Here is a 115343-nt window from a genome sequence, read left to right on the forward strand (position 1 = left end):
TATCAGGATAAAGATGAAATAATCAATAGAGTCACCAGGCATGTGTCGGAAAACACCGGACATGGAAGGATTGAGACAAGAACATGCACTGTAGTCAGTTATGGATCTATTATGGAGAATCCGAAAAGACTAAAAGCCGGATGGGATGAAAAATATTTATCACAACTTTTACAGGAAAATAATTTTTAATGCGTCTGCCCTGCAGAGTGCTACGATCTGTTCACTCTGGTGCAACGACGCAGATAGTAGCAGGAAGGAATGGCTATGAGTAAGGGAAAAACAATAAGATATAAGGTGAATGATACACAGGAAAGCTGTAAACAATAGGAAGTTGATTGATAATAGAAATGGGGCAGAACTCACTTTTTACCAAAACCACCCTCACTACAACTATCTGTAGCGAGGGTGGTTTTTAGTTTATAAAAGTTTTGACGCACTCCCACCTATTTTCAGACTTATCAAATCCGTTCAATATTTAGATAGAATATAGACCCTAAAGTAACTATTATTTGATCTTCAGTGCAAAACCACCTCCGGGTGCCAAATGAATTTTCAACTTACTGTCATTTTTTATCCGGAAAGATTCGCATTTATAATCACGTCCAACCCGGTGGGCATTCATTCCATCCTTAAATAATGTAACATCGTATGTTTTGTCGCCCAAGAAGGAACAATCCACTTCGACGTCACGTGCCGTCCAATTGGTGATTCCACCTACATACCAGACATTTCCACTCCGGCGTGCTGTTACGATATACTCTCCCATCTTACCATCAAGCACGATACTTTCATCCCACACTGTCGGAACATCAGCAATAAATTCTGTTGATTCCGGTTCGCGCATATAGTTGCTCGGCGTATCACACAACATATTGAAAGGAGATTCAAATACAACATACAGAGCAAGTTGACGGCAACGAGTTCCCTGACTCATCGGTTCTGAATTGCAAGGATAATAGTTACCTTTCGAAGCATTGCGCATCGCCCCTTGAGTGTAGTCCATCGGACCGGATACTTGACGAGTGAAAGGAATCATCACGTCATACTTCACCTGGTCCACCGAAGCCGGGCTCCATTTCATCTGTTCCAGACCATTGACACCTTCAAAGTTCAATACATTCGGGTAAGTACGATTCAAACCGGCCGGTTTGTGCGTTCCGTGCAAGTCGAGGATCAGTTTGTATTTAGCACACATTTCGGCAGCCCGATAATTGAACGCAGTCATAAGCTGATCGTCACGATCCATAAAATCGACCTTAAAACCTTTTACTCCCATGTCGGCATAATGACGGCAAACGTTCTCCATATCACGCTCGAAAGCATAATAACCGGCCCAAAGAATGATGCCTACATTTTTGGAGGCTGCATAATCTACCAATTCTTTCAGATTAATCTCTTTCACCACTTGCATCAAATCCGCTTGCAGATTTACCGCCCAGCCTTCATCAAGTATCACATATTCAATACCGTTTGCAGAAGCAAAATCAATGTAGGCTTTATAAGTCGGATTATTTACTCCGGTCACAAAATCAACGCCATCCAAGTTCCAGTTATTCCACCAATCCCATGCCACTTTACCGGGTTTGATCCATGAAATATCCGTCAGACGGGAAGGAGCAGCCAACAAATAGCTCAAGTTGCTTGCTGCCAAATCCTTATCGGAAGTGGTAACAATGCTCATGCGCCACGGGAAATTCCGGGGTTTATCTACTTTGGCAATGTAAGCTTCATGTTCTTTCACCAACATTTGAAGTTGATTGTGTCCGCCCTGCACCATCTTCTTGGGGTATGGAGCGAAACGTCCCGTCAACCGATTTTCTCCTTCAATAGCAGACAAATAGAGGCCGGGATAATTCTCCAAATCGGATTCTGTGATACAAACCTTAACGCCTTCACCGGCATCCACGACTAATGGCAAAAACATCAAACGTTTTTTATTCAGCTTCGATAATGGATCGGTAGTATAAGTATTTTCGAATGAATTGAAATATTGAGAGTTATAATCACCGTCCTTTCCTGTTTTTACATAAGGTACAGAAGCTACCATATCGGATGGAAAATGATAATCTACTGTTTCATCTACCACGTTGAAAGGTTTCTTCGCACGGCTGACAAAGCGATAAGCAATACCATCATTGTACGCACGGAACTCTACATTCCAGTCTTTTTTAAACCGAAGAGTCAGTTCATTATAGTGGTCTCTTAATTCACTGGCACGATAGAAAGGAGAAGGAATCATCTGATCTACTTTTTTCCCGGAAGTGCCAGACAACTTTGCTTTCTCTCCCCAGACTTCTCCGTTATCCAATGTCATCGAAATCGGAGAAGGAGCAAGGATCTGCCGTCCGTAACAGCAGATGTCATAAGTCAGCTTGTCACTTACAGTAATCGTTGTTTGAATCTTTCCATCCGGAGAGTTCAAAGTAAATTGTTTTTGCGCCTGTACCGTAAGCGTACATGCGACAACACACAAGAATAATAAAATCTTCAGTTTTTTCATGGTTTTAATTATAGTAGTTATCAAATTATAAGAAGAATGATGCAAAAATAAAATAAACAAATTATTTAATTAAAACTTGAATAACTCGTTTTAAAAGAGATGTATTTTGCAAGCTTTGCATTATCTCTTTTGATTACTTCATCTTATAAACCAGCGTTCCTCCTTTTACAATATCTTCATGCGAAATCGTTTTCTTTGTATATGGTTCGCCATTCAATGTAATACTATCTACATATTTATGTTCTTTCGACAAATTCTCCGCAATAATCGTGAAAGTCTTTCCATCGGCCAGATGCAAGGTCATCTTCGACAACTGTGGGGCACCGAATACATATTCCGCACTTACCGGATCTACCGGATAGAATCCCATCGCACTAAGCATATACCAGGCAGACATCTGTCCGCAATCATCGTTTCCACAAAGTCCATCAGGTTTATTCTTGTATTGAGTATCGAATATTTCACGAACCAGTTCTTGTGTACGTTCCGGACGACCTGCCAGTGCATATAAATAAGTTACATGATGACTAGGCTCATTACCATGAGCATACTGACCGATCAGTCCGGTTACATCTGACAGACTTTCGCCCTCCAACTTAACGGTAAACAAAGAATCTAACTTATTCAGGAAAGGCACTTCACCACCAAACAAACTGATCAGTCCCGGTACATCATGTTGTACATGCCAAGTATATTGCCATGCATTTCCTTCTGTATAATCTCCACCGATACTTTCAGAATGTCCTAACGCACTTGGATTAAATGGAGCCTTCCAGGTTCCGTCAGCCTTACGCGGACGCATGAACTTCGTCTGCGGATCGAACAGATTTTTATAATAATCAGCACGCTTTGCAAAATATGCCGCATCTTCCTCTTTACCCAGACGATGTGCCATATCGGCAGCTGCATAATCATCATATACCGACTCTAAAGTAGAAGATACAGATTCAGCTTTTATCAGATCTGTCGGGAAATAGCCATATTTTGTATAAACTTCCCAATTGGATTTCAACGGATGAGACACCGTCTGCGTCTTCTTTATTATATTGAAAGCACGTTCAGCATCAAAGCCACGGAATCCTTTACGATAAGCTTCGGCAATGACTGATACACCGTGATTACCAATCATACAGAAATTCTCTTTACCCCATAATCCCCAAATAGGCAAGAAACCCTGCACTTCACCTTGTTCGATCAACGAATTGACAAAACCATCCACACGTTCGGGGATCACTAATGTATAGAATGGATGGGCAGCACGATAGGTATCCCACAAAGAGAAGGTAGAATAGAAAACACCCGTTCCCGCTTTTACTATTGAATCGGCAGCGTTGCGATACATACCGTCTACATCCGAAATCTGGTTAGGCTGAATCAATGCATGATAGAAACAGGTGTAGAAATTTGTCTTTTCATCATCCGTACCGTCTATGTCAATACGACTCAAATAATTATTCCATTCATCATGAGCGGCAGTTTTCACTCCCTCAAAATCCCAAGCGGGAATTTCCGCCTCCAAATTTTTTCTGGCACCTTCTATACCGGTAGTGGAAAGGGCTACTTTCATCATCAACTCATCTCCCGGTTGCATATCGAAAGTCGCAATGATGCGTTTTCCTTTTTCAGTCTTGCCCATCGGCAGGTAAAGCGAATCGACTACCGGACGATTAAATTTCATGATAAAGAAATAATCCTGATCCACCCATACTGTGTTATTGACGTGCCCGGTCAGTGTCTGCGCATCTTCCCAGTTTACTTCACAACTGTTGACCTGTGAATGATATTGTTCTTCTCTCCATGCAGGACCATGCTGCAAGTCTATCAGAACAGAAGCGGAATCGGCTTTATGATAAGTATAACGGTGAAGGGCTGCATGGATAGAAGCGGTCAGTTCCGCTTTCACTTGAGGATCGGAAAGTTCAACTGTATAATAACCCGGAGTAGCAGCTTCCTTATCTTTAGAGAAGCGGCTACGATAAGCATTCCATGCACGAGTACGTGTACCCGTTACCGGCATGACGAGAATGTCTCCCAAGTCCATACATCCGGTTCCATTCAGATGTGTCTGTGTAAATCCCCATGCCAGAGAATCTTCATAAACATATTCCGAACAGTACCGCCAACCGACTGCTCCCGTCACGGGGCTAGTCTGTATCATTCCGAAAGGGCAACAGGCTCCGGGAAAGGTATGCCCATTATCGGCAGCACCAATAAAAGTATTAACGTACTGAGTATAATCCTTGATTTCCTGCTTTTCCGTTGGAGTGCAAGAATACAAAAACAAGCTAATTAAAGCCATAGCCATAAAGGGGGATTTTCTTTTCATGGTAAATATGATATTAAAGTTGATACCGCATTAAAAGTTACGTTGCAAAAATAAAGAATTCTTTCTATTTAGGAAGGTCGACCACAGACAAATATACTTAAATCTCAAACGATAAAAACCCGATTTATACAGATTCATTGTGATAAAACAAAAATTCGCACGACTTATTGAATAAATATCAACTCAATTATTTATCTTTGTTAGCTTAATAACTAGCTGATAAAAAATTATTAGTATAATGAAAGATTTCTTGAAATTTACACTTGCCACAGTGACAGGTATCATTTTGTCAAGTATTGTATTATTTATAATCGGCATGGTAACGCTGTTTGGTATCATGGCTGCTTCGGATACGGAAACGATAGTCAAAAAGAACTCCGTTATGATACTCGACCTGAACGGAACGTTGGTGGAACGCACGCAAGAAGATCCACTAGGTATTTTATCACAGTTGTTCAACGACGATTCCAACACGTATGGACTGGACGACATTCTTTCGTCTATCAAGAAAGCTAAAGAAAATAAGGATATCAAAGGGATTTATCTGCAGGCAAATTCGTTGGGGACATCATACGCTTCTCTACAAGAGATTCGCAATGCGCTGCTCGACTTCAAGGAAAGTGGCAAATTTGTCATCGCTTATGCCGACTCTTACACTCAAGGGCTTTATTATCTTTCCAGTGCAGCCGACAAGGTTCTGCTAAATCCTAAAGGAATGATTGAATGGCGGGGGATTGCCTCCACCCCTTTGTTCTACAAAGACTTATTGCAGAAAATTGGAGTAGAAATGCAAGTATTCAAGGTAGGGACATACAAATCCGCCGTAGAGCCGTTCACCGCTACAGAGATGAGTCCGGCTAACCGTGAACAGGTCACGGCATTTATCAGTTCTATCTGGAGCCAGGTTACCAAAGGCGTTTCCGCTTCCCGAAATATTCCCGTAGATTCATTAAAAGCCTATGCCGACCGTATGTTAATGTTCTATCCGGCGGAAGAGAGCGTCAGATGTGGATTGGCCGATACGTTGGTTTATCGCAATGATGTACGCGATTACCTTAAAAGATTGGTAGATATAGACGAAGACGACAATCTTTCTTTGTTAGGATTGGGTGACATGATAAACGTAAGGAAAAATGTGCCGAAAGATAAAAGCGGGAATATTATAGCAGTTTATTATGCCAGTGGTGAAATTACAGATTATCCGGGCTCTACAACTTCAGAAGAGGGTATTGTCGGCTCCAAAGTCATTCGCGACCTTCGCAAGCTGAAAGATAATGATGATGTGAAAGCCGTTGTTCTCCGCGTCAATTCACCGGGTGGCAGTGCTTTTGCTTCCGAGCAAATCTGGTATGCGGTGAAAGAACTGAAAACAAAGAAACCGGTAATTGTTTCTATGAGTGACTATGCCGCATCAGGAGGCTATTACATTTCTTGTGGTGCCGACACAATCGTAGCAGAGCCAACAACGCTGACCGGTTCCATCGGAATCTTCGGTATGGTTCCCAATGTAAAAGAATTGACCGATAAAATCGGTTTAAGCTATGATGTAGTAAAAACGAATAAATATGCGGATTTCGGCAATATCATGCGTCCGTTCAGTGAAGGTGAAAAAGCATTGCTCCAAATGATGGTAGCCGAAGGATACGACACTTTCATAACCCGATGTGCCGAAGGACGCCATACAACCAAAGAGGCAATAGAAAAGATCGCCGAAGGTCGTGTATGGACAGGTGAGGCCGCCAAAGAACTGGGATTAGTAGATGAATTGGGGGGAATCGATAAAGCATTGGATATTGCTGTTGCCAAAGCCAGAGTCGGAGGATACACCATTGTGTCTTATCCGGAGAAAAAAGACGTATTGTCTTCTCTGCTTGATACGAAGCCGACTAATTACGTAGAATCACAATTACTGAAAAGTAAGTTAGGCGAATATTACCGGCAATTCGGTCTGCTAACGAACCTGAAAGAACAATCTATGATTCAGGCACGTGTTCCGTTTGAACTGAATATTAAATAAAACGCAAACATGGACGATCACTTTATCAAGATACACAAATGGCTTTATCCTGCCTCCTGGCTCTATGGAATGGCGGTAAGGGTGAGAAACAAGCTTTTTGACTGGAATTTTTTCCAATCAAAGAATTTCGATATACCTGTCATCAGTGTAGGTAATCTAGCCGTAGGAGGAACAGGAAAAACTCCCCACACCGAATATCTGATAAAGCTTCTTTGTAATCAATATAATGTAGCTGTATTGAGTCGGGGATATAAACGGCACACGAAAGGTTATGTGCTTGCCATTCCGGAAAGTACAGCAGAAAGTATCGGTGATGAGCCTTACCAGATACATCAGAAGTTTCCATCTGTCACAGTAGCGGTCGATGAAAAACGTTGTCATGGCATAGAGGAGTTGCTTGCATTGGAAAAGCCTTCAATAGATATCATTCTGCTGGATGACGCTTTCCAGCACCGTTATGTCAAGCCGGGACTGAGCATTCTATTAACAGATTATCATCGCTTATTTTGTGATGACACATTACTTCCCGCAGGTAGGTTACGTGAGCCTGTCGGCGGCAAAAACCGTGCACAAATCGTCATTGTGACCAAATGTCCGCAGGATATCAAGCCCATTGATTACAATATTATCGCAAAACGTCTGAACCTTTATCCCTACCAGCAGTTATTCTTTTCTTCGTTCCTATATGCTAATTTGCAACCGGTATTTCCAGCCCAGCCATCGGATGCAGAGATGGCTTCGGTGAACAAAGAGATTCCATTATCCGCATTAACGGATACGAATGTATTACTGATGACCGGTATCGCTTCACCTGTCTCTATCCTCGAAAAGCTGAAAGACAGTGCAAAGCAGATAGATTTATTGGAGTTCAATGATCATCACGATTTCAGTAGCCGGGATATGCAGCGTATCAAAGAACGGTTCAATGAGCTGAAAGGGGAACATCGGTTAATTATCACTACCGAGAAGGATGTAACACGCCTGATTAATCATCCGGCTTTGGACGAAGCTTTAAAACCATATATCTATGCCTTGCCTATTGAAATAGAGATTTTACAGAATCAACAAGATAAATTTAACCAACATATTATCGATTATGTTAGAGAAAATACAAGAAACCGCAGCTTATCTGAAAGGTAAGATGCATACCAGTCCCGAAACCGCCATCATACTTGGCACCGGGCTTGGCAGTCTGGCCAATGAAATTACCGAGAAGTATGAAATCAGTTATTCGGATATCCCGAACTTTCCGGTATCTACGGTCGAAGGGCACAGCGGCAAACTGATCTTCGGCAAACTTGGCAATAAAGATATTATAGCCATGCAAGGTCGTTTCCACTATTATGAAGGTTATTCTATGAAGGAAGTAACTTTCCCTGTACGTGTAATGCGTGAATTGGGTATCAAAACCTTGTTTGTATCTAATGCGAGTGGTGGTACCAATGCAGATTTCGAAATCGGTGACTTGATGATTATTACTGACCATATCAATTATTTCCCCGAACATCCGCTTCGCGGAAAGAATATCCCTTATGGTCCCCGTTTCCCGGATATGAGTGAAGCATACAGCAAAGAGCTGATTCATAAAGCGGACGAGATTGCCAAAGAAAAAGGAATCAAAGTTCAGCATGGAGTGTATATCGGTACACAAGGTCCCACTTTTGAGACTCCTGCCGAATATAAGCTATTCCACATTCTCGGTGCTGACGCTGTAGGCATGTCCACCGTTCCGGAAGTGATTGTAGCCAATCATTGTGGTATCAAAGTATTCGGTATTTCTGTCATTACCGATTTGGGAGTAGAAGGAAAAATCGTTGAAGTAACGCATGAAGAAGTTCAGAAAGCTGCCGATGCCGCTCAACCGAAAATGACTACAATCATGCGTGAACTTATTAACCGTGCCTAAACAACTATCCCGAATTATATGAGAACTGAAATAGCATCTCTCGGTGAGTTCGGCCTGATAGACCGTCTCACCGGAGGAATCGAACTGAAAAATGAATCCAGCAAATATGGAGTGGGCGACGACGCTGCCGTTCTCTCTTACTCTTCCGAAAAGCAGATGTTGATAACCACAGACCTGCTTCTGGAAGGCGTACATTTTGACTTGACATACGTCCCTTTGAAACATTTAGGATATAAGGCTGCCATAGTCAATTTTTCCGATATTTATGCCATGAATGGCACTCCCCGACAGATAACAGTATCACTCGGTCTCTCTAAGCGTTTCAGCGTAGAAGATATGGATGAGCTTTATTCGGGTATCCGACTTGCGTGTCAGCAATACAATGTCGACATTGTCGGAGGGGATACGACTTCTTCCCTCACCGGACTTACCATCAGCATAACCTGTATTGGTGATGCAGACAAAGATAAAGTTGTATACCGCAACGGGGCTAAAGAAACAGATTTGATTTGTGTCAGCGGAGATTTGGGAGCCGCCTACATGGGATTACAACTATTGGAACGGGAAAAAAATGTTTTGAAAGGTGAAAAGGACATACAACCTGATTTCTCCGGCAAAGAATATTTATTGGAGCGTCAGTTAAAACCGGAAGCCCGCAAAGACATCATTGAGAAACTTGCTTCTGCAAATATTGTCCCGACCTCCATGATGGACATCTCTGACGGTCTATCTTCGGAGCTTATGCATATATGCAAACAAAGTAATGTCGGCTGCCGTGTTTACGAAGAACACATCCCTATCGATTATCAAACAGCTGTGATGGCTGAAGAATTCAATATGAATCTGACTACATGTGCTATGAATGGAGGTGAAGATTATGAACTTCTCTTCACCGTACCTATCGCCGACCACGAGAAGGTTTCACAAATGGAAGGTGTCCGTCTCATAGGTCACATCACCAAACCGGAACTAGGTTGTGCATTGATTACCCGCGATGGACAAGAATTTGAATTAAAAGCACAAGGATGGAATCCATTAAAGGAGGAGAAATAAGAAACCTCTGTATATAACAAAATTATTTTCATTCCATATAACACTGATAATAAGGCCACTAACTTTTTATCAGTGTTTTTTATTTCCAGAAGATTTGTGTATTCCAAAAGTTTCACTACCTTTGCAACCGCAAAAGAGAAATAACTGAATCAAGTTAACTATCTTGGTGTCATAGCTCAGTTGGTAGAGCAAAGGACTGAAAATCCTTGTGTCCCCGGTTCGATTCCTGGTGACACCACCAAAGAAAGTACATAAATGCTTTTCACACATGAAAACCCTTGAATTAGAGATAGTTCAAGGGTTCTTTTTTTTACCCTCACTACGCATTCCGCTACATATTTGTGAAGTTGGACTTTGCCAATTCAGTGGCTTTTTTTAAGGCTTTTGAAAAAGCCATAAATATGCACCATACTTCATTGTTTTTCAGCTGTTTGACAATTTCAATCTCCGGTGTGAAAAAGTAATTTTGCACACATGACCGGATGAAGTCGAAAAAGTGAAAGAAATTTAAAAATTCGGTATTTCCCATCGGGATAAAAAAAAGGAATCGAACCCGGGATACAAAAGGCAATTCGAACCTGAGAAAAATGGGATTTTTATGGCTTTTCCACAAGTCCCTCAAAAAAGCCACCGAATTTAACATTTCGCTCCACGTCCTCATGCCATCCGGTTTTGACGAAACAATTGAATGTAACACCTCAAAAAACAAAAGTGATGAAACAAGGAACAATGAACATTCTGTTTTTCGTGCTTAAAACGAAATTGTTGAAAAACGGTGAGGCACCGGTATTGATGCGGATAACCATCAATGGAGACTATGACGATGTACGTATCCAAAGAAGCGTACCCCTGAACTTATGGAACGCCGCCAAAGGATGCAGTAAAGGCAGGGACAGGGCATCAGTGGCACTGAACGCCTATATTGCCGAACTGCACGCACGCGCCTTGGAAAAACACAAGGAACTGGTATTGGAACAGGCCTTGATTACCCCAAAACTGATTCTTAAACGTGTTTTCGGGAAAGACACCGAAATGCGTACACTGCTCGGCACCATGAGGGAAGGCATCAAGGAAATGGAAACATTGGCGGGTATAGACTACTCTCCCGTCACGATCAACCGGTATAAGAACGTGGTGAAGAAATTACAGCTGCTCATCCCCTCTTATTACGGAAAGGAGGATGTCACTTTCCATGAGCTGACACCGGAGTTCATCCGTGCGTTTGACATCTACCTGAAAACGGAGGCGGGGTTGTGCCGGAACACCATAGTCCGTTATATGAAATGCTTCAAGAAATTTACCAATATGGCATTGGCAAAGGAATGGATACGCAAGAATCCCTTTTACGGCTACAAGATGGAGCAGGACGAGACCGATCCGGTATTCCTGACCTATGACGAGTTGCAGACCGTAATGAAAAAGAAATTCACCATTCCACGGCTTGAACTGGTCAGGGATGTCTTTGTCTTCGCGTGTTTCACCGGTCTGGCATTCTCCGATGTTGCCAGTCTGAACAAAGAGAATCTGGTACAGGACAATCTCGGAGACTGGTGGATAAGAAAAGGAAGGGTCAAATTGGAACACCGTAGGAAGGCCTCTTCCATCAGCAATATTCCATTGCTGCCCGTACCCCTGGCCATATTGGAGAAATACAAGGAACATCCGACCTGCATTAAGAAAGGATGCTGTTTGCCCGTCATGTGTAATCAGAAGATGAACAGCTACCTCAAGGAAATAGCCGATTTCTGCGGCATTAAGAAGAATCTGACCACGCATGTAGCCCGTCACACTTTCGGGACTACGGTCACGCTTGCCAACAATGTGCCTCTTCAAGATGTTTCCGTCATGCTCGGCCATGCCTCCACACGTATGACACAGCATTATGCACGGGTCATGAACAGCAGCCTGAAAGAAGCAATGAACAACGTGAAGGAGCGTCTTGCACAATAAGTATACAAATTCAGTCATTAAGCCGTCCCCCTAGGGATGGCTTTTTTTGTAATCTATAATTCACAATATCCTGCCGTTCTTTCAATTTCTTACCTGCAAATATAGCCATTTGTCGGGTTGATTGCGCAAGGCGGCCCCTTTCAGGGGCTGGTTGGCTAAAAGAAAATCATCCTCGCTTCGCTGCGGTATTTTCTTTTGCCAAGCCTTGCTCAATCCCCGACAAAGGACAGCCCGGCAAGTAAGAAAACGAAAATCCGGCTCCATGGAGCCGATCATGTCAAACTTTAAAAAATAAAGGTATGAACAGAAAGACGACAAGCAAAGGACAGCAGGAAGCCAATCCGGAAATGACGATGTTGGTTTATCGGGAAATGAGCTATCCTGCCCGGGAAGTGCAAGGCAAAGATGGGAACTATCTGGTTTCCGTAGAAAGACTGGAACAGGAACTGCTGGATGGCATCAGAAGCCTTGATCCGGCAGCATTCGATTTGGACGAAGAAATCGCTTACTATTGTTCGGACGAAGAGATCCGCCTGTTGACGGACGATGAACTGGAAGAAATGATTTACGGCTGACATTTAAAAAAGTAATGATTATGAATGAAACAACAGCAAAGGTCTGCGAAGAGCAAGTAGCAGACCTTACCATAGAGAATGCACACAGGGTCACGATGATCCGGAAAAAAGGTACGGACTATCCCCCCGTACCGTTCCATTTCAGAAAGGAGCATCATGAAACGGGCAACTATGTACACCTGTACGGAAATCCGGAAGATCGCAATGAATTGCATTCCAGGGATTTCAAAGACTGGCAAGCCGTAGCATTCAAACATCCGGGCTATCTGGATGATATGTGGAAACAGGCTTGCGACGCATACGCCTGGAGTTCCTTCAATCCGGAGATTCGCGGCGAGACGGACATCATGATTTACGGAGAGGAGCTGCACAACGACCTGCAACTCATGCCGGAAGAGGAAGGGGATACATACATCGCCGCCTACCGGCAGAAGTTGTCCGCCCAGCTCTCGGTCCTCTCCCACTGTGCCAACCCGATGGTGACGGGACGGAGCGGATTTGATTACTACAGGCAGGAAAAAACGAACAGAAGCTATCAGAACTGTTACGAAGAATTCCGCAATTGGCGGAAAAAAGTTCTTGAAACCATCAGACGGAAAAAGGAAGCCGCACGACCGGAGGAAGAGAAACAGGAAAAGGCATGGCAGACGCTCAAACGCGACATCAAGAGCAGTGCCGACACCATCCATGGGATTGATACCGGACAATGCCGGGGCTATAGCCGTGCCCTGTTTGTCAGCAGCATCCTGAACAAGGTATCCACCCTGGCCAATCACGGGGAAGTGGAAATCGTCCGTAGGGCCGTGGACTTCATTTCCGAATATAACGCAAGGGTGAAGAAACCCGTCATCACACCGAGAAACAAATTCTTCCAATTGCCGGAACTGGCGGAACGGATGCGCGAAAAGCTGAAAGCGATGCAAAGCCGGGAAAACAAGGAAGTGCCGTTCGAGGGCGGAACACTTGTATGGAACTATGGGGAAGACCGCCTTCAGATCCTGTTTGACAGGATTCCCGAAGACAGCAGACGAAAGGAACTGAAATCCTCCGGATTCCGCTGGTCACCCAAAAACAAGGCATGGCAACGGCAGCTTACCTCCAATGCTCTCGGTGCCGCAAAAAGATTGTTGGACCTTCAAAACATCTGAGCCATGAAAAACGACAATTTGAGATTCATCATTGATTCACGTTGCTTTGACGGCAGTTGCCTGACCGTCATGTCTGATGGGATACATAGTGATTATGGTCACGAAACACTGGAAGAATTGAGGGAAAGGGAAAATAACCCCAGCCTCATTGCCGTGCCCGGGAATGCCATCTGCAAAAAAATGCAGATCCACCTGCAGTCTCTCTGCGCCCCGTTCTGTGAAATTACGGAAGAGGACTATTTTGACTATATGGACACCCAGCCACCCATCCGGCACACCCGGAATTTCTTTTTCATGAGCGAGCCGTATCATGCCGGCATTCACCGGTTCTGCTTCCGGATAGACGGACGGTATTTTACGGGGCTGCGTTCCGTAAACACACCAAGAAAGGATTTGGAACAGCAAATGGACAGACATTACCGGAAGGTCACATTCAAAGGCGGCATCCTCAAAGAAAAACCAATGGGAATATTTGACCATACACGGCATAGTTTCACAGTTATAGTCCCATATCTGTTCCTTGACAAAAATGGAGAGAAGAAATTCATCTGCAACCTGGTGAAAGGTACGGACGAATCCTCCGGCAAGGATGCAAGACAGGAAACAACCAGGGTTCTCCAAAGCTTGCGCCGCCATCATTTCCTCTACTTCTCCGGCTATGAGGGAAACGACGATATGGGCAGATTCCTGGAAAGAGTGGTGCAAAACAGACATACCCTGTCAGCAAACGGGGATTTTCTGCAATATCCCACCAACCGAGAGTCTGTGTCTTTCGCCGGAACGGTCAAAGAAACAGGGGAAAAGTTCTTTTACCGCATCTACGACCTGGAACTGTTCCATTACCTGCTGTACAAGCTGCGGAGCATCAGAATGGAAAAGAAGGAAGTGCAGGCTTGAATCAGTATGCAGGATGGGTTCCCGGCAGGGTTTCCATCCTGCACATGTATCAGAAATCCAACAAAAAACGCAATATGAACCATACAGACTTTTACGCCCGGATAAGGGCTATCAAAGAAATGGAATACAGGGAATTGTATGCAGCCATAGAACTGCATGGAGCTTCCTATGAATGGAACAGCAATGATGGGGAATGCCCCGTCATTGCTGTCAATACAGGCAGCGTACAACCGGCTCCGGCTGATGTGCTGATTTGCAGGGTTACCATCGAGAACGGCAACTTGCGCCTCTATGGTGTAGAGAATGAATACGGGAATGAGGTAAACTTCCAGCCGGATGAAGCCTTTGCCGGACATCTGTCATATATCATAGATTGTTTGCCGCCCGTCAACGGAGTGGATGATGTGACAACATTAAAGACAGAGGAGGAAGCGGTATGAAGAAGGAAAAACAATCCTGGACGGACTATGTTCCTCATTCGGTCAGCCTCTATTACGTGGACTACCGGGAGAATTTGGACAGCCATGATGATTTGCAGGAGCAGTGCATCCGTCGGAACAGTCTCGGTCCGTTGGAAGAACCAATCCTGGAGTGGTATGCCGATCAGGAACATGACAACCTGCAAGGGTATCTCTCGGAGATACGGAATGAGATGGAAGCGGACGGGAAATCCGCCGAATATATCCGACATGAGGAGAAGATAAAAGACCTGCTTTACGAACGGAACAATACCGATCCGGCAGAAGAACTGATAGACAATTCCGCTGTAACCAATATGTTCTACTCCCTTGGAGTCGAAATCGAGGGCTATGTGTACGGAGGCTGTGGGCGCGGAGAATCCGAAACGGTCTCTCTTCGTAAAATCAGACGAGCGCTTCAACTGAAGGAAGGGCTGTTTACCGATGAACTCCATGAACTTCTGGTCAATGCTCCGTACGGTGGCGAACTCCGCATCTATTTCAATGCCATATTCTCCAGACTGATTACGGGAGGTACTTCACATGATTTCAAGCGCATCCGATTCTATGGAGGTGTCATTGTTGCTATTGTAGACAGCCGGAATGGTGCGGGGTATCATGTAAGTCTTCAGACTGACATCACCCTTCCGTTCTACAGAGACAATCTTTTTGTGGATTCTCAGGTACATTATTCCTATGCGAATGAAATTTGCGGGTTGTTGAACAGCTGGTGTGATTCCACCCGTTGGGAAACCGGAATGATGCCTCTGGAAGTCACTTTGCAGAAGAGTCACATAAATGAATATCAGAAGCAGGAAGCTCTTTATGAAAAAAGGTTTCGGGAAGGCGGATGTACTTTTGGAGACATGAACCATAAACGTCACAGAGATACCTATTATATAAACAGCTTCCCATGCGGTACCAAATGTCCGCATTGCGGCACGTTTTGGATTGACTGAAAACAGACGAGTCTTTTACACATCTTGAAAATGAATAAAACTATGGATAATCAAAGAACAAAGATGCTGGGTGAGAACCTGACGCACTACAGAAATCTTCAGGAGAACGGCTCTGTAAACCTGATCGAATTTCACACAACCGACAACCGGAAATTCGGCATCGGAAATCCGGATGCCATCAAGCTGTTGCTCTCGGCAGCCGTTACCGAACTGGAACGCCAGCTCCATATAGCGCAGTCCGGAGGTTTACCGGAACGGTTGGAACAAAGCCGGGAGTATAAGGCGGCAAAGGCACTGGAACAGGCACTGAATGATACGGGATTCAGTCCCGAACGTTTTGCAGAGACACTCCCGTTTTTCCATAAGACCTTGGAACAGACATTTTTCAAAACAATAAAGGCATGTATCATCGCCATGGCAAAACGTGAGTCGTGCCGGATTGACAGCCGAAATCAAGCGTCTTACGAAATGTGCCGGATGCTCGCGCCCATGCTGGAAGATACCGACTTACCCTTTATTTGACGACATGGAATTCAAGTATGACCGAAAAGCGGACTCCAGTGCTGAAAAGCCGGAGTTCGCTTTTTCATTGTTTAACAGATAAAACACCAAAGTTATGAAAATCCTGAATGAAGAACATTTCGAGAACGTAAAGCGCTATGCCGAATCCATTGGTGACACCTCACTTCAAAAGTGCTTGGAACGGTTGAAGAGTTGGGAAGGGAATCCTGACTATCCCAGTGAGATTTCACTCTACTATGACCATGCCCCATACTCGTTCGGCTTTACCCAGCATTATGCTGATGGAAGAATAGGTATCGTAGGAGGTCTGCTCTATCATGGAATACCTGACAGGTCGTTTGCCGTAACATTGCAGCCGTTCCACGGATGGCAGATACATACCTGAAAAACATGAAACTTGACAATGACCGAAAAGCAGACTTCAGAACAGAGAATCCGAGGTCTGCTTTTTCATTTCTTGCTGTAAAGATAGCCGTTTTCCGGGCTGATTGTGCAAGGCGGCCCCTTTCAGGGGCTGGGTTGGCTGAAAGAAAATCATCCTCGCTTCGCTGCGGTATTTTCTTTCGCCAAGCCTTGCCGCAATCCCCGGAAAACAGACTGGAAAGACATCAAGAAATAAAAATGCCTACCCATGTAGGCCGATGTTTTACTTAAAAAAGAACAGATATGGAAACACTGGATTATAACCAGCTGCTGCTTGTCTCCCTGTGGCAATACAACCACCACGGGGATGAAGGGCTGACTCCTGCACTTTTCGAGGAAACGTTCGGAAAGGTCTATGGAAGTCACTATTACGAAAAATGGACCGGCTACTTCAATCGGAATCTCTGGGACATGATTGCCTATTTCAGAAGCGAGAAGGAGAACGGACAGAAGTTCTGCGACATGGTTACCCGTCAGGTCAAATTGTATCAACAAAAACGATCTCAATATGAAGTACGGTAATTTTTATGACTTGGAAAGTCTGACTCTGCTCAACAGGCATGAAGGGTGTGCCTGCTCCATAAAGGAATGTGATGTGGAGAAGGTGAACCGGCTGATTTCAAGGATGCGGGAGGACAGGGAAAGAGTCGGTTTACCGACTGCAGGAGACGTTGTCACTTATATCACCCGTGGCGGTGACTATTATCCGCAGGCACACATTGAAAGGGGCGATGACCGGGAAGTTCATATCTGCCTTCTCCCACAGACACCTTTTTGCCATGAAAATGAAAAGTGTACCGGTTACAATACCGAAGGAGGCCCTTGGGTTACAACCGGTCCGGAATTGCTGATTCCCGATGGCATACGCAGCAAACAGTTCCGGATGTGGGGGCATACCGGAAGGCACAGGAACGGTGCCGTCCTCTTCCACACATTCGTCAGGGCATGGAAATACACGGAACCCGATCCTCTGTACGAAAAGTACACCACAAAAGAATGGACGAGATACCTCATCGAGTGTCAGCCGGATATTGAACCGGCTGATGCCTTTGTCTATCGGAATGAGGCATTCACCCTTTACTCGCGGGAAGAACTGGAACGGCTGGTCGGGATTCTGCACGGAAAGCTTTTCAACGGATTCCGTCCCGGTCTGTTCATACTCTGGGCATACCGTATGGAATGGAAGGAACTTCCCGCATGGGAATGGAACATGCTGAAAGCGGACACCCATCTCTCTTTCCTTGGCATTTCTCCCGTCAGGATACAGACTGACCATAAAAGACATATAGTAACAATCTATAAAAAATCAGAGTAATATGGTACCATACAACACACCGCAGACGATACGTCCGCTTGAGAAAATGGTCTGTGATTTCGCCTATTCGAACGGCTACGATCCGATATCCGTTTTCAACGATTTCCTGCGTTATGTCATTCACGGGTTCTCTCCCGGCGCACCGCCCCTTATGGACTGGAAATACAAACGGCAGCAGAACAGGCATTTTATGGAAATGCTTACCGGATGGATACGGCTCATGCAGCGGGAATTGCAATCCGGCGGATGGTTTGATGCGTTCGGTGACCTCTTCATGGCAATATCCTCCAAAAGCGGTCGGCAGGTGAACGGACAGTTCTTCACTCCGCCGGATATCTGCGACCTGATGGTCTTATGTACCGATTCGGGGGAGACAGCGACAGGGAAACGTATCTGTGACCCGACATGCGGAAGCGGAAGGCTGCTGCTGGCATATCATGTACGCCACCTGGGTAATTATCTGGTTGCAGAGGATGTCAGCCGTACCTGTTGCCTGATGACCGTTTGCAACATGCTCGTACATGGCTGCATAGGTGAGGTCATCCACCATGACAGCCTCTGCCCCGAAAACTTCATGGACGGCTGGATGGTAAACCATACACTGACCCGGACGGGCATTCCCTCCATTCGCCGGATGAGTGAGGAGGAATATCGGACAAGCAGGAACATGTCCGTTGACCTGCTCAGAAAGCGGAAAGAGAAATTGCGCCAAATGCAGCCTGGCAAGAAACAATTGCCATATAAACAACAGAATTTATAAACAATAAACCGAATGATTATGAAACTGAATGTTAGCAACGAATTGAAATCCCGCCTGACCCATGCGGCGGAAAACGGAAGTGTGATAGCCAAAGATATCCTTTCGGAAGTAAAAAAGAACGTACCGGTGGAAGAAGTCATACGGGGGTCCTACAATTTTTTCTCCACCAAACGCAAACGGACGGAAGCCGGCACGTTCAAGAAAATCCGGATCGTGTTCACGGCATGCAACAAAGACTTGGGGCATCCCAATTTCCCGGACCGGAACAATCCGCAGGCGCCCTGGTTTCCGGAGAACCGGACAGATCTGGAACCGTCCACGTTTATCGAGCTGTTCAAAAATCTGGGACCGTACCAGCCCGATGAAATCAACTATTTCTGCAGCGCCATCTCACTGGACAGCAAGGTCACAATCAGACTGCATGACAGTATGAACGATTTTATGGAGGCTTATCTGGAAAGCAACTATAGTCCCATATCTGACGGTAGCGAATCCAGCCTGCACAACTCCTGTATGAGATATGAAGACAAGGCCCGTAATGCAGCGGATTTCTATGCCAATTTTGCAGGAGCCAAAATACTCGTGGCAAGGGATGACAGCAGCAATGTGGTCGGACGGGCCATTGTATGGAACGAGATAACATTGTGGAAATCAATAAACACACCGATTGCCGCCTCCCTGCTGGATCGTATCTATTCCTCACACGCATTCGTCATCGAACTGATCCGCAAGCAGGCGCAGGAGGCAGGTATCCTGTTGCGACGCAGATACAACGATTATACACATACAACGGATTTCACCGTACTGAATCCCATTGAGGGGCAGGAATGGGCGGCCGGAGATAATATACAGGTTTCTTTGACGGTGAAAGTGCCCGCCTGCAGGTGGCACAAGAAAGGGGTGCCTTACCTCGACACGTTCTACAGCCTCCATCTGACGGACGGTAACCTGGAACTGAGAAATACGGAGGGCGACACGAGCATAGCCACCTGCCGGAGCACGGAAGGGTGTGCAAACAGGAAAAAATATGTATGTCCCAAATGCGGGAAGATACATATCTTCCCGGATGCGGCATTCTGCAAGAACTGTCAGGATATGTACTATGTATCTACCGTATTCGGGAAAGTCCTGAAAGGATTATCAGTGGAATATAAAGGAAAGAAATATCCGTCTTTTCTCTTTCGTAAAGGGCGTCCCGTACCGGAATTCAGACGATACCTGCAAATCGAAAAATTGTTCATTTCCTAAAATATCATTATCATGGAAAAACTAATGGCTCTTTACGGCATTTCTTCCCCCTCTGGCAGAGAGGGGAAGATGGCTAAATTCATCATAGAGGAACTCAAAAGGATGGAGATTCCTTTCCGGCAAGACAGGTACGGAAACATCTATGCGGTCAAAGGCAACCGGGAAAGCTACCCCTGTGTCGTGGCGCACATGGATGAGGTACACTGGCGCAAGACAGGCTCTTATGCAGCCCATCTTGTGGCGGACTCGATGATTGTCGGCTATGATCACAAGCGTAAACGGATGACCGGAATCGGTGCGGATGACAAGAACGGCATCTGGATCTGCCTGAAATGCCTGGAGGATTGCAAGACGGTGAAATGTGCCTTCTTCGTACAGGAGGAGGTGGGATGCATAGGCAGCAGCCATGCCGATATGTCCTTCTTTTCCGATTGCCGTTTCGTGATTCAGTGTGACCGGAAAGGGAACGGGGATATGGTAACACAAATCAATGGGATGAAGCTCTGCTCCAACGAGTTCATTTCAGCTATAGATGTCCGGAAGTACGGCTACAAGCCGGCACAGGGACTGAATACAGATGTGGCGGCTTTGAAAAGAAACGGTCTGGAAGTATCCTGTATCAATCTTTCCTGTGGATATTACGAACCTCATACGGACAACGAATATACCGTCGTGGCTGATCTTTGCAAGTGTTACCGCTTTGTCCGGCATATCATCTGCTGCCACAAGGGAACCAGCATGCATATACCGGAAGCGGGAAAAAAAACTTTCCCCGGATATTATGAACTGTTCGGGCTGACCGGATATAGCGAAGAGGATTATATCCGTTTGTCAGAAGAAAAATACATGGGACATACTAAAACAACCAAGACAAGCTCTAAGAATAAATTCTGATTCATCAACATTAAAAACATAGTATTATGGAAACAACAGTAATGCCGGCAGCTGCATCGGTACAGAAACAGCAGGGCCTCAACCAGGTAGTCATTAACAAGGTACAGCGGATGATAGAAGGCAGGCAAGGTGGTGTCATGGACACCATCAACCGTCTGCTCAGTGAGGGACGGATCGCGCAGGATTTCATCGCTCCCATCGGGGTAAGCCAACGTAGCAAGGAACGCCCCGTTATCTCTTTCAAAGCGGAAGGAAGGGTACAGATGGCAATGCCCGAAGGGAACTTCAACCTGCACGGCAACGCCATAAGCCAGATTTCGGAGAAGATGGGCATTCCCGCCAAATACCTGCGCGAGCTTTCCGCCGGGGATGTTTGGCAGAAACAGTTGTGCGCCACCATCCTGAACGAGCATTCGGGATGGACCGAGCGTACACGGGTACTGATACGGGCGGTAGGAATGGAAGTCCGGGGCGTATTGTCGGACTCCTACCGTCGGCTGAACTCGGTGGATATCCTGACCGCTTTCATCCGTGAGGCGGGAGGACAGGGAGCGGTCGTGTCCGATGCCTATATGAACGACACGAAAGTATGGTGTGAGACAATCCTGCCCACTCCGATAGAGATACCCACCCGTAAGAACGGAACGGTCATCATCTTCGCAGGAGCACGCTTCTCCACATCCGACTATGGCAACGGATCGGTCGATATGCGGTCGTTCCTGCTCAACGGGGCGTGCCTGAACGGGATGGTCAGGGAGTCCGTCATGCGGCAGATACACCTTGGAGGCCGACTGCCGGAATCCCTGTCCCTCTCCCAAAAGACCTACGAACTGGACACGCAGACCACCGTATCGGCTGTTTCCGACCTGACCAAAGGACTGTACAGCAAAGACACCATCATGCAGAAGGCCATCGAAATTCAAGGAGCATCGGAGATAGACGTGGATTTCGACAAGGAACTGAAGAATCTGGTGCAGAAAGGAGCCTTGTTGAAAAACGAGGGACGTGAGGTCGAGAAACTGCTGATGAACAACAATCCTGACGACGGAGTTACAGGCGGGGCCACGCTATGGAAACTGACACAGGGAATCACCGCCTTTGCAAGGGAACAGCAGCCGGAACGCTGCCGGGAACTGCATGAAATTTCGGGACAGCTGATGAACCGGGTAAAGATAAATTAAGAGAATAACAACCGAATTGTATGACAAGGGCGGCCGTGAGTCGCCCGTAAAGCAGAAGAACAATGGAAAATAATATAGTGTGCAGCAGATGCGGATCGGCCAATGTAAGGTGTGAGGCAATGGTAAACCCCAACACAAAAGGGTTCGACCACTTCACGGACGAAGCTTTTTATTACGGATGGTGCGAAAACTGCGGATTGGGAGTTGCCTTGACCGACAAGGAGGAAATCCGGAACGAAATTTTGGAGAAATACCACAGGTTCAAGAAAGAGAATGCTTGTGAGCCACATTACGCGAATTGCCGGATTGTCCAAAGGGACAGCGGTCAGGTCAAGGATGTAAGAATTATGCTTTCACCGGACACCGGTATGGCCGATGACGGTATTTTCTTTTACTGCCACACATTGGAAAGGCTTATTGGGCTGTCCGTTCCCGGCAGGGAAAGTTTCACCCTTACGGAATGTTTCGGTTTTGCCTTGCTGACAGACAGGGAAAAGATGGAACGGCAGGTATTTAAACATGAAGCGGACGGAAAGCCCGTTATCGTAACAGGCAGGGAAGTGCTGCTTTTCTATGGGGAACACTATGGTATAAGACCGGAAGAATTGAAGCAATACGCAACGGAGTATTGCTGCCATATCAAACATTACAGGGAATATGGATATCCGTTGCTGGACAGGTCCCTCGTGAAAAAAATGCTGGAGGAAGAGGAACGGATTACAAAAGGGGAAACACGGTCATTCACTCTGCGGATACACTTTCCTTGGCATGTGAAAATCACAAAAGAGGATAATCCTGAATATGCCCCATACAGATATGCCTTGAATGCCTATTGCCTGGACAATCCGCAATGTTTTAACCGCAGATACACCACTTTGGAGAAAGCCTTGCTCCATTGTCTGAATGGATTCAATGAAAATGCCGCAATCAAAGACCGGTATCGTTCAATAGGGGAATACTTGCTTCAAAAGTAAGAACAGCAGACAAATACATCTTAAAAAAACAGAAACGTCACAAGGGGATGTATATCACATCATACCTGTGGCGTTTCCGTTTTAGCCACTTCCCGGTTCTTGATTCTGCCCGCTTTGGGAATATGCATCTAATATGGCAATTGGAGTCATTCTGCCCAAGGGACTTTTATGTTTCATGTGCCCTATGACATAAATACAGATCTTTAGTCATGCACATTCCGATGTTCCATCTGTTTCCTGTTACGGTATTCAAGGTTTATTGTGGAATGGAACTTTACAATCCCCTGTTAGGGATATGTTCATGCCGGACAAATAAAAAAGGTTCGGTCGTCTCGTAACAACCAAACCTTTATCAGCAAGCAATCTACGGAATATAGAACAGTTCAAACTCCTCTTTTCTTCTTCTCTCTATGCTTGGAATGACTTTCCCCCGATAACAGCGGAACGATACATATTCCTTGTAAATATCCCGGTTGCCGCTGTCCAGTTTCTGAATCAGTTTGCTTTTAGGTATCTTGCCGTTTCCGATCAGACGGTAACAGCCTACATTAAAGCCTAACAGACTTAAAAGGAGCGAATCTTTCCCATATTTTCGGAATACCTTCAAACACCGTTCAAGATCGCATCTCAAAAGTGAGTCCGCCTGTGCCTCACTCAGGTTCTCGGTCAGCGTCTCGTGGGGAAGCAGGCGGTGTCCGTAACCGATGTAAGGCATTTTCCCCCGGTGCCAGCCTTCCCACCGCTTGATGCAGGCTACCGCCTTATCTTTGTCAGACGGGGGATTTTCCGCCTTGCCGTACAAGACAAGTAACAGAAAGATCATAACAGCCGGTATTCTTTTCATGCAGCCTCCTTGTTATTTTCTTCATCCGTATCCTTTCCATTAAAATCATATGTCAATTGTTGCAGATTCCCCCAATTATCTTCAAGATAGAGGTCTATGGTCTGGGATTCCTTGCCGCTTTGCGAAGTATAGTAAAGACGGAATTTCCATTCGTTCAGCAGATAACGGTCATTGGGCTTCAGTACCGTGCCGTCCTCCATCTTCAGACTGCCCTTGCCGTCCGGCTGGAAATACCTTAGCGTATAGACGGTTCCGGCAAAGTTCCCTTCCGGCTTGATTTCCAGCCGGATTTCCACAGTCTCCCCATCGGTAATCTCATCCGCTACCGGCATGGTTTCTACCGTAAACGGGTATTCCTGTCTGATATCCAGCTCATTGTCACAAGCGACAAGACCAAGAAAGGAGAATGCCATACAGCAGGCTGTTAGCATAAAATCAAGGATTTTTCTTTTCATGGGTATGTATTCTTTTAAGGTTAGAAAATGTATTTTACTCCGATTCCATACTGGAAGTGGCAGATCCCCGAGGCACTGCCCCACACGAAACGCTCACGCAGACGCACCAGCAGGACAACCCTGTCGGACAGGTATCCTTCCGCTTCCAGCGTTACCGCGCCGCCATAGATGAAAGACTCGCATTGCTGCAAAACGGCTCCGTCATCCAGCAGCCGGTCTCCTTCGTTCACGGTCTCATAGCCCAACAGGGCGGAAGCGCCGAGGTTCAGGAAGAAGGACTTGCCGGGGGTGGAAAAGAACGTATGGTAATAACCGCCTTCCCCCGTATATTGCGACAAGGGTATATGCGTACTCCGGTAAGGGATGTTACGTTTCAGCATCTCACCGCCAAACATCCACTGGTTTCCGTTCCCGGTACAGGTGGATACAGCCAGCGAGAAGGCATAGCCTGCATCGTGACGGTTTGCCCGGCTGTAAAATCCGTCGGCCATTTCAGTGGTGAAGCGGACGGCTTTCATTCCCGGCAGGCGGCGCTGGGCTTCTGCCTGCCCCGTAAAGAGGGCAAGCAGGAGGATAATAAAGAGGGAGTTCCTTTTCATGGCGTTCATCTGACTTTCAGTTCATTGACGGTTTCTGCGCGTACCAGGTCCTCATTCTCCACATCAAAGGACTGATGCCGGCCGCCTTGCTTCTCATACATTTCCACTATCAGCTTCTTGTCGTCGGGAATGGTGAACTTGGGCAGGGCAAACACCGTCCGCTCGTTCTTCTTCCCGTCCACACGGGTCACATAGTTGAAGGCACGAAGCGGATAGATGACCTGTTCCTGCATGGCGGTACGTTTCATGATTTTCTTGTCCACGATCTTGAAGGTCACGAAGTCCACGTCGAAAGGCACGTTCGTGGCGTTCTTCACTTCGGTATGGAAATAGATCAGTTCGCCGTGCGCATAAAGTCCTTTAAGCAGATATTGCACTCCGAACCGTTTGCAGCCGATGTGCTTGACCTTGCGTTTGTTCTGTTCATACACGGATTTCATGATCAGCCGTACCAGACGGGGAGACTCCCCGGCGAGTTCCTGCAAGTAGATTTCCATCGCATTGTTCGGACGGTTCACGGCCTCTCCGTCATGGATGAAGTCGCACATTTCCACATTCAGCAGCAAAGGCTCGTCGGCATACTTGACGTTGAATGTATAGAAGTTGCCGTCTTCGGTAATTACGCTCATGTTTGTCTCGCTCCGGAAATGTTTCCGGGTTGCCTTCACACGGATCACATTTTCCGCACCGTCCGCCTTGCCCGCTATCAGATTGGGCGAACCCAGGTCCACATATCTCACGGGAGAGGGAAAAATAATATGTACGGTCTTGTCATATGTGATTTCCAGACCGTGTGGGGGAATCATCCGGCTGAATCCGATCTTGCGGCTCAGTCCTTCATAATAATCCCCGCTGCTCTGCTGCGCGTATGCAGCCACTGTGCCCGCAATCAGGGCAAGCATCATCAGAATCTTCTTCATGTGTGTTTCTTGGTTGATTGGTGAATAAATGGTTGATTTCCTTTCCTCCTTCATTTTTCAGGAGAATGCAGCAACAGCCGGTGTCCGGCCTTCAGGGTGATTTTCACCGTGCGCATCTTCTTGCCCACATATTGTGACATACCCTGTATCACCCCCTTGCCCACATCCGAGGCAATCTGCGCTCCGGCATCCGTTGAGATATTGATGCTGCTTCCTATAGAGGTGCCCATGCCGGCGGCAATCTCACGTGCGGCATCATACTCCATCGAGTTCGGTACAAGGATTCCCTGCTGCCCGTCAGCGTCATACACTTCGAGTTCCACCGGAAACAGCGTGCCCCTGTACTCCACTGTCTCGATCAGGATCCCCATCCGTTCCCCCTCGACACGTGTGCCGCCGACCAGTACCGTACCTTTGGGGATAAGGAGATCGTCCACTGCCATCGGCTCAAGCAGGCGGATACGCAGTGCCTGTCCGTCAGATACGGTCTGCGTGCCATGCACACAGGCTGCGATGGTGTTCCTGCCGGAAGATGGCATTTTGCCTACCGGGGTGTGGAAGCCGGTATTTCTCTCGCCTGCATATCCGGAAGCAATGTCTTCATTGCCTGCAGGCTGGGCCAGTGATGACACCATCCGGTTCTGTACCCGTTTTACAGGCCGGACAGCCGTCCGTTCTTTCCGGCTGTTTGGGGCATTTGTTGTAGAGGAAGCATCCGGCTCTTTCCCGTTGTAGCGGGCAGCCAGCTCGTAGGACTTTTCCAGCAGAGCCATCTTTTCTTCCAGGGTCTGGCCTTCCGCCGGTTCTTCCGCCGGCTTCCTTTCTTTTTCCAGATCCTCAATACGGCGGAGCAGATCGGCGTTTGGCTGATTTTCATTCCGGGTATATACAGTGCCCAGCGAACGGTTCATATTCCGGTAGGCTTCTGCAGAGGAACGGATGGAGCCGGGGGCTTTCCCCTTTTCCAGTTCCGGCGGAAGTTCCATGTTTGCTTTTCCTGCGGTAAGACCGGCAGTATCCTGACCGTCCTTGTTGAGCAGTTCGGACATTTCCTGGAAGGTTCCCCTGCGCCATTTTTCCTTTTTTGCCAGTGCTTCCTGCTCGTAGGCGCTTACCTTGTTGCCCTCCATTTCCGAATCTTCCGGTGAAGGCATCTCCACGTTGAAACCCCTACCTTTTTCCATTTCCGCCTTCTCCTTTTCCGACGGGCTGAATACCAGCAGGAGGAACCCCATGCACAGCAGGCAGAAAAACGGATAGACAATATACTTTGCGCGCCGGCGCTTCTCTTCGGGAGTCAGCGGCTTGTCATTTGACACTCCGAGCCGTTCCCTGATTTTCTGAAAGTCCATTTTCATGTTTATGGATGTTTGAATGAATGTTTCTTGTTCTTTCCGGCCGGAACACGACGGAACGGATATGTCCCATTGCCGGTCTTTGGCCCGGCTCCCCGAAACGGGATACACAGGAGAGAATCGAGTACAGGCAGGAGGCAGCAAGCAGGAACGAGGCCGTGCCTGCCAGAAGGATGCGCTGCTTTCCTGTCAGCCGCCGGCAGAACAGCCGTACCCGGCTGTCCGCATGGCCGAAGAATCCGCGTTTTCCCCTCATCGTTCCGCACTTCTTATGTCCTTATTCTCCAGCACGGTAAACTGCTCGATAATGAATCCGTTGGGATTGTCATCCGAACGTCCTGTGTTTTGAAGCGAGCAGGAAGTTACGAGGCTGCGCTCGGTCACGTTGCTTTCACGGATAATCAGCTGCCGGGCGTATGTCCGCACCTTGTAAGGGTAGGCGGCAAAGTCGCACACCACGCTGTCCACATGCACCACCTGGTTGATGTTGCCTGAAATCAGGCGGTTGTAATACCCTCTTTCGGCAAAATCCACATAGTAGTGATAGGCACTCTTGTCTGCCAGTTGCAGGGCACGGTTGATATTGTGCTCGATGGCATCCTTCTGGGGTGAGAGCGAGAAAAACAGTTCGTGAAAGCGCCTTACATGTTCCCGCGCCTCGGCAGGCCTGTTCTGTGAGAGGTCCTGCGAAAGGGCCATCATCAGCGATTTGCCCCCGTCAAGCACATAGATTTTCTCGCGTTGCTTCTCGGCAAAGCGGTATGAGCTCCACAGCGCATATCCGGTAACGAGCGCACAGCAGCAGGCAAAGACCGCCAGCATCAGGCGGATGCGCTTGAAGCTGCTCTCAATGTTTGTCAATGACTTGAATTCCATTTTTTTTGATGTCTGGTTTGAATGAATAAATATTTCCGGTATGAAGGGACATCCCGTTCCGACAAGTCACCGGACCCGTCATCTTGGGTTGCCCGACTCATGGGAAGGAGGCTCCGCAGGGTTTATTTGCCCCTCAGCCTGCCTCCGATATTCCCCAATACGGCACCGCCTGCTCCGGCTGCAAGGCCGCCTGTCTTGGTGGCCGTACGGTTCAGGTTACGGCTGAAGTTTCCGGCACCGCCTGCCTGCACTATCCAGCCTGCTACCGTAGGCACGGTGAAGTATCCGATAATCCCGATCAGCATAAAGATGATATAGACACTGTTCGAGTTGTCTATCGAGTAGTCCGGATTGTTCTGCAGTTCCTGAATGTCATTCTGAAGCATCAGTACCTGAAGCTTGGCAAGCAGGGTGCTGAACAGGTCGCTGACCGGAAGCCACAGGTAAACGGAAATATATCTCGTGAACCACTGTCCGAGCGTGGACTGGAATCCGTCCCATACACTGAAGGCGAACGCTACCGGTCCCAGTATCGAGAGTACGACCAGGAAAAAAGTCCTCACGGTGTCTATCAGCAGCGATGCCGCTGCGAATATCAGCTCCAGCAGGCTGCGGAATGCGTCCCGGATTTTCTTTTCCAGATTATACATCCCGACTTCCACATACATGCCCAGCCGGGAGGCGGTATCTATGGTTGACCAGCCCAGTTCATCCAGCTGACGGTCAAACTCCTCGTCACTTACCAGATATGCTGTTTCGGGATTGCGGAGCATGGCCTCCTTTTCCAGTTCCTCCTTTTGGATCCGGTACTGTTCCATATCCATCGTCTGCCCTTCGAGCATCTTGTGTGTGCCCTGCACGATGGGACTGAGAATATTGTTCAGCGTGCCGAGCACCAGCGTGGGAAAGAGCAGGATGCAGATGCCTATGGCAAAGGGACGCAGCAGGGGATAGACATCTATCGGTTCGGCACGTGCCATCGACTGCCATACACGGACGGCAACGTAGAACAACGCACCCAGTCCGGCAAGTCCCTTGCCCACATCCATCATGTCCTCGCAAAGGGGAAGCATCTCGTCATACAGGGTTGCCAGTATGGTGTGCAGGTTGGCAAAATCTATCGACAACGGCATCATGGCTACCAGTATTTGGAGGTTTCATTCCCATAGAGCCGCATCACACGTTCCAGGTCGTTCTTCTTTCTGGCCCTGAGGTAGCTTACGGCTATGTTCTTGTTCGTATAATAGCTCACAAGGTTGCGGTAACGGCGCATCTCGTAATAGCAGTTGTCCACCACGTCCATACGGTCCTTATCGGTCATGGACAGGGTACTGACATTGATAACCTGTTTCAGGTCCTGCAACACACCGTTGCTCTCTTCCAGCAGGCGGGTGTAACCGAAGGCGATGGCGTCCAGTTCGCGCGGTGAGAAGTTTTCATCGTTCATCATCTTGCCGAAGTTGGTTACATAGATGTCGGACACGTCGCCCACCATCAGGATGATGTCACGCACCTTGCGGGCATCCTGTATCAGGTTGTTGACCGATTTCAGCTGGTCGTAATATTTCTTGGCCTGCTCATAGATCTTTACTGTCTCGGCAAAGCTTTCTGCCGTATTGACTGCCGTCTTTGAGGTATGGGCGATATTGTCCGACATGTTTATGATACTTTGGGCCAGATTGCCGGGATCTGTCACCACCCATTGGGCGCGTGCTCCGGTAACGCCCAGTACAAATGCCGTTCCGATCAGAAGCGTTCTTGCCTTCATGCCCGTTCCTCCTTCCTTACATAGTCTCCGCCCGGTGAGAATGTCAGCACGTCGGCTGCCTCATTGTAGGACACATCGACACGGTAGCCCGTATTGACAAACAGGTTTCCGTTTTCTTCCACCAGCAGGTAAGTCTGCGGCTTCAGCTTTCGGGTTCTCCCGCTACGGGAAAACACCGTCACCTTATAGCATTCTCCTTCCTTGTATACCAGCACGTCAGGTCTGCCTTCCACGCTGGTCCACGTTCCGCAGATCTTGTCGCAGTCGATACCGCTTTCCGAACAGCTCTGCAATATCATGGCGGCCATGCTTATCAGACATACCGCCAGCCTCATAAGGGGTCTGTTTCTCATAATCGTTTTCATTTCGGGTTTGATACCTGTTTCTGTTCCTCTCGCTTTTTCTCCGCCAGACGGCGGATGGCTCCTTCCAGACTGCCCTCCGGCCCTCCGGCAATCCGTTGTACTTCCAGTTTCTCCGACTCCTCAGTCGTGAACGTGAAGTATTCTTCCTCGCTCACTTCCGTGGCATATACTGCCGAGCAGGTTCCTCCAAGCCCTATCCATACCTCCCGGTAGAAGCGTCCGGGATGGTTCGCCTGGTTGATGGAAAGAATCTGCCCTTTCTCTTTCTCGGTCAGACCGAGCAGCCGCTGGATGTGCTCGAACTTGTTCATGTATTTCCGCTGGTCAAGCAATATCTTGCAGTCAGAGTTGTTGATGATGGCCTCCTTCACAATCGGGGAGCTGATGATGTCGTCCACCTCCTGTGTCACCACCACAGCCTCGCCGAAATATTTTCTGACGGTCTTAAAAAGGTACTTGATGTATTCGCTCATATTGGCGGACATCAGGGCTTTCCAGCATTCCTCTATCAATATCATCTTACGGATACCTTTGAGCCTGCGCATCTTGGCGATGAAAGTTTCCATAATGATCAGTGTCACCACCGGAAGAAGCACTTTGTTGCTGCTGATATTGTCCAGTTCGAATACGATGAACCGTTTGCCTGTCAGGTCCAGTTCCTTGTCGGAGTTCAGCAGGAAGTCATAGTCTCCGCCCCGGTAGAACGGTTCCAGAACGTTCAAAAAACCGTCAATGTCAAAATCCTTCTCACGCACCTTTTTCTCTTCAATCATTCTTCTGTAGTCATCGGCGACAAACTCATAGAAACCGTTGAAGTCCGGTCTGATGTTCCGGTTCTCCGAAATCTTTCGGATATAGGCGTTCACTGCTCCGGAAAGAGCGACCTCCTCCGAACGTTTCGGCGACTCGTCCTCCCGTTTCCACAAGGTCAGTATCAGCGTGTTGATACTGTCACGCTTCTCCACATCGAATTTTCCGGATTCGGTGTAGAACGGGTTGAAGGATATCGGATTGTCCTCTTCATACGTGATGTAAATCCCGTCCTTCCCGTTGGTACGGTCATGGATCATCCTGCACAGCCCCTGGTAGCTGTTTCCAGTGTCCACCAGCAGGATATGCGCTCCCTGTTCGTAGTATTGGCGGACAAGGTGGTTGGTGAAAAAGGATTTTCCGCTGCCCGAAGGCCCGAGGATGAACTTATTTCTGTTGGTGATGATTCCTCGCTTCATGGGCAGGTCGGAAATATCCACATGCACCGGTATCCCGTTCTGGCGGTCTGCCAGCCGGATGCCGAACGGACTGGGCGAGTTCCTGTAATTGGTCTCTCCGGCAAAGAGGCATACGGCCTGTTCCAGGAAGGTATAAAAGGATTCTTCGGATGGAAAGTCGCCTGCATTTCCGGGGATTCCCGCCCAATAGATGACCGGTGTGTCAATGGTGTTATACCTTGGCGTGCATTCCATCATGGCCAGCTGGCTGCCCGTGTCGTTCCTGATGCGGCGGAACTCTTCCGCATCCTCCGCCCAGGCGATGACGTTGCAGTGGCATCTGACGGGAAGCACTCCTTTGGTATGTGCCTCATCAAGATACATCTCCGTCCACTCCTGGTTAACGGCATTGCTCCGGCTGTATTTTGACAACGAGAGCATATTGCGCGAGTTTTTCTCCATCATCTGCAGGATTTCCTGTGCGTCGTCGATGAACACGTATTGCGAATAGATGTGGTTGCATGACAGCAGCAGTCCTACGGGTGCGGCAAAGGAGAGGCGGCAGTCGCTGCGGTCCGTGGACATCCTCTCGTAGCGCATGTCCGTGGAAAGTCTGCCGGGCAGGTCTTCCGTATCGGAAAGGGTATGCAGGCAGAGGCGTTTGTCGCCGATGCGCATCCTGCCGGGCTTGAGGCAGATGTCCTGCAATACGGCGGTCTCATCCTCCAGCGAGAGGGAAAAGTATTTTTCCACCAGTCCGGGACGTTCCTTCGTACCGGTGATTTCGTCTGTTTCCAGACGGCGAAGCCTTATATGTCCGGAATCATTCATAATACGCTCGAACTGTTCCACCGCCTCAAGAAAGCGGGCGGCAGCATCCTTGTCGGTTATCTCTTTGGGCAACAGGAATCCCCGGCAAAGGGTATTGAAGTCACTCTTCCGGCGGCTGCGTTCGCGGGTTGTCTTCGTCAGGAACAGGTAGCATTTGTGATTCAGGTAAGGTCTTTCATTGAAATGCAGCTCATAGCTGCGTGTCAGAAAGCTCTGTTCTCCGTCATCGGTTTTCGGACGGTAGGTTTCCTTGACGAACCAGTCCTGTTTGCAGACGACACTATGTTCCGGCAATACCTTCACGGCTTTGATCCAGGAGGAGTGCATGGCCTCATACTCGTCTGCCGTTACCGTGTACAGTTCGGGCAGTTCCACTTCGAAAGCCACGGTCAGGTCTGCATCCTTGCTCACGATACAGCCGTTTTCTACCGATAGCAGGGGGAATCTGCGTTCCAGCGTTTCCGCCTTTAATACATTTCTCATGATTGTTGTTTTTTTCTTCTTCTTGTGAATAATCTGAAAACTCTCTTGCGGTGAATCAGATAGCGTGGATGTCGTTTTTCAGCCAGCAGCTTCATCAGCCCGTGTTCACCGTAACGGGCATTCAAACGGAATATCACCCACACCAACAGGCTGCCGGACAGGATTCCGAAGGATAAGCATATCCATTGGTCCACCCCCGTCAGGTAAAGAAAGACTACCATAAGGAGCACCATCGCAAGCCCTCCGGCAAAGACGAACAGGTATTGCGACTTGAGTCCTTTGAACTCGACGGGGTTGCCGGCACCTTTGTTTACCGAATATTCCATAGGCTTTAGAGGAAGAAGGAACGTAAGATGGTGGCGGCTACGATCAGAAAGATACAGGCAAAGAACCAGCTGGCGGCGGTTTTCGAAGTGTCGGGATCTCCGCTGGAAAATTTGCCATAGGTCTTGATACCGCCTACCAGACCAAGCACCGCACCGATGGCATAGCATAGTTTGGTGGCGGGATCGAAATACGAGGTCATGAGGCTGGTTGCCTCGTTGATACCCGCAAGGCCCTGGCCCTGCGCAAAGGTGTTTGCGGCGATGACCGCACACATCACAGAAAAAAGGATTCTTCTTTTCATTGTCGAATCGTTTGGGTAAGACATAAATTTGAATTCGACAACAAAGATAAATGGGGATAATGCGCTATGATTCAGAGGTGTCATCAGATGTCATCAAATGTCATCAGATGTCCTTGCCATACAACGAATGAAGAAGAAAAACAGGTATTCTCCGCTCTAAAATGATACCTACTTGTGTGATTTTTTATTGAATAGTTAGAAAACAACAACTTCCTATTATTGGGGAGCACTAATATACATATCTACACTGGAAAATCATAGAAAGATTGGAGCCGGGAACTCCTCAAATCCTCCTCAAATCAAAGATGATATTCTTTGTTTGTATTATAGAAGTTACTATATTTGCGCTGTATTTAGAAAAAAATGTGTCAGCTTGGCATAAAATCTGACAGGGTTGCCTCCCTGTCAGATTGATAAAGTTTCATATTGCTCTGCTGCAATATGGATGAAATTTCTTCTTTTTAATTAGAAGTTACTTGGTACAGGTACTAATGTTCCTGATACCTCAAATGTGTCGGTTCTCTGATTACAACTGGAGCATAGTGGGATAATATACCACCTATTATCCGTACTATTAGCTTTTTGTACATGAGCTCCCACTAAGTTGCTACTAAAACAGTTGGAAGCGGAACAAAAAAAAGCTTTACTACCAGTTTTCTTTTCCCAATAGTCTAACCATGAACGATAGCCTGCTGGGGCAGAAAAACGACCTGAACCATTAACGTTTTTAACTCGCATAAAATTCAAGTATTAATTAAATATATAAGATTAATTCTCCCGATGTTTAGACAGATAGGGTACTCTGTTATATTTTGTACTTCTTCATAAATACAGGAGAAAGTAAGAAAACCTGTCTACATATCCTCACGGACTTGTCGGCTTAGTAGATGAGCCAAATTTGATACAAAAGTTTTTAAACTTATGCTACTTATATTATTACAAATCCCGTGCCAAAGCTTAATAAATTATATCATTTTTTACAATTATGTTATACATTTAGTATCACAATCATTAAAATTGCTAAATATGAAATTAGACGAATATATTTTGAAGAACTGTCTTTTTCTGTAATGAACTGTAATTATAAGGCTATTATCCTTGATGTATTAGGTGAACATCGTGTATTCATTGTGAATGATGTATGCCTAAAGACACGTGAATGTGGATTTAACGAAGTTTGTGATGCACAAGACATCACAACTCTTGCACAGAATGTCGGTTACAACTTTACCAATGGTATGACTGAACAAGGCTTATTAGGACATATCCCAATCTATTGAGGATTTTAAGTTTGGAACAGACAATAATCTGTGGATAACAAAAATTGATTTGAATAGATAACTATTTAAAATATTGAAGATTACCTTAGATTCGCCCTGAAGATTACAGCTAAAATAGAAAGGATAAATTTGTGAAGCAAAGAAAGAATGCAGAAAGTGAACCAGTAGAGATTACCCTAATCAATAATTGCAAAGTTAATCAATCCATGATACATATTATAGTTTTATATCAATGCATAGTATGTTTTACATAAATATTCACATTACTCCTCATTAGTGCATAATGTAAAAATCCCATATACTTTAACGCATACAGGATTTTCCGAACATGACAAATATTGCCTTTTCAGACCAGATTCCTCCAGTCAGTAACATGTTTGCTTTCTTTCCTCTCTCTTTTCAAAGGCAACGCATTCCCCTCCTTATCCACATACTTCCCCATCAGTTCCTCAATCAGCTTCTTGTTCTCCACCTGGGAGGAGAACAGTTCAAACATGTCCGTTTCCCGGATGGAATGCAGTGTCATGGCCGCCCTGTATGATTTGTTCTCGTCCGAGCCGGCACCATTCAGGTTAAACAGCACGTCGCCTACATTGAGCAGGTCAGCAGGAGTAACCATCGGAGCAATGGCTTCCGTTTCGGGAGAGCGGCTGTCCAGTTCCTCCTGTTCTTCTTTCAGCATTCTCATCTCCTCCAAAGGCAGTTTGCATTCCACTTCATCTTCCGGAATATCCTTATCCGCTCCGATAAAATCACTTCCGGTTCCCAGTTGCTGGCTCATGTAAGGAGCGACGGTCTTCCCGGCATTCTCGTCCAGATAGACAAATCGGGTAGCTCCCATCACATCCTGTGCATTTCCCGGTTCACCGTTGTCTTTTTCTGCTTGTGGCCGATTGCGGGGAGTATAAAGCAGATCACAGATTTTACCTATTCTCTCTTTTTGTTTCCATACCTTATATAACAGATAAGCGGTACAGCCGAACCGTATTGATAAATAAACTATTTCTTCCATTCTATTGGCTTTTGAGTTGCTTCTTGATTATATATTTCATTGATGATATGCTGATACCTTTCCAGATGGTCTGACAGTACACTCCCTAAAAACATGGGGACAGACATTTCCGGTGCAATGACCGGCAATACTTTGGCAACAGTCCTGTACAATGTATCGTTAATATAGGTCTGCCTTCTTGCTCCCGATAGTTTCACTTTCAGAAACCGGCTCCGGTATTCATCTGAATCAGCCGCTCCATCCGGTGTTTTTTTTATTTGCTGTCTGGAAGAACCGCTTTTCTTCTCCTGTTTCTCCGGACAAGGTCCAGCCTGACTTTTTATTTCCGGCTCCTCTTCCGGAGGAACCGTTCTTTCCAAAGCGGTCACATCTCCTGCCATCATGCGTTTCAATGCCTCCTCGTCCACTTGGTAATCCGTTCTTCTTTTGGTGGTCATAATTGTTTTTATTGAAGTTTCAGTATGGTTTCTATTTCCGCTGCCAGCAGGTCCAGACTGCTTCCTTTCATTGCGGAGGAAGATGGAGGGAACAAAGTGCTGCGGAACAGAGGCCCTTTCATTCCGGAGTCTTTTTTGTAACGTTCTGCACTGGGAATGACGGTTTCCAGTACCGGCAATTTCAGCGAACGGAAAATTTCAGTATAGCCGTTATACAGGTCTTTGGAAACACGTTTGTCCATCCGGTTCCAGAACATATGGATACCACGCAAGGGTACATCCTTATGCCAGTGCATGTATTCCCGGATGGCAAGGACAAAAGACATACTGCTCCGCATTGCCATTCTTTCCTGCGTGATGGGGGTGAATACATAATCCATATTGATTACGGACTGGAATACACCTGGCACATTTACGGTGCCCGGAAGGTCAAAAAGGACAAGGTCATAATCTAGCTCCGACTTTTCAAGAAAGCGTCCGGCCGTTTCCCGGGCTTCTTCCGGAGTGGAGTTCAGGATGCTGTAGGCTTTCCTGCCGCTTGCTCCGAACTGTTCCACCAGCTGGTTTTGCAGATGCACGTTCTTTTCAATGTTTCCCACTTCCCAGTTCCGCATGGTACTGATGCTGTGCTGTGGATAATCACAATCCACCACCAGTACGTTATACCCCTTCAGGTAATGGAAGTAACTGGCGAGCAATACCGTGAACGTGGATTTTCCCACACCGCCTTTTTGGTTGCTCAAAGCGACAAATAAAGGTTCTTTCTTCATAGACTTGAATTTAGAGTGTATAATTTGTTTCATATCTGTCCGGATTTTTTCGTTTCATCACACGGCAATGCATCCGTTGGTATATGGCAATGACGCATTGTTTGCCGGTTTGCATGAATACATTGCATACCATATTGCACCAGTGTAATACCGGTTGCCGATGGGCATTGCCATATAAGGTGCATTGCATTCATGCAATATGGGGTTCAATGTATCCCATACTGCATTGCACGGATGCAATGTATTCCGTCATGCAGAATTGTTGTGCAGCATATATGGCATTGCACATATAGGGATGATGCCGCATTCACATCATGCACCACCTGTGGCAGGCAAGCAATACCCCTTACAGGACAATGTTTCAATGTATGCCCTCATGCACTGTGCCAAAAGTAGCGGCTATTTTTGAAACTTCCACCAACATTTCCCCTACCTGACATCAGATGTCATCAGATGTCATCAAATGTCATATCAAACGCTGTTTACCAATCGGTTATCACTGTCTAATTTTGCAAAATCGGAATCAGACGATGGAAAAGAACTGACTTCGTCGGACCACAGCGTTCCGTGAACGTCGCGCTGCAATCCGACGAAGGAGGATTCTCTGTTCAAGCGAACAGAGCAAGTTGTGTTTTCGGCAGCCCGAAACTTTTCGGGCATCCCAAAACCAACTTGCCCGGCAAAAGCCGGGGGATTTTTCTCCAAAGTCGAAAAATCTGGAAAAAAGTCAAATCATAAATTCCCTAAAGTGCATGAAAGAAAGCTCAAGGAAAAAAATGGGACGAAAGCCCAAAGCAGATCCGGCCATACATCGTTACGGCATCAAGTTGACAAATGAAGAAAACGTACGCTTTGAAGCGGCATTCTCTGAATCCGGCATGAAAGAAAAAGCGGGATTCATCAAGAAATCCATTTTTGGAGGTCGCATTAAAGTTGTGAAAATCGACAAGGCGACAATGGACTACTACATCAAACTGACCGAATTCCACAGGCAGTTTCAGGCCGTCGGAAACAACTACAATCAGGTTGTCCGGACCTTGAAGAACAATTTCGGGGAAAAACGTGCGATGGCACTGCTTTACAGGTTGGAGAAACTGAGCATCGAACTGATGCTTGTATGTAAAAAAGTCATGGTGCTAACCCAAGAATACGAGCGGAAATGGTTGCAAAAATAAGTCACGGAACAAGCCTTTACGGAGCACTTGCCTATAACTACGACAAGGTAACGGCAGGTACCGCCGAGATTCTTTCGGGCAACCGCATGATTTCCGACAGATTGGGATTGCCCAGTGAGGACATACGTCTGGCATTGCTCTCTTTTGAGAACTACCTGCTGGCAAACCGCAATACGGAGAAGCCCGTCCTGCATATCTCCCTTTCTCCGGCACCGGAAGACCGGCTGACTGATGGGCAATTGGTAGAGTTGGCGGAACGGTATATGCAGAAGATGGGCTATGGGAATCAGCCGTACATAGCCTACAAACATGCCGATACCCATAATGCCCACATTCATATCGTCAGTGTCTGTGTGGACGGACAGGGAAAAAAGATCAGTGACGCCTACGAGCATCGCCGTTCCATGACCGCCTGTCGGGAACTGGAAACGGATTTCGGCTTGCGCAACGGAGCGGACACGGAAAGGCGGAATCCGAAAGCGGAACTAAAAAAGGTGGATGCTTCCTTGGGGGATGTCCGCCATCAGGTAGGCAACACCCTTAAAGCCGTACTGGAAAGCTACCGTTTCCAGACTTTCGGGGAATACAGCGCACTGCTTTCCACACTCAACATTGAGGCGAAACAGGTCAGGGGGGAATACAACGGCATACCCTACACCGGCATTGTCTATTCTGCCACGGATGATACCGGCAAGGTGGTCAGTCCGCCGTTCAAGAGTTCACGTTTCGGAAAACGCTTCGGGAATGAACTGTTGGAAAAGCGGATGTTGATGAATCTGAAAGCTCTCAAAGAGGGGAAATGGACACCCTCCATACAGGCGGACATCGCCCGTGCCTTGTGGCAGGCGGATTCACGGAAACGGTTTGTGGAACTGCTGGGGCAAAAAAAGATCGATGTGGTGTTCCGTGAGAATGAGCGGGGACGTATCTACGGTGTCACCTTCATTGACCACAACCGACGGGAGGTTTTCAACGGTTCACGCATGGGCAAGGAGTTTTCCGCCAATGTGTTCAACGACTATTTCAAATGGTTGGAAAACATACCCGAAAAGGAACGGGATGGACATTCCGCTACAGAGCTTTGGCAGCATCACCGTCACGAATTCTCTAGCACGCTCGAACTGGCGGCAGGCATTCTTTCTATGGAAACCAATCCGCGGGATTACGAGGAGGAAGCCTTTGCACGCCGCATGAAGAAAAAAAAGAAGGCCGGACGCAAGCGTGGCATTTAGACAAAACAAGTATCAACCTTTTTATACACAATCCTTATGCAACAGGAAGACGATTTGAGGGCTCTCGCTAAGATAATGGAATTCGGCAGGGCTGTGAGTATTTTTCTTTTGGTGGTGCACGTCTATGTGTACTGCTATCCGAGCATGACCGCATGGCATCTGAATCTTGCGGTCATAGACAAGATTCTGGTAAACTTCAACAATACGACGGGTATTTTCAACTGTATTCTCTGGACCAAACTGTTGGCAGTGACTTTACTGGCAATATCCTGCCTAGGAACACATGGAGTTAAAGGTGAAAAAATCACCTGGCCCAAAATCTACGCGGCACTGGTAGCCGGATGCGTGCTGTTTTTTCTGAACTGGTGGCTGCTTGACCTGTCCCTGCCGCACATGATAAGCACCATACTGTACGTTGTAACACTTACCGCAGGTTACCTCGGTCTACTGATGGCGGGATTGTGGATGAGCCGGCTTTACAGGCATAACCTGATGGGGGATGTGTTCAATATCGAAAATGAATCCTTCCAGCAGGAAACCCGGTTGTTAGAGAACGAGTATTCCGTCAACCTGCCCACCAGCTTCCGCTTTCAGGGAAAACAGCATGACGGATGGATCAACGTAGTAAATCCCTTTCGTGCCACCATCGTGCTTGGCACGCCCGGATCGGGCAAGTCGTATGCCGTGGTAAACAATTACATACGCCAGATGATTTCCAAAGGATACAGTTGTTACATCTACGATTACAAGTTCGACGACCTTTCCACCATCGCTTACAACACGTTGTTGAACAACATGGACAAGTACAAGGTCAAGCCCCGGTTCTATGTCATCAATTTCGACGATCCGCGCAGGTCACACCGCTGCAATCCCATCAATCCGAAATTCATGACGGATATCTCCGATGCGTATGAGGCGAGTTATACGATAATGCTCAACCTCAATCGCACCTGGATTGAAAAGCAGGGGGATTTCTTTGTGGAGTCACCCATCATTCTGCTTGCCGCAATCATCTGGTACCTAAAAATTTACAAAAACGGTATTTATTGTTCCTTTCCGCATGCGGTGGAACTGCTTAACAAACCTTATTCGGATTTGTTTACTATCCTGACCTCGTATCCGGAGCTGGAAAACTACCTTTCCCCCTTCATGGATGCCTGGAAAGGGGGCGCCCAGGACCAGCTCCAGGGCCAGATCGCTTCGGCAAAAATCCCCCTTACGCGTATGATTTCCCCACAGTTGTATTGGGTGATGACAGGTAATGATTTTTCGTTGGACATAAACAACCCGAAAGAGCCCAAGCTGCTTTGCGTGGGTAACAATCCGGACAGGCAGAACATCTACTCGGCGGCACTTGGACTATACAATTCCCGCATCGTCAAACTCATCAACAAGAAAGGACAGCTTAAGAGCACTGTCATCATTGACGAGCTGCCGACCATCTATTTCCGTGGATTGGACAACCTCATCGCTACCGCCCGAAGCAACAAGGTAGCGGTCTGTCTCGGCTTTCAGGATTATAGCCAGTTGAACCGCGATTACGGTGAAAAAGAGTCGAAGGTCATCCAAAACACGGTAGGCAATATTTTCAGCGGTCAGGTGGTTGGAGAAACTGCGAAGACGCTTTCCGAACGTTTCGGCAAAGTACTCCAGCAGCGGCAGTCTGTCTCCATCAACCGTCAGGATGTATCCACCTCCATTAGCACACAACTTGACTCGCTCATCCCGGCTTCCAAGATTGCCAACCTGTCCCAGGGTACATTTGTCGGAGCCGTTTCCGACAATTTTGGCGAAAAGATAGACCAGAAAATATTCCATGCTGAAATCATTGTGGACCATGCCAAAGTCAGCGCGGAGGAAAAGGCTTACCGGAAAATCCCTGTCATCAATGAATTTAAGGACAAGGATGGAAACGATATCATGATGCAGCAGATACAGCGCAATTACGACCAGATTAAATTGGATGCTCAGGCAATCATTAATGAGGAAATGAACCGAATCAAAAATGATCCGGAGTTATGTGAAAGGTTGGGGTTAAAAGATGATACCTCACACAAGTAAAATCTGTCTAATTCAAAATAAACATAACATCTGAAAAGATTATTCTCCTTTAAGTACTGTTGTTCTTCTTTTCAGATGTTAGTATACCTTCCTTTATGACAATGATATTAGGATATTTCTAAGGTTTATTAATATTCCTGATGCGATTTTCTCGATCAATCAATTTATTAATATCAATATCTTGAATATTAATTATGGTTATAAGTCCAAACATAGAAATGCTTTCGTTACGTACAAACTCATTCAATTTCTTAGCCTCTTGATAAACTTTATCTATCCAATGATACGACGCTATTGTCTCATAATATTTACTCCCCAATAAGCCGTGCTCTCTGAATTTAACATTGGCTTCAAGAGTATAACGAACCCCCACGGATATATCATCCAACTTTTCATCAAGGATAAAATTGGCAATATCTTGAAAATTCGCCGTGTCAACTTTTGACAAGAGATTGCTTAAATTGTGAGTTCGAATAATTTTATACGTTGATTTTTCATCAGAGTCACTTCTCAAAAAAATCAAAGATTTCAAACTGCACTCAAAAGAAAATAATAAATCCACCAATATTTTACTACGTGTACTTATATTTGTAAACACATTTATTAAGGCCCTATACCGTGCTAAATAGCCAGAACTATCTGTCAAGAAAAAATCTGATATTTCTTTTCTTAAATCATCGTCCATAATCAAAATATTAAATCAGTTAATCTGTATTAATAAATTGCACTTTATTCCTTTTGCGATTTTAACTTTCACGTTGTTCTATAAACACATATTTGCTCAATTTAAGAATTAAGCAGAACAAGACAACAACTTTGTCTAACGAATAATCTTCGATTTGAAGTAAAGAATGTGCTACCTCATTTCTCAAATTCCAGCCTATTTTCTCTGACATTACATATTTGAGCATGGTAAGATGATCTTTGACAAAAATAGAAGGTCTCTCTAGAGTTCCCTTAAGATCTGCAATAATATCATCAAAAAGTTTTTCCATTATGACATCTCCATCTTTTGAACGTCTCTTAGCAAAAGTGGGTATTTTAAGTTTCTCAATAAAAAATCTCAAAAGACCTTCAATCTTAAGTGTTAAGCTATCTATAATAGTGACATAATCAGGGATATAACTTCCTTCAGCTTGTTTAAGTTCATCAAAGATTCTCTTTAATCCAGGTTTAACAGTATCTAAAGGAACAACACAAATCTTTTTACCATTATAGTTTCTCTCAATAGGTTCATTTAACCATGTTTTTTCCAAATAGTTTAAAACTGAATCGTATGATAACTTTTGAGAGTCAATGGCTGCCATAAATAATTTAAGCATTTTTAATGTACCAATTTTGAAGAAGAAACTATATGTAGACCAAAATTTTCCTTCTGCCGGTGTGTATGTTTTAACGGTGTTGCCATATCTGTCAAGGCATGACAAAGGAAGGGTACCTATAAGTCCATTGTCCACAGCATCAGATAAGGCTTGAATAGAATCATCTGTTTCATACCAAGGAGTCCCTGCAAATTGATCTAACAACTCATCTACAGAACAAGTCTCTATAGTCTGTTTTACAGCTTCATCAATTGTTTTTATATAATCATCTGGAATTGGAATGGAAGTTTCTGTCAATTGGAAAGTATTTCTCTTTTCAGAGTATAACTCTTCCATCTCTTTTATTTTTCCATTGTCCTTTATTTTAAGATAAATATCCAAAGCTAATTTTATAAAATGCATTGAAGCTATATCTTCCTGCCTGCTTTTGGCAATCTGTTCATATACCTCAGCTCTCTGTCTTAAAGAATCTTCTATTGAAAGATTTATTTTTTGTTTTAACTTATCCGTAAATTCAATAGCATCTGCGGCCATATAAAGATTATCTTTTTCTATCAAGCTGATAGCATATTTATTACGCTCTATAACTTTTTCAAAGTCTATGTATTTTTTACAAATGCTATAATGCTCTAACATGAACCTTGAATAATTTAAAGGAACATGTTTTGTGTTATCATTTACACTCCAATGTTGCTGTATATCAAAAACTTGTTCAATGATTGCCTTTTGACAATCTTCAAACTTACTATTTATTGCAATTTGTAAAGCCAATTCCAAACGATTAAGAACATATCCCAATTTGAAATATTCTCCTTTTTGAGCTTCACCATAATATTCTTGAGCTAAGGAGATTAATTCGTTGCATAACTGAAGCTTGAAACTGTTATTTTTCGACCAGTCTGTTTTTTGTCCGAAATATACCATCAAACCATATTCGGTTTTTGCATAGAGATTATTCGTTTTTTTATAACGCTGCTCAAAGAACTCGAAATTTTCTTTAGTAAGATTTCTAACATCAGGCCAATAAAAAGGTATTTTGTTTCCATTTGCCATATCTTGTGTTCCTGCCATTTGCCACGATAATCCTTTAATTGTCCCCTTTGTTTCATCATCTTGAAACTCAAAAGACTTTCTTATTAAAAAAACTTGTCGATCTAATTCTGCTTGCAAAGCAACATTAATCATATCTTTTTCACAAAGTTCACTTATTACTTTTTGAAATTCATTATTAATTGTAGATGAGTCCTTATTCTTATAATTTACAGAATCAAAATTCTTTAAGAACTCTTCATATATACCATATTCACTCTTATTTTCCATCTTTCCAGTATTTAATTGTTTTTTTTGAGAATACTTCCGTGGAGAACGCATAAATCGCTTTCCTTTCTTTGTTCTACTGTCACCTTTTCCCATATTAACATTTACAATGTTATCATCCAAATTTCACGACAATCTCCGTCACTTCCCCATGTACTCTCCGCACATTCAGCACCCGTGCAGGAATCCCATGGTTGAAGCAGCATTGGATAAATTCCATTCCGATGAACACTCCTGCATTGTATTCCTCTGTATCGTTCTTCGTGTTTTTGCAGAAAGTTACGGCCCCTTTCATCTTTTCATTCCTTTTCTTGCGGTATTGCGCTTCCTTTTCAAACATCATAAAGACTTCTCCTCTGACAATCTGCACCTGTTGGACTTCGGTTTGTAGGAATTGCAGGTAACTTTCCAGCAGGTCTTCCGGGCATCCGCTATGGGATAGCATGTTTCTTATCCCTTGTATCTGAATTGAATTTTCCATTGCTTTTTATTTGGCTATGATTATCTTTTTATCCTTGATGACAAGTGTGTCTTTCCCGCCATGATTCGTCAGGCTTACATCTTTCAAGTCAATACGGCTGTTGGAGATGGAAAACTCCTGATGAATCGTATCGTTCCGCAGGAAGTGGATGTCCTGTTTGTACAGGTTCGGAATGGAAAAGAACAGGGCTATGATTCCGCCCATGCAGCATACCATCAACAGTGTAAAGGCAACAAACCACCGCTGGTATTTTCTGTCATCCAAAACCTTCACTTCAACCGGTGCTGGCTCTTCGTTGATTGTTGCCTTTTTCTGGTTGCATATCACGCGGCATCTCAAATTGGGGAATTCATGCAGGCTGAACAGGTCTGGAATCTGTTGCAGGAATTGCAAGTATTGTTTGGTTTCCATCTGCACTTCCAGTTCCATGGTTACACGGATGACACTTCTTTTCATTATCTTGGGTTTTCCTGTTGCCCCCGTGGGTTTGGCTACATTGACAGGACTGATGTCCGATGCGCCTGTGTCTACACTCATGGCAAGCTCCACTCCGGTGTTTCCTAAAGAGGGGGAATCCGTAGGATGGGGTCCAAAAGATGAAGAACTTTCTGCACCTTCATATTCCGCTATCAGGTCTGCTATTTCTCGCACCTCGGTTACTGCCACGTTCTTTGCCTCTGCATTCACAAAGGTTTCCACTTTGGTCTTCACCCTGTCGGTCAGAAAGGCTTTTATCTTGTCTTCGCTTTTCTTATGGATAAGATAGCTTGGATACTTCTTCGTGAAGTTCCGGGCTATATTTTCCATATAAGATATACTATAATCATAATTTAAATTAATTGAAACATAAACTATTGTATCAACCTTAAAAACATTCTGTAACATATGTGTTGATTTGATATTATCTAATTCTTTTTAAATCGCCCATTAATTGAATAACCGTATCAATATAAGGAGCAATCTTTACTATTTGAATATTATCAATACAATCCTTTCCACCTGCAACTAAAGCAGGAACATAGCCATAACATTCATCTATCTTAGGCATCGCCTTCACTTCCTTTATTGTATTATATTCATTCAATAAAAACCAATTTTCAAGACAACTCTTATTGAAAATTACTATATTTAACAATATGTCAATATTTTCTGATAGAATTTTAAAAGTTCCATACCTTATATTAATAAAAACGACGTAATCTCCAATTACATGATTCTTAACATAAGCAAAAATATCTCCAAAAACAGTTATCATAAATGGAGTCACTGTTTCATAATCATACATAGGATAACATTCCTCTATAATATACTGATAGTCATTCGGTATAATAGTTCTAAACAAGCCATTACAATAAATGCCAATACCAGCTATTCTCCAAAAAGAAATTAGTTTTTCCGAAACCAAATTATTGTATTGTCGGATATAATCCTCACTAAACTCTTCCAATTTTATAGAATTTCCACTTCTTTCTAAAAATTTCTCAAACATACTACTTAACAATTTCTAAGTTTTCAACTAAATTTACATTCATCTTTATTTTTTTCTGCTCCTCTTCTGTTATAGGAGGAGGGTCTGTTATTAATTTTAACAATTCATTTTCAATATTAAGAGAACGACCTTTTTCTATACTTCCCCATTGTGACCCAATGGACGAATTTATTCTTTTATTTCCCATTTGAGTCACCACATCAACATATCCTCCTGCTATCTGATCAGGATTATGTAATGCTGCTAAGCCTTCCAATTCTGAGTCAACCATTGCCTCTATAGCCTTAATATCCATATCTTCATACAATAAAAGATACTCATCAATTTTAGCATTCCTATATCTATCCCTAAAATCTTCTTGAATTTTCTTAGATTTAGGATTACGCCCATATTTTTTAAAATTCTCCCTATTTTTCAGCCACTCAAATATAGTCATATTATTTATTCCATCCTGCTGCATTTGCAATTGCTTCCTCATTTCAATTTCATAAAATGGATCTTTTTGAAATTTCTTCTTTAATTGAAATGGAGGTTTTACAAAAATTACAGAAAGACTTTTCTTATTTGAATCATTGCTAACCGAATCATCTTTCCTCTCGGTAGAAGTTTGATATATAATTGAAACATCCGACACCTTCCACACCTTCTCCCTAACCTCCAGATTATTCCTTTTGATAATCCCCGGTGACAAATACAGCACCATCATCATCGGAGAGTTTCCTACACTCATATACTCTTCTATTTTCACACAGAAGCAGTCCCAGAACCGGAAAATGTCCGCAATCTCCACTTCGTTGTAGATGAAATGGATTTCCCCGTTGTGCATGGCTCCTTCGTTCAGCCAGTCATAGAAGAACTGTTCTTCACCCTTGCACTCAAACGCAAGCGTAATCAGGTCTCCCTCGACCGGCAGATACTCCCGATTGCCGATTTCCTCGCATACTTGGATGTGGAGTTGTATGATTTTTCTCAGATTCGGGTCATCATAGTGCCGGATGTGGCACCGATAGTTATAATAGAGTATCGGCACCTCCATTCCTCTTATTTTCAGAATAGTTTCATAAATCATGATAATACAGTTTCAGGTGAATGACTATGGTAATAGGTCACGGCTGATCCAATAGTATGTCTGCCCGTTGGACTGGAACGGCTTGCCGGCGGCTTCGTCCAGCAGTTTTTTCTTTTCCTTGAAATATTCAATCAGCATGTCCAGCTCCGCATCCGTAATCATTTTCTTTTTCCGCAAGTCCTTGACACGGTAAACTTCAAAGAAAGGATAGTCGGTCGGGCAGGAGGTAAACCTTTGCAAGACCTCTGATAGGGGCATTCTCAGGAAAGTCTTTCTCCCTACCTTGCAATATCTGTCCCTGTTGCGCTCTGAAAGGAAATGTCTGACCAGTTTTCTCCTTGCACGGCGGGTTGAGGCATATTCCGGTGCGTTCAGGCTGTCCGTCTTTACACGTACGGTAGATTCTTCGGCATCTGCCTGTAGGTAGTCGTCCGGACAGTCGCAGATATCCACCTTCGCTTGCTTTTTCTTTTTGACCGCTTCGTATTTATAGTCAACGATCAGCTTGGAGGGTGCTTCCACATACTTTCTCAACCGTTTGAACTCCTCTTCGTTGACAAGCAGATAATAGTCCAGTGTGGAGGACAGCGAGTCCGGCAGTACGATTGGCTGTGCAGGCAGGCTCCAGGCAGGTTCGATATCCGGAAGTACGGATAGCATGGGGTGTACCCCCGACTGGCGGATATGGTAATAAGCTGTCATTGTCGAATCTGTCCTATATCGGTGTGTACCCACTTCGTCGAATGCCCTTGCCAGGCTGTTGCTCAGCAGGGTATTGTCAAACTTCACTTGTATCAGCATGGAATCCACGGCGGTGGTCAGTCCTTCCAGTTCCAGCGATTCGTTCTTTTGCGGAAACACCAGCCATCCCTGTGTCATGCTCCGATTTGGAAAGTCCAGACAATAGGTGTTATGGTTCACCTCCGCATATTCGTTTTCATTTCTGATTTGTTCGGGATATACAATCAGTTCCCGTTTTTTCCGGCTGATGCGTGGTGCCGAGCAATCTATCATGTTCCCGATTTGCAGCACGAAGTTGTTGAAGTTATCCGGTTCTCCTCCGTAGAGCTGGAAGCCGATCATGCGGCAGTTGTTTTTTACCAGCTTGTTCACCAAGGTGGAGTCTGCCCACTCGCTGTTGAACCCTTTATCGCCGATGACAACCAGGATATTGGTTTCATCCGGACATTTGTTGAATTGCTCCACTCCGATCCGAAGGCCGGACCAGCTGCCGAATCGTCCGTATGTAGGTTTCAGTTGCTCGGCATTACGTGCTTTGGCGGAAAGGAAATCAAGCAGCTCCATGTAGTCGGGAGTCAGTTTGCAGATGGGGTCTTTCCGGCTGTCCGGTTCGTTGAAGGTAAGCACGGCACCGAACCTGAAAGAAAAGCTGTCGTCATTCACCAGTTGCGATTGCAGTCCTTGGATGGCATTCACCACGGCTGGAAACCGTTGGATGGTGTTCTCTTTTCCTTCCAGGACAAACATGAGGTTTATTTTTTGCAGGTCCTTCTCTATCTTGTTTTTGAAAGTCCCGTAATAGATTGGATTGCCGTTGACATTCAGCACATAGCTTTCCCGTTTGTCGATGACCGGCATCGGAAGCCGGGTTTTGAAGCAGAAGCTCGTGTCATTGTTCCGGTAGGACAGTACCGGGCTGTAGCGGATAGCAGGCTGGCTGGCCGAAAGTTGCAGTTTCCGCTTCAGGTCGTTGGATGATAGCGGCAAGGTGTCTTTCCGTTCCCTGTCTTTAAAAACAAGCGTGCTGTCCGGCAGCGAGGTTATGTCTATATGGAGCTGCTGTTCGGGGGCGGTCAGCAGGCGTTCGTCTATCCATCCGATGACAGCATGCCCTATGCTGTCTGCGTCAAGCTGCGGCTTGTCTGCCACGAGGGTGCATCCTTTGTCTTCCGATATTTGATAAGGATATACGACACTGTAAAATGGAATCTTGCCAGCCTCTTGTGTCAGGTCTGTATTTTTGAACAGTTTTACGGAGTCGTTGGCAAAATACGTTTTTGGGGTGGCCAATGCCACGCTGTCGTTCAGCATGACCACCTGTTTGTTTTTGAATCCGGTAACAATGTCGGTAAAGCCGCTCCGGGTCAGCAACAGGTCGTTTTGGTTGATCCATCCGCAGTATTTTGCCTGTTTCCATTCTTTCAGTTTCCCGTTTTTCAGAATGGCTGGGTCGTATTGAATGACTCTGAGCCAGTCTCCTTTTCGCTTGATGACGAGAAATGCGTCCATGTATTTCACAGACTGCATCTCGTTCTTTCCGCTCGGACTCAGATAGGATGTTCCTGCTTCATTGGCAAAGACAATCCACGGGGTATGCTTGGGCAGTGTCTGGCTGCGGGGAGCCTTTACCCCTTCTATGGAATAGTTTCGCATATATTCACGGGGTACATTCTTTATCCGCGTAAAACGGTGTACCGGTCCGCAGGATGCCATACAGATGATGCACCCGCAAATCCATCCTCCTTTTATGAGTGTCGATATGCAATTCTTTTTCATGCCTCATTTGTTTTTTTGTTCGGAAAAGCGTTCGTGCTGTGTTACCATCAGCTGCATCACACATTCGTTGCTCAGGTTGTCTCCCATATCGACGAACACCTCGTCTATAAGGGTTTTCCTGCGTGCTATGATTTTCAGTCCTTGGCAATAGGAATAGAAATCATTCTTCTTGCTGTTGTTGACGGTTACCGCTATGTCTGGATTTCCGCAAAGGTATTTCTTCAGGATATAATTGTAATGGGTATTGAACGGCTTGCCGTCCACGATGGCTTGCAAGTGTTCACGGATGTCATTGCCGATGATGACAAGCACGTCTGTCGAGTCGTTCTCCGTATATTGGGGAAGGATTTCAATGGTGTGCCGGACCGGATATTGGGTATTCTCCGTAGTCAGCAGAACCTCGTATATGCCGGGTTCTGTATAGGCGTAGAGTGGGTTCTGCTCCCGCGAATCGACAATTCCGGATTCTCCGAACTGCCAGCGCCATTCTTTCGACGGACCGTATCCTTTGAAAGATACGATTTCTCCTTGAAAGGCGGTTGCCGGTGCTTTCATCCTGACAAGCTCGTCGCTCCCGTAATCATCCCGGCTCCTGTGTACTGTGATGATCTGTTTCCTTTCCAGTCCTCCGTCCACTTGAAGGCGCACTTGGTAGCGTCCCGGTTTCTTGAACACGTATTCTCCGCTCCGTTCGTGTGATATGTCCCCGTTGCCGAATTCCCAAAGCCAGGAGCGTGCGTTGCGGGTGCTGTCTGCATAATGGACCGTTTCTCCGGTTTCCACCTCTATGGGGGTCAGTGTCATACGCACGGTGCGGCTGGAAAAGAACAGCCGGATCAGTATGGCGACAAGGATGCACAGCAGCATGGCTGCGATTACGAACAGAATCTTTCTGGTATAAATTTTTCCCATGTCATTTGTTTTTAGTTCCTGAGCGCAAGTCTTCCTCCTTTTTCTGCAAGCCTATCTCGCACTCCTCCAGATTGGCTTTGAACAGACTTATGTTTTGTCCGATACTCCATAGCTGTTTCCTGTCGGACAGCCACATGGCATAAAAGTCGGCAATGTGCATGAACAGCTTGTATCGCTTGTCCCAGCTGTTCCTTTCGTATGTGTTCCGCAGGTTGTTTATCAGATAATGGATGTCGTCTTCTTCATACTGGGCGTAAACGCCCGGTTCAAATGTTTCTATTTTACGGAACAGGGAGTCCACCGGCAACTGGCTTTCCGCTTGTTCCTGCTGGAAATCCTTGATGCGGTTCATCTTGATCTTTACGAACTCTTTCTGCTCAAACATCTTGAAATCTGAGTTCCACATGAAGATTACCAGACAACACGCTACGGTTGTCAGGAAAAAGAACAGGAATACATAGGCATGTCCCATGAATATTTCCCGTTTGTTCATTGTCTTTCTGTTGTTGTCCATGGCTTTCCGTTTTATTGTTTGTTGCCGCCGGAACCCACATTCAGGTTACGCCTTGTTTTCCAGTTGTCTTGGATGCACTGCATCAGGTCTTTCTTCACCATCTCTTCCTGGATATTCAGCAGACGGATGGAGTCTTTTACCCCGAGGAAGATGTTGAGGTTTTCCAGCAGCTGCCTGTAAAGCCTGCAATCTTTGGTATCCATGCCTTGGACATATTTGAGCAGGTTCATCTTGCGCGCACTGACTACGCTTTGCAGGAGCTTGTCGTTTATTTGCGGTGAAGTGTTCATCAGTTTCATGTACTGGTAGATGGAGTCCATGCTGTTCGACAGGGACAGCTCTTTGGCATAGATATGGTCATATTCCAGTGCCTGCTCCGTGATTCGCTTTACTTCTATGCCGGAGGTTTTCAGGAAACAGGCAAAGATGCTTACCGCAAGGATTGTGCAGCATGTCAGATAGCCCGCGAATCTCAGATAGGCTTTCCTTACTTCTGTGTTGTTTTTCGGTTTCATATAGGATGATGTTTTATATTCATAAATAGGTGCTGATACCCAGATAGGCGCCTTGTTCGGTTGGGGTTCCCAGCCAGAACCGGGCATCTTCCTGCTGGATGATGTAGCGGATTTGTATCTCCTTGTCCGAGGGGAGGAACAGTTCTGTCAGCGCATTCAGTATTTTACTGTCGGCGGCGTCGGGAAAGAAGCTCTCCATCCGTCGGGCGGACAGGGGACCGATTTCCACCAGCATCTGGTAGGTGCCGTCGGCAAAACTGTTTCCCAGAACCATGTCGTCTCCCAGAATGCAGCTTCCTAATTTGGGAATAAGGCAGGAATCCACTTCCACTACGCATTTGTCTCCTCTCTTGATATGTACGGGCACACCGGTCAGAATGGTCATGCACTCGCCGGTTTTGGAGAGGCTCGCTGTAATCTGTTCCATATAGGCCAGCATATGGACAAGCATGACCGCCAGATGGGTCGGCAGCAATTCCAGTACGGGCCATTGACCGGAAAAGATGCTTACGAAATCCGGATGTATGTTCATCTCGTCAATGCGGCGTTCCTTGTTCTGGAAGGCTACCAGCATATGGTCCAGGGAGATTTCGAAAGGCTTGAAGAAACGGCGGGCGAAAAATTCCTCTTCACGGTGGATGCGGATTTCGTCCAGCACCTGTTCCTTCGATATTTTCTCGGACTGGTAAAGGTTCTTGTGGAATATGCCTTCGGGCAGCTCGTCATAAAGGCTTCTCCTGTTCACATAAAGATACAGGTAATCCGTCAGGTCATAATGGGAATATTCCGGGTGGATGTCATGGATGTCTTTCGAGAATCCGCGCCGGATGTCTCCCCGTCTGAATATGAGGGTACGCTCTGCATCATACCCGGCCTCTTTCAGTCCGCTGGCCACCACTTCCGCCTTGAAGTCGGTATCCGGCAGGTTGAATGAATGGGAATGTTCGTCAAACCGTACTATTTTATCTTGTTCTTCCGTCATGTCCGTTCGCTTATAGGGGATTAGTCCAGTATGTTCCAGCGTGACTCGCTCGATTCTTTCGGTTGTCTGGAGCGTTCGGCGACAACGATGTTTTCCTTGTGCTTGCCGATATATTCCAGACGGCTGAGGGTTGTCCACAGGTCGTTGAACAGGTATAGGAAACGTTCCGCCGTAACCATCAGTTGGCGGATATTGTGGTGGTTGTACAGCAGCCCGCAGTTTTCCCTCAGCAGGCCTTCGTAGGCACCGGGAGTGATGCCGTTCCATTCGTTGAAGTATTTCAGCAGGTCCTCCTTGTCTTCCTTGTCCATGAAACTCAGGCATACATACAGGCGGTGAGCCAATGTGGAGAATACATTCAGGAAGTGTAGCGGTGAATAGTATTGCCCCTCGTTGCGGAAGGAGAAGTAGATATCGGATATGAACAGCATGACATGGCGGCACAGCATACCGATGTTGGTGGCCAGGCTGGTCTGTTTTTCTGCATTCTCCACTTTGGCAAGGATGTCAAACGAAGCTTTTTCTATGGAATCCACAAGTTGCCCGAATTTGGTATAGTAGCCTTTCAGGTCCGGATGGCTGGACATGCTTGTGCATGGCGGGATGAAGTTTCCGTCCACTTCACAGCGGTTTCCGTTCTTGCGCAGGCGGCCGATCAGCAGAAAGTGTCTTCCCAGCTCGCTTCCGTCGGTCTGTCCGCTCGGCAGCACGCTCAACGCATATTTGGGTAAGGCATTGGGCTGGCGTGGACTGATTTCCTTCTCGTTCGGAATGCCCGAAGGAAGATGCTCGAAAGGGTCTGCCATCAGTATGACATCCCACCGCTTGTCCTTTTCTTCTTCCTCTTCTGCAGGGATATGGAAACTGGCGGTGAGTTCGTCATCCTCACCGGCATCATAATCTATCAGGTAACCTCCGGAAGTAAGGGCGTGACAACGTTTCAGACGGACTTCCAAGGTGCCTGTAACGAGTTCCGTAATGCTGAAATCGCCGGAAACCGGTTCTCCTTTCTTGAATGGCAGGAGTCCGTAGGTATTGCGGTTCAGATGAAATGACTGGTATTCGCACAACCGGTCCGTAAAGTGGTCTTCCTGTTGGGTGAAATGCCCTTTGTTGACAGGCATTCCGTCCGCCCAGTTTACCAGCGGATATTTTTTCTTTTGGCTCTGTTTTCCTATCATAATGTTTCTATTTAATATTCGTTATACTTTATAAGTTCGTTTGCCACACGCTTGGCTATGATTACATCGTGTCTTTTCAGCTTGTTGCCGGCAAGTGTAACGTCGGGGTCTATATAGCGCCGTCTCTTGAAAAAGGACGGTTTGGTATAGAATACCCATTCGTAATAGGCTCCTCCTTCATTCTTATATACGATGGGCGAAGACGGTGATTTGAGGTTGCAGTCGTCAATCATGCGCTGGAACCACTGCCCGAAGATGACATCCTCGGATGCCTTGCCGGTTATGCGTTCCGATGCGGGGTCATCCACCCTGCGGAATATGTCCACATCCATTACGATGCTCCGTTCACGGTTGATGTACAAGGTATCCGAGTCATATTCCTCCGAATATTTCCATACTTTATAAATTTCAATGGGTATGTCGAAATAGCTGTTCACCGTTTGGGAATACAGGAGTGGAAATGCAAAGGGCAGCAGGCAGGTGGAGGCCCAGATGCCGTACTGGAGTTCGTTGCAGAGGTTGAACACTACGGAAAAAAGTCCGGCCCCCAGAAGCATGACCGTAACCGTCAGCAGGCATTGGATGCCGAAAGAAGGCATTTCCTTGCTTGATGCGAACACTTTGCGAAGGATGAGCCGGTTGTAATATCCGGCAGTCCAGTACAGGATGACCAGCAGGATATAGGCATAGGGCATGAAATTATAGTCCATGAATCCGGACAGGCCGGGCAGGGCAAGGATTATGCCGCACAGCAGCAGATACGCAATCAGTTTTTTGTTGTTGAGCAGCTTGTTCTTGCGTGCGATAAAATAGGCTGCGATTCCGAAAATCACGGTCAGCAGCGGCATCAGCAGGTACGATGAAATGAGATGTTGGGTAACTGGGTTCATAAGTATGGTATTTATGCTTTATTGTATTCTATGAATATCCGGTAATTGAATGTGTCCGGCGAACAGGCCGAGAGTTTGGTACGCAGGTTGTCTTTTATCTGTTTTTCCTGCGAAGGCTCATCCAGTTTCGTTCCAAGAATCAGATGGACTTCTTTGGTTCGGATCAGTCCTTCGTGCGGCATCGGGCTGATTTCCACCCCGTTCCGGATTTCTGTCCGCACCAGCAGTTCGCCGAGTTCTTTTTTGCAGAAGCTGGCTATGTCGTTCTGTGTCAGGACACGGCCGTGCGAAATGAAGGCGTATTTGTAGATGTCAATCCGTTCTCTGTTTTGGGGGGCTTGTTTCCCGCCGTAGGTGGTACTGACCAGAGCCAGTGTCTTCGGGTCCAGGTAAGTGGTGGCATTGGGGGACAGGTTTACGCCTGCCTGTATCCGGTTTCCTACCTCACAGTTGGTTGTCCAGTATTTGACGGTAATCTGCCCCTTGCCGGACAGTTCGTCAATCATAAGGTAATAAGGTGTTTCCCTGAACTCGTTCATGTTGTCTGCCGTCTGTTTCATTTGCGCCATCAGCTGCTCCATCTGGATGGTAAGTGCCTGTAGCTTGATGCTTGATACGGCATTGAAGGCATGGGTCTCGTCATCCAGCAGGTCGGACAGATAGCCGAGCAGCTCCTTGGCGGAACGGGAGTCGAAACGCTCGCATCCTCCTTTGCGAATGGAGTAGGTTCCATAGCTTTCCGTGGAATCCTTTGCGGGATAGAGGAGTTCATGGTAGTTCTTTCCGTCAGAATCCTTCACGCTGTGTACGGACAGAAGGGATTCGTAGCTGCCCGTGCGCAAGGGTATCACCCTGAAAGTTTCCTCAAGGGTGGTCGTCTGTTCGTGAAGCGTCTTGTTCTCTACAGGCACGATATTGATGCCGGCATGAAGTTCTTCAAGGACTTCCGCTGTGAAATGGGCGGGGAACTGTATCTTCACCCATACCAGCTTGTCCTGCATCTTCTCCAGAACGGCCTCTTTGAAACAGGACCGCAGGGTGTCCGGAAGGTTTTTCCTGCAGGAACCGTCGAGTGGAAAGGACTGCGATACCTTCAGAAAATGTTTGCTGTAAATATCCATGACTTCCTTGTCTATGACGGACATTACGTCATAGTCTTGGAAAAAGGCACGGGTTGGTTCTTTCTGTATGGTTGTCTTTTCATGGATTCCCCCTTCCATCATGACTGTTTTCCCTTCTACGGACCATTCCGTACAGGGGAGCAGGAGCAGATATTCATAGCTTTCCGTAAGGTTGGGAAAATCCAGATAGAACAAAAAGTCTTCAAGGTCGGAAATGGATTCATCCACCGCCATTCCTAACCAGACGGTACGCGGAGGCATCCTTGTCTCTGCACGGGCAATCATGGTCTTCTCCAAGGTAGGGGCTATCCGGTAGAGAAGGTCGTCGCAGACCATATATTTCACGTCGGCTTTGTGCAGCAGGGTATCGCAGGCGGGATAAAACGATACGCTTCCGGTCGATAGCTTCCGGGTAAGCGAGTCGCTCTCGTAATACATGCCCGATTCCCGGGTTATCAGGTAACACGGTTCTATGGGATAGGCGTGTACGATGCCGTGTGCGGGAAAGGGTGAGGTAAGGATGTCTGGAGTAAGGATTCGGGCGGTCTTTTCCAGCAGCCTTGTCTCGATGGCGGTAAAATCCTCTCCCAGCATATATATCTCGTTGGACAACGCTTCCAGCAGGAGCTTGACAACCGGGTCGAAGTTTTCCGCCTTTTTTATTCCCCAGAAAGCCGCAGCGTATTTCAGCATACGGTTTCTGATTTGCTCTTTATTGTATTTTTCTGTACTCATAATCCTTTCATCGGGTTGAAATCGGTCCTAAATAGATTACATAATAGAAACACCGTTTTTCTCCGGTATGTACCAGGGTTCCATATACATATACTTGTACACGTTTCTTTACGGCGGGAGCGTCAAATACATTGTCCTGTCGGGTGGTATCATCAATGATGACACGTACATTTACACCTGTAAGCCGCTTCTCGTGCCGGGTAATTGCCTTGGTTATGTATTCCGAGAATTGTCCTTCCCAACGGGTGTGTGAAACAATGCTTTCAAAGTCGAGAAAAAAGATCTCACAGCCGAACTCCTTGTCAAAGGCATGTTCGCCGGGAGCCGTACTGATCAGCAGTTCGATAAACTGGTCGATGGACTCGATTTCCGAGCAGGATGCAAGACGGCTGTTTTCCACATCCTCGCTGAGCAGGGCTTCAAAATCCAGGGGCAATTTGCAAAACTTTGTTTCCATACTTATCAGTGCCATTCGTTTTCAAATTCTTCGTCTATGAACTTCAGTGTTCTTGCGGCAAACAGAAGGACGATGCTGCTGGAATTGGATATACGGTCAACCTTGCGTTGCAGACGGATGCAGTTCCCATCCACAAAGCGCAAGGCAAATGCCGCTTGTTGGTCGGGTTGCTCCTTCTGGTAGATCCGTATTTCGCCGTCTTCACGGGAGTGGCTGTATGCGGCCCATCTCAACAGCTCGTCACCCGGCATCCCGCTGAGGGTACAGGTGACGAATCCGCCGTAGGCTTCACCTTCAGGCAATCCGTCACGGTCTGTATTCCGCTTGAATTGCAGGTCGAATTCTTCAATGCTGTATGTCTCATGGCAGACGGACAGCCGCATCACGTAGCGGTCATCCGGCATTGAGGATTTTTTGTTTTTGAACAATGAAGTGAACCAGTTCATGATTATAAGTTTAAGTGACACGAATCGCCGGTCTCCATTTCCCGGAAGTGGATGAATAGTGATATACGGCTCTCTTTGGTTGTTGAATGCACATTGAAATCAAGGCATTTTGCTCCCTTGAAACGGATGATCTCTTTGGGAGTACCGGGCAGGCCGGAAGTGTTCATCACCTCTCCGTCCTTCAGGATTCTTGAATTGAACATCCATTCCAAGAGTTCCTCTGTAGGAAAGCCGGCAATGCTTACCCGTATTTTACCGCCGTAGGTCTTCCCGGTTACCTTTCCGTTAGGAGTGGTTTCTTTCCGGAAGTCATACTCGTAGCCCAGCAGGTCGTATGCCTGCACTTCTTCATGCTCCGAGGGTTCGGCTGTCCAGAACTTGATATACGATTGTGCACTCATATCCTTATGCTATTTTATTCTTCTTCACTCATCAGATTGGTTTGCAGCATGGCGGTCAGGGTCCGTTCCTCGTTCATGCGTGATTCAACGAACAGTACCGTGTCTTGGCTGTCCAGATGCTTGCGTACATAGGCTCGCAGGTAGGCTTTGAATGCCTGTACCTTTGTCCGGTATTCCTCTAATGGGAGGGCAAAGATGTTTTGCATTCCCAATCGCTCCAGTCCATATTTTTCCAATTCACTTTCCAATGCTTTCTTTTGTTTATCATCGAAAATTATATAAATAATTATTACTTTGTACTTCTTCATACAATTTTATATATACATAAATTTACCTTTAAAATAAAATGCACAAAAAAAGTATATCAAAAAAATCAAGATAGTAAAAATTATAAAATACACATTTTTTGTTTGTTGTCTAATCTCTCTATAAGTGTTTCTTCCTATTCTCGCTTTTTTTTCTGGAAAAAAAAGAAATCCATTAAAAGAATAAATGAAACCTATAAATATAAAATGGGTCAAAGGATGAGCAATATACTTTACAATTCCATGAACAAATGTAACATTTATAAAACAACCTAATATACTAAATATCATATATATGACAAAACTGAAAAATAAAACTGAAAATGTTTTATTTTCTTCCATGTTTTTACCTAAGGAATCGTAGATAAAAAAAATCATAAAATACCAATATCTATACCAATTCATACGCTATTTCCCCATTATCCACGGAGCCATCATTACTCCGCTTTCGTTCACCTGATTCATATACATTTTATACAAATTATTAGATACATCTTGAAATAAACCACCCCATCCATTAGGATAATATATATCAACCACTGTATATGTAGTAGAAATCAAAAATCCAGGCAATAAACACAAACCAATAACATTAAAAATTTCGTCAACAATAGCTTTTTCTATTGAAATATTACCCTTGTTATAATCGAGAATTGTACAATAGGCACTAAAAAGAGCTGAAGTATATCCAAAATAATGTAAATATTTAGCTGTTTTTTCTATAAATTCACCAGATATGCGACCAACATTATATCCAGGCAAAGCAGGTTTATATATAGGACCATCAGAATAATAGATAGGTCTAAAAGGATGAATTCTTTCTACAACAGGATTTAAGCCTGTTTCAATCACTCCAGCAACAAGTCCTGTTGTTGTATTATAGTTTCCAAGTTCTATTAATATATCTGATATATCACGAGATTGTCCACATATATTATCAACAATTTCTTCACCATACGTTATCGTTTTAAAATAAGATTGGTTATTTTCATTATTATAGATACCTATGCTTACACTATAAAAATCAGATGATTCATTTATTTCAACACCAATCTTGTATTTACTTGGGTCTGATGGAACTGTAATTTTATCCATGCCTATTTGAAAAGTTATAGTTCCATCACCATTATCTTTCTTTATCTGGTTGATTATATCCTCCGAAGAATAATCCATGCTCCTAAACACAGCTTGAGGAGATGTATCCCAAACTTGTTGCCTAACAGGATAATTTACCCAAGTATTCCACTGTACTCTATTATTCTCTATGTGAGGCATTTGTACGGGTAGATAGTTAGGAAAAGTATATCCCATACCTTTGACAAAACCGGTATAAGGAAGTCCCATGTTTTGCAAAAAAAGATACTCTTCAAATGATATTACTTGATTTGTTTTATATTGCATAATTTCTTATTTCACCCACCGATTATCAAATTCAATACCATTCACGCTTACACTCTCAGGAGAGAGAATCAAAGTAGTTGACAATCCTTGCCCCAAAGCTTCGACAACCCGTTTCAGATTGACACAGTACGCATTCGTAAACGCCACCTCAAATATCACCCCGGATGTTCCGGTCTTGAACAGAACTGCCCCGTTCTTTTTCACCCACGGTTTCACAGCCCATCCGTAGATGTTGCTTTTCACCGTCTGCGAAAGGGTTATCATGATTCGTCCCCCTCGCACTTCGCCTTCCGGTTGGTTCTTTAGGTTATCTACTGGCTGGTGAAAACCTATTTTGAACTGTTCCACTGCATATTCGTCACCGTCAACGCTGAATATGACATTCACGTTGCTGTCCACTTGCGGAAAATTAAAAACTCCCATAACGCTGTTGTTTTTAAAACACCCACTGATTTTCAAACTCTTCTGTACCGAATGCCAGTTTCTGTGCCTGTACGGTCAGTTTGGTCGCAATATAGCTTTTGCCCTGCCGGATATAGCTGATTTCCATATCCACACAGGTCGCTTTCTCAAACAGTATCTTTTCGAGTGTGGAGCCTTGGTTGTCATGAACTACGATGGCTCCGCTCTGGTATTTACGGGCATCCAGCATCCACTGGATCATGTCACGGTTGGGAAGATGAGGGTAGGTTACATAAAACGTGCCGCCTTTTACCTCGGTCTGTGCCTGTCCTTTGATATCTATCCCTTGGGCAAATCCGAATTCGCAGCCGATGAGCTGGTAGCTGTCCTTGTACATGTCGGTCAGTGAGGAGGCAGCCAGGTTGCCTATCTTTAAGAATACGGTATATCCAAACATACGATACTTGATTATTGGTGAATATTCCAGGTTAATTCATTCTGTTCGTCCAGACCTACCTCCAGACTTTTTCCTTTGCCCAGCTCCTCGTTGATGATAAGCCGTGAAATCGGTCTGCGCAGATAGTTACGGATCACACCGGCCACTTGGCGGGCACCGTATTTGGGCGTGAATCCTTTGTGTGCAAGCATCTTACGGGCATCATCGGTGATGGTTATGCCGATACCCTGCTTGTCCAGAAGTTTTCTGACTCCGTTGAACTGTATGTCGAATATTTTCAGGAGTATGTCTTCGCGGATGGGGGAGAACGGAACGATTTCAGACAGGCGTGCCAGAAATTCCGGACGGAAATGTTGCCCCATCACCTCCATGATCTGGGTGGTGGACGGAACATTGCCGGACTCAAGTTGCTTGGTCAGCCACTCGCTTCCTACATTGGATGTGAACAGCACGATGGAGTTGGAGAAATCCCCTTCCTTGCCCAGACGGTCATGCAGTTTTCCCTCGTCCATGATTTGCAGGAAAATGTCATATACGGACGGATGCGCTTTCTCTATTTCATCAAAGAGGACAACGGCGTATGGCTGTTGCCGTATTTTATTGACCAGCATGCCGCCTTCCTCATAGCCCACATATCCCGGAGGCGCTCCGTACAGCAGGGCAGCGGAGTGTTCTTCCTTGAACTCGGACATGTCAAAGCGGATCATGGATTTCTCGTCATTGAACAGGGCTTCCGCCAGTGCTTTGGCAAGTTCGGTCTTGCCGGTACCGGTGGGTCCCAGCAGGAAGAAGGAGCCGATGGGCTGTCCCGGCTTGTTCATGCCGCTACGGGATTCCAGGATGGCATCCGTCAATGTCTTCAGGGCCTGGTCCTGTCCGACGACGCGTCGCCTCAGATAATCTTCCATATTGAGTAGCCGTTCCTTTTCCTGCGACTGTATCTTGCCGATAGGGATGCCTGTCTTGCTGGCGACAACGGCGGCTACCTCATAGATACCCACCTCCTCTATTTTCTTCTCTGCAAATTGGAGGAGGACGTTCAATGCGTTTCTCAGATAGCCGGTCAGTTCTTCATACTCCTGCAATTCATGAATGTCCGCTTCATCGGGTATGACTCCTAAAAGGATGGGGCTTAATTTGTTGTGCATTACGAAAAGCAGCGTTTTCAGTTCTTCGGTCTTTTCCTGAAGGTCCTTTTCGTCCTTTTCTATTTCATCCAGCCCGGACAGCAGGGTCTCCACATTCTTCTTTCCTGTTTCATTGACCATCTTGATGGCGGAGAGCGTCATGTCCAGCAGACCGATGGCGGAATCAGGCAGACGGCGGTCTTTGATATACCGTTTGGCAAGACGGACACATTCGGCTACGGCTTCGTTGCTGATTCTTACATGATGGTAGTCCACGTATTGTTTCTGCACGGAGTGTAGCATCTGGATAGCGGACTTTATGTCCGGTTCGCTTACCTGTATGACCTCGAAACGGCGGCTGAAAGCATGGTCCGGCTCGATTATTTTGCGGTATTCGTCAATGGTGGTGGCACCGATGACGGTCAGGTCGCCGTGCGACAGTTCGGATTTCAATACATTTCCCGCACCGGTATTTCCTTGTCGGTTGTCCAGCAATACATGGATTTCGTCAATAAACAGGATTGCATTGTCGATATTCCGCAATTCTTTCAAGATGTTTTTCAGGCGGTCCTCGATTTCCCCCTTGTAGGTGGCTCCCGCAATCAGGGAGGCGTTGTCCAGTTCAAATACACGGGTTTCTTCCAGAAACGAGGGTACTTTATGGTTGACTATGTCCCAGGCAAGTCCGTAAACCAGTGCTGTCTTTCCTACTCCGGCATCACCGACAATCAGGACATTGGACTTGCTCCGGCTTCCCAGTATCTCCATGATCATACGGTTTTCACGGTCGCGGTTGATGACCGGATGCAGCTTGTTGGCCGCATCTTCGGTTAGATCCACACAGTATTTGCCCAAGAAGGAGGATGAGGCGGAAGTCGGGGCATAGGACTTCTCCGTGGCGGCGGAAGGACATGCCGGCTGCCCGTTACCTATATATATGGAATGGATATCCTTTTCCAGAATGGGGAAAGACCTGAGCTGGTCGCTGGAAAAAGCGACACCGGGCTTTGCCAGTGCCAATAACACACAGATGGGATTGATGTCGAACAGCCCGAACTGGATTCGTGCATCGTCTGCGGCACGGAAAACGGCGTCAATCCGTTCCGAAGGCTTGATTTCGGACAACTGGGTGGATTTCGGGCATTGTTCGATATACACATCCGCCCATTCCTCCAGATAGCCTAAATCCTTGCCTATACTTATTATAAAATCTCTTAACCCTACATCTTTATGAAGTAGAGCCTTCAACAAATGCGAGGGTGTATAACACTCGTTCGCATTTTCACGAGCCACTGCAAGTGCTATGTTAAGCGCAATTTTTACAGAATCATCAAGATTGATGAAACCAACTCCTGTTTCCATAATCGTAAGATTTAAAAATTGCGCAGGAGAACATTGCAAATATAAGGCAAAAAAAATAATTCGGCTATTGTTGGCAGCGTTTTTTTTATGCTTATGGGCATATTTTCGGTAAAAACAAGAAAAAATCATCAAAAGTTCTTTGTAGTTTTCAGAAAATGCCATATATTGGGCGCAGAAATTGAAGGACAAAGATAGGACTGTAGCAGGCCTCCTTTGACCGAATATTTCAAAATCAACTTATTTTTTAATTTAAAACTTTGAGAATATGGCATTTAAAGCGTCATTTAAGTTTTCGGACTCAAGAGAGTTTGATGTACTGACCTGGAGAGTTAAGTTCAATCGTGATGTGGACCCCAAAGGCCGTCCGGCATCTGACATTTATGGTGGCACAATCTATGTGGAAATCGAATCAACTCCCGATACCATTGTGCTGGATAAGATGTTCAAGCAGTACCAGCCCGTAAACGGAAACATCGTCTTCAAGAAAGCGGATGAAGATGCCAAAATGAAGGAATTGGTGTTCGAAAATGGTTATGTGGTGGATTACGAAGAGGCACTGAATGTGGCTAACCCTTATCCGATGACAATCAAGTTCGCCATTTCTGCACAGACCGTGAAGATGGACGAGGCTACATTTGTACAGGATTGGCCGGAAAACAACTAATGGTTGTTTCCTAATCAAAGTTTTAAGGTGCCGGAATATACCAATTCCGGTTATTTCGGCACCAAAAAACATACCGACCAGTCGGATTATTTATTTAAAATCATAGTTTAAGATAGTATGGGAGCAAGTTTTCTGAATTTGGTGGCTACTAAAGTAACCGTGAAAGGAGAAGAACAGAAATTCGTTTCACTGCATCTCCGTCAGGGTTTCAACCGGCATCACACCTTCACTGTGGTGGTGAATTATCTGTCGCCTAACAATACGTTCCAACAGACCCCGGAAAAATTCATCGGCTACATCGGGGAGACTGCCAGCATTTCATTTGTCCATAGGCAGACGGGTGAAAGTTATGACTTCGAGGGAATCATCACTCAAGTGGAAATGGTTGGAAGCATGGGCGAGACAGGCGGAGTGGCCATTCACGGAACAAGCCCTACGATACTGTATGAGAACAACAGGACACTCGATTCTTGGATGGATCAGTCCCTCTCTACCATAATAAAGGAGGTGACGCAGGAGTATGGAAAGGTCAATTTGGTTTCCAATCCCAAGTATGCGGCGCCCATACCCTACATGGCGCAGTATAACGAGAGTGTCTTTGACTTTATGAATCGCCTTTCGGCTCTTTATGGGGAGTGGTTCTATTATGACGGGACGAAAGTTTATTTCGGCAAGCCTGACAGGGACAATACGGAGAAGATTGTTTATGACATGGATTTGGAGGAGGTACGTCTGGTTGCCAATCTGGTACCGGGTAAATCCGCAAGATACGATTATGTAGCGCAGGAGAACAAACAGCATAATGCGGATACGCCTGCCAAACCGGATGGCATGAACGACCTTCAGTCTATTGCACACAGCTGCTCTGAGAAGGCATATACCGCAAAAACGACCTCGGCTGCCGACCCCCATGTAACGGACAAGGCGGAACTGGACGAACAGATGAGGATTGTAAAGAATGCGTCTGGTGCCAATCTTCTGAACATCAAAGGCATAGGAAAGACTTGCCGGATAAGGATTGGTGAAATCATCGATGTTTCTTTCCCTGACAGGATGAAACTGCCTCCTTTAGGCAAGTTCCGTATTGTCGGGATTGAGCATGAGGTACGCCGTGACGGACATTACTCCAATAGTTTTGTCGGTGTGCCGGACGGTACGGTACATATTCCTGTTCCCGATGTGAAGCGGCCGTTGGCGTTGCCGGAACTGGCTACGGTGAAGGAAAACAACGACGACAAGGGACAGGGACGTGTGAAGGTGGCTTTCGACTGGCAGAAAAACGGCAAGACAACCAATTGGATCAGGGTGCAGACTCCTAATGCGGGAGTAAGTGGTGCGGTTCCCAAGAATCGCGGATGGGTATTTGTTCCGGAAGTCGGCGATCAGGTTATGGTAAGCTACGAGCATGGCAACCCGGACCGCCCCTATGTTACGGGATCGGTGTTCCATTCCGGTTCTGGTAAAGGAGGGGACAAGGACAACAAGGTCAAGAGCATTATCACACGCAGCGGCAATGCCATCGTTTTCGATGATGAAACGGGAAGCATCGTTATTACCGACCAGACGGGAAAACAGCTGATCATGTTGAATGGCACGGATGCCATTACCGTCATGGCGAAAAAGAGCATTACCCTTACCAACGAGGCGGAATCGGTCATCGTAATGGATGATAAGTCGATAGGCTTGCAGGCCGATACCATTGCTCTCGAAGGCAGGAAAAGTGTAACATTGCTGTCCGGCAACGAATGTATGGTGCTCAGCAGCGAAAAGAGTATAATTAGCAGCAGCGGTACCAATATCAAACAGGAGGCGGCAAAGGATTACGATGTTGCTGCAAAGAACGGAACGGTCAACGGTGTAAATCTGATGATAGAGGGAAAGGGAAACGTAACGGTTTCGGGAGGAATAGTAAAGTTTAACTCATAATTCGGTTGGCTATGGGAGCATCTGCATCTGTGATACAGGAATATTACAAAGCGGTCGATTACTGGGCGGACATAGTCGGCAACAGGGACTGGAAACTGTCTGTATGGATTGTCGGGCAGAACGATGTGGACTTGGTGGACAGGTTTCTGGAAATAGAACGTTCTCCGGTAGGGCAGTTCGATGACATATTCTTTCGTTTTGATACGCCGTACAGGGGGGATGACGAGGAATACACTGAACAGCTCTGGCAGGAATATGCGGGTTGGTTTTCAGAAAAGGTTGAGGAGAAGTATGATATTCTCAGGGCTCTGAGGCACGACGGGTTGCTGAAGGAAGAATACATTCCTGATGTGTCGGTTGAGCATACGGCGGGCAACTTGTGGAGAGAGATGTTGCGTTTCAAGGCATGTATCTCCCGGTTGGATGATGCCTTTTTCTGTCTGTACTTTCCTCCGGAACAGGAAAGGGGGTATTCCCGGACAGGATGGTTCGGCAATGTGCTGAAAGAAGGTGTTCCGCAGGGAATCCGGATGACAACCGTTGACTTGAAAAAGAACAGGAGTATCCGATTGGGTGAGTCTCGGGAAGTGGTTTGCATACGCCCGCAGTTCGATATGGCGGCGGCTTTGCATAACCGGATGGCACAGTCGGATAGCGGTAACGACCTGATTGCACCTGAAAATCGGTTCAAGCAGCAGGTTACGGTTGTCATGGATTCTACACAAAAGCAGGATTGGAAATTATTGGACAGGGAAATCCGAAAACTGTTGGATATTGCACAGGAAATAAAGGATACGAATATCCGGATTTCCGCTCTGCTTATCGCATCCGAGGCATGTTATGCTATCAGGGAATATAAGCATAGCATGAAATACAGCGACGAAACCGTCCGGGAGGCGGAAAAGGCGATGCAGGGCGGTGAAACGGCAGGATATAGTTATTGGAAAATGGCTGTTTCCATGAAAGCGGCCATTCTGACAGCCGGGAAAAAACGGGAGGAAGCGGTTGCCTTGTATGACATGATGGCTAAAAAAGCCGTCATGCAAAAGGACCCTTATTATGTCATGGAAGGCTATCGCATGTGTGGTTTCCTGCGCTATGAGGATGGAAAGATGGAACAGGCTTTCGAATATTTTTTGCTTGCCCTGGCAGGAGGCAGCTACCTTTCTGCCGAAATCAGGCGGGGTTCCACGTTCGTTTATGCGGCGTATCTGGCTCTTCATACGGGAAGGCTGGTTCGTGCTCCGATTGATGTCGGGATATTGGAACGGCAGCTCTGCGAATGGATTGGGGAGGATTGGAAGGAACTGGTGGACAATCCGGATATGCAGCAGGCGAAGGCCAGAAGAAGGGGAAGTTTTTTCAGTTGAGCGAGATTTAATTAATATATATTTTAAATTTAAAATTGAATAAGTATGGATCTTGGTAATTATGGAATCGGCGGAAACGAAGTGAAGATTGACGCTTCCGAAGGTATTGCGGAAATTCCACAAAATCGAACCTTATTGGTGGAACAGCTGACGAAGGATGAGCCGGTGGCTCCCGAAGTGGTTGCCGGTCTGACCAACATTGACGAAGTCTTTGCACATTTCCGGCCGGAAATAGATATCGAGTTCGCGGATGCGGACGGTGCTCCCGTAGAGGAAAATTTCCGTTTCCACAATGTCGGTGATTTTTCTGTCAGGAAAATGACGGAACAGAGTTCATTCTTGTCCGGCCTGAATGCGGAAAAGCAGTTTGCGGACAGGATGGAGAAGTCGTTGCGTTCCAACAAGGTGCTGCAACGGGTGCTGGAAAATCCGGAGACACGTGGAGCGTTTGTCAATGCGATTTCTGCCATTTTGGACGATTTGAAGAACAATGAGAAGTCTAACCCCACTAATGAATGATAGTTATGAGCGAACAGAATACACAAAGAGAAGCAGCCGTACAGCAGCAACAGGCTGTGGCGCAGTCCAGAAATCTGAACGCTGAATTGCAGATTCTGGCTAAGTTTGGCGGTTTCAATGTCTTGGAATCTTCCGTGGACGGCATACAGAACATGAATCCGGAGCGTAAGGCACGGCGGAACATATTCCTTTCCGACCCCGAACGGGCGGCTGAGCGCAAGGAGCTGGAAAAACGGCTTGAGATGTGGGTCGATATGTTGAAAGGCAACAAATCCATCAGCGAGATGGTGGAACTGTGCCAGAAGAAGTCTGCGGCGGTGTCCGGTCTGCTATCCCAGAACCAGCTGAAAGCGGTGGAAGAGGTCAGGCAGTTGGAGAAGTCCTACCGCACGGTCATGCTCTTCTACAAGAATACGGATTCCGACAAGATCAAGAATATCTCCATTGTAAACGCTTCGATGAGCCAGCTTACCGATTTGGACAACTCCTTCTTTATCGATGCCATTGCAAACGAGCTTCGTGCGAATTATGACCGTTTGGACTTGCGTACCAACTATTCCCTGCTGGTTATCCCGGGATATTTGGGTTCCAACAAGGTTGTTGAAAAATGGGCAAAGATTGCGCATGACAACAAGGTGATGATTTACACGGATTTCGCTGATCTGGAAAAACCGGATGATGTCATTGAAATGTTCTTTGATTCCAATCTTTCGGGAGGCGATGTGTACAAGTCCAACGTATGTATGACCTGCAACTATCTGGTAGGACGGGGACGCTATGCGGAACTGGGCGAAACCGAAGACTTGCTGATTCCTCCTTCTGCGGCATTGGCCGGCAGTGTGTACAAGACGGTAATGGCACAGGTTACCGCCGGTAAGAAGTATGGTTCCATGAGCGAGGTGGACGGGGTGGCCTTCAACCTGAAAAAAAGCGAGATTTCCGAAATCGAGAAGATTGGCCTGATTCCGATGGTGAAGGAATACGGCAAGGTGATGGCTTTCTCTGCCAAGACATTGTTCAACGGGGACAACTTGGGATTGCAGACCTATTCCGTAGTCCGTGTGTTCGATTGGGTAACGAAAGTGCTGATGGATTTCCTCAACCGCCGTGCCTTTGAGAACTGGAACAGCAAGGCGGAAAGGGATTTGCGTGGTCAGATCAGCAAGTTTTTGGATAGCATACAGGGTCCCGGACGCTTGATTGAGAAATTCAAGATTCTTCGTTTCGAGCGCGATCCGAAGCAGAAAGACCGTATTTTCCTCGACATTCACCTGACTCCTTATTTCCCGGCAAAGAGTTTTGTCATCAAGTTGGAAGGTACAAAAGGGGATGACGAGAACGACTGGAACAGCGACTATGCACAGGATGCATAGGTAAGTCCTTACAGGGACAGCCGGAGTGTGCCGGTTGGAATGCCCGGTTGTCTCTTTTTCACATTCTAAAAAATTCTCACCATGTCAGATGTGTTCAAGAATATAGCTGACGCCGCCGGTAGCAGCAGCGTCAGACGGGGCTTTGCCGACCTTTTTTCAGCCTCCAAGGCGGCTTTGGACGAGATTCAGGCGGGTCTGGGCGGAATCCTTCCTTCCATGCCGGGTATGCCTGTCGCCAAGTTCGGCGACCTGTCCATCGGGATAGACATGCATCCTACCGTTACCCCTCCCTCTCCCATCATGCCTGTGCCTCATGTAGGCAAAGTGTACGACCTCATGGCAGACCTCATGGCCGGCATGGCGGCTGCCATGCCGCCTGCGGCTGATGGAGTGGCCGGAGTGGCGTGCAACATCCTCAAGAGCATGGCTCCGTCGGTCAAGGTGCATAACCAGTGGATTGCGCAGGCAGGTATCGGCATCGTGCATCTGCCGGCATTTGTATTGCATCCGGCCCCGTTGGTCAGCGGTATGTCCGAGTCCGAGATGTGGATGGGCAGTTCCACTGTCCTGGCGGACGGTGCGCCATGTTCCTCCCTCACACATCCGGCACTCTCATGCAACATTGTGGGAATACCGACGATTCCCCGCAAGGGAAAGCCCAGGAAGGTGAGCAAGGCCCTGCTTGCCCCCACTTCCATGCTCTCCACCATCACATCCGTAGGAAATCCCGTGCTTGTGGGAGGACCGCCTACCATTGATGTATTTGCGCTGGCGATGAAGTTCGGACTGAAAGGCTTGGGCAAGATGTGGAAGAAGATAGGCGACCGCTTCCAGAACCTGATCGACAGGCTGAGGAAAAAAGGCATGAACAGGCTGGCGGACATTCTCCAGCCCATCAAGTGCAAGACTTTCGGTGAGCCGGTGGACGCTGCTACGGGCAGGGTCTATCACACCAATGCAGACTTTGAGCTTCCGGGTCCGATTCCCGTCGTATGGGAACGTACCTATTACAGTGATGCCGCCGTGGACGGTCCGTTGGGATACAACTGGCACCACAGCTACAATCTGGGAATACGGCAGCTGGAGGAAGGGGCGTTCGCATTCCGCCATGCTGACGGACGGGAGTCTTTCCTGCCCGTACTGAAACCCGGAGATTCCTATTTTGACCGCAAGGAACAGTTGTCTTGGACACTCGATGGCCGGGGTTACCTGCTTACGGACATCCGGGGGTTGCAATACCGTTTTGACGGTCCTGAAAACCGCTCCGGTTACCGCATGGTGTCAGGCATTTCCACGAAGGACGGATTCCGGATCCGCTTCGAATACGCTTCGGGGGGAAGGCTGGCAGGAATCATATCCTCACGGGGAGAATTCCTGAAAGTGGAAACCGACGGATTGGGACGGGTGCTCTGCGTATCCGTGAATCAGGACGATGAGGAGGTGAAGCTGGTCCGTTACCGTTACGATGACCGGGGCGACATGGTGGAAACGCTGGATGCGCTGGATGTCAGCAAGCATTTCGTCTATTCCGGCGGACACCTGCTGGTACAGCTTACCAACCAAGGGGGTATGTCCTTCCATTGGGAATATGAAGGTAAGGGGGAGAATGCCCGCTGTGTGCATACATGGGGCGATGGAGGCGTGATGGAATATTTCATCCGCTACGGCAAGGGATATACCCATATCCGTAACGGAGAAAATGCCGAAACCGAATATCATTACGGTGAGGACAAACTTATCTATAAGATAGTGGATGCCAACGGAGGAATTACCCGCCGCCAATACAACAGTTTTCAGGAGCTGGAGGTAACGGTCAATCCCGAAGGCTATACCCGTAAGACCGCCTACAACGAGTTCGGTCAGCCGGTCCGGATAACGGACGAGAACGGGGAGGACACCTTCCTGGACTATGACGGCAATCGCAACCTCGTCTCGCTCTACACTCCGGGTGGAAAAAGGCTTTCATGGGACTATGACGGACTGGACCGCGTCGTCAGCCGGACCACACCGGGCGGAGAAACAGTGAAATATGCCTACGAGGGAGGCGTGTTGCGAACCATAACGGACGGACAGGGGCGTGTCTATACGCTCACATTCAACGGACGTTACGATTTGGAGCTGCTACAGTTCCCTAACGGGCTGTTCCGTCGGTGGGAATACGACGGCAGGGGCAGGCTCGTACAGGCGGTGGACGTCAAAGGCAATGCCACCCGTTATGCCTACGACCGTGCGGACAACCTGATACGGCTGGAAGAACCGGACGGCAACGTGCACCGGTTTGAGTACGATGCCATGGGGAACATGATACATGCCAGCGACAACATCCGCGAGGTCAGATTCACCTATGGGGCACTGGGAGTACTGAAAAGCCGCGAGCAGGAACGGCACCACATCACCTTCGGCTACAACAGTGAGTTGCAGCTCCGCCGCATCGGCAACGAGGCGGGCGACAACTATTTCTTCGAGCTGGACGGGCTGGGGCAAGTCGTTACGGAAATCGGTTTCGACGGGTTGCGGCGTGAGTACGAGCGCGATGGTGCGGGACGTGTTACCCGTGTGAATCGCCCCGGGGACAAATGGACGGAATACTTGTATGACGGACTGGACAACATACTGAAGGAGGAACAGTATGACGGAGAGATATCTCTTTACACGTACGACAAGGACGGTATGCTCGTCAAGGCGAAGAACAGTGAAAACCTGTTGGAGTTCACCCGCGACAGGAAGACGGGACTGATTACAGAGGAGAAGCAGGGAGAACACACCGTCAACCGCACATACGATAGCGAAGGCAACTGTACCCGCATCACCAGCAGTCTGGGAGCGGACATCCGTCATACGTACGACCGGGAAGGCAACTTGCAGACCATGCAGGCGGGCGATAGCTGGCAGGCGTCATGGGTACGTGACAATACCGGGCTGGAAGTACAGCGCACCTTTTCCAGCGGTGTGACTGTCAGGACGGAACGTGACTGCTTCGGCAGGGAGATACGCAAGTTGGTACGGTCAGGCGGCATAGAGAAAGGCGCCTACCGCTACCAATGGGGCATCGCCAACCGCCTGCTCTCCAAGGAGAACGAACTGACGGGTACCGTCACACGTTACGACTACGACCGTTTCGACTTCCTTATCCGGCAGGAGACTATGCAAGGTTCGGAAACGGATGTGATTTACCGTGTGCCGGACTTCGTGGGCAACCTCTTTGAGACACCGGACAAGAAAGACCGCAAATACGGTGCCGGTGGAAAACTTTTGGAGGACCCGGATTGTTTCTATCACTACGACGATGAGGGAAACCTCATTTTCCGCGAGTTCAAGCAGTTGCAGGAAACGGGTGTAAGGTACGACCGGAAGCGCATGGAGAAGGAACGCGGCATCCACTGCCTAGCTACAGGCATGGGATGGCTCTACGAGTGGGCGTCCAACGGTATGCTGAAGAAAGTGATACGCCCGGACGGCAGGCCGGTGGAGTTCCGCTACGATGCGTTGGGACGACGCACGGCTAAGCAGTATTTCGGAAAGGTCACACGTTGGGTATGGGACGGAAACGTACCTTTACACGAATGGAGCTATAAAGCCATTGGCTTACAATCGGACGAAGAGGAAAACATCCCTCCAAAAGAACCGGTAGAAGATATTACTACCTGGGTGTTCGAGGCAGGTACGTTTGTACCTACGGCAAAGATACAGGAGAGCAAGCAGTATTCCATTGTGTCCGATTATATGGGTACTCCCATCCAGATGTTCGACGAGCAGGGGAACAAAATCTGGGACTGCACGCTGGACATTTACGGAAAAGTGATTGCCGTTAATAAGGGAACGGAGTTTGATTGTCCGTTCAGGTTTCAAGGGCAGTATGCGGATGAAGAAACAGGACAATATTATAACAGGTTTAGATATTATGACAGTTTTGTTGGAAAATATTCATCGCAAGACCCAATAAGATTACAAGGCGGTATGCAACTATACAATTACGTTAAAAACGTAAATTACCAAGTTGATAGATTGGGATTAGTTGAGACAAAAAATTTCCCCAATTTTGATGCTGCACGAAAAGAAGCATTTAAAATAGCATCAGGAGGAGATCCAAACGTAACATTTCAACCAACAAAAATAGACCCCATTACAGGAACTGAAGTCGAATTTAAAGGGTCAAATGGCTCCAAAGTAGCATATGACTCAGCTCACCCAGATATGGATGCAACCAAAGGGCATCATAAGCCCCATATTGGTGTCCAAACAGGTGGAAAAAGAGGTAAAGGAGGTACTCAAAGATGGAATTTAACATATGACGGAGATATTCATCCACATCGTTCAAATGTAAAGGGAACAGGTGATTTATACCATTAGACATTAATAAAAGTATGAATAATAATGATGAAAAATATTCAGAGATAGTCAATGCCTCACAAGAGTTAGGCATTGTAAAACAAGTTTCCGAATTAATAGGAGATAATAAAGTTTCTATTCTAAAAGAAATCAAGGATAAATTTATAATTGGTAATCCCCGAGTTTGGTGGTTGTCTTTCAAAAAGAAACCTCTGAATTATGTTTTTGACGATGAGTTCCAATATAAAAGAATTGTGAATTTCTTTAATAAAAGAGAAATATGCTATTTTATAACAGAGTTGGACGATTTGCATATTTTTAAAACGTCTATTGGAAATATAATTAACATAATTAATGAATGTTCTTTTTTTGAATATTACATCGTTGATTTAAATTTAACAAAATTGTTGTGTGAAACAGATCATGGGGATTTACTATTCATTGATGATATGCAATAATTTCAATTTTAAGTAGTCGTCCCTTAAGAAATGCTATATAATATGCCAATCAACCAATTAGAGTCGGAGGTTTAGGATTTGTAATCCTTGAATTTCCTACAGAAAGTATATGGAGGTAAGCAAGATGCCAATCTTTATAAATCTGTGATTGTTTGTTAATTAGTAAAAAGACTTAAAATAGAAAAGGTATAATCAAGCTGTCCAAGAACTTTTATCTAAAACATAGCATAATGCACATAACAGGATATGAGTTTTTGGACAGCCTACTACTATCCTTATTAAAAATAACACCAAGGCTGTACAAAGCATTACCCCACATCACTCAACTCATGCTCAAAATCAAACCTCAACACATAAAAAATACCATTTTCCAAATAACCAAAACATCTGTTCCGCTTAGTGATTCTGAATTTCTTAATGCCTTTCTTCCATAGGTCATCTGAAAAATAACGCTTGCTTTTCTTATTTTTATTATACGTTTTTAATCCAACCCATTGTTCATTGCAATGGCAATCCAATCCAATTCTTCAAATTTGCAGAATGAATCAATAAACTCGTTTTGGTTCTCATTGTCAACAAGGGAAAATCCATAAGTGTCATCAATAAGGCTGAAATCAAGTTCCCCCCCCCCGCTGAAACGGGTCGTGATATACTTTTTGAGAGACAATTCCTCTCTTTCAAACAAGATGGAAGACAATTGCTTCTCCTTCCATATATTCCCCACCGGAATAGCAACTCCGTCTTTGGTTACAACAACCGGATGCTTCTCATACAAGGAGCGTATAAACGACAGAAGGCAGACCGCACAGACAGTAGCTTCGGCAACGGAACTGCCGGACACATCCGCTTTATCTGCCGGATAATGCGCATTCGGTTCCTGCTGGGGTGCATCGTCCCAAAACGGATTACAGATGGCACGTGCCAATGTACTCTTGTACCGTTTCGCTTCGTTTATGATACGGGCTTCCGGTGCTGTCGGCAAATCATTGATAGTTCTAAAACATAAGCCTAATAATCATAACTTTTTTAAAACCAGGTTTGTCGCTTCCGTTTTTTAAATTACCTTTGTAGTTACTTAGTATAAATGAAACATATTCAATGATTAACAGCATATTATTAACTGATTTTACAGGCTTTGCAAATACCCGGTTTGATTTCACCAAAGGGATAAACGTCCTTATTGGCAAGAATGGTACGGGCAAGACGCACGTTCTCAAATGCTTGGCGGCAACTTTGCAGGCACGCCATGACTTCCTCGGCAAGAACTCAGCTTCCAAGGAACAATTTGAGTATATCTTGGCGGAAGACATGATATTTTATTTCAAGCCGGATGTCATAGGCAACTTGGTCAACAAGGGAGTGCCTTCAGGCAGGGCAAACATTGCAGTCACGATAGACAGCAAACTGTTGCAATACAGCTTCTCATCCGCTTCCAAAACAACTGTAAAATTAGAAACGGACGAAAAGTGGGACGACCGCCACTTTATCTATATCCCCCCACGTGAGATGTTCTCTTTGTTCGAAGGTTTTATCGGTTTGAGCAGTAAGCGTGAAATTTCATTTGACCAAACGTATATCAACCTGGCACACGCGTTGTCACTCCCCATATTGCGTGAGTCGGAAGATAATCCGTTGAAACCGGCTATCGAGTTGCTGGAGCAGGAATTGCAGTTCAAGGTTTTGCAGATGAACGGACGTTTCTATATACAGACAGAAAAAGGGAACATGGAAGCGCACTTGGTGGCGGAAGGACTCCGCAAGCTGGCTTCCATCTTGTACCTCATACTGAATGGGGAAATCAATGCGGACACCATCCTGTTCTGGGACGAGCCCGAAGCCAACCTGAATCCGGCTCTTGTGAAAGTCGTGGCAAAGTTTATCCGCGTGCTTCAGGAATGCGGCTTGCAGATTTTCGTCGCCACTCACGACTACCTGCTTACACATACGCTTTCTCTCTATTCCGAATACAAGGAGCACACGAACATATCCGTCAAGTTCTTCGGCTTGAAAAAAGAAGATAAGGGAATTATGGTAGAGGAAAGCGAAACCTTGGCTGGCATACAGAACAATCCGATATTGGAGGAATATGCGGCATTTTACGATTTGGAACAGCAATTCATCAACAGATATGAGTGATTTTCAGGAAAGCGGTATAAGCTTCAAGTTCAGCTCTCCCCAATGGGCTGTTGTCAAGTATGATGAACATTTGGCACACAAAAAGGTAAGCAATGCCTTGCAACCTACCAAGGCGGTGGACTTCTTGGGCATTCACGATAACAGACAGCTGTTTCTGGTCGAGGTGAAGAATTACAGGGGGCATACGCACGATGCGGAAACTCAAGAGGTTCTTCAGGCAAAAGGCGACGAATTGATGCGCAGGATTGCTGTCAAAGTCAGGGACACGATTGCCACGGCAACCAATGCGGCACGTTTCTCAACCAACGATGAAGATTTTTTCACCCGGATTAACCGGTTGCTGCTTGACGGGCAGAAAAAGATAGTCATCATTGCCTGTATAGAACTGGATGTGGCAGATGAAAAAGGACATAAGGTTCGTATGAGTATTTGGATGCAAAAACTAAAGCAAAAGTTGTCTTGGTTACATGCCGCTAAAATTTCCATCAATCCGGTTGAAAATATTTCCGATGTATTGCCGGATACGGAAATCTCGTTCTTATAGTCTCCCGTCAGATTCTGGTATCCTTTGCCACCATTCTTTTATGCTCCCTTTTTATTGCGGATTGATTGCATAGCCTGTTTATGTATTGTTTTCTGAAAAATAAATCCTGTATTTTCCTCTTGTTTAAAGGGAAAAAGATATATTTGCAAAAACAGACCCGTTAATCGGTTTGTTGCCGAACGGAAAGTGTTTGCTCGAATGAAAATAGAATATATTATTGAGGTTGCAGTGATTTTCGGCGAAAAACGGAACTCCGGTACGAAACTTGATGCCTACATTTGCACTATTAACAAAATGTTTCACTTAAAACCAATTGTTTATGGACTATACCCAAAAGATTAAGTTGCTGAACGAACTGATGCTCAATGCAACGCCGCAAAATGTAGATTTCACGCCGCAAAATGGCAATTATTGTGTGACGCTGATAGCTACGCGCCCTGTTCACACCTGGGGATATCAAAAACGTAATTTCAAGATTAAGGGACGGCTGGAAGAAGGCAAGACAATCTCTGCCGACTTGATAGCGGAAAATGAAATGCTTTTTGGAGTGGAAAATCTGCCTTACGTGGCACACGAGAGTGACCGTACCCCTATCTTCAAGATTATTCGTGCTTCCATTTTCTGCGCTTATGCGGGCTTGCAGCTTACGGACCTGCATCGGGGAATGCGGAAGATTGCTTGGTCAGATTATCCTTTCAAAAAATCGGATAAGGAAGAACAGGCAAAAGCGGAAATCAGATTCATGAAAAGGCTGGCATCGGTAATGACTGTTCCGGATCACTGTATGATAGGACGTTCCGTGGTGACCCATCTCACTTCCACCCGTTTGCGGGATGTTATACTGTACAACAAAGAGTACGAACCATCCTTATATGAAAAGATAAAGGATTCCATTGAATCTTTGTCTCACTTCATTCCGGCAAAAGACCATGCCGATAATGTGATTCCCGATGTATTTGTTTCGCAACAGGATTGGGAAAATCCCCGTGACACTTATGAACATCAGGTTATCATACTCAATGCCAAAAGCAAAAAGAAAGAACTGTTCTGGTGGGATTACCTGAAACTCAATATTTTCCTGAGCGATTTGGAGTATTATTTCGGCTACTATATTTTGATGAACCGCTGGCAGATTCCGATGATCCAAAAGTGGATTGCCGAATACCGTGAAAAAGGTCTCTTCGAGTCCCAGCGTGCGAAAGATTATCTTCTGTTCTATTTGAAAGCCGGAGAAAAAACACCGGTTCGTGTTTTAAACTCACAGGGAGTACAGGTTAAGATGAAGATGCCTTCAAGATAAGCCGATAACATAATGTTTCTCATAGGGAAAAGCGGATTATGTATATTTCATAGGCATTTCTTTGCCGATAGAATGCATAATTGGCCTTTCCCTTTGTTTTTATGGTATATATTTATACTTTTGCCGTAAAAAATACCATCCGGTCGGTATTTTTTAGGGATATGGTGGAACAGGGATAGAATCCGGTTGCCGGAAGATGGAATAACAAAGACATAGAGGAACATCTCTGTTTTGAAATTCCACTTTCTGTTTGGGTTCCTCTATGCCGAACAAACCGACTAATCGGCTTATTTGAAAACAAATATAGCCAAAATTATGATGGTACAGGAAATTATGGATAAAAATATGTTGCGATAAGGTATCATGAAAGTGTTTATTGATTTATAAAAGCCTTTGGTTCATTTAGTTTATCTGAAAATGCATACATATTTAATAATATTAAAAACCAAATGTATTTTCATCTAAAAAAACTACTTTTGTGTGATACTAAAAAAGATTATCATGAAAGGAACAAAAGGTTCAGAAACAAAAGCTTTAATAAGGGAGACTGCATTCAAACAGTTTCTGACAAAAGATTACAGCATGGTCCCCCTAAAGGATATAGAGAAAAGCCTTAATCTGTCAAGAGGCTGTACTTCTTATCATTATCCGACAAAACAGGAATTGTTTATAGATGTCATCAACGTTTATATTTTAGACGTGCAGCGGGTAAAACATGCGTCAGATAATCTGTCAGGTTTGTCTTTATTCGAATACTTCAATCAATATGTTGACAACATTGCAAAAGCAATGGATAGACTTTCTCAGTTTGTCATGCCGGAAGCTAATATTAATGGTACGCGTGCGTATATGAGTCTGATTTTGCAGGCTGAAAAATATTATCCCGGATTTCACCAGATGCTGAGTGAGATTGAAAAAAATGAGATGGCGCAGTTAAGACAGGTTGTTGTCAAAGCACAAAAGGACGGTGAGATACGCAGCTCTTGCAATACAGATTTGCTTGTTCAACAAATCAGATTGATTTTCTTGGGTAAATCATATCAGGATGCATTAAGAAATGGATTGGATGTGAATTCCTTAAGAGAACAATTGTACTTTATATATTTTCTAATTAAAAACAAGTAAGAAAATGAAAAATGATGTTTTTATTACGGGAACATCTTGTTATTTCCCTAATAAACCGGTCTCTAATGAGGACATGGAAGAGTTTTTAGGATTGATTGCAGGAAAACATTCAAGAGTTAAGCCTGTCATCTTAAAGCAGAATGGTATCAAACAACGTTATTATGCACTCACAAAAAGACAGGAAATAACGCATACAAATGCGGAAATGGCGGCTGATTCAATACGGAAGCTGTTACAGGATTCTTCTGTTTCGGAGTCGGATATTGAATTGTTGGCATGTGCAACCTCAAGTCCGGATCAGATGCTTCCGTCCCATGCTTCTATGGTTCACGGATTGCTGAAAAACAAGCCGATGGAAATCTTTTCTGCTTCAGGTATCTGCTTGTCATGCCTTCAGGCATTTAAAACCGCCTTTTGGGGTATTTTATCAGGAGAAAAAAAGAATGCGATATGTAGTACTTCAGAATTGACTTCGGCTACACTGCTTTCAAAGAACTATGATATTGAATATGAAAAATGTGCCGATATAGGAACACAGCCCTATATGGCACTGGAGAAAGATTTTTTGCGTTTTATGTTGAGCGATGGCGCCAGTGCTGTATTGCTTCAGAATCAACCGGGTAAGGAAAAGACTTTAAAAGTTGAGTGGGTGGAAATGACTTCATTTGCGAATGAATTGCCCACGTGTATGTTTATGGGAGCAGAGAGTAAAGATGACGGGGAGTTGAAAAGCTGGAAATCATTCAGCAGTCAGGAAAGGATAGACCGTTCACTGTTTGTTGTAAAACAAGATGTAAAACTGCTGGGAAACTATGCTGTACGATATTGGGCTAAGCACATTAAGTATTGTCTTGAGAAACATAATGTATTGCCGGATACAATTTCCTATGTTCTTCCTCACGTTTCTTCCATGTTTTTTTATGATAAAATAATAAATGAGCTTGAACAAGTGGGGATTGGAATCGACAAGAGCAAATGGTTCACTAATTTGCCGGAAGTCGGAAATATTGCTTCAGCAGCCATATTTGCGATTCTGGATCAATTCTGGAAGACACATAAGCTCATGCCGGGAGAAAAAATACTGCTGCTTGTCCCTGAAAGCGGACGCTTTTCTTATGGAACAGTGCTATTAAGTGTCGTATAAATTTGGAAATAAACGATAAATAACGTATTTTTGCGCTGTTAAAACGACATAGTATAGTATCATATATCATCTTCCAAACGAAAAGTGGAAAATTTCAAAGAGACAAGATGGAATATGACAGCTTGCGCTATATTAAAATATATAGCACAGGTGCGTCACTTCGTCTCTAGGTATTCCACTACCATGTTTGGATGTTGATTGCGTCTGTGCTATTTTTTATAATATAGGCAGTAGGATGGACCCGAATTTGAAACAGCGGATTATAGAGGAGGCATACAGGTTATTCATCACAAAAGGAATGAAGCAGACCTCATTCTGCGATGTGGCTGTCGCCGTGCATAAATCCAAAGGGGCTGTCATACACTACTTTCCTTCCAAAAAGAAACTGATTGATGCGGTTGTCAGAATGCGTTTTTTCCCCGACTCGCAGATTTCTTGTGAAATGTATTCCTTGGCTGACAAGGATTGGAATGAGTTTTTAAGGCAATACAGGAATCCGATAGAACGGGTGATAAACAGTTTTCCAAAACATCTGAATGGCAATCTCCTGATATGTTATATGCAGTTTGTTTCCTCCGCCCATGAATATATGGACGAATTTCCACAAATGTATCAGCAACTCCTTATCCGGGAACAGGACTTTCTTTCCAATGTGGCTTATGGTCATAAAATAAGTTTGAAGGATGCCAAGGCGTTCAGCAGACAGGCATTGAACACTTCTATTGGTAAGACTTTCTTGGGGATGTTCTCAGAAATTTAAGCCCGCATTCCTTTCCTTTTCCTCCCTATCAGTTCATTCCGTTGTCTTTTAGACTGATAAATGATAAAACTTTACTTGCTGGAACCTGTTTTTTTTCATTATTCTTGGAAAAGGCTTATCTTTGCAAAATAAACCGACCAGTCGGTTTATTTTGCAAATAATTTTAATAGAATATAATGAATTAAAAAGTGAATAATTGGAAAGTAGGAATAAATTGTTGAAATCTTTGCGCCTGCAACCGCTTCTTGCCAAAATAGCGGTAGGATATATGGTCAAGATTGTAATCATAAGTGGTATTGCTTACGTTGGCATCTGCGAATGGAAAGAGACTAAGGCCAGGGAAATGGAAGTACGGATGATTAACCGGAAAAAGCATGAGATAAATGATATATATGTGAAAATGCTCAGGCTTTCTTTCTTCTGTGAAACCTTTATGGAGTGGAGTGAGCAGGATTTTTTATTATTTCAGAAGCAGAGACGGCACATTGACAGCCTGTTGTGTAGCTTGAGGTACTCCTCTTCCGGCTCACATACAGACAGCATCCGTAATTTGTGGAGCGACAAGGAGCGGTATATGCGGGAAATCATATATTGGGTACACAGGCAGGAGGAAGCCGACCGGGAAATTGCAGCGCAGATTCCGGCCATTGCCAGACAGAGTGAACGGGAAAATGCCCAAAAAGGGGGATTCCTGAAGAGGTTGTTCGCAAAACGCCACAAGGCGGATTCTCCTTCTGCCGCCTCCATGCTTCATGAACTTAACCGGAGCGTGGTGGGCAGACAGCAGACGTATGCCCGGAAGCTGGCAGAACGGACGGACAGCTTGGATGGGATGAACAGAAGGCTGAACGTGCAGTTGCGGCAGATGATTGAGAATATGGACGGAACGGTACAAGCGGAATTGAAGAGACAGGAAGAAGAAGTTGCGGAAGCCGGGAAACGGTCATTTGCCACGGTCATCGGTCTGACGGCATTCATGGTTTTGCTGCTGATATGGTCTTACATGGTGATACACCGGGATATGATGCGTATAAACCGTTATAAAAAAAGGCTGGAAGGCACAGTCCGTCAATTGGAGCAGACCGTTCTTGAAAACGAGGAGCTGATTGAGGCAAGAAAGAAAATCATGCTGGCCGTAACCCATGACTTGCGCGCGCCGCTTGCTTCTATCAGCAGCTATGCGGAATTGCTTTCCACGGAAAGAGAAGTGTCGAAGTGCAGGGAATACAACCGGAACATACGGCAGGTGGCGGGACACATGTCTTCCATGCTGAATTCCCTGTTGGGATTTTTCCGGTTGGAAAGTGGCGGGGAAAAGGCCGTTCCTGTCCCGTTCAGGTTATGTTCCGTCACCGAGATTTTGGAAACGGATTTTATGCCGCTGGCGGCAGGAAAAAACCTTTTGCTGAACGTGCTGAGTGCCGGAGATACGGTTGTTATAGGAGATAGGGACAGGATAATACAGATAGGAAGCAACTTGTTGTCCAATGCAATCAAGTTTACGGAGCGGGGAAGTGTAACGGTTCGCACACAATTTGACCAGGGCGTATTGACGCTTATCGTGGAAGATACCGGCACCGGAATGGACGATGAGGAGCAGACACGCATTTTCACTGCATTCGAGAGGCTTCCCAATGCGATTGCGGAAGAAGGGGTCGGACTGGGACTTTCAATAGTAAAAGGTCTGGTCGGATTGTTGAACGGCAGGATTGAAGTGGCAAGCCGGAAAGGGTTGGGCAGCCGGTTCACTGTCTGTCTTCCTCTGGCTGTGGCAGAGGAAGCGATGGCGGAGAGCGGCAGGAGCCGGATTTCCGTACGGTCCTATACGGTACTGGTATTGGACAATGACACCGTTTTGCTGGCGGCAATCAGGGAAATGTTTGCGTATCACGGGGTGGCTTGCACGGTATGTGAGAACACGCGTGATCTGATGGAGCATGTCCGCAGCCGTAGTTATGACCTTTTGATTACGGATTTGAAAATGCCCCGGACAAACGGATTCGAGGTGTTGAATCTCCTGCGCATGGCCAATGTGGGAAACTCACGGAGCATTCCGGTTATCGCGAGTACCGCATCGGGAAACTGCGATACGGGGGATTTGTATGCGGCAGGATTTTCGGGCTGTTTGAAAAAGCCGTTTTCCGCCGAAGAGCTTTTGCAGGTATGTACGGAATGTCTGGGAAGTGAAAGGCAGTCTGAACAGATAGACCTCGACGCCCTGCTGAAATATGGGAACAGGAGGAAGATGCTGGATACCCTGATTCGGGAGACAAGGAAGGATATGGAGGCTATGGCTGAATGTGCAGAAAAGAATGATCATGAGGCACTGAAAGAATGGATACATCATCTGACAGGCTCGTGGGAGATCATTCATGCCGGCAAGCCGCTGCGTGAGTTGTTTGCACTGCTTCAGGATTCGGGAGAGTTTTCTGTGGACGAGTTCGGGCGGACTGTACAGCAGGTATTGGATAAAGGAAAAGAAATAATATGTTTGGCACAACAGGCTAAGAAGGCTTATGAGAGTAATTGTTGTTGAGGACAATGTCTTGTTCTGTAATTATATCTGCAATTTTTTGCAGAAGGCGGATTTGGATACTGTAAGGACTTACAGGCTGGCACAGGCTAAGAAGGTCATTGGGAGATCCGTCCGTGAGGATGACATCGTATTGGCGGATTTAAGATTGCCTGACGGGGAAAGTACCACGCTGTTGCAGTGGATGAGGGAGAACGGCTATATGCACCCGTTCATCATGATGACTAACTATGAAGAGATACATTCCGCGGTTCATACCATGAAGCTGGGTGCTGAAGATTATATCCTCAAACCGCTGGTTGAAACCAGGCTGCTGCCCGTCATCAAAAAAATAAGGACGGTGAACGAGGCTTTCACCAAGGTAATCTATGAACGCAAAAGCACCCCTTTTTGCGAGTTGAACCGGTACATTCACATGGTAGCGCCGACGGATATGACGGTACTGATATTGGGAAGCACCGGAACGGGAAAGGAACACCTGGCAAAAAAGATTCACAGGCAGAGCCTCAGATCCGGCAAGCCGTATGTAACGGTCGATTGCGGCAGTTTGTCCAAAGAGCTGGCACCTTCCGCCTTTTTCGGTCATGTCAAGGGGGCGTTTACCGGAGCCACAGAGGAAAAGGCAGGATATTTTCAGGAAGCGCAGGGAGGCACCCTGTTCATGGATGAGGTGGAGAACCTTTCGATAGAAACGCAGCGGATGCTGTTGCGTGCCATGGAGGAACGGCGGTATCGTCCGGTAGGCGGACAACGGGACAGGCTGATGGATGTGCGCATCATTGCGGCTACCAATGAGGATTTGCAGGAGGCTGTTGCGGAAAAGCGTTTCCGGAAGGATCTGCTTTATCGCTTTCAGGATTTTACCATCACCGTACCTGCATTGCATAATTGCCTGGAGGACATACTGCCTTTGGCGGATTTTTTCCGGGAGCAATCTTGCGGGTTGCTCCGGAAAGAGGTCTTGGATTTTGACGAACCGGCAAAGAAGATGCTGCTGGGATACAGTTGGCCGGGAAATGTACGGGAACTGAAACAGGTCATTCATGCGGCGGTATTGATATGCAAAGGAAAACTGATTACCCCCAATTCCTTACGGCTCCAATATACGGGAGAGCCCGTTTCTGACCCCATGGGGAAAGAGAAGATAGACAAGTGTTTGCAGAAAGATGAAAGAAGAAACATAGAACAGATCAAGACGGCTCTTTCCATCTCTAAAGGGAACCTGACACAGGCAGCGGCCTTGTTGGGAATCAGCCGCCCGACCCTTTACAAGAGAATGAGCCTGCACGGGATTTCCAGATAGGTTTGTTTGCGATACAGTTTTCCCCCTCATCAAAGGAAAATCGAATTTGTCTTGCCAGCCGCATTTGCCGAATCTTTTCGTGGAAATTTTCCTTGCGGCTTCGCCGTGGAAAATTTTCACGAAAAAGAATGCGGCGGCAATCCAGATTCGATTTGAAAAACGATTACAGGGGCAAACTGCGACCGACGTGACGCATGGATAAAGGATATGGGCTGCTTGAAGAGGCCGTGTTTCATAATCCATGAAATTCCACATATCCAGCCGGAATACAGGTCTTATGAAAGTCTTGCTGTAAAAAAGCGGAAGGCATGAGAAGACAGGGGGCTTCAGCTCCCTCTGTTCTGCATGGTTTTGTCTTGCCTGCCCGCCTGCTCTTTTTCTGGTGTCGGATGCGCAGGCTTTTTCCCTTCTGCCTCACGTATCTTCTCTCTTTCCGTTTATTCACTTCCCTTCTTCTCCGTTCACGGTTTAGCCGTTGGAAACAGTCATGTTTATGACATCTGACGACATTTGATGACATCTGATGACACCTTTTTGAGAATCAGCATATTATTTGAAAATACCCCATACCTTTGAAGCGTCAAAGCAATTCATTAACCCCTAAAAGAAAAGGTATGGCACAAGAAAAGACCCCGAACGAAAAGCCCAAACGGACCCGGAAACCGAAGGCCGGAAGTGATGCTCTTCCAGTGGAACAGATTACGGAATTGATGCTGGTTCATAACAAGAACGATCCGAAATTCGGTGTACAGGCTGTCAGTGAAATTGACAAGGACGGAAAAGCGAAGACGGTTCCGGCGGACGAGAAGAATGAAAACTCATTCCTGAAATTCGACAAGAATTCGAGTATTCTCGAAAACTTCATCAAGAATTTTTGGAGCCAGTTCAAGGAACCTACCCATTTCCGCCTGCTCCGCATGACCTACCACGACTACAAGGTGAACAAGCAGGCCATCAGGGATTTGTCGGAGGGAAAGCAGACGGATGCGGTGAAAGAGTTCCTCAAACGCTACGAAATCCGTCCGAGAGAAAACAAGAAGGAACAAAGTGTAAACCAAAAAGAAAAAACAGCTATGGCAGACAAAGAGACACAACCGCAGGAACCCCTGCAACAGAGCGAAGTACAGCAGGCGGCACAGCAACAGCAGCAGCCTCAGGCTCAACAGGCAGCGCAGGAGTCGCAAGGACCGCGTTACCGGTATAATGAGAACATGGTCAACTGGGAGGAGTTGGAAAAGGTCGGAATCTCAAAGGCTTCGCTGGAACAGCAGGGACTCCTTGATTCCATGCTGAAGGGCTACAAGACCAACAAACTGGTGCCCCTGACCATCCATCTTTCCGGTTTGCTGACAGCCAAACTGGATGCAAGGCTCTCACTCATCCCGCAACAGGACGGACAGGTGGGACTGGCCATTCACGGCATACGCAAGGAACCGCAGTTGGAACGTCCTTATTTCGGGTTTAACTTTAACGAGGAGGACAAGAAGAACCTGCGTGAGACCGGCAACATGGGGCGTGTGGCGGAACTCAACCTGCGCGGCAGTGAATATACCCCCTGTCTGATTTCCATCGACAAGAGCACCAACGAGCTGGTTGCCGTCCGTCAGGAGCACGTTTACATCCCGCAGGAAGTGAGCGGGGTCAAACTTACCGCAGAGGAGATCAGGCTGCTGAAGGAGGGACAGCCTGTCAAAGTGGAGGGTATGACTTCCAAAGCAGGCAAGGAATTCGATGCCACACTCCAGTACAGTGCCGAGCGCAGGGGACTGGAATTCATCTTTCCGAAAAACCAGATTTTCAACGAACGTTCCATCGGAGGCGTGCCTCTCTCGCCCACCCAAATAAAAATGCTCAGCGAAGGACATACCATTCTGGTGGAAGACATGAAGTTCAGGAACAGGAATGACACCTTCTCGTCCTTTGTAACGATAGACAAGGTTACGGGGCGCCCGAACTACACGCGGCACAATCCGGAAACCGGAGAGATTTATATTCCAAAGGAAATCTGCAACGTGCAGCTGACTGCCGAAGACAGGGAAACCCTGCGCAAGGGACAGCCGGTCTATCTGGAAAACATGATCGGGCGCAACGGGGAGGAATTCTCCTCGTTCGTCAAGCTGGATATGAATACCGGCAGGACGATGTATTCACGCACGCCGAACGGATTCAACGAGCAGCAGGCACCGCGTATTCCGGCGGAGGTTTACGGGCACGTGTTCACGGCACAGGAAAAAGCGAACCTCCAGGATGGCAAGACTTTGCTTGTCGAAGGGCTGAAAAACAACGGGCAGACCTTCAGTTCCTACCTGAAAGTCAATCCCTATTCCGGGCAGTTGCAGTATTTTCAGGAAAATCCGGACATCCGCAGGGACACTTCCCGCCGTGCCGCACAGACGGAGACCGCACAGGGACAGCAGCAGGAGCAGAAGAAGGGTGCATCGCAGGCAGTATAGACCTGCCCGGAGAGAAACAGAATCAATCATACAAACCTAAAAAAACGAATCGTATGAATACGGATCAGAATACCCGTCATATTTATAAGACGGAAGATATCGACTGGGACGGTCTGAAGGCCGCAGGTATCAGTAAGAAACAACTGGAAGCGGAAGGCAACATGGAACTGTTGCTGCAAGGAAAGGAAACGGGCATCGTTCCGCTGAAACTCCATATTTCGGTCCTCAGCCTGACAATGGATGCCACGCTGAAGCTGGTACCCGACGGCAACGGCAGACCGGTTATGGAAATAAACGGTCTCCGTCAGAAGGAGGAGGCGGCAGTTTGACCGGGAAACAATAAGTATAACTCACGTTCCGTGCCGTTCCTGACGGTACGGAACATCAAAAGGAAAAAGAATATGATAGCGATAGTGACTGACAAGCCCAATGTGGGCAGAGAGATAGCAAGGGTTTTGGGAGCTGACAGAAAAGAGAACGGATATATGAGCGGAAACGGATACATGGTAACATGGACATACGGCAACATACTTTCCCTGGCGATGCCGAAAGATACCGGTACGGCATGGGTGGAGCGGGAGAACTTCCCCCTGCTACCGCCTCCTTTTCTGACGGTACGGCATGTAAAGACGGACACGGGATGGAATCCCGACATCAATGCGGTGCTCCAGTTGAAGGTGATAGCCGGGGTGTTCGATGCGTGTGACACCATTGTTGCGGCAACCGACGCTTCCCGCGAGGGGGAAATGCTGTTTCGGTATCTTTATCGTTTTTTGGGATGCAGGAAACCTTGCCTCCGCCTGTGGATCTCCTCCTTGACGGACGAAGCCATTGCCAAAGGAATGGAAAACCTTCGTCCTTGCAGCCTGTTCGACAACTTGTTTTTGGCGGCAGACAGCCGCAACAAGGCCGACTGGCTTCTTGGAGTCAATTCGAGCTATGCCGTCTGCAAGGCGGTCGGTTTCGGGAACAACTCGCTTGGAAGGGTACAGACCCCTGTATTGGCAGCGATAAGCGGACGGTACAGGGAAAGGGAAAATCACATTCCCGCAGACAGCTGGCCCGTATTCGTCAGCCTCTGCAAGAACGGGAAGATAATAAAGATGCGACATGTGGAAGATTTCTGCAACCGCCGGGATGCCCTGGAACTTTACGAGGACTGCAAGGCGGCAGGATATGCCCGTATCACGGCGGTCAACAGCCGGACTGAGGAAATCACCGCACCTGCCCTTTATAACCTGACCGGGCTTCAGAAGGATGCGAACCGTTACCATAACCTGACAGCCATACGGGTGCAGGAAATTACCCAAAGCCTGTATGAGAAAAAACTGATCTCCTGCCCGCGCACTTCCAGCCGTCTGCTGCCCGGAGACGTGTATGACATGTTGCCTCCGGTTATGGAAAAGCTGCTGTCCGGCAAGGAATTCCGTCAATATGCCGGTATGATCGACCTTGCTGCAAGGAAAGGCGTAACCGGAAATCAGGACACGGCGGAGCATCATGCCATTGTCATCACCGGCATACAGCCGGGGGAACTGGACAGGGAGGAAAGGCTGGTTTACACCCTTGTTGTCGGCAGGATGCTTGAAACGTTCATGCCGCCCTGCAAGGTGGAATATACGACGGTTGAAGCGGTCTGTGCCGCACGCAAGTTCCGAATCCGTACATACCGTATTCTGGAAGCGGGGTGGCTCGGTATCTTTCAGAGGGAACGGCTTGTCGCGGAAGACAACGACCTCTGTCCCGTACCCCCTGAACTTTTTCGGGAGGAGAAGCTGCCGGTAACGGGATGCAGCCTTATACACAGGAAATCGCTGCCCGCTGCCCCTTATACGGATGAGGAACTGGCGGACTATATGGACAAGACCGGTCTGGGAACCGCATCCACGCGCACGAATATCATCCGTACGCTTCTGGAGCGTAAATATATCCGGTATTCGGGCAAATACATTATCCCGACCCCAAAAGGTCTTCTTTTATATGAAACGGTACGCGGAATGAAAGTGGCTGACGCCTCCCTCACCTCCGGCTGGGAAGCGGAGCTGGCACGGATTGAACAGGGAGAACTCACACAGAAAGAATTTCTGGATGGCGTATTGGAAACGGTAAATGAGGTTACCGGTGAGATTTTCCGGAAACTTTCGGAAGATGGACAGCCGCATGGTTCCATATAGACGGCTGGGCGGAAGGTACGGAACAGAAGAGGTGCAGACTGGGGTCTGTGCCTCTTTTTTATATATGTACAAGATACGTTTTTCCGCTTTTAAGCGGCAAAGGTCTTGGATTGCCTCGTTTTTGCCGCAAGGCGGCCCCTTTCAGGGGCTGGTCGGCTAAAAGAAAATCATCCTCGCTTCGCTGCGGTATTTTCTTTTGCCAAGCCTTGCGCAAAAAGGCAATCCAAGGGCCGGAGGCCTATAAAATCGGGAAAACATATCCCGATGGGATTATTCATTCTTAAAAATTTAAAGACATGAAACTGAAACTCATCGAAAACATCTGCAGGCAAGTGGTCGCACTGGTTCTGCTTACGGGAATATGCCTGCTTTACTGCAAGGGCGTCATTCCCGTGTACCTGTCTGTCCTGTTCCTTATGTCCGGAACACTGGTCCGTCTCGCCTTCAGGACATTCACCTTTGTCTTGAAAACAATCCTTGTCCTGATTGTCATGGGCATGCTTGTATAACCATCAAATGCAGAAGATATGAGAACTTACACATTTACATCCTCGGCTCCGGTCATGCCGGCTGCATGGCCTGCCACAAACCGGACAACACCTGTCAAAAGACAGCCTCCCTGTACGACAGACGGGCCCAGACGTATCGGCTACTATCTGGAACCGTTGAAAGGCATCGCCTCGAATCCGGACAGGCAGAGAATCCTGAAGGATTTTTTCAAGGAAACTTATGTATAACATTTTAAATTTTACCATTATGTTTTTTCAAGCAATCAACCAAATGATTACGGCAGGCACAGACCTGAGTATCAACATCAGACGGGTAAACGACAATCTGACGGTTGCCGTCGTTCCCAGACGGTCGGGAGTAAAGGCCGGAGAACGCATTGTCCCGCTCATCCTGAACGGTACGCCGGAAGAACTGGATGCAGGATTCCTGCAGGCTGTCGGTGCACCCGTACAGAAAGCGCAAGGTATCCTTACCAACCTGGAATCGTTCGAGAAGCAGGCAGAGCAGGCGGTTTCACAAAGCAAAACCTCCAAGCCTACGGTGGAAAAGGAGTCCAAGGAAGCCCGTGAAAAACGGGAAAAGATGGAAAAACTGCTGAAGAAAGCTGAGGATGCCACGGCAGGAAAGCATTATTCCGAAGCATTGACCTGGCTCAGGCAGGCTAAGGTACTGGCACAGCCGGACAAACAGGCGGACATTGACAAAAAAATGGCGGAAGTGCAGAAGAAGGCATCCGAGGGAAGTCTGTTCGACATGGTACAGCCGCCGGTAACTGATCCACAGCCATCCTTGCAGCAATCGGCTCCACAACCGATGGCAGCCCAGACGCCACAATACCGGAGCGAAGAGCAAGTTCCGATGTTCATGCCCGAACAGCCTGCCCCGGCTCCGCAACCCGTTGCACAGCCGCAAGTACAGCCCGTACAATATAGGCAACCTGCACCGCAACCGGTTCCTCAGCAGGCTGCTCCACAACCGCAAGAAATCCGGTTCCATCAACCGGTACAGGTGCCGCAACCGCAATTGGCGGACAATCGCTGGATGCAACAACCGGCTCCGTCACAGTATGCAACGGTGCAGGAGGCTGCAATGTATAACTTCGACAAGGATTACGAGGATGACCGGGAGCTGCTCAGGGAGGACCCTTATGCGGAATATCCGGACTTTCCGAAGGAATGCCGCATGACGGATATGGCACAAATGGATATGGTATATTGTTAAACCCTATAAAAGAAAAATAATATGGCACTTGAAATCAAAGGATTGCAGAGAGTATTCAAATTCAAGAAGGACTCCGTGGAGCTCGTGTTGGATGATCCGAACAGCGAACTGTCCGTAAACGAGGTGATGGACTTCTATTCCATGACCTACCCTGAACTGACTACGGCAACGGTACATGGTCCTGAGTGGGAGGACGACAAGGCGGTTTACCGCTTCAAGACAACCATCGGAGTGAAAGGGTAAGCGGTATGAACAAGAAAAAAAAGGATAAGGAAACATGCAGACAGCTTTCAGAACAAGCCAAGGATGGACTGGCACGGCTGATTATTCTCTCAGTAAGTTCGTCCCACATCCGAAGGGGAACCTCGGAACGGAAAAGAAGGATACTTCTGCCACCGGGAAGCACAATGCTTTTCTGACCGGTAGAATCACACCCCTTGCACCGGATTATTGGCATCAGGATATGGATAATGATTCTCCGGTCAATCTCACGACTCCGGAAAATTTTGACTATCTCTACCGGTCGGCATCAAGATATGCGGAACTTATGGGTATAAAACTCCCTTTCCGATACAGGAAAGGGGGTTGCCCCCGCCTGAATATTACCGAGTTGTACAGAGTTATGGAAGAGTGTGTACCGGAGTGTATCAATCTGGAAAAGAAGGACGGAAGGCTGCATTTCTGTCTGTTCCGCCATCATGACTGGCCGGAACCTACTTTGTTTTGGATTCCGGTTGATTTTACCGAACGGCTTTCGGCATCATTGAAGAACATTGTCAGAGAGTTCATCCGGCTATTTGTCCGACACCACAGACTGTACGATATTACTGAGACATTTTGTTATGACTTTGCCATAGAAGAACTGGAAGACTGGGGAAACCGGGATTCCGATGCTTCCCCGAAGGAAGTCAGGGCGAACAAACGGCTGGCAGATTCCTATCAGTCTGGAAAACGGATGAAAGCACTCAGACGGATGTCGGGCAAACCGTTCTGCAAGTCTTTGGAGGAGGCTGTGCGGAATTATCGGACAAAAAAGGAAAAAGAGCTGAAGCTGTTGGAACTGATTGAGGACGGCATGGCATTGATTACTCCGGAAAGCCCGGTATTGACAGGCTACCAGTACGATTGGGCTTATGAAGAGGAATGCGATTTTCCCCCGGTGGGAATGGAAAGCCAGGTCATACTGGTCTATTCTGCTGATGATACATTGGCGGAGTGTGTCAAGGGGTATATGAATTCGGATTATCAGGAAACCTATGCCCTTACTCCGGTCACTTACAAGCTACTGACACCGGAAACGGACAGTCTTTTTCAGATGGATGACTATCCGGAAAGGCTTTCCAGATGGTTGGTGTGTTTTACAGGCTATATTGATGACAACTTTTAAAACGAATGACATGAATGAACTGACTAAGAAACTTCAACAGGTGATGGTTCCCAAAGCGGCACTGATTGCTTACGAATACAGTGATGGCCGCTATGGACACGGGACATATTATCTCGAACTGCATCCGATCAACGACAGAGGCCGGATGGAGGCTGCCGTCCCCGTTACGTATGAATTTATGGACTCCCTTGTGGAATACTATACGGATAACCGGCAGGATGTACCGCATGGGAAAATCCCCACCAATATGCTGTGGTGCGATACACGCAAGGGACACGAGAGGTACATCTGGTACAATCCTCCGGGAAAACGGCAGATGTTCTTTTCCGAAAGGCTGAATATTCCGGACGGGACATTCCATGTACCCGGTGTCATTTACAGGGTTTCCGGTGACAGACTGGAAATTTTTGCCTATAAGGGAGAAGCACCGGCAGAAGACAGCCCGCTTTTCCTTGCCCCGTTTTTCAATGTAACGGGAAGCAGTGTCTGCCTGGGAAATGCCTCGTTGACTCCTCCGGAAAACATGACTTTCTCAAAACTCCTTGAGCATTGGGAAAAACGCTTCTGGCTCAGTGAATTTTCCCATTTGGGAGGAAGCAGGAATCCCACCGAAAGCAATCTGGTTTCGGTGACGGAAAAGGCACGGACCAATCCGTTTGACTATAACGAATTGAAACCTATGGACAGACAACTTAAAGACTTATTGATATGAAAAAGATTCATTATACAGACAGATACCTGCTCAATCCCCACCATCCCGTAACCGTTTTCGTAATCGGTGCGGGCGGAACCGGATCGCAGGTGGCCACCAATCTGGCAAGAATGAGTATCGCATTGCAGGCACTCGGACATCCGGGCCTGCACTTGACGGTTTTTGACCCCGATACTGTCACGGAAGCGAACATCGGACGCCAGTTGTTCAGCGAATCCGAGCTCGGACTGAACAAGGCGGTGGCACTTGTAACCCGTATCAACCGCTTTTTCGGCTTTTCATGGGAAGCAAAAGGGCAATGCTATCCGTCAGGAACATCAGATTCCGTTTTGGCGAATATCATCATCACCTGCACGGACACCACCCGTTCACGGACCGGTCTGTGGCGTTTTTTGAAAAAGCATAGGGAACGTTCATACGATGACGAGAAATCACCAATATACTGGATGGATTTCGGCAATGCCCAGACCACCGGACAAGTACTGATAGGTAATGTCAAAAGCAAGATACCGCAGCCCTCCTCCACTGAATACCTGCCTATACCCAAGATGAACGTCATAACGGAGGAAGTCCCTTATTCCACCATCAGGGAGAAGGATTCAGGACCGAGCTGCTCGCTGACTGAGGCATTGCAAAAACAGGATCTCTTCATCAATTCCATGTTGGCACAAATCGGATGCGACGTCCTGTGGCGCATGCTCAGGGAAGGAAGAACGTTCTACCGGGGAGCCTATCTCAATCTTGACACGTTACGGGTAAACCCCATCCCGGTATAGAACACAAACGTCAGTTTCTCCTGATACATAAAACGATGTATAGGAGAAACTGACGTTTTGGAACACTCCTGCCATGCGGTTTAATATTTCAGCCGTACGGCATTTGCCACTCCCTTTTCCGTCATGACCAGCTCATACCGGTCCAACTTTTCATAGAGTTTGCCCAATGTCTTGCATCCATATCTCCTGACCTTGAATTTGGGCATCATTTTTTTCAATGCACCGCCGATCAGTGAAAGGGAAACCTCTTCTTTGCCGTCAGCCGCCTGCTCAAAAGCCTTGTCGAAATACTCCATATCCCTTCGGATAAAGAATTCGGGAGTGTTCTCCTCTGCCTTGCTTTCCTTCCGGTCGGCATACAGGAATACGGAACAGGACCGTACCAATGACACCGGGGTCTTTCCTTCCCCATATCCCAGCACTTTCACCCCGGCTTCCCGTATCCGTTGGGCAAGCAGGCTGTAATCACCGTCACTGGCCACCAGGCAGAAACAGTCCGCCTGCCCGTCCCGAAGAATATCCATCGCATCTATGACCAGTGCAATGTCCGTCGTGTTCTTTCCGGGAACATGGGAGGAAGCTTGTACAAGCCTGAATCCATGCTCCCTGGCACTTTCCTTCCATGCGGAAAGCGCTTTCCTCGTCCAGTCTCCATAAATTCGTCTCACAACGGCATCCCCGTAACGGGAAACAAAGCCCATTATATCTTCCATCCTCTCAAAGGATGCGTTATCCCCGTCAATAAGGACTGCAACGGTATATCTTGAATTGGCATTTGTCTTCATAACAACTGTTTATGAAACAAAGTTAGCATAACTTTCCCATGTTGGTATTCCCGCCCTTATCTTTTTTCCCACGTTTCTGTAAAAACTCCTGTATTTCCGAGCTTCTGTAGAAGTTTTTCCCGTTATCGTCCGTCTGGTAATAACGGATCAGCCCTTTTTCCCTGTAACGGGCGACTGTCCGCAATGACACGTTTAGCAGTTTGGCAATGTCATAGTTGTCCAAAAGCTCGTCTCCATTCAGGCAGTCCTTCACGCGTCCCATCCTGTCCAGTTTCTTTTCTATACGGTCAAAACCTTCCACTATGGTCATTATCATTTTTTCAAGCACTTCATTGTCTATATACATCATGGCAATTTTCTCCTGTCTTTTTAAAGGTTATTACTGGAATACCCTTTTCTTGTGCGCACTTTCAAGAGTATATGCCATGTTCAGTGAAAAATGTATGCCACATTATCCGTTTATATTGGACGGGGAATTATATAATGCTGCAAATCAATAAAATACAGATATAAAAATAGTATAGGGGAAATTGAAATGTAAAAATTCGAGGTGTAAAATTGTAAAATCCGAATGTAAACTTTACAATTTACAGGTCGTCAGACCTTCTCCAGATCAGGACTGATAGATGGCGTTTCCATACCAGGCGTTTTACTTTTGTCGGCGAAGGCATCTGAAAGGTACGGGCAAGAAATACAGCACCTTCCACTTTGGCACCGGCCCTTTCCAGATTATGGGCGTATTCCATCAGGCTGGATCCGCTGGTCAGCAAATCATCGACAATCACCACGCGCTTTCCGTACAGATCGTTTGACATCATATAGTTGGCGGTATTTATTTCAGAGCGTTTTTCTGAGGCGTGTTTACACTCCCTGCTTTCCGTAATGCATATTAAATCCAGTCCTGAACGGACATAGCCATGCGTTTCCAGAAAACTGGCAATACCTGAGAAACGTCTGTAATAGCGGTCTGATGTGCTGCACGGCATAAACATGGCAGTAATATCCTCATCAGTGGAAAGAAGCAGGAATGCTTGTGAAAAATATTCCGTACAGCTGTCTTTTCCATCCTTGAAATCATATACTTTTTGCACGAATGCCAACTGGTCATCACAAAGCCAGCTTTCAAAGCGTTTGGGAAAATAATAGCCGGCAAACACGCAGCGAATGCTCCCGAATGAGAACAATCGCAACGGACGGACTTTATCAAACAGCTCAGGACAAGTCAGCGCATATAACAGCGGTGCATGAGGATTTCCTGCTATGATGGCTTGACGTAGCGGTTTCTCCCTGTCTTCCCGCTCATCGTAGGCTGCTGCATATTGGCATAGCACCTTGCCGCACTTTTTCCTCCAGTATTGTCCGTATATCCAGAGAACGATAGCCGCTAGTAATAATGTTGCATTGATTATCAGTTCCATATTTCCTGTTTTTTTATTTTCGGACAGATTGCCCGGGATAAAAATACTGTTTTTCCGGTAAAGAAACAGACTTTTAGCCATTCTTTTAATTTGCTTCCCCAAACAGAGCGGTCTCTGACATCTGATGACATCTGATGCCGTTTGATGACATCCTTTTGCCCACGACTTTTACTTCCCGTATTTTCGTGCCGGACAAAAAAAGCAGAGTTTATGGAGTTTGTATGTATCGAAGCTAAGGCATTCATGGAAATGAATGAGGCTTTGGAAGCCGTTGAAAAGAAAATGCGTGAAACATGCGGAGGAGGCATCTGTAGTATGGATGACTGGATTGATAACCAGGAAGCGTGTATGCTTATGAATGTCTCGCCCCGAAAGCTGTTGCAACTTCGGAGAAGCAGGATTATCCCTTACAGCCATATAGACCGCAAGGTATATTACAGGCGTCAGGAGATTATACGTTATTTGGAAAACAGTATTCACCATGTAACCCCCGAATCCTTATGACTCAATTCATACTGACCAAAGAAAGCCCTGAGATTATACGTTTTTTTCGGAACATAAGCACCCTGTCCAAAATGCTGGATGACCAGGAGAAAAACTTTCGTCCGGTCCTGAACGGAGAGCGTTACATTACCGACAGCGAGTTGGCGGAGAAATTAAAGCTGACACGAAGAACGCTGGCTGATTACAGAATGAACGGCAGGTTGCCCTATTACAAAGTAGGAGGCAAATTATTATATAAGGAAAAGGACATTCTTGTTCTGTTGGAAAAAAACAGGGTGGAAACATTTGATCATTGGTAATACCCGTTTCCAAGTATCACGACATAAACATAAGAAAGTCATGGAAACGATAAAAAGAGAGGGTTTCATGGCTTTCTTATTACAGAACCGGCCGATTATAAGTTTTTTATGGTGAGTATTTACGACAATACCCTAACTAACTTTGCCAATAATGCCGTTCAGAACAAGAGTTTTGGGCGGTATTTCTATATACACAGATAACTGTTTTCCCAAGCAACTTTTCTCACCAGAGTTATATATAGCAAGAACTATAAACTTTAGTAAGATGAATATTGGTAAATTCACTTCTTTATATGACCTCTTGGAAGCATTTCCTACAGAGGAAAGCTGCATCAAGTATCTGGAACAGCAACGCTGGGCAAACGGTATTCCTGTTTCTCCTTATGACCCCTACGTCCAAAGTATATAACCGTGGCGATGGAATGTACCGCTATAAGAATACGGGCAAGAACTTCAACGTCAGAATAGGAACTATGTTTGAAGGCTCTAATAATCCTGCCTTTATCTAAATTTAACCTTGGGAGCTTGCTCTGCGGTTTTCTTTACTTTCTTAACCCAGCATTGTTTTTGGTCACTCCAATAATTTATCTTGAGACTATGCCTTAAAGCAGTCCATGTTGTTTGAGCTTCCATAACGTTTTATTTATCAAGTGTTCTATAATCGGGATTAGCTTTCATTTTACTCCGTATCGTTATATCATTGAATAGTTTACGGATACAAAGAATACCTACACTCTCGCCAAGTTTCGAAAATTTTTCCATAAATCGCCCTTTCAGAAGATGAAGACGTAAAGAGTACTTTTCTTCGTCCTTATAATCAAACTGTTCCTCAAACATAATCTGATTGTTCCGTTCCCCTTTGACGATGATATTCGCTTCTTTACCACCGCGGTCTTGTACTTCAATTGAAATAATTGTTCTATTTATATCTACAAATTTTCTTTATTCTATATCTGATAACTTTGGGCATAGATTGCTATGACATTTTGTCAGGAAAAGGGTATTGGCACTCATTTTGTTTACCTTTTCCATAAGGTATCGCAAGCCTTTTCTTAAAGTCCGTGAGGATATGCGACAGGCTTTTATAGACTTCTCCCCTGAAAACTGAGAATAAGAGACATATACGATACAATCTTGTTGCAGGGGCGACATAAACTTATCGTATACAAAGATTCCCCGAATTAAAATTGCATATTATGGCTTTTTCAGAAGAAACCATTCAACAAGTATGGGAAAAGGCAACACCAGTTGCTGGAAATGACCCAGCTGTTTGGCGTCAAGACCAATGCAAGGCTTGGATTGGAAGAAGGTTCTACGGAAATAGAAATAGTGAATATGGTTGGGAAATAGACCATATCGTTCCTGTTTCAAAAGGTGGAACTGATAATCTATCCAACCTCCGTCCCTTGCAATGGGATAACAATGCTTCACGCCAAAATGACCGTCTTGTATGCAAAATTACAGCTTCAGGAACTCACAATACTGAAAAGTAATTTTGTATTGCTTTTATCAAGTCGTACTCTAATACGATTTTGCAATTTTTATAAAACTGCCGTCATTTGGGTACTATGACGGTAGTTTTTTCTTATAAAAATGCAAATATAACGTATTGTATCTGAAAACGTTCAATTCCTTTTCAAAGTTTAAGATTTCAGTTATTATAAATCAGATAAGCCTATTTGGGATATTATCGTAAATACTCACCTTTTTTATTTTGGAATCATATATCAGTCAGCATTTCTATTTCTTACATGTAAAGGTAGCCTTTTGCTTCTAATGCGCAAGGCGGTCCTTCGGACTGGTTGGCTGAAAAAATCATCCTCGCTTCGCTGCGGTATTTTTTCGCCAAGCCTTGCACTATCAGAGCAAAAGACAAATGTCTGACATGTAAGAGATAGAAATATCGGCTTTGCCAAAGCCGGAAATGTTTAATCACGAAATAAGAAAATTATGATTCAGACAACAAACAAGTATAGCAAAGAAACTTTCATCCGCCTGAACTACTGGTATGATCGGATACACGGACTTGTACAGGAAGATATAGATAAAGTGAATACCATGGTGGAACACATCGAAAAGACACGCTCCGACCGGTATCCACGGACAGGAGACAACCTGTTCTTTGTTTCCGGTTATGGTGAGCGTTCCCGGCTGTTCTTTATAGATGCCGTATATGGAGATGACATTATACTCCGGGATTTTTCCCGTGTTCCATTCGTGTCCCGTGACAAAGAGGGTATCAAATGCGATATGCATGGCGGTGAGTGTCTGTTGGTAAAGGCAGGCGATGTAAGGTTCAAGGCATGGACTACCGGTCGTTTCAAGCATTGGGGGCATTACGGGGCATGTGAAAACGGGGAGGTTTACTACGATGCGAAAATAGCCCTGTGGGAGTGTGGCGCACCTGAACAGCCGGAAAGCCGGGAATGGTTCAAAATCCATATCCGCAAAAACACCCGGTCGGGCGAGGATATGTACGTCGGAGAAATATCCTGTAAGGATGAGGATGGACTCAAACAGTTTGTCAACGATCATGAAGGTACCATATTCGCAGAAGAGGATTCTCAGGAAATGGTCATGCTGTGTTTCAGGCATTCCGACATGAGGATTTCCCCGGAAGAATGGGAAAAGATGGATTGTCCGGTATCCATGCGTGAGATATACGGACAGATGCAGGAAGTAAAGATTGTAAAAGACCATAAAACGCATCTGACCACATTCTACTATTAACATAGTATCACCACATGAAAAATCACCCTTGTTTTCTTCTGCCACATATGACAGGAAGGAAACAAGGGCATATCATAAGGCAGTCTTTTCAAAACTTCTATTAGATATGGAGCAGATTGTTCTTCCCGCACAAATATTCATTCAGATCCTTATATCCGGAATATTCATGCGAAAGATCGCATATACGGATTCCGTATTTGTCCTTTAATGCCTGCACCGCATTTTTCCCGGCGGTATCATTATCCAGACAGCAACGGATGCCGTCATATTGTGAAAGGAAAGAAAAAGCCTTCTGTAAGTTACTGACAGAATTCAACACTATATAATCCCCCTCTTCCAAAGATGGAAAAGCCAGTCTGAAAGACAGAAAATCCATAAACCCCTCAAAAATATAGCAAATCCTGCTTTCCGGCGTGCTAATGATGCGACTGATGTCCTTGGGAGCAATACAAGCCTTGAAATACCTGTTCCTGATTTCGTACCCTCCGGAAATATTAGGGAAAGCGATGGCAAAATAATTCTTCCCATTCCGTTTAAAATGGGCTTCCCTGCATATTTTTCGGGCAGTTTCCAGATCGATGCACCGTTCCTTCAGATAAGTAAGCAGTATCCGGTTGGCAAGAGGAATGATTTTCAGATCTTGAAAGGCGGGATATGCCTTTTCAAACGGACAGGAAACAGTAACCGGTTTCAGTACGGCTCTTTTATTCTCAATACACTGTAATACATAACCTATATCTTGTGTCCGATAAATCTCCTTGGCCAACGTTATAATATCCCCTCCCTTCCCCAGACCGAAATCATACCACAGTTCCTTATGGAGGTCAACCTTGAAAGAGGCTTCCTTTTCCGTCCTGAAGGGCGATTTGTACCATACGCTGTTCCCACGCTGTATTACCGGTTCGTATCCGAATCCGGCTAAAAAATCAACAAGCCTGATGTTCTTTGCTTCTTGTATGTTCATGGCATCTCATTTTCAAGGGTTAGTTCACTATTAATACACGACAAAGAACCGCTTTATACCCGAAACATAAAAAGCAATGTCATCAGATGTCATTAAAAGTCATCAGATGACATCCTGTATATCCTTTTTACATGAATGGCTCAAAAAAACTTTTCTGTTTTGGCATGCACACCTCCTTCATGCAGCAATGCCGCAAAGTATGATAAAGGCATGAATTATAAGTAAAACAAAACTGTACAAAATAATATTTATGGAGAAGTTATGACATTCTGAATAGTATCTGTATATTTGTAGAATCCAATAACACATAATATATTTGAATGGTATAATCTGTAGACATTATATCGAATAAGGTTTTAGGATATTGATAACCAATAGCCCTGTTTCTTTTCTGTATAAACTCTATATTTTAATACAATGGAAATTTAAAAACTGTTGACTGCCACTTTACTATAAACTATTAATTTAAAAAAGTATTTATGAACAACATGAAAGATTTGATTGCGTTATTTGACAACCACAAGATTTATGATACGGATATATGGACAAATGTCCTTATTCTATTGGTGTTTACAGATTTGTATTTAGGTGTGTGTTGTCCCCAAAAAGAACCTGGAATTACGTTTCAGGATTTAACTCTAATAAACCTGATTCCATTCGTAATATTAGGTATTGTCTGTATTTGGACTGTGAAATTTTTTACTTGTATCCTCTTTGCATTATGTACACTAGCAGTACCCTTAATTGGGAATTATATTTTTCTATTTAAGAATGAAGAAGTTTCGATATTTACGTTGAAAGAATATGCAATGAAAACCAATAATACTGTGATTGCACAAATTGTAAGCGATATAGAGATACAAAAATCAAGAAAGGTAAAGAGTGCTTTAGGAAAGGTGGGAGCCATAATCTTATGTTTAGTAGATCTCTTTGCAGGTGCCTTCATGCCCAAGTCAGTTCCAAACTTTTTGGCACCTAGTGAAATAGTCGTCATTTGTATTTTTGCTCTTTTAGTGCTTTTGGTTTATTCATGCAAAATAAAGATTCAAGGGGTATATCTTTCTAATGATTTGCGAAGCAAAATTTCCAACTTTAAAGTCAACACCCCAAACAATAAATAAATTCTTAATGCATTTAATTAAGCACATATTTTTATTTTTTTCTCTTGTTGAAAACTATAATTAAAAGGAATGAAAATATTTGCAGAAATCGAACCTGTGTATTATATTTGCAGTGTCAAAGAGACAAATTTTGTCAGATTAGTAAAGAAAAACAATGAATTTAGCGTAAGGCCAATTCAATGGTTTTCATAAAAGATAAAGCAAAAAGGTACAGTCACTCAAGGAGTTAGAATAAACCGAAGCAAAAGGTTCGATTCCTGGTGGCACCACTTTTTAAAGACTTCAAATTTGATAAATCCCTGAAAATTAAACATTTCAGGGATTTTCTTTTTTTCCTCAAGCTTCCACATTTTCAGCAAAACAGGAATCAAATATTAAGAAAAAAATAAAGAGCAAGTTCCTCTTGCAAAGGAAAGCTTGCTCTCTTGTAGGTCACCCCCAAATGGTGTTTATCGAATATTCCTAATTGCAAGTCGGGAAAGATAAAGTTTTACTGCTTTTCCAAGCAAATATTAACCGCATTCATCCCTTTCACCCCACGTTCCAAATCGAATGTCACAATATCATTTTCGGCAATACCTGGTGCAGCATTGTTCACGTGAAAAAAGTACTTATCAACTCCTGAAAGGTCCTTTATAAAGCCAAAGCCTCTCGATTCATTAAAGAATTCAACTCGACCTTTCAAAATTACCGGCTCTGTTTCCTCTTTCTTTGGAGTTGCTATGATTATTTCATCCGGATTAATCTCCTCCTTTTTAATATCATCAGTGGGCGGAATTGAAGTTATCATTCCATTCTCGTCTACATAAGCAATCATATCATCGAAACTACTGGTACCTGATAATTTTCTGCTTTCTTTCTTCTTGAGTTTTTCTTCCCGTTTAGCGAGTCTTTTCTTTTCATTTTCACGTTTACCAACTGTCATGGATTTTGCCATAGAATCTATATTTAATTTAATATTTATATTTTAAAGGATTATAATTCGCTGATTTCAAATAGCAAAATCAGCTTTATTCAGTTTCTTTCCTGTCAATTTTTGAATGTCATTAACCAATTTCCGTTCTTCCTGCGAGCAAAACGTAAGTGCTGTACCTTCATTTCCAGCTCTTCCCGTACGACCAATACGATGTACATAAGTTTCGGGAACATCAGGAAGATCATAATTAATAACCAACGGCAATTCATTAATATCAATTCCTCTGGAAGCAATATCGGTAGCCACCATTACTTTCGTCTTCCCCGATTTAAAGTTCCCCAATGCAGACTGTCTCGCTGCTTGGCTTTTGTTTCCGTGAATAGCCTGACTTCCAATCCCTGCCTTACCTAATATTCTAACAATTTTATCAGCATTATGCTTTGTTCGTGAAAAGATGAGCACTGACTGGTCTTCTGCCTTTTGCAGAATCGAAATTAATAGCTGGCTTTTTTCCTTCTTCTCCACAAAATAAATAATTTGCTTGATCGAATCTACTGTTGATGACTTCGGTGTTATATAAATCTTCACCGGATTTTTCAATAACGACTTTGTCAAAGCAATAATACTATCCGGCATTGTTGCTGAAAAAAACAGCGTTTGCTTTTCTTTCGGAAGTTTCGGCAATATTCGCTTGATATCATGTATAAAACCCATATCGAGCATACGATCTGCCTCATCAAGCACAAAATATTCTATATTAGTCAGATGGATATGCCCTTGATTTATCAAATCAAGCAAGCGGCCCGGAGTTGCCACTAAAATATCAATTCCTTTGCGCAACATATCAACCTGCGGACGTTGATTCACACCACCAAAAATAACTCCGTGACGCACACGGGTATATTTTGAATAATCATCAATGCACTCACTGATTTGCAAAGCAAGCTCACGGGTAGGCGTTAATATCAGTGCTTTGATACCCTGACGTTTATCTGTCTCTTTATTTGCCTGCAAATGCTGGATAATAGGAATTGCAAACGAAGCGGTCTTTCCTGTTCCTGTTTGTGCACAACCTAATATATCTCTTTTCGCCAATGCGGCAGGAATTGCTTTTTCCTGAATAGATGTTGGAGCAATATATCCTTTTTCTTCAATTGCTTTTAAAATCGGTTCGATTATATTTAAATCTCTAAATGTCATAAATAGAATTTTTTAAAATTTGTAGTAAAGCCTAATAATTCTTCTTTAGACATGAAAAGATCAGGATTTAGGATATCCTTATTGCACTACACGGAGGAGTGAGAATTAGCAGAACTTAATTGTTTGATGATTTTCTTTTCCGGCTATCCGTTTTTATAAAAGCCTCCGCAGATAAATCATAAAGGCGGATACAAAGACTTTATAGAAAGCAGAAGAAATATAAATTCTTCCGCTTTCCTAAAGTCCGGATATTAATATCTTCTGGAGTTACTATAACCTCCGCGGCTTCCACCGTATGACGGTTTTTCAGCGCGAGGACGTGCAACGCTTACCGAAATAACCTTTTGGTCGTATTCAACGCCGTTTAATTCGTCTATTGCTTTTTGCCCTTCTTCATCACTTGTCATTTCCACGAAAGCGAATCCTCTGGACTTACCGGTTTCTCTATCCATAATAACTTTAGCTGAAGAAACTTCTCCAAACTCTGCAAATAAATTTGTTAAGTCCGCATCATTTGTGCGATAACTTAAACCTGCAATGTAAATGTTCATCTAAAAACTTTTATTAAAATAAATACTAAATTGGAGTGAGGAGGATAATTAAAGAAGAGGACTACTTACTAACATTATATTAAAAGAAGAACTATACGATAACAATTCGTAACTCAAACTCTGCGTACAAAGGTAATGCAATAAATTAAATAAGTACGTTTACATTCATTCTTTTTTATAAGAAAGACGTTTATTATCATTTATTAGCACGCAATTGGTGTCAAATGGAGAAATGCCATAACCTTATTCTTGATATTTTATCACAATATGCCTACCTTTGTCATTGTACAATTTTTCAGTAACCAATGAATGTCAAAATAGAAGAAAGTTGGAGACAACAATTACAGGAAGAATTCAACAAACCATACTTTGAAAAGCTGGTTGCATTCGTCAAAAGTGAATATGAACGGGCACATATCCTTCCTCTCGGACATCAAATATTCCATGTATTCAATTCCTGCCCTTTCGAGAAAGTCAAAGTCGTTATTCTTGGACAAGATCCATACCCCAATCCGGGACAATATTATGGAATCTGCTTTTCCGTTCCGGATGGAGTAACCATTCCCGGATCATTAGCCAATATTTTTAAAGAAATAAATCAAGACTTGGGAAAGCCAATCCCTACCTCCGGCAATTTGGACCGTTGGGTAACACAAGGGGTATTTCCCATGAATTCCGTTCTTACCGTACGTGCACACGAAACAGGTTCACACCGAAATATGGGATGGGAAATATTCACAGACGCAGTTATCAGAAAGTTAAGTGATAAACGAGAAAATCTAGTTTTCATGCTTTGGGGAAGTTACGCAAAAGAGAAACGATCCTTGATAGATACCAACAAGCATCTAGTATTGACAACTGTTCATCCATCTCCCCGTTCAGCGGAATATGGTTTCTTTGGCTGCAAACATTTTAGCAAAGCGAACGCTTTCTTACAGAGCAAGGGAATAAAGGAGATAAATTGGTAAATATATGATCCCCTAAACTACAATTTACAGAATGAAAAGTAAGATAATACTTAAAATATTGATAATTTTCTCTTTTACAGGATGCTATAACAGAGAGCAAAATTCCCTCCTTAATGAAGCGGAAGCTTTGTTGCAAAATAAGCCGGACAGTGCTTTGAGTATATTACAGCAATTTACACCAGGAAGCCAACAAGCGGAACAGGCCAAATACGCTTTACTTTATTCTGCCGCTTTGGATCAGAACCATATCAAAATAACAAGTGACTCCCTTATCCGAAAAGCTTGGAATTACTATAAGCATCATCCGAAAGATTTGCGTAACCAATGCACAACTCTCTATTATTGGGGACGTATCAAATTACGTGCAAATGATAAAGCTGGAGCACTACGCCTTTTTCTAGAGATTGAGAAAAAGTTGAAAGATACTAATGAGCCCTATTATAAAGGACTCTTATATAGCCAGATCGGTGAAGTATATTATGCACAGATGAACTATAACCGGGCTTATCATTATTTCCGGGAATCTCGGAATAACTTCCGTCAATCCGAAAATCTACGTGAAGAAACAGAAGCTACACTTGATATGGCTGCTGCTACTTACCACTCAAAGGATGTTGAGAAAGCAATACGACTCTACTCCTCCGCACTTGATTTGGCTGATGAGCAAAAAAGTGATAAACTGGCCAAATCCAGTCTGACCAACCTAGCTTCTCTCTATGTAATATCCGGAAAGAAACAAATACCTCATGACCTATTGCTACGAATTGAACTTTCCGCACGAAAAGATACATTATACGGTTATCATACACTGGTTGATGTGCAACTTCTAAAGAATCACATGGACAGTGCACGTCATTATCTAAAACTGGCAGAAACACATACAACCGACATTCGTGACATGGCAAATTTATACTATACTGCTTATCGGATCGAAGCTCAATCCAAAAACTTTGAAAAAGCAACAGAAAATATACACCGCTACATATATCTGACTGATTCCCTGACGCGCTCGAATATGCAATTTTCTGCCGGTATGGTCGAACGAGAGTATTTCCAGGAACAATCGGCTTTCGCGGAATATCGCATGAAAAATCGTACTATTCTAGAGATTTCATCCATAATTATAGTCATTCTGTTGTCAGGTATAGCTTGGTACATAATCCGACAACGTATGCGTCTACAACGTGAACGCACAGATCGCTACCTACTATTGGTAGAAGAAGCTAATTCCGAATATAAAGCTTTGACAGAACGCATGGAGGGACAGCGCAATACCGAAAATCACTTGAAAGGATTGATCGCCTCCCGTTTCGACATCATCGATAAACTAGGCAAGACCTACTATGAGCGGGAGAACACTTCGTCACAGCAAGCTGCCATGTTCCAAGAAGTAAAACAAATCATCACAGACTTTTCAGAAAACGGAGAAATGTTGCAAGAACTAGAACTAATTGTTAATACCTGCCATGATAATGCCATGCAAAAACTACGGAATGATTTTCCTGCAATGAAGGAAACAGACATACGGTTACTTTGTTACATCTTTGTCGGCTTCTCACCACAAGTTATCAGTCTGTTTATGAAAGATACAGTAGCCAATGTCTACGCCCGCAAATCACGTCTAAAGTCACGCATAAAATCTGCGGAAACAGCCAACAAAGACCTGTTTCTATCACTTTTTGAATAGTCGTTAGGCTAGTGTTAGAAAATTCAAGCATCCATTCCTACAAACAACTGAATATCAGAGTTTACCAATCAAGAGTGTTAGAAATGCGAGACTGCATTGTAACTCTGAAAAGGTAAAATCTCGCTACTTTTGCAAGCGGAAAACTTGTAAAAGAAGAAAATTATGAAAAAGATTGTTATGTTATTAAATCTCATGCTTTTTATGGTAGCATGCGGAAAAGAAAGTGATGAATATAAAAACAATTCACCATCCATTGGGCAATCATCCGATATATCGGAGGCTTTGCTCGAAAGTTTCTCAATAGAACAGCTTCCCGAAAAAACGATCTATACGCTAGGTGAAAAGATTGATTTAACCGGAATTAAAGTGATAGGCAATTACGATGACGGTCAACGACGACCTGTAAATGTAACTTTGGAACAAATCAGCGGCTTTTCCTCTTCAACTCCCGTTGAAAAACAAGAGGTTACAGTTACCATAGAGGGGAAGCAAAAGACATTTACTGTGCAAATAGCCCCTATACGTATAGAAAATGGTGTATTAACGGAAGTAGTGAACGGTTATGAAACAATCACGTTGCCCAATCATGTAAAATCAATTGCGAAAAAAGTGTTTTATGGTAGAAAAATAAGTAAAGTAATACTCAATGAAGGACTTGTGGCTATCGGAGAAGAAGCTTTCTTCAATTCAAGCATTCAAGAAATCGTTTTTCCTTCAACTTTAGAAAAACTTGAAGCAGACATATTTTACTATTGTAAGAACTTGAAGAGTGTAGACCTAAGTCAGACAAAGATCACCACACTTCCTGCCAGCACATTCTTTTTCTCTGGTATTGAAGAAATTAAACTGCCTCTAACACTAAAGGAAATCGGAGCACAAGCGTTTCTTGGAACTTCAAAGCTGAGAACAATTGAAATCCCTGAAAATGTAAAGATAATCGGGATAGAAGCTTTTCGTGAGAGTGGTATTACAATAGCAAAATTACCAAACGGAATTATAACTTTAGAAGGCAGAGCTTTCTACCATTGCCCGGAATTAACAGAAGTACTAACTTACGGATCTGTTGTCAGTGACACCCCTGACGCCATAATCAAAGCATGCTGTTTTGAAGGATGTCCACAATTAACTCACTTTGAAATTCCACAAAGCATCCGGATATTAGGCCAAGGGCTACTCGGTGGCAACCAAAAAGTGACTCATCTGACCATTCCTTCGAATGTCATCCAAATCAATTTCTCAGCATTCGATAATACAGGTATTCAGGAAGTGAAAGTAGAAGCAACAACTCCACCACAAGTATTTGAAAAGGTATGGTACGGATTTCCTAAAAACATAGCAACCATTCGTGTTCCTTCCGGAACAGCGGAAAAATATAAATCGGCAAATGGATGGGAAGAATTTAAAGACAAAATAAGAACGTTCTAATATTTCTTTCTTCGATTATAACTGAAAGGTAAGTACCTAAACCCTTACTTTTTCTGTTATAATCGATTTTTACATTACCGACTGATTTATATTTCCCCATTTACTCCTAACCCAAACAATGCAAAATCTCCCAAACAAGGATCATCAGGAAATACCTCTGCCAAAGCAACAGTAATCTGACGGGCATTCTTCAAAGAGAAAGTTTCCGAATCCGTCAAATTTAAATAATGAGCTACCCGGCAAACATGTGTATCTAAAGGAACGATCAGATCTTTCTGGTCGAAACTATCCCAGATCCCAAAATCAACTTCCGAATCCCGACGAATCATCCAACGCAAAAACATATTCAGTTTTTTCTGTGGATTTTTTGCAGAAACCTCAAGAAAAGCACATAACTTTTCCATCGGTATTCCGGTATACACATTTAAAGCTTCCTCTAAACTGTCAAAGCAGGAGTAAGCTGTATACAAACGCTGAAAATATCCATAAAAATCATCATATGACAGCATTCGATAAAAACTATTCTTCGCTCCCGCAGGGAAATCGTCCTTCCAACGGCATGATAATACATATCGGTAAGGCGAATCTCCCATTAATCCATGTAACTCCTCTGCTTTCTTCCGTATCTGCTTACGATTACCAAAACTCATTATTGCCGTCAGCAGACCGCTAATTTCAATGTCCTGTTTCAGTGTGTAACGATGAGGGAACTGCACCGGATCACTTTCTATAAAACCGGCACAATGATAAATTTCCGCACACATCAATAGCTTGTTCTTTATATCTTCAGTCATTTCAAAAAAAGGTATCAATCATTAAAGATGCAAAAATACATATTCTAATTCTATTTTCACTCCAAATATAAAACTGACATATCTTTTAGATTATGGTATAATATTGGCATATTAACCATAGGAAGGAACAACTTTCCCAATAACGAGATCGTGATTAACAATCTTATTTTTAAATATTTGCAATATTCAAAGTAACTAAAAAGCTCAATAGAAGCTTTCTATTTTGAAAAAAAGCATTCCATTTTGAAAAAAGATTAGCAACCAATAAAATACCAGATAACGATGAAAGTTTGTAAATTTGAAAAAATAAAGAACGAGGAAGAGATAATACGGATTATTGATTGTATTCGAAACGAACATCCTCATGTAGTAGTAATTCCAACAGCAATACCTCTACAGAAATGGCTGCAAAAAATTTCTGCCAGCTGGTTTCACCATGAAGACGAAACTTCACATTCTATTATCAATACAATAGAAGAATATTACTATACATTAGCAGATCATCTTATCACAAGTAATAAACTTAACAAAGACATAAATGTACTTATCCAAAAATACTGTAATAATATCCACAACTTAGTGGAAGGAAAAGCTGATTTACTTATAGATAAAATAATAAAAGCTGAAATATACCGACTATTTAGCCATTTATTTACTTATTGCCTACGTGAACAAGGTATAAATGCCAAGTTACTCGACACCAGCATATTTATGCAACTCAATCTTGAACGAAAGCCTGACATTCCCTATATCCAGGAAAATATCCGACCATATATAGAGCAAAATCAGGATACTGAAATATTCATAGCTCCTCTCTCCTTATGCCAGAACGTATATGGTGAAATAGATTTTGTTAACAAAAAATACAATGATTATTACACTATCATATTGGCTACGGTCTTTAATGCAAATGAAGTCCTCTTATCAACAGAAATCAATCATATCTGTGCAAATCTAAATAACCAGCGCGAACAGCACTCTCTGACTTATGCAGAAGCCGAACAACTGATAAATAATGGTGCATATTTACTTTATGCAGATTGTATCACTCTTGCAGCACATTCAAATATAGCCATCCGCCTGATAGATACCAATGATACGACAACCGAAAAGCTATATATTTCTTCCCATGATACGAAAAACAATATAAAAGCGATACTTGTACAAGATTCGGTCACCCTCGTTCGTTTTACCTCATTGAATGTACTCCCCGACTATTTACTGATGGGTAAACTACTGGAAGTTATAGGCAAATATAAAATCAAAATTATTTCTATGGCCTCATCCAATATATCCGTTTCCATGATCCTAGCCGCCAGCCGTGACACATTGCGCATCATTCAGAGAGAACTACACAAATATGTAAAAATGACTACCGATGAGAATATGTCCGTAATACATGTTATAGGCTCCCTTCATTGGAAACACAAACAGATAGAAAGCAGTATTATAGAAACAATCAAAGATATTCCCATATCCCTAATCGCTTATGGCAGTAATGACCACTGTTTGACTATATCAGTCCATACTACCGACAAAAACAAAGTCATCCGTTTATTATCACAACAATTTTTCAGGCAACTTTCCGCTTAGCAGGAAACAGGGTAAGCAACATATACCGTATTCCTACCGTAATCCATACGGAAAAAACAAACGGAGCAGTCAGTGTAGTAATTCCGACATCCATTCCCAAAAGTTGAAGAAAAACAGATAATAACACGGAGAATACGGCATACACTCCCCCGCTCCATGTCTTGTCTCCCAAAGCGATAGCGCATAACACACCATTATATCCCATTAGCCCTGCATTCAATACCGCAGATTCGACTCCTGCCAACAGAGCTACAGGAATAGGCAACAATGCTCCCAACACCGTATAGACAGCATTCACACGAGAATTAACCAAAATACCTAAAAGAAAAAACAGACCTGTCAATACAGCGCCACCTTGGAACATCACTTGTCCAATATTCAGGCTAAACGACTGTAAGAAAGCGAATGCTTGCGTTCCCGCAGTATTTTCGGATTTCAATAGTAAAGAAGGAAACCAGCAAGAACAGACAAACAGTAATATCCATACAGACAGAATAAAAGGAGCCGTAAATCCGGAGATAAAACGTTGCAAACTAAAAAGCCGTACAATCCACGTGGATAGGCAAGAAACAACAATCAATAATAGCAAGGAAGGCAAAGTTATCGACATAAAAAGTATATATATTTTATCTATCACACATAATAAACAGACATTTTTATACATTCATTATACAAAGAGTTGCCCTATTATTGAGCAACTCTTTTAAATATAAAACTTCTTAAGTTCAAACTTAACTTGTGATACCTTATACGGACATATTCTTACTTATAAGTTAACGGAACTTCAAAGATATTCACTCACAAAACCTACTATTATCCAAAGCTGAAGGGAAAAGTGCTTTCATCAGATAAAGCAATTAATCCATTTTTCCGTTGGATACAAATTTTGTTCTCTCGTGCCAACCAACCGGCAGCCAATGCTGTACTTTCTACGCTTAGGTTTAATCTTCTCGCCAATTCAGGTATTGAAATTTCACCAATTTCTTTCAGGGCATACCAGACCTTTCCGGCATTGTTCCCTACAATTGTTTTATCCATGGCTATTTTTATTAATAATTCGGTTACAATATAATCATTTTCAATAATAGTTTATAACAAAACCTGCTTTTTTATTTTAGTTTTTGACATTATTTAAAACAAGAAAATCAATTTCGCAATTAACGGTTAAAAATTTGGTCATGGTTCACACCATAACACCACTGTAAGGTACATTATATATCAAAATAAATTCTCAAAACAGGTATAGGGCAACCATAGAAAGAAAATAGAAAGTTGACATTTCCGCAATATCGGACAAGTCATTTCGTTTTTTTACCAATACCTTTGCGAAGTGAAATACCAAAATTAGTTATGCAACAGAAAAAAACAACGAAAGAGGAATATCAAAAGTGCGTAAATGTTGTAGTGGAATACATTATCCAACATTTAGGAGAAGATATTGATTTAAAATCTCTGGCCAGAATTTCAAACTTTTCTCCTTTTTACTTTCACCGGATCATGAAAGCTTTTCTCGGTGAACCGATTGGTACGTTTATTGTCCGGACGCGGACAGAAGCTGCCGCACGCCTACTCCGCTACTCGGATATTCCGATTGCTGACATCGCCTACCGGATTGGTTACGCATCCCCTTCTTCATTATCGAAAGTATTCAAGCAATTTTATGGCATTTCACCTTTAGAATATAGAAACAATAAAAACTTTGTAATTATGAAACCAGCGATTATCAGGCCAGACCTGGAACTAAAAAAAGAGATCAGAAATGTCTCGGAACGGAATGTGATTTATATCCGCCTTACAGGCGACTACAAACTGAATGATTACGGTGGCACTTGGGGCCGTTTATTCCAATTCATCAAAGAACAAAAACTGCCGATGGGAGATTTCAGCCCGCTTTGCATCTACCACGATGATCCGAAAGTGACGCTAGCCGAAAAACTGCGTACAGACGTATGCATGGTAATGCCTGTAAAGGTTGCCCCCAAAAGTGATGTGGGATTCAAGGTTATCCCAGCCGGGCGTTATGCTATTTTCCTTTATAAAGGCCCGTATGACAATCTGCAAGCTGTGTACGATACGATTTACGGAAAGTATCTGCCCGAAATGGAATGTACGATACGTGATGAAGCCAGTGCTGAACGCTATCTGAACAATCCATGTGACACTCCCCCCGAAGAGTTGTTGACGGAGATCTATATTCCGGTAGAATAATCCGGATAAGGGGACGAAGGAACAGCAGTCACTTCCAGACAGGCTGTTTCCGACAAATGAGAAATGTTGATTTGCGGCCGGAGGTTTATTTCATGAAAGACAGCAGACATCCGCTTGAGATTATACTCAGGAAGAGTGTATAAACGACGAAGAAAAAACTGTTCTATCAACCGAATACAAACTGCATTATCAGAAGTATCCGTGACCTGTTTCACTAAATCCGACAGTTCTACATCTTCCATCGCATCGGTATCTACAGTCTGCCCGCGGAACAAATGACTGGGTATGTGAAACAATGCTTTTACCGCATAAGGTTGAAAAACAACAGTAATCATCTCTATCCTGCCTGTAGACAATTCTTTAGATAACGGAAAGTCCATATTCGTAGGCTTCCGACATCGCATTGTAATCTGCATCGGAATATGCGCCTTTATCTCTTGCTTTCTGCATATCTTTCATAAACGATTCCACAGAAGACAGGAAGCTATAATAATTCTTTTGCTCTTCATCATAGCCTGTGACAGCAGGAAGTTTCTTTGCAGCTTCGAGTTCTTTCTTCAATTCTGCCATCTTCACATCAATGCGAGCACCCTCCAGTACATGTTTGCGGGAATAAAGATTCATTATGCTTTGCACAGTGCCGGACATCTTACGCATAGCCATGATTTGATCTTTCAACGGTTCGTCGGCAAGAAGATCTTTTTCAGCCTGTTCCGTGAGAGGGCTTAGAATATCAAAAATCACTTGTTTATATTCGGACATTTCTACACTTAGCCGATAGTTTTCATCCAAGAGCTTGCCAGCCTTGGCTGTCTCTTTGACCTGCTTGTAAGAGAGAAACTTATTAAAATTATCATAGAATTGCGCCCGTGCACTGAAAAGTCCTCTATAACTCTGCTTCAGATTCTGACGGACTTGTATATTAAAGTAATCTCCCGGATCCATCAATTCCGCAGTGTCTCTGGCAGATACTTCAGGCGGTGCTATCGGAGATACTTCAGGAACTTTTCCTGTCTGTTCCATATATCCCAAGACCGCATTTACGTCTTTTGCATTAGCTATATGCCTCAACACGATGAGCGATGTATGATAATAGTTTATCACTTTACTGGCATTATCCAATTCCTCCGGAGTGACGGAGGACGCAGCCTGTTTCTTGTTTCCTCCCGAACAGGAAACCAATAAGAAAGCACCTATCAGTGCTCCAAACAATAAGATATTCTTCTTCATAATAATGGTTAGTTTATTGAGTCTTTCGTACTATAACAATAAAAATCGTTTTTTGTTATAGACAAACAATGCATATTCGAAAAGTGTAGTGGAGAGATTTAAGATGCTGTTGACTATGATTAAGGAATAAACAATCATAGTGTATAAAAACAAAAAATGGCTACTCATCACGAGCAACCAATCTTTTGTTAACCTTAAATCTAATACTTATGAAAAAACACTGTACAAAGGTACCATATTTCAGGTAAATAGCAAATTTTAGAGCCTAAACAGCCCATATTATAACAGGGTTTAATAATCCGGGAAGCGTATTAACATTTCAGACTTTACACGTTAACATTTAACATATTCATTCACACAAGTTACTTCTTGGGTAAGTAAGAATAATCCGAAGATGATATCGTAAAGGAACGGGAGGTGAAAAGCCTGCGGGATAACCAATATTCGTTGTTTTGATGAATCAATCCGAAATTCCGGTTGTTTTCTGTTTGTTTCTTTTTCGTACTAGGTTTTGAATTAAACAATGATAGCCTTCCTATTCCTATTGATTTCTATGGGCATTCTTTTATAATCGATTCACTATTTAGACTCATTTCATTCGTTACTTTTACTTCGTATAACTATAGTGTACTTTGCGTATGACTATAGTTATACGCAAAGTACACTATAGTTATTCTTGCGGAATACTATAGTCATACGCAAAAAGAATAAGTAACACGGCTAATCTGATTAGGCAGAAAAAGAAATAAAAATAGTATTTGGCTCCTTCCCGCACCGTATAGAGCTCAAACCGATTTTTCAGACTGATCCATTTAATCTCTTCGGTCTGCAGTTGACTTACAGGCATAAAAAAAGGCTATCTATCCCAGACAGCCAATCTTTTGTTAACCTTAAATCTAATACTATGAAAAACACAGTACAAAGATACGGACTTTCCGGTTATCTCCAAATTTTGAGACCAAAGCAGCGTACCTTATAACATGGTTTAATAGAATCAGAGCTGTATTAACAAATAAGAGTCCAGGCATTAACATTTAACAGTTTTCTTAAATAATCAGAGCGTAAAACTGGAAAAGATGCAAAAGTTTTCGAATCGAACACCTTATCTTATTAAAGAGAGTTTATGAGGGCTAACAAATTCCTCTGCCAGCTGTTTCTAATAGAAGGTAATCATCAAATTCCCATTATATGAACAGATTCGAAAATAAAGTAGTTGTCATCACTGGTGCCGCCAGTGGTATCGGCGAAGCAACCACACGCCGCATTGTCTCCGAAGGAGGCAAAGTAGTCATCGCTGACCATTCCGAGAAAAGAGCGGAGCAGCTTGCCAACGAACTCACGCACGCAGGGGCCGACGTGCGTCATGTCTATTTCTCCGCCACCGAACTCCAAAGTTGCAAAGAGTTGATTGATTTTTCCATGAAT

The 115343-nt window shown here is 44.9% G+C and carries 114 protein-coding genes, 1 tRNA gene and 3 pseudogenes (1 of these 118 running past the window's edge); 63 read left to right on the forward strand and 55 right to left on the reverse strand.

The annotated features are described in order from the left end of the window. Nucleotides 1–189, forward strand: a pseudogene (locus H8S63_RS19850) (hypothetical protein); the annotation flags it as partial. Nucleotides 190–505: 316 nt separating this feature from the next. On the opposite strand, the gene H8S63_RS08470 reads toward H8S63_RS19850, so the two are convergent. Together H8S63_RS08470 and H8S63_RS08475 are read right to left on the reverse strand one after the other, a co-directional pair. Next, the gene (locus tag H8S63_RS08470; protein WP_186926475.1) at nucleotides 506–2500 is read right to left on the reverse strand and encodes a glycoside hydrolase family 97 protein; all 1995 of its coding nucleotides are present in this window, start codon (nucleotides 2498–2500) and stop codon (nucleotides 506–508) included. Between the two features lie 133 nt (nucleotides 2501–2633). Further along, complete coding sequence (locus H8S63_RS08475; protein WP_186926477.1) at nucleotides 2634–4826, reverse strand: GH92 family glycosyl hydrolase; 2193 nt, start codon at nucleotides 4824–4826, stop codon at nucleotides 2634–2636. 238 nt (nucleotides 4827–5064) lie between these two features. Between H8S63_RS08475 and sppA the strand changes: the two genes are divergently transcribed. From sppA to H8S63_RS08505, 6 genes are all read left to right on the forward strand, one after another. Then, complete coding sequence (sppA, locus tag H8S63_RS08480) at nucleotides 5065–6843, forward strand: signal peptide peptidase SppA (protein ID WP_186926479.1); 1779 nt, start codon at nucleotides 5065–5067, stop codon at nucleotides 6841–6843. A 9-nt stretch (nucleotides 6844–6852) separates the two neighbouring features. Further along, on the forward strand, nucleotides 6853–7983 hold the full coding sequence (gene lpxK / locus H8S63_RS08485; RefSeq protein WP_186926481.1) for a tetraacyldisaccharide 4'-kinase: 1131 nt from the start codon (nucleotides 6853–6855) through the stop codon (nucleotides 7981–7983). Then, complete coding sequence (locus H8S63_RS08490; RefSeq protein ID WP_186926483.1) at nucleotides 7940–8749, forward strand: purine-nucleoside phosphorylase; 810 nt, start codon at nucleotides 7940–7942, stop codon at nucleotides 8747–8749. The genes lpxK and H8S63_RS08490 overlap by 44 nt, the downstream gene beginning before the upstream one ends. An 18-nt stretch (nucleotides 8750–8767) precedes the next feature. Continuing rightward, the gene (gene thiL / locus H8S63_RS08495; RefSeq protein ID WP_186926484.1) at nucleotides 8768–9802 is read left to right on the forward strand and encodes a thiamine-phosphate kinase; all 1035 of its coding nucleotides are present in this window, start codon (nucleotides 8768–8770) and stop codon (nucleotides 9800–9802) included. 165 nt (nucleotides 9803–9967) lie between these two features. Continuing rightward, nucleotides 9968–10043, forward strand: a tRNA-Phe gene (locus tag H8S63_RS08500). Nucleotides 10044–10516: 473 nt separating this feature from the next. Continuing rightward, entirely contained in the window at nucleotides 10517–11752 is a 1236-nt protein-coding gene (locus H8S63_RS08505) for a site-specific integrase (protein ID WP_007838832.1), read from the forward strand. 81 nt (nucleotides 11753–11833) lie between these two features. On the opposite strand, the gene H8S63_RS08510 is transcribed toward H8S63_RS08505, so the two are convergent. Beyond that, the gene (locus tag H8S63_RS08510) at nucleotides 11834–12016 is read right to left on the reverse strand and encodes a hypothetical protein (RefSeq protein WP_229038421.1); all 183 of its coding nucleotides are present in this window, start codon (nucleotides 12014–12016) and stop codon (nucleotides 11834–11836) included. A gap of 35 nt (nucleotides 12017–12051) precedes the next feature. On the opposite strand from H8S63_RS08510, the gene H8S63_RS08515 reads away from it, so the two are divergent. The 14 genes from H8S63_RS08515 (at nucleotide 12052) to H8S63_RS08580 (ending at nucleotide 23106) form a co-directional block, all read left to right on the forward strand. Continuing rightward, a complete protein-coding gene (locus tag H8S63_RS08515) occupies nucleotides 12052–12327 on the forward strand; it encodes a hypothetical protein (RefSeq protein ID WP_007838828.1) in 276 nt (91 codons plus the stop codon). A gap of 20 nt (nucleotides 12328–12347) precedes the next feature. After that, nucleotides 12348–13475 (forward strand): hypothetical protein, encoded by a 1128-nt coding sequence (locus H8S63_RS08520; RefSeq protein WP_186926486.1) that lies wholly within the window; start codon nucleotides 12348–12350, stop codon nucleotides 13473–13475. 3 nt (nucleotides 13476–13478) lie between these two features. Continuing rightward, the gene (locus H8S63_RS08525) at nucleotides 13479–14372 is read left to right on the forward strand and encodes a hypothetical protein (protein WP_172718861.1); all 894 of its coding nucleotides are present in this window, start codon (nucleotides 13479–13481) and stop codon (nucleotides 14370–14372) included. Next, nucleotides 14369–14812 carry a hypothetical protein gene (locus H8S63_RS08530; RefSeq protein ID WP_255467640.1) on the forward strand — a complete coding sequence of 148 codons (444 nt, stop codon included), beginning with the start codon at nucleotides 14369–14371 and terminating at the stop codon, nucleotides 14810–14812. The genes H8S63_RS08525 and H8S63_RS08530 overlap by 4 nt, the downstream gene beginning before the upstream one ends. Next, a complete protein-coding gene (locus H8S63_RS08535) occupies nucleotides 14809–15789 on the forward strand; it encodes a hypothetical protein (protein ID WP_186926488.1) in 981 nt (326 codons plus the stop codon). The genes H8S63_RS08530 and H8S63_RS08535 overlap by 4 nt, the downstream gene beginning before the upstream one ends. A 42-nt stretch (nucleotides 15790–15831) precedes the next feature. Further along, nucleotides 15832–16311: a hypothetical protein gene (locus H8S63_RS08540; RefSeq protein WP_011964850.1), complete on the forward strand. Its 480-nt coding sequence runs from the start codon at nucleotides 15832–15834 to the stop codon at nucleotides 16309–16311. Nucleotides 16312–16405: 94 nt separating this feature from the next. After that, nucleotides 16406–16696, forward strand: a complete 291-nt coding sequence (locus H8S63_RS08545) for a DUF4120 family protein (RefSeq protein ID WP_007838816.1) — start codon at nucleotides 16406–16408, stop codon at nucleotides 16694–16696. Nucleotides 16697–16977: 281 nt separating this feature from the next. Then, on the forward strand, nucleotides 16978–17256 hold the full coding sequence (locus tag H8S63_RS08550; protein ID WP_032936852.1) for a hypothetical protein: 279 nt from the start codon (nucleotides 16978–16980) through the stop codon (nucleotides 17254–17256). Next, nucleotides 17243–18049, forward strand: coding sequence for a DUF4121 family protein (locus H8S63_RS08555; RefSeq protein WP_007838814.1), 807 nt, complete (start codon nucleotides 17243–17245; stop codon nucleotides 18047–18049). Before H8S63_RS08550 ends, H8S63_RS08555 begins: the two co-directional genes overlap by 14 nt. 1 nt (nucleotide 18050) lies before the next feature. Continuing rightward, nucleotides 18051–18809, forward strand: coding sequence for an N-6 DNA methylase (locus H8S63_RS08560; RefSeq protein ID WP_007838813.1), 759 nt, complete (start codon nucleotides 18051–18053; stop codon nucleotides 18807–18809). A 12-nt stretch (nucleotides 18810–18821) separates the two neighbouring features. Next, nucleotides 18822–20057, forward strand: a complete 1236-nt coding sequence (locus H8S63_RS08565) for a hypothetical protein (protein ID WP_036630502.1) — start codon at nucleotides 18822–18824, stop codon at nucleotides 20055–20057. A gap of 12 nt (nucleotides 20058–20069) precedes the next feature. Then, nucleotides 20070–20951 (forward strand): hypothetical protein, encoded by an 882-nt coding sequence (locus H8S63_RS08570; protein ID WP_119193697.1) that lies wholly within the window; start codon nucleotides 20070–20072, stop codon nucleotides 20949–20951. Between the two features lie 26 nt (nucleotides 20952–20977). Beyond that, entirely contained in the window at nucleotides 20978–22132 is a 1155-nt protein-coding gene (locus tag H8S63_RS08575; RefSeq protein ID WP_005858674.1) for a hypothetical protein, read from the forward strand. Nucleotides 22133–22251: 119 nt separating this feature from the next. Then, complete coding sequence (locus H8S63_RS08580) at nucleotides 22252–23106, forward strand: hypothetical protein (protein ID WP_007838808.1); 855 nt, start codon at nucleotides 22252–22254, stop codon at nucleotides 23104–23106. Nucleotides 23107–23470: 364 nt separating this feature from the next. Here the strand turns inward: H8S63_RS08580 and H8S63_RS08585 are convergent, their stop codons facing one another. The 13 genes from H8S63_RS08585 to H8S63_RS08645 form a co-directional block, all read right to left on the reverse strand. Next, nucleotides 23471–23950, reverse strand: coding sequence for a glycoside hydrolase (locus H8S63_RS08585; protein ID WP_005858664.1), 480 nt, complete (start codon nucleotides 23948–23950; stop codon nucleotides 23471–23473). Beyond that, the gene (locus H8S63_RS08590; protein ID WP_004288765.1) at nucleotides 23947–24405 is read right to left on the reverse strand and encodes a DUF3872 domain-containing protein; all 459 of its coding nucleotides are present in this window, start codon (nucleotides 24403–24405) and stop codon (nucleotides 23947–23949) included. Before H8S63_RS08590 ends, H8S63_RS08585 begins: the two co-directional genes overlap by 4 nt. Nucleotides 24406–24425: 20 nt before the next feature. Next, nucleotides 24426–25013: a conjugal transfer protein TraO gene (locus tag H8S63_RS08595; RefSeq protein ID WP_117893798.1), complete on the reverse strand. Its 588-nt coding sequence runs from the start codon at nucleotides 25011–25013 to the stop codon at nucleotides 24426–24428. Further along, nucleotides 25010–25924: a conjugative transposon protein TraN gene (gene traN, locus H8S63_RS08600; protein WP_008777983.1), complete on the reverse strand. Its 915-nt coding sequence runs from the start codon at nucleotides 25922–25924 to the stop codon at nucleotides 25010–25012. Before traN ends, H8S63_RS08595 begins: the two co-directional genes overlap by 4 nt. Before the next feature lie 50 nt (nucleotides 25925–25974). After that, on the reverse strand, nucleotides 25975–27282 hold the full coding sequence (traM, locus tag H8S63_RS08605; protein ID WP_186926490.1) for a conjugative transposon protein TraM: 1308 nt from the start codon (nucleotides 27280–27282) through the stop codon (nucleotides 25975–25977). Continuing rightward, a complete protein-coding gene (locus H8S63_RS08610; RefSeq protein ID WP_005802644.1) occupies nucleotides 27233–27535 on the reverse strand; it encodes a hypothetical protein in 303 nt (100 codons plus the stop codon). Before H8S63_RS08610 ends, traM begins: the two co-directional genes overlap by 50 nt. Next, on the reverse strand, nucleotides 27532–28155 hold the full coding sequence (traK, locus tag H8S63_RS08615; protein ID WP_004288760.1) for a conjugative transposon protein TraK: 624 nt from the start codon (nucleotides 28153–28155) through the stop codon (nucleotides 27532–27534). The genes H8S63_RS08610 and traK overlap by 4 nt, the downstream gene beginning before the upstream one ends. A 122-nt stretch (nucleotides 28156–28277) precedes the next feature. Continuing rightward, a complete protein-coding gene (traJ, locus tag H8S63_RS08620; protein ID WP_005802642.1) occupies nucleotides 28278–29291 on the reverse strand; it encodes a conjugative transposon protein TraJ in 1014 nt (337 codons plus the stop codon). 2 nt (nucleotides 29292–29293) lie between these two features. Next, nucleotides 29294–29923 carry a DUF4141 domain-containing protein gene (locus H8S63_RS08625; protein WP_004288758.1) on the reverse strand — a complete coding sequence of 210 codons (630 nt, stop codon included), beginning with the start codon at nucleotides 29921–29923 and terminating at the stop codon, nucleotides 29294–29296. Next, nucleotides 29920–30276 carry a DUF3876 domain-containing protein gene (locus H8S63_RS08630; protein WP_186926492.1) on the reverse strand — a complete coding sequence of 119 codons (357 nt, stop codon included), beginning with the start codon at nucleotides 30274–30276 and terminating at the stop codon, nucleotides 29920–29922. The genes H8S63_RS08625 and H8S63_RS08630 overlap by 4 nt, the downstream gene beginning before the upstream one ends. A gap of 8 nt (nucleotides 30277–30284) precedes the next feature. Continuing rightward, nucleotides 30285–32810, reverse strand: a complete 2526-nt coding sequence (locus H8S63_RS08635) for a TraG family conjugative transposon ATPase (protein ID WP_186926494.1) — start codon at nucleotides 32808–32810, stop codon at nucleotides 30285–30287. Further along, the gene (locus tag H8S63_RS08640) at nucleotides 32807–33136 is read right to left on the reverse strand and encodes a DUF4133 domain-containing protein (protein ID WP_117601209.1); all 330 of its coding nucleotides are present in this window, start codon (nucleotides 33134–33136) and stop codon (nucleotides 32807–32809) included. The genes H8S63_RS08635 and H8S63_RS08640 overlap by 4 nt, the downstream gene beginning before the upstream one ends. 5 nt (nucleotides 33137–33141) lie before the next feature. Then, a complete protein-coding gene (locus H8S63_RS08645) occupies nucleotides 33142–33522 on the reverse strand; it encodes a DUF4134 domain-containing protein (protein ID WP_007838794.1) in 381 nt (126 codons plus the stop codon). A 986-nt stretch (nucleotides 33523–34508) separates the two neighbouring features. Here H8S63_RS08645 and H8S63_RS08650 point away from each other — a divergent pair. Next, nucleotides 34509–34718: a hypothetical protein gene (locus tag H8S63_RS08650; RefSeq protein WP_229094967.1), complete on the forward strand. Its 210-nt coding sequence runs from the start codon at nucleotides 34509–34511 to the stop codon at nucleotides 34716–34718. 346 nt (nucleotides 34719–35064) lie between these two features. On the opposite strand, the gene H8S63_RS08655 is transcribed toward H8S63_RS08650, so the two are convergent. Genes H8S63_RS08655 through H8S63_RS08665 form a run of 3 tightly spaced genes read right to left on the reverse strand, consistent with a single transcriptional unit; the run spans nucleotide 35065 to nucleotide 36970 of the window. Continuing rightward, nucleotides 35065–35730: a DUF4122 domain-containing protein gene (locus H8S63_RS08655; protein ID WP_186926496.1), complete on the reverse strand. Its 666-nt coding sequence runs from the start codon at nucleotides 35728–35730 to the stop codon at nucleotides 35065–35067. Beyond that, nucleotides 35718–36167: a DUF3408 domain-containing protein gene (locus H8S63_RS08660; RefSeq protein WP_117893813.1), complete on the reverse strand. Its 450-nt coding sequence runs from the start codon at nucleotides 36165–36167 to the stop codon at nucleotides 35718–35720. The genes H8S63_RS08655 and H8S63_RS08660 overlap by 13 nt, the downstream gene beginning before the upstream one ends. Nucleotides 36168–36175: 8 nt before the next feature. Continuing rightward, a complete protein-coding gene (locus H8S63_RS08665) occupies nucleotides 36176–36970 on the reverse strand; it encodes a ParA family protein (protein WP_186926498.1) in 795 nt (264 codons plus the stop codon). 719 nt (nucleotides 36971–37689) lie between these two features. Between H8S63_RS08665 and mobA the strand changes: the two genes are divergently transcribed. From mobA to mobC, 3 genes are read left to right on the forward strand one after another with little or no spacing between them, the layout of a single operon-like run. Next, a complete protein-coding gene (gene mobA / locus H8S63_RS08670; protein WP_032936839.1) occupies nucleotides 37690–38112 on the forward strand; it encodes a conjugal transfer protein MobA in 423 nt (140 codons plus the stop codon). Next, nucleotides 38097–39344: a conjugal transfer protein MobB gene (mobB, locus tag H8S63_RS08675; RefSeq protein ID WP_186926500.1), complete on the forward strand. Its 1248-nt coding sequence runs from the start codon at nucleotides 38097–38099 to the stop codon at nucleotides 39342–39344. Before mobA ends, mobB begins: the two co-directional genes overlap by 16 nt. Nucleotides 39345–39380: 36 nt before the next feature. After that, a complete protein-coding gene (gene mobC / locus H8S63_RS08680; protein ID WP_186926501.1) occupies nucleotides 39381–41405 on the forward strand; it encodes a conjugal transfer protein MobC in 2025 nt (674 codons plus the stop codon). A 118-nt stretch (nucleotides 41406–41523) separates the two neighbouring features. Here the strand turns inward: mobC and H8S63_RS08685 are convergent, their stop codons facing one another. From H8S63_RS08685 to tssD (H8S63_RS08710), 6 genes are all read right to left on the reverse strand, one after another. Continuing rightward, on the reverse strand, nucleotides 41524–42090 hold the full coding sequence (locus H8S63_RS08685) for a hypothetical protein (protein ID WP_005802624.1): 567 nt from the start codon (nucleotides 42088–42090) through the stop codon (nucleotides 41524–41526). Between the two features lie 61 nt (nucleotides 42091–42151). Beyond that, nucleotides 42152–44140, reverse strand: a complete 1989-nt coding sequence (locus H8S63_RS08690; RefSeq protein ID WP_186926503.1) for a DUF4209 domain-containing protein — start codon at nucleotides 44138–44140, stop codon at nucleotides 42152–42154. 19 nt (nucleotides 44141–44159) lie between these two features. Continuing rightward, the gene (locus tag H8S63_RS08695; protein WP_186926505.1) at nucleotides 44160–44525 is read right to left on the reverse strand and encodes a hypothetical protein; all 366 of its coding nucleotides are present in this window, start codon (nucleotides 44523–44525) and stop codon (nucleotides 44160–44162) included. A 6-nt stretch (nucleotides 44526–44531) separates the two neighbouring features. Continuing rightward, nucleotides 44532–45410: a translation initiation factor 2 gene (locus H8S63_RS08700; RefSeq protein ID WP_186926507.1), complete on the reverse strand. Its 879-nt coding sequence runs from the start codon at nucleotides 45408–45410 to the stop codon at nucleotides 44532–44534. Between the two features lie 16 nt (nucleotides 45411–45426). Then, nucleotides 45427–46014: a T6SS immunity protein Tdi1 domain-containing protein gene (locus H8S63_RS08705; protein ID WP_005858631.1), complete on the reverse strand. Its 588-nt coding sequence runs from the start codon at nucleotides 46012–46014 to the stop codon at nucleotides 45427–45429. 1 nt (nucleotide 46015) lies between these two features. Next, nucleotides 46016–46927, reverse strand: a complete 912-nt coding sequence (gene tssD, locus H8S63_RS08710; protein WP_224207328.1) for a type VI secretion system tube protein TssD — start codon at nucleotides 46925–46927, stop codon at nucleotides 46016–46018. Here tssD (H8S63_RS08710) and H8S63_RS20060 point away from each other — a divergent pair. Further along, nucleotides 46820–47107, forward strand: a complete 288-nt coding sequence (locus H8S63_RS20060) for a hypothetical protein (RefSeq protein WP_255467644.1) — start codon at nucleotides 46820–46822, stop codon at nucleotides 47105–47107. The genes tssD (H8S63_RS08710) and H8S63_RS20060 overlap by 108 nt on opposite strands. On the opposite strand, the gene tssR is transcribed toward H8S63_RS20060, so the two are convergent. From tssR to H8S63_RS08790, 16 genes are all read right to left on the reverse strand, one after another. After that, a complete protein-coding gene (tssR, locus tag H8S63_RS08715; RefSeq protein WP_186926511.1) occupies nucleotides 47108–49600 on the reverse strand; it encodes a type VI secretion system protein TssR in 2493 nt (830 codons plus the stop codon). It abuts the gene before it with no gap. Nucleotides 49601–49603: 3 nt separating this feature from the next. Further along, on the reverse strand, nucleotides 49604–50512 hold the full coding sequence (locus tag H8S63_RS08720; protein ID WP_005858625.1) for a PKD domain-containing protein: 909 nt from the start codon (nucleotides 50510–50512) through the stop codon (nucleotides 49604–49606). Between the two features lies 1 nt (nucleotide 50513). Then, nucleotides 50514–51026, reverse strand: a complete 513-nt coding sequence (locus H8S63_RS08725; protein ID WP_004288732.1) for a type VI secretion system transmembrane protein TssO — start codon at nucleotides 51024–51026, stop codon at nucleotides 50514–50516. Nucleotides 51027–51037: 11 nt separating this feature from the next. Further along, entirely contained in the window at nucleotides 51038–51541 is a 504-nt protein-coding gene (locus H8S63_RS08730; protein ID WP_186926513.1) for a type VI secretion system TssO, read from the reverse strand. 19 nt (nucleotides 51542–51560) lie between these two features. Beyond that, a complete protein-coding gene (locus H8S63_RS08735) occupies nucleotides 51561–52523 on the reverse strand; it encodes a type VI secretion system baseplate subunit TssG (protein ID WP_186926515.1) in 963 nt (320 codons plus the stop codon). A gap of 20 nt (nucleotides 52524–52543) precedes the next feature. After that, nucleotides 52544–53704, reverse strand: a complete 1161-nt coding sequence (locus H8S63_RS08740; RefSeq protein WP_120010939.1) for a hypothetical protein — start codon at nucleotides 53702–53704, stop codon at nucleotides 52544–52546. A gap of 11 nt (nucleotides 53705–53715) precedes the next feature. Beyond that, nucleotides 53716–54594, reverse strand: a complete 879-nt coding sequence (locus H8S63_RS08745; RefSeq protein WP_005858621.1) for a TssN family type VI secretion system protein — start codon at nucleotides 54592–54594, stop codon at nucleotides 53716–53718. A gap of 11 nt (nucleotides 54595–54605) precedes the next feature. Beyond that, a complete protein-coding gene (locus H8S63_RS08750; RefSeq protein ID WP_186926517.1) occupies nucleotides 54606–56450 on the reverse strand; it encodes a type VI secretion system baseplate subunit TssF in 1845 nt (614 codons plus the stop codon). Between the two features lie 7 nt (nucleotides 56451–56457). Then, a complete protein-coding gene (locus H8S63_RS08755) occupies nucleotides 56458–56922 on the reverse strand; it encodes a GPW/gp25 family protein (RefSeq protein WP_186926518.1) in 465 nt (154 codons plus the stop codon). Then, complete coding sequence (gene tssD / locus H8S63_RS08760) at nucleotides 56913–57353, reverse strand: type VI secretion system tube protein TssD (RefSeq protein ID WP_181986434.1); 441 nt, start codon at nucleotides 57351–57353, stop codon at nucleotides 56913–56915. The genes H8S63_RS08755 and tssD (H8S63_RS08760) overlap by 10 nt, the downstream gene beginning before the upstream one ends. Before the next feature lie 2 nt (nucleotides 57354–57355). After that, nucleotides 57356–57754, reverse strand: a complete 399-nt coding sequence (gene tssD / locus H8S63_RS08765; RefSeq protein ID WP_008777998.1) for a type VI secretion system tube protein TssD — start codon at nucleotides 57752–57754, stop codon at nucleotides 57356–57358. 14 nt (nucleotides 57755–57768) lie between these two features. After that, nucleotides 57769–58062, reverse strand: a complete 294-nt coding sequence (locus H8S63_RS08770) for a hypothetical protein (RefSeq protein ID WP_186926520.1) — start codon at nucleotides 58060–58062, stop codon at nucleotides 57769–57771. Between the two features lie 405 nt (nucleotides 58063–58467). Beyond that, the gene (locus H8S63_RS08775) at nucleotides 58468–59460 is read right to left on the reverse strand and encodes a hypothetical protein (RefSeq protein WP_186926523.1); all 993 of its coding nucleotides are present in this window, start codon (nucleotides 59458–59460) and stop codon (nucleotides 58468–58470) included. Between the two features lie 6 nt (nucleotides 59461–59466). Continuing rightward, nucleotides 59467–59883, reverse strand: a complete 417-nt coding sequence (gene tssD / locus H8S63_RS08780) for a type VI secretion system tube protein TssD (protein ID WP_172775645.1) — start codon at nucleotides 59881–59883, stop codon at nucleotides 59467–59469. Between the two features lie 13 nt (nucleotides 59884–59896). Beyond that, nucleotides 59897–60319: a type VI secretion system tube protein TssD gene (gene tssD / locus H8S63_RS08785; RefSeq protein ID WP_005858603.1), complete on the reverse strand. Its 423-nt coding sequence runs from the start codon at nucleotides 60317–60319 to the stop codon at nucleotides 59897–59899. A gap of 11 nt (nucleotides 60320–60330) precedes the next feature. Next, entirely contained in the window at nucleotides 60331–62808 is a 2478-nt protein-coding gene (locus H8S63_RS08790) for an ATP-dependent Clp protease ATP-binding subunit (RefSeq protein ID WP_172775646.1), read from the reverse strand. A gap of 265 nt (nucleotides 62809–63073) precedes the next feature. On the opposite strand from H8S63_RS08790, the gene tssD (H8S63_RS08795) reads away from it, so the two are divergent. The 7 genes from tssD (H8S63_RS08795) (at nucleotide 63074) to H8S63_RS08825 (ending at nucleotide 73447) form a co-directional block, all read left to right on the forward strand. Continuing rightward, a complete protein-coding gene (tssD, locus tag H8S63_RS08795; protein ID WP_004288717.1) occupies nucleotides 63074–63472 on the forward strand; it encodes a type VI secretion system tube protein TssD in 399 nt (132 codons plus the stop codon). A 117-nt stretch (nucleotides 63473–63589) separates the two neighbouring features. After that, the gene (locus tag H8S63_RS08800) at nucleotides 63590–65398 is read left to right on the forward strand and encodes a type VI secretion system Vgr family protein (RefSeq protein ID WP_186926525.1); all 1809 of its coding nucleotides are present in this window, start codon (nucleotides 63590–63592) and stop codon (nucleotides 65396–65398) included. Nucleotides 65399–65409: 11 nt separating this feature from the next. Further along, on the forward strand, nucleotides 65410–66768 hold the full coding sequence (locus H8S63_RS08805) for a hypothetical protein (protein ID WP_186926527.1): 1359 nt from the start codon (nucleotides 65410–65412) through the stop codon (nucleotides 66766–66768). 45 nt (nucleotides 66769–66813) lie between these two features. Beyond that, the gene (locus tag H8S63_RS08810) at nucleotides 66814–67287 is read left to right on the forward strand and encodes a hypothetical protein (RefSeq protein ID WP_005802596.1); all 474 of its coding nucleotides are present in this window, start codon (nucleotides 66814–66816) and stop codon (nucleotides 67285–67287) included. After that, complete coding sequence (locus H8S63_RS08815; protein WP_004288713.1) at nucleotides 67284–68660, forward strand: DUF5458 family protein; 1377 nt, start codon at nucleotides 67284–67286, stop codon at nucleotides 68658–68660. Before H8S63_RS08810 ends, H8S63_RS08815 begins: the two co-directional genes overlap by 4 nt. Nucleotides 68661–68741: 81 nt before the next feature. After that, on the forward strand, nucleotides 68742–73010 hold the full coding sequence (locus H8S63_RS08820) for a DUF6531 domain-containing protein (RefSeq protein ID WP_186926529.1): 4269 nt from the start codon (nucleotides 68742–68744) through the stop codon (nucleotides 73008–73010). 14 nt (nucleotides 73011–73024) lie between these two features. Next, nucleotides 73025–73447, forward strand: coding sequence for a hypothetical protein (locus H8S63_RS08825; RefSeq protein ID WP_186926530.1), 423 nt, complete (start codon nucleotides 73025–73027; stop codon nucleotides 73445–73447). Nucleotides 73448–73928: 481 nt separating this feature from the next. Here H8S63_RS08825 and H8S63_RS20065 read toward each other — a convergent pair whose 3' ends face one another. After that, complete coding sequence (locus H8S63_RS20065) at nucleotides 73929–74429, reverse strand: hypothetical protein (protein ID WP_225651716.1); 501 nt, start codon at nucleotides 74427–74429, stop codon at nucleotides 73929–73931. A 116-nt stretch (nucleotides 74430–74545) separates the two neighbouring features. Between H8S63_RS20065 and H8S63_RS08840 the strand changes: the two genes are divergently transcribed. From H8S63_RS08840 to H8S63_RS08925, 18 genes are all read left to right on the forward strand, one after another. Continuing rightward, on the forward strand, nucleotides 74546–75583 hold the full coding sequence (locus H8S63_RS08840; protein WP_186926532.1) for an ATP/GTP-binding protein: 1038 nt from the start codon (nucleotides 74546–74548) through the stop codon (nucleotides 75581–75583). Beyond that, the gene (locus tag H8S63_RS08845; protein WP_005942711.1) at nucleotides 75576–76127 is read left to right on the forward strand and encodes a hypothetical protein; all 552 of its coding nucleotides are present in this window, start codon (nucleotides 75576–75578) and stop codon (nucleotides 76125–76127) included. Before H8S63_RS08840 ends, H8S63_RS08845 begins: the two co-directional genes overlap by 8 nt. Before the next feature lie 319 nt (nucleotides 76128–76446). Then, a complete protein-coding gene (locus H8S63_RS08850) occupies nucleotides 76447–77427 on the forward strand; it encodes a pseudohemocyanin (protein WP_186926534.1) in 981 nt (326 codons plus the stop codon). A gap of 501 nt (nucleotides 77428–77928) precedes the next feature. Beyond that, nucleotides 77929–78552, forward strand: a complete 624-nt coding sequence (locus H8S63_RS08855) for a TetR/AcrR family transcriptional regulator (protein ID WP_007832805.1) — start codon at nucleotides 77929–77931, stop codon at nucleotides 78550–78552. Nucleotides 78553–78556: 4 nt separating this feature from the next. Next, on the forward strand, nucleotides 78557–79696 hold the full coding sequence (locus H8S63_RS08860) for a beta-ketoacyl-ACP synthase III (RefSeq protein WP_005802583.1): 1140 nt from the start codon (nucleotides 78557–78559) through the stop codon (nucleotides 79694–79696). A gap of 235 nt (nucleotides 79697–79931) precedes the next feature. Then, nucleotides 79932–80456: a TetR/AcrR family transcriptional regulator gene (locus H8S63_RS08865; protein WP_117943186.1), complete on the forward strand. Its 525-nt coding sequence runs from the start codon at nucleotides 79932–79934 to the stop codon at nucleotides 80454–80456. A 196-nt stretch (nucleotides 80457–80652) separates the two neighbouring features. Beyond that, nucleotides 80653–82992, forward strand: coding sequence for a hybrid sensor histidine kinase/response regulator (locus H8S63_RS08870; RefSeq protein WP_186926535.1), 2340 nt, complete (start codon nucleotides 80653–80655; stop codon nucleotides 82990–82992). Continuing rightward, complete coding sequence (locus H8S63_RS08875) at nucleotides 82973–84292, forward strand: sigma-54 dependent transcriptional regulator (RefSeq protein WP_186926537.1); 1320 nt, start codon at nucleotides 82973–82975, stop codon at nucleotides 84290–84292. Before H8S63_RS08870 ends, H8S63_RS08875 begins: the two co-directional genes overlap by 20 nt. 614 nt (nucleotides 84293–84906) lie before the next feature. After that, nucleotides 84907–86745: a DUF3945 domain-containing protein gene (locus tag H8S63_RS08880; RefSeq protein WP_186926539.1), complete on the forward strand. Its 1839-nt coding sequence runs from the start codon at nucleotides 84907–84909 to the stop codon at nucleotides 86743–86745. A 53-nt stretch (nucleotides 86746–86798) separates the two neighbouring features. Next, entirely contained in the window at nucleotides 86799–87074 is a 276-nt protein-coding gene (locus H8S63_RS08885) for a DUF4099 domain-containing protein (RefSeq protein WP_004288697.1), read from the forward strand. A 72-nt stretch (nucleotides 87075–87146) separates the two neighbouring features. Next, nucleotides 87147–88919: a DNA topoisomerase gene (locus tag H8S63_RS08890; RefSeq protein ID WP_186926541.1), complete on the forward strand. Its 1773-nt coding sequence runs from the start codon at nucleotides 87147–87149 to the stop codon at nucleotides 88917–88919. 296 nt (nucleotides 88920–89215) lie between these two features. Continuing rightward, on the forward strand, nucleotides 89216–89428 hold the full coding sequence (locus H8S63_RS08895; RefSeq protein WP_005858548.1) for a hypothetical protein: 213 nt from the start codon (nucleotides 89216–89218) through the stop codon (nucleotides 89426–89428). Nucleotides 89429–89446: 18 nt separating this feature from the next. Continuing rightward, nucleotides 89447–89656, forward strand: coding sequence for a hypothetical protein (locus H8S63_RS08900; RefSeq protein WP_005858546.1), 210 nt, complete (start codon nucleotides 89447–89449; stop codon nucleotides 89654–89656). A 19-nt stretch (nucleotides 89657–89675) separates the two neighbouring features. After that, complete coding sequence (locus H8S63_RS08905) at nucleotides 89676–90650, forward strand: PRTRC system protein E (protein WP_186926543.1); 975 nt, start codon at nucleotides 89676–89678, stop codon at nucleotides 90648–90650. 21 nt (nucleotides 90651–90671) lie between these two features. Further along, complete coding sequence (locus H8S63_RS08910; RefSeq protein WP_005858542.1) at nucleotides 90672–90893, forward strand: PRTRC system protein C; 222 nt, start codon at nucleotides 90672–90674, stop codon at nucleotides 90891–90893. Between the two features lie 34 nt (nucleotides 90894–90927). After that, nucleotides 90928–92037 (forward strand): hypothetical protein, encoded by a 1110-nt coding sequence (locus H8S63_RS08915; protein WP_117589800.1) that lies wholly within the window; start codon nucleotides 90928–90930, stop codon nucleotides 92035–92037. Between the two features lie 10 nt (nucleotides 92038–92047). Continuing rightward, the gene (locus H8S63_RS08920; RefSeq protein WP_036631708.1) at nucleotides 92048–92749 is read left to right on the forward strand and encodes a prokaryotic E2 ligase family D protein; all 702 of its coding nucleotides are present in this window, start codon (nucleotides 92048–92050) and stop codon (nucleotides 92747–92749) included. Next, nucleotides 92746–93525 (forward strand): PRTRC system ThiF family protein, encoded by a 780-nt coding sequence (locus tag H8S63_RS08925; RefSeq protein WP_005858536.1) that lies wholly within the window; start codon nucleotides 92746–92748, stop codon nucleotides 93523–93525. Before H8S63_RS08920 ends, H8S63_RS08925 begins: the two co-directional genes overlap by 4 nt. An 80-nt stretch (nucleotides 93526–93605) precedes the next feature. On the opposite strand, the gene H8S63_RS08930 is transcribed toward H8S63_RS08925, so the two are convergent. The 3 genes from H8S63_RS08930 to H8S63_RS08940 all read right to left on the reverse strand — a co-directional run bounded on the left by H8S63_RS08930 (nucleotide 93606) and on the right by H8S63_RS08940 (nucleotide 95728). Then, complete coding sequence (locus H8S63_RS08930) at nucleotides 93606–94310, reverse strand: NYN domain-containing protein (protein ID WP_036631704.1); 705 nt, start codon at nucleotides 94308–94310, stop codon at nucleotides 93606–93608. A 22-nt stretch (nucleotides 94311–94332) separates the two neighbouring features. Beyond that, entirely contained in the window at nucleotides 94333–94659 is a 327-nt protein-coding gene (locus H8S63_RS08935; protein ID WP_004288686.1) for a helix-turn-helix domain-containing protein, read from the reverse strand. Nucleotides 94660–94897: 238 nt separating this feature from the next. Then, a complete protein-coding gene (locus H8S63_RS08940) occupies nucleotides 94898–95728 on the reverse strand; it encodes a phosphoribosyltransferase (protein WP_172718863.1) in 831 nt (276 codons plus the stop codon). A gap of 210 nt (nucleotides 95729–95938) precedes the next feature. Between H8S63_RS08940 and H8S63_RS08945 the strand changes: the two genes are divergently transcribed. The 3 genes from H8S63_RS08945 to H8S63_RS08955 all read left to right on the forward strand — a co-directional run bounded on the left by H8S63_RS08945 (nucleotide 95939) and on the right by H8S63_RS08955 (nucleotide 96940). Next, the gene (locus H8S63_RS08945) at nucleotides 95939–96232 is read left to right on the forward strand and encodes a helix-turn-helix domain-containing protein (protein ID WP_074783555.1); all 294 of its coding nucleotides are present in this window, start codon (nucleotides 95939–95941) and stop codon (nucleotides 96230–96232) included. Then, on the forward strand, nucleotides 96229–96531 hold the full coding sequence (locus H8S63_RS08950; RefSeq protein WP_004288682.1) for a helix-turn-helix domain-containing protein: 303 nt from the start codon (nucleotides 96229–96231) through the stop codon (nucleotides 96529–96531). Before H8S63_RS08945 ends, H8S63_RS08950 begins: the two co-directional genes overlap by 4 nt. A 265-nt stretch (nucleotides 96532–96796) precedes the next feature. Further along, nucleotides 96797–96940, forward strand: a complete 144-nt coding sequence (locus H8S63_RS08955) for a transposase (RefSeq protein ID WP_139147471.1) — start codon at nucleotides 96797–96799, stop codon at nucleotides 96938–96940. Between the two features lie 230 nt (nucleotides 96941–97170). Here the strand turns inward: H8S63_RS08955 and H8S63_RS20070 are convergent, their stop codons facing one another. Beyond that, entirely contained in the window at nucleotides 97171–97293 is a 123-nt protein-coding gene (locus H8S63_RS20070; RefSeq protein WP_255467643.1) for a hypothetical protein, read from the reverse strand. Between the two features lie 434 nt (nucleotides 97294–97727). On the opposite strand from H8S63_RS20070, the gene H8S63_RS08965 reads away from it, so the two are divergent. Both H8S63_RS08965 and H8S63_RS08970 read left to right on the forward strand, forming a co-directional pair. Further along, nucleotides 97728–98024 (forward strand): HNH endonuclease signature motif containing protein, encoded by a 297-nt coding sequence (locus H8S63_RS08965; RefSeq protein WP_044269012.1) that lies wholly within the window; start codon nucleotides 97728–97730, stop codon nucleotides 98022–98024. Between the two features lie 457 nt (nucleotides 98025–98481). Next, nucleotides 98482–99261: a DUF4121 family protein gene (locus H8S63_RS08970; protein ID WP_044269010.1), complete on the forward strand. Its 780-nt coding sequence runs from the start codon at nucleotides 98482–98484 to the stop codon at nucleotides 99259–99261. Between the two features lie 100 nt (nucleotides 99262–99361). Here the strand turns inward: H8S63_RS08970 and H8S63_RS08975 are convergent, their stop codons facing one another. Next, nucleotides 99362–100225 carry a toprim domain-containing protein gene (locus tag H8S63_RS08975; protein ID WP_044269007.1) on the reverse strand — a complete coding sequence of 288 codons (864 nt, stop codon included), beginning with the start codon at nucleotides 100223–100225 and terminating at the stop codon, nucleotides 99362–99364. Between the two features lie 479 nt (nucleotides 100226–100704). Here H8S63_RS08975 and H8S63_RS08980 point away from each other — a divergent pair, with 479 nt between their 5' ends. Then, nucleotides 100705–101346, forward strand: a complete 642-nt coding sequence (locus H8S63_RS08980) for a hypothetical protein (RefSeq protein WP_044269005.1) — start codon at nucleotides 100705–100707, stop codon at nucleotides 101344–101346. A 490-nt stretch (nucleotides 101347–101836) separates the two neighbouring features. Here the strand turns inward: H8S63_RS08980 and H8S63_RS08985 are convergent, their stop codons facing one another. From H8S63_RS08985 to H8S63_RS08995, 3 genes are all read right to left on the reverse strand, one after another. After that, nucleotides 101837–102283, reverse strand: coding sequence for a cold-shock protein (locus tag H8S63_RS08985; protein ID WP_007751279.1), 447 nt, complete (start codon nucleotides 102281–102283; stop codon nucleotides 101837–101839). A gap of 54 nt (nucleotides 102284–102337) precedes the next feature. Next, a complete protein-coding gene (locus H8S63_RS08990) occupies nucleotides 102338–103462 on the reverse strand; it encodes a DEAD/DEAH box helicase (RefSeq protein WP_186926545.1) in 1125 nt (374 codons plus the stop codon). Nucleotides 103463–103713: 251 nt separating this feature from the next. Continuing rightward, nucleotides 103714–104013: an RNA-binding protein gene (locus tag H8S63_RS08995; RefSeq protein WP_007766506.1), complete on the reverse strand. Its 300-nt coding sequence runs from the start codon at nucleotides 104011–104013 to the stop codon at nucleotides 103714–103716. Nucleotides 104014–104318: 305 nt separating this feature from the next. Between H8S63_RS08995 and ung the strand changes: the two genes are divergently transcribed. The 3 genes from ung to H8S63_RS09010 all read left to right on the forward strand — a co-directional run bounded on the left by ung (nucleotide 104319) and on the right by H8S63_RS09010 (nucleotide 108093). Then, nucleotides 104319–104981, forward strand: coding sequence for a uracil-DNA glycosylase (ung, locus tag H8S63_RS09000; protein WP_007751285.1), 663 nt, complete (start codon nucleotides 104319–104321; stop codon nucleotides 104979–104981). Between the two features lie 31 nt (nucleotides 104982–105012). Continuing rightward, entirely contained in the window at nucleotides 105013–106668 is a 1656-nt protein-coding gene (locus H8S63_RS09005; RefSeq protein ID WP_186926547.1) for a hypothetical protein, read from the forward strand. 162 nt (nucleotides 106669–106830) lie between these two features. Continuing rightward, a complete protein-coding gene (locus tag H8S63_RS09010; RefSeq protein WP_186926548.1) occupies nucleotides 106831–108093 on the forward strand; it encodes a leucine-rich repeat protein in 1263 nt (420 codons plus the stop codon). 86 nt (nucleotides 108094–108179) lie between these two features. Here H8S63_RS09010 and H8S63_RS09015 read toward each other — a convergent pair whose 3' ends face one another. Further along, nucleotides 108180–108887 carry a TIGR02757 family protein gene (locus H8S63_RS09015; protein WP_186926550.1) on the reverse strand — a complete coding sequence of 236 codons (708 nt, stop codon included), beginning with the start codon at nucleotides 108885–108887 and terminating at the stop codon, nucleotides 108180–108182. A gap of 282 nt (nucleotides 108888–109169) precedes the next feature. On the opposite strand from H8S63_RS09015, the gene H8S63_RS09020 reads away from it, so the two are divergent. Next, on the forward strand, nucleotides 109170–110480 hold the full coding sequence (locus tag H8S63_RS09020; RefSeq protein WP_186926552.1) for an aspartokinase: 1311 nt from the start codon (nucleotides 109170–109172) through the stop codon (nucleotides 110478–110480). Here the strand turns inward: H8S63_RS09020 and H8S63_RS09025 are convergent. Continuing rightward, nucleotides 110461–111096, reverse strand: a pseudogene (locus tag H8S63_RS09025) (urea transporter); the annotation flags it as partial. The gene H8S63_RS09020 and the pseudogene H8S63_RS09025 overlap by 20 nt on opposite strands. Nucleotides 111097–111293: 197 nt before the next feature. Further along, nucleotides 111294–111518 (reverse strand): winged helix-turn-helix domain-containing protein, encoded by a 225-nt coding sequence (locus H8S63_RS09030; RefSeq protein ID WP_007751301.1) that lies wholly within the window; start codon nucleotides 111516–111518, stop codon nucleotides 111294–111296. Between the two features lie 312 nt (nucleotides 111519–111830). On the opposite strand from H8S63_RS09030, the gene H8S63_RS09035 reads away from it, so the two are divergent. Continuing rightward, nucleotides 111831–112688 (forward strand): GyrI-like domain-containing protein, encoded by an 858-nt coding sequence (locus tag H8S63_RS09035; RefSeq protein ID WP_186926553.1) that lies wholly within the window; start codon nucleotides 111831–111833, stop codon nucleotides 112686–112688. 35 nt (nucleotides 112689–112723) lie between these two features. On the opposite strand, the pseudogene H8S63_RS09040 reads toward H8S63_RS09035, so the two are convergent. Both H8S63_RS09040 and H8S63_RS09045 read right to left on the reverse strand, forming a co-directional pair. Continuing rightward, a pseudogene (locus H8S63_RS09040) lies at nucleotides 112724–113041 on the reverse strand (AraC family transcriptional regulator); the annotation flags it as partial. Between the two features lie 7 nt (nucleotides 113042–113048). Further along, nucleotides 113049–113918 carry a hypothetical protein gene (locus tag H8S63_RS09045; RefSeq protein WP_186926555.1) on the reverse strand — a complete coding sequence of 290 codons (870 nt, stop codon included), beginning with the start codon at nucleotides 113916–113918 and terminating at the stop codon, nucleotides 113049–113051. A gap of 1188 nt (nucleotides 113919–115106) precedes the next feature. Here H8S63_RS09045 and H8S63_RS09050 point away from each other — a divergent pair. After that, a protein-coding gene (locus H8S63_RS09050; protein ID WP_154031097.1) for an SDR family NAD(P)-dependent oxidoreductase crosses the window boundary here: on the forward strand, nucleotides 115107–115343 show its beginning. It continues 543 nt past the right edge of the window; the window shows 237 of its 780 coding nt (coding positions 1–237); the start codon lies at nucleotides 115107–115109; its stop codon lies off the right edge, out of view.

This window comes from Bacteroides sp. NSJ-39, assembly GCF_014287315.1.
GTDB lineage: Bacteria > Bacteroidota > Bacteroidia > Bacteroidales > Bacteroidaceae > Bacteroides > Bacteroides finegoldii.

Bases quoted from the DNA above. Each gene is read 5' to 3' on its own strand.
- H8S63_RS08815 (WP_004288713.1), top strand. From the start codon at position 67,284: ATGATAGTTATGAGCGAACAGAATACACAAAGAGAAGCAGCCGTACAG.
- H8S63_RS08980 (WP_044269005.1), top strand. From the start codon at position 100,705: ATGAACAACATGAAAGATTTGATTGCGTTATTTGACAACCACAAGATT.
- H8S63_RS08705 (WP_005858631.1), bottom strand. From the start codon at position 46,014: ATGTTTGAGAAATTTTTAGAAAGAAGTGGAAATTCTATAAAATTGGAA.
- H8S63_RS08685 (WP_005802624.1), bottom strand. From the start codon at position 42,090: ATGGACGATGATTTAAGAAAAGAAATATCAGATTTTTTCTTGACAGAT.
- H8S63_RS08885 (WP_004288697.1), top strand. From the start codon at position 86,799: ATGAATACGGATCAGAATACCCGTCATATTTATAAGACGGAAGATATC.
- H8S63_RS08810 (WP_005802596.1), top strand. From the start codon at position 66,814: ATGGATCTTGGTAATTATGGAATCGGCGGAAACGAAGTGAAGATTGAC.
- H8S63_RS08915 (WP_117589800.1), top strand. From the start codon at position 90,928: ATGCAGACAGCTTTCAGAACAAGCCAAGGATGGACTGGCACGGCTGAT.
- H8S63_RS08995 (WP_007766506.1), bottom strand. From the start codon at position 104,013: ATGAACATTTACATTGCAGGTTTAAGTTATCGCACAAATGATGCGGAC.
- H8S63_RS08880 (WP_186926539.1), top strand. From the start codon at position 84,907: ATGGCACAAGAAAAGACCCCGAACGAAAAGCCCAAACGGACCCGGAAA.
- H8S63_RS08575 (WP_005858674.1), top strand. From the start codon at position 20,978: ATGGAAACAACAGTAATGCCGGCAGCTGCATCGGTACAGAAACAGCAG.
- H8S63_RS08740 (WP_120010939.1), bottom strand. From the start codon at position 53,704: ATGATAGGAAAACAGAGCCAAAAGAAAAAATATCCGCTGGTAAACTGG.
- H8S63_RS08635 (WP_186926494.1), bottom strand. From the start codon at position 32,810: ATGAGAAATGTATTAAAGGCGGAAACGCTGGAACGCAGATTCCCCCTG.
- H8S63_RS08590 (WP_004288765.1), bottom strand. From the start codon at position 24,405: ATGAAAAGAAAAATCCTTGATTTTATGCTAACAGCCTGCTGTATGGCA.
- H8S63_RS08565 (WP_036630502.1), top strand. From the start codon at position 18,822: ATGATTATGAAACTGAATGTTAGCAACGAATTGAAATCCCGCCTGACC.
- H8S63_RS09020 (WP_186926552.1), top strand. From the start codon at position 109,170: ATGAAAGTTTGTAAATTTGAAAAAATAAAGAACGAGGAAGAGATAATA.
- H8S63_RS08580 (WP_007838808.1), top strand. From the start codon at position 22,252: ATGGTAAACCCCAACACAAAAGGGTTCGACCACTTCACGGACGAAGCT.
- H8S63_RS08910 (WP_005858542.1), top strand. From the start codon at position 90,672: ATGGCACTTGAAATCAAAGGATTGCAGAGAGTATTCAAATTCAAGAAG.
- H8S63_RS09015 (WP_186926550.1), bottom strand. From the start codon at position 108,887: ATGACTGAAGATATAAAGAACAAGCTATTGATGTGTGCGGAAATTTAT.
- H8S63_RS08925 (WP_005858536.1), top strand. From the start codon at position 92,746: ATGAAAAAGATTCATTATACAGACAGATACCTGCTCAATCCCCACCAT.
- H8S63_RS09035 (WP_186926553.1), top strand. From the start codon at position 111,831: ATGCAACAGAAAAAAACAACGAAAGAGGAATATCAAAAGTGCGTAAAT.
- tssD (WP_005858603.1), bottom strand. From the start codon at position 60,319: ATGTTTGGATATACCGTATTCTTAAAGATAGGCAACCTGGCTGCCTCC.
- traN (WP_008777983.1), bottom strand. From the start codon at position 25,924: ATGAAGAAGATTCTGATGATGCTTGCCCTGATTGCGGGCACAGTGGCT.
- traJ (WP_005802642.1), bottom strand. From the start codon at position 29,291: ATGATGCCGTTGTCGATAGATTTTGCCAACCTGCACACCATACTGGCA.
- H8S63_RS08985 (WP_007751279.1), bottom strand. From the start codon at position 102,283: ATGGCAAAATCCATGACAGTTGGTAAACGTGAAAATGAAAAGAAAAGA.
- H8S63_RS08800 (WP_186926525.1), top strand. From the start codon at position 63,590: ATGGGAGCAAGTTTTCTGAATTTGGTGGCTACTAAAGTAACCGTGAAA.
- traM (WP_186926490.1), bottom strand. From the start codon at position 27,282: ATGAAAATGGACTTTCAGAAAATCAGGGAACGGCTCGGAGTGTCAAAT.
- H8S63_RS08660 (WP_117893813.1), bottom strand. From the start codon at position 36,167: ATGACCACCAAAAGAAGAACGGATTACCAAGTGGACGAGGAGGCATTG.
- H8S63_RS08665 (WP_186926498.1), bottom strand. From the start codon at position 36,970: ATGAAACAAATTATACACTCTAAATTCAAGTCTATGAAGAAAGAACCT.
- H8S63_RS08730 (WP_186926513.1), bottom strand. From the start codon at position 51,541: ATGAAACCGAAAAACAACACAGAAGTAAGGAAAGCCTATCTGAGATTC.
- tssD (WP_172775645.1), bottom strand. From the start codon at position 59,883: ATGGGAGTTTTTAATTTTCCGCAAGTGGACAGCAACGTGAATGTCATA.
- H8S63_RS08655 (WP_186926496.1), bottom strand. From the start codon at position 35,730: ATGGAAGAAATAGTTTATTTATCAATACGGTTCGGCTGTACCGCTTAT.
- H8S63_RS08930 (WP_036631704.1), bottom strand. From the start codon at position 94,310: ATGAAGACAAATGCCAATTCAAGATATACCGTTGCAGTCCTTATTGAC.
- H8S63_RS08650 (WP_229094967.1), top strand. From the start codon at position 34,509: ATGAACTGTAATTATAAGGCTATTATCCTTGATGTATTAGGTGAACAT.
- H8S63_RS08840 (WP_186926532.1), top strand. From the start codon at position 74,546: ATGATTAACAGCATATTATTAACTGATTTTACAGGCTTTGCAAATACC.
- H8S63_RS08720 (WP_005858625.1), bottom strand. From the start codon at position 50,512: ATGGGAAAAATTTATACCAGAAAGATTCTGTTCGTAATCGCAGCCATG.
- H8S63_RS08630 (WP_186926492.1), bottom strand. From the start codon at position 30,276: ATGAGAAACAGACCCCTTATGAGGCTGGCGGTATGTCTGATAAGCATG.
- H8S63_RS08945 (WP_074783555.1), top strand. From the start codon at position 95,939: ATGGAGTTTGTATGTATCGAAGCTAAGGCATTCATGGAAATGAATGAG.
- H8S63_RS08820 (WP_186926529.1), top strand. From the start codon at position 68,742: ATGTCAGATGTGTTCAAGAATATAGCTGACGCCGCCGGTAGCAGCAGC.
- H8S63_RS08865 (WP_117943186.1), top strand. From the start codon at position 79,932: ATGGACCCGAATTTGAAACAGCGGATTATAGAGGAGGCATACAGGTTA.
- tssD (WP_181986434.1), bottom strand. From the start codon at position 57,353: ATGAACTGGTTCACTTCATTGTTCAAAAACAAAAAATCCTCAATGCCG.
- H8S63_RS08505 (WP_007838832.1), top strand. From the start codon at position 10,517: ATGAAACAAGGAACAATGAACATTCTGTTTTTCGTGCTTAAAACGAAA.
- traK (WP_004288760.1), bottom strand. From the start codon at position 28,155: ATGGAATTCAAGTCATTGACAAACATTGAGAGCAGCTTCAAGCGCATC.
- H8S63_RS08755 (WP_186926518.1), bottom strand. From the start codon at position 56,922: ATGGCACTGATAAGTATGGAAACAAAGTTTTGCAAATTGCCCCTGGAT.
- H8S63_RS08850 (WP_186926534.1), top strand. From the start codon at position 76,447: ATGGACTATACCCAAAAGATTAAGTTGCTGAACGAACTGATGCTCAAT.
- H8S63_RS08690 (WP_186926503.1), bottom strand. From the start codon at position 44,140: ATGGGAAAAGGTGACAGTAGAACAAAGAAAGGAAAGCGATTTATGCGT.
- sppA (WP_186926479.1), top strand. From the start codon at position 5,065: ATGAAAGATTTCTTGAAATTTACACTTGCCACAGTGACAGGTATCATT.
- H8S63_RS09005 (WP_186926547.1), top strand. From the start codon at position 105,013: ATGAAAAGTAAGATAATACTTAAAATATTGATAATTTTCTCTTTTACA.
- H8S63_RS08735 (WP_186926515.1), bottom strand. From the start codon at position 52,523: ATGACGGAAGAACAAGATAAAATAGTACGGTTTGACGAACATTCCCAT.
- H8S63_RS08700 (WP_186926507.1), bottom strand. From the start codon at position 45,410: ATGTTACAGAATGTTTTTAAGGTTGATACAATAGTTTATGTTTCAATT.
- H8S63_RS08555 (WP_007838814.1), top strand. From the start codon at position 17,243: ATGAAGTACGGTAATTTTTATGACTTGGAAAGTCTGACTCTGCTCAAC.
- H8S63_RS08610 (WP_005802644.1), bottom strand. From the start codon at position 27,535: ATGAGGGGAAAACGCGGATTCTTCGGCCATGCGGACAGCCGGGTACGG.
- H8S63_RS08905 (WP_186926543.1), top strand. From the start codon at position 89,676: ATGTTTTTTCAAGCAATCAACCAAATGATTACGGCAGGCACAGACCTG.
- H8S63_RS08625 (WP_004288758.1), bottom strand. From the start codon at position 29,923: ATGAAGGCAAGAACGCTTCTGATCGGAACGGCATTTGTACTGGGCGTT.
- H8S63_RS08470 (WP_186926475.1), bottom strand. From the start codon at position 2,500: ATGAAAAAACTGAAGATTTTATTATTCTTGTGTGTTGTCGCATGTACG.
- H8S63_RS08545 (WP_007838816.1), top strand. From the start codon at position 16,406: ATGAAAATCCTGAATGAAGAACATTTCGAGAACGTAAAGCGCTATGCC.
- H8S63_RS08970 (WP_044269010.1), top strand. From the start codon at position 98,482: ATGATTCAGACAACAAACAAGTATAGCAAAGAAACTTTCATCCGCCTG.
- H8S63_RS08640 (WP_117601209.1), bottom strand. From the start codon at position 33,136: ATGGAATATTCGGTAAACAAAGGTGCCGGCAACCCCGTCGAGTTCAAA.
- H8S63_RS20070 (WP_255467643.1), bottom strand. From the start codon at position 97,293: ATGGAAAAATTTTCGAAACTTGGCGAGAGTGTAGGTATTCTTTGTATC.
- tssD (WP_008777998.1), bottom strand. From the start codon at position 57,754: ATGAGTGCACAATCGTATATCAAGTTCTGGACAGCCGAACCCTCGGAG.
- H8S63_RS08825 (WP_186926530.1), top strand. From the start codon at position 73,025: ATGAATAATAATGATGAAAAATATTCAGAGATAGTCAATGCCTCACAA.
- thiL (WP_186926484.1), top strand. From the start codon at position 8,768: ATGAGAACTGAAATAGCATCTCTCGGTGAGTTCGGCCTGATAGACCGT.
- H8S63_RS08540 (WP_011964850.1), top strand. From the start codon at position 15,832: ATGGATAATCAAAGAACAAAGATGCTGGGTGAGAACCTGACGCACTAC.
- H8S63_RS08750 (WP_186926517.1), bottom strand. From the start codon at position 56,450: ATGAGTACAGAAAAATACAATAAAGAGCAAATCAGAAACCGTATGCTG.
- H8S63_RS08745 (WP_005858621.1), bottom strand. From the start codon at position 54,594: ATGAACCCAGTTACCCAACATCTCATTTCATCGTACCTGCTGATGCCG.
- H8S63_RS08510 (WP_229038421.1), bottom strand. From the start codon at position 12,016: ATGGAGCCGGATTTTCGTTTTCTTACTTGCCGGGCTGTCCTTTGTCGG.
- H8S63_RS08775 (WP_186926523.1), bottom strand. From the start codon at position 59,460: ATGCAATATAAAACAAATCAAGTAATATCATTTGAAGAGTATCTTTTT.
- H8S63_RS08695 (WP_186926505.1), bottom strand. From the start codon at position 44,525: ATGGAAAATTCAATTCAGATACAAGGGATAAGAAACATGCTATCCCAT.
- H8S63_RS08950 (WP_004288682.1), top strand. From the start codon at position 96,229: ATGACTCAATTCATACTGACCAAAGAAAGCCCTGAGATTATACGTTTT.
- mobB (WP_186926500.1), top strand. From the start codon at position 38,097: ATGGTTGCAAAAATAAGTCACGGAACAAGCCTTTACGGAGCACTTGCC.
- H8S63_RS08560 (WP_007838813.1), top strand. From the start codon at position 18,051: ATGGTACCATACAACACACCGCAGACGATACGTCCGCTTGAGAAAATG.
- H8S63_RS08895 (WP_005858548.1), top strand. From the start codon at position 89,216: ATGAAACTGAAACTCATCGAAAACATCTGCAGGCAAGTGGTCGCACTG.
- mobA (WP_032936839.1), top strand. From the start codon at position 37,690: ATGAAAGAAAGCTCAAGGAAAAAAATGGGACGAAAGCCCAAAGCAGAT.
- H8S63_RS08790 (WP_172775646.1), bottom strand. From the start codon at position 62,808: ATGGAAACAGGAGTTGGTTTCATCAATCTTGATGATTCTGTAAAAATT.
- ung (WP_007751285.1), top strand. From the start codon at position 104,319: ATGAATGTCAAAATAGAAGAAAGTTGGAGACAACAATTACAGGAAGAA.
- H8S63_RS09010 (WP_186926548.1), top strand. From the start codon at position 106,831: ATGAAAAAGATTGTTATGTTATTAAATCTCATGCTTTTTATGGTAGCA.
- H8S63_RS08990 (WP_186926545.1), bottom strand. From the start codon at position 103,462: ATGACATTTAGAGATTTAAATATAATCGAACCGATTTTAAAAGCAATT.
- H8S63_RS20060 (WP_255467644.1), top strand. From the start codon at position 46,820: ATGGATTTCCCCGTTGTGCATGGCTCCTTCGTTCAGCCAGTCATAGAA.
- H8S63_RS08860 (WP_005802583.1), top strand. From the start codon at position 78,557: ATGAAAAATGATGTTTTTATTACGGGAACATCTTGTTATTTCCCTAAT.
- H8S63_RS08520 (WP_186926486.1), top strand. From the start codon at position 12,348: ATGAATGAAACAACAGCAAAGGTCTGCGAAGAGCAAGTAGCAGACCTT.
- H8S63_RS09030 (WP_007751301.1), bottom strand. From the start codon at position 111,518: ATGGATAAAACAATTGTAGGGAACAATGCCGGAAAGGTCTGGTATGCC.
- H8S63_RS08515 (WP_007838828.1), top strand. From the start codon at position 12,052: ATGAACAGAAAGACGACAAGCAAAGGACAGCAGGAAGCCAATCCGGAA.
- H8S63_RS08890 (WP_186926541.1), top strand. From the start codon at position 87,147: ATGATAGCGATAGTGACTGACAAGCCCAATGTGGGCAGAGAGATAGCA.
- H8S63_RS08855 (WP_007832805.1), top strand. From the start codon at position 77,929: ATGAAAGGAACAAAAGGTTCAGAAACAAAAGCTTTAATAAGGGAGACT.
- H8S63_RS08900 (WP_005858546.1), top strand. From the start codon at position 89,447: ATGAGAACTTACACATTTACATCCTCGGCTCCGGTCATGCCGGCTGCA.
- H8S63_RS08595 (WP_117893798.1), bottom strand. From the start codon at position 25,013: ATGAACGCCATGAAAAGGAACTCCCTCTTTATTATCCTCCTGCTTGCC.
- H8S63_RS08770 (WP_186926520.1), bottom strand. From the start codon at position 58,062: ATGAAGAAGTACAAAGTAATAATTATTTATATAATTTTCGATGATAAA.
- H8S63_RS08845 (WP_005942711.1), top strand. From the start codon at position 75,576: ATGAGTGATTTTCAGGAAAGCGGTATAAGCTTCAAGTTCAGCTCTCCC.
- H8S63_RS08725 (WP_004288732.1), bottom strand. From the start codon at position 51,026: ATGGACAACAACAGAAAGACAATGAACAAACGGGAAATATTCATGGGA.
- H8S63_RS08940 (WP_172718863.1), bottom strand. From the start codon at position 95,728: ATGGAACTGATAATCAATGCAACATTATTACTAGCGGCTATCGTTCTC.
- H8S63_RS08490 (WP_186926483.1), top strand. From the start codon at position 7,940: ATGTTAGAGAAAATACAAGAAACCGCAGCTTATCTGAAAGGTAAGATG.
- H8S63_RS08585 (WP_005858664.1), bottom strand. From the start codon at position 23,950: ATGAAAAGAATACCGGCTGTTATGATCTTTCTGTTACTTGTCTTGTAC.
- mobC (WP_186926501.1), top strand. From the start codon at position 39,381: ATGCAACAGGAAGACGATTTGAGGGCTCTCGCTAAGATAATGGAATTC.
- H8S63_RS08920 (WP_036631708.1), top strand. From the start codon at position 92,048: ATGAATGAACTGACTAAGAAACTTCAACAGGTGATGGTTCCCAAAGCG.
- H8S63_RS08475 (WP_186926477.1), bottom strand. From the start codon at position 4,826: ATGAAAAGAAAATCCCCCTTTATGGCTATGGCTTTAATTAGCTTGTTT.
- H8S63_RS08535 (WP_186926488.1), top strand. From the start codon at position 14,809: ATGAAGAAGGAAAAACAATCCTGGACGGACTATGTTCCTCATTCGGTC.
- H8S63_RS08875 (WP_186926537.1), top strand. From the start codon at position 82,973: ATGAGAGTAATTGTTGTTGAGGACAATGTCTTGTTCTGTAATTATATC.
- H8S63_RS09045 (WP_186926555.1), bottom strand. From the start codon at position 113,918: ATGAAGAAGAATATCTTATTGTTTGGAGCACTGATAGGTGCTTTCTTA.
- H8S63_RS08550 (WP_032936852.1), top strand. From the start codon at position 16,978: ATGGAAACACTGGATTATAACCAGCTGCTGCTTGTCTCCCTGTGGCAA.
- H8S63_RS08645 (WP_007838794.1), bottom strand. From the start codon at position 33,522: ATGACACCTCTGAATCATAGCGCATTATCCCCATTTATCTTTGTTGTC.
- tssD (WP_004288717.1), top strand. From the start codon at position 63,074: ATGGCATTTAAAGCGTCATTTAAGTTTTCGGACTCAAGAGAGTTTGAT.
- H8S63_RS08965 (WP_044269012.1), top strand. From the start codon at position 97,728: ATGGCTTTTTCAGAAGAAACCATTCAACAAGTATGGGAAAAGGCAACA.
- H8S63_RS08570 (WP_119193697.1), top strand. From the start codon at position 20,070: ATGGAAAAACTAATGGCTCTTTACGGCATTTCTTCCCCCTCTGGCAGA.
- H8S63_RS08805 (WP_186926527.1), top strand. From the start codon at position 65,410: ATGGGAGCATCTGCATCTGTGATACAGGAATATTACAAAGCGGTCGAT.
- H8S63_RS08975 (WP_044269007.1), bottom strand. From the start codon at position 100,225: ATGAACATACAAGAAGCAAAGAACATCAGGCTTGTTGATTTTTTAGCC.
- H8S63_RS08525 (WP_172718861.1), top strand. From the start codon at position 13,479: ATGAAAAACGACAATTTGAGATTCATCATTGATTCACGTTGCTTTGAC.
- tssR (WP_186926511.1), bottom strand. From the start codon at position 49,600: ATGAAAAAGAATTGCATATCGACACTCATAAAAGGAGGATGGATTTGC.
- lpxK (WP_186926481.1), top strand. From the start codon at position 6,853: ATGGACGATCACTTTATCAAGATACACAAATGGCTTTATCCTGCCTCC.
- H8S63_RS08935 (WP_004288686.1), bottom strand. From the start codon at position 94,659: ATGATGTATATAGACAATGAAGTGCTTGAAAAAATGATAATGACCATA.
- H8S63_RS08955 (WP_139147471.1), top strand. From the start codon at position 96,797: ATGAATATTGGTAAATTCACTTCTTTATATGACCTCTTGGAAGCATTT.